Source organism: Pseudomonas sp. A-RE-19 (assembly GCF_019956555.1).
GTDB lineage: Bacteria > Pseudomonadota > Gammaproteobacteria > Pseudomonadales > Pseudomonadaceae > Aquipseudomonas.
Genome location: NZ_JAHBDQ010000071.1, coordinates 57,672 through 170,317, shown reverse-complemented (window position 1 = coordinate 170,317; position 112,646 = coordinate 57,672). Strand labels below are relative to the sequence as shown.

The following is a 112,646-nucleotide window of genomic DNA, read 5'->3' as shown; positions in this document are numbered from 1 at the left end:
CCGAGCAATGGGCTGCGGTGCTTGGTCTGCGCTAAATAAAGCAGAACCGCCCGTCACTCTGGTTTACCTTACCGATCGGTCAGGCTTGACCCTCAGTTGACTGACATCAAGTCGCCCAGGCGCTTGCCTGTCAGACTACGACGCTACAGACGCAGGATGCCGACATGTCGACGCACAGCCGTTCCTCGCTTTTTTTCGTTTTTCTACTGGGGGCTTTGCTACTGGCCGCTGGGGGATTTGGTTACTGGAAGTCGACGCTTAACCGACTGCCTGCAGGATTGTATGTCGGTAATGGCCGGCTTGAAGCCACTGAAGTGCAGATCGCCAGCAAGACACCCGGCCGGCTGGCTGAAGTACTGGTGGACGAAGGCGACAAGGTGACCAAAGGCCAACTGCTGGCCCGCATGGACACCCGCACCCTCGAAGCCCAGCGCCACCAGGCCGAAGCCGAAGTGATACGCGCCCGGGAAAACCTCTCCGCCGCCCAGGCCAATGTGCAACTGCGCCAGAGCGAGCAGTTGCTTGCCCATCAAGAACTCAAACGCTCCCAGGAATTGTTCAAGCGCGGGTTCGCCAGTGGCCAGATCATCGACCAGCAGCAGTCACGCTTCGACACCGGCAACGCAGCCGTTACCGCGGCCCGCGCGCAGGAGTCCGCCGTTGGCGCAGCCATTGGCGCGGCACAGGCACAAGTCGCTCAGTTAACCAGCGAAATTGACGACAGCAGCTTGCGGGCCCCCATCGACGGAGTGATTCAGCTTCGCATGGCCGAACCCGGTGAAGTGCTCGGCGCCGGTGGACGGGTATTGCTGCTGATCGACCCGAACGACCAGTACATGAACCTCTATCTAGCGGCATCCGTGGCCGGACGCCTGGCGGTCGGCGATGACGCGCGGATTTTGCTGGACGCCCTGCCCGGCCAGCCGTTGCCGGCGAAAATCAGTTTCGTGGCGGCCAAATCGCAATTCACGCCCAAAGAAGTCGAAACCCGCGACGAGCGTCAGAAACTGGTGTTTCGGGTCAAGCTACGCCTGACCCAACCCAGCGCCGTGCCCCAGGCCAAACCGGGGATGCCCGGTAATGGCTACGTGCGCACCGCTCCCATTGACTGGCCGGCCAATCTTCAATGACCGGCCTGGCACTGAACGCCACGCGCCTTCAGCACCGTTATGGCCAACAGCAAGCGCTGACCGACATCACGTTCAGCCTGCCCGCCGGTACCCGGTGCGGGTTGATTGGTCCGGATGGCGCCGGTAAATCCAGCCTGCTGGGATTGATCGCCGGCGTGAAGACGTTACAAGACGGCCAACTGGAAGTGCTCGGTGGCTCGATCCAGGACCGGCGCCACCGCAACAGCCTCTACTCGCGAATCGCGTTCATGCCTCAAGGGCTGGGCGGCAACCTGTACCCTGATCTCTCGATCCGCGAAAACATTCACTTCTTCGCCACACTGTTCGGGCTGTCCGGGGCCGAATGCGATCAGCGCATGCATAGCCTGCTGCTGGCCACGGATCTACTGCGCTTTGCCGAGCGCCCCGCCGGCAAGCTATCGGGCGGAATGAAACAGAAGCTCGGCCTCTGTTGTGCGCTGATCCATGAACCGGACCTGTTGATCCTCGATGAACCGACCACTGGCGTCGATCCCTTGTCCCGGCGGCGCTTCTGGGAGTTGATTGATGACGTTCGGCGCCAACGCCCGCAACTGACGCTACTGGTCGCCACCGCGTATATGGAAGAGGCCGAGCAGTTCGAGCACTGCCTGATGCTCGATGGCGGCAAACTGATTGCCGCCGGTTTGAGCCGCGACTTGGGAGCGGTTACCCCCAGCGGCAAGCTCGATGAGGCCTTCACCCATTTTCAGGGCGTCACTGGCCATGACAACCAGCCGCTGGTAATCCCTCCTCGAACCAATGCCACTGCCGACATCGCCATCGAAGCCCATGACCTGACCCTGCGCTTCGGTGATTTCACGGCTGTGGACAAGGTCAGCTTCGCCATCGGTCGCGGCGAGATCTTCGGCTTTCTGGGCTCCAACGGCTGCGGCAAAACCACCACCATGAAAGTGCTCACCGGGCTGATCCCGGCCAGCGAAGGCAGCGCCACGCTGCTGGGCAATCCGGTGAATGCCAAGGATCTGGCCACCCGCAAACGCGTCGGCTTCATGTCCCAGAGCTTCTCGCTGTATGGCGAACTCAGCGTGCGGCAGAACCTGGACTTGCACGCGCGGCTGTTCGATTTGCCCAAGGCCGACAGCGCGCAGCGCATCGACGAGCTGATCCAGCGCTTCAACCTGGGCAGCGTCGCTCATCAATCATCCGGTGCACTGCCGCTTGGCCTGCGCCAACGGTTATCCCTGGCGGTGGCGGTGCTGCATCGCCCGGAAGTGCTGATCCTCGACGAACCGACCTCCGGCGTCGACCCGGCGGCCCGGGACGATTTCTGGCGACTGCTGATCGAACTGTCCCGCGAACAGGGCGTGACGATTTTCCTGTCCACCCATTTCATGAACGAAGCCCAGCGCTGCGACCGCATTTCGCTGATGCACGCCGGCAAGGTACTGGCCTGCGACACCCCGGCAGCCCTGCAACAGCAGTTCAACGGCCAGACACTGGAGGCGGCATTCGTCACCTGCCTGGAACAGGCCCAGGGCCCGATCGCAACGGCGGCGCCGCCAGCGCCCATCGACGCGACAATCGCACCGACCACGCCGATGAAAGATCACGGCTTCAGTTTTGGACGGCTGCGGGCACTGGCGAGTCGCGAAGGCAAGGAGCTGCTGCGCGATAAAGTGCGCATGGCCTTCGCCCTGCTCGGGGCGATGCTCATGATGGTGATCTTCGGCTACGGCATTTCCCTGGATGTGGAGAAACTCGCCTTCGCGGTCTACGACCAGGACCAGACCCCGCAAAGCCGGGCTTATCTGGAGGCCTTCCGCGGCTCCCGCTACTTCGATGAGCAACCCCCCATAAGCGATGCGGCGCAGTTGCATCGACGACTGCAGCGCTCGGAAATCAAACTGGCGCTGGAGATCCCGCCAGGGTTCGGCCGAGACCTGTTCGCCGGTCGCCAACCCGCGGTGGCGGCCTGGCTCGATGGCGGCATGCCGTTTCGCGCCGAAACCAGCCGCAACTATGTGGAAGCGGTGCACCTGGCCAATCTGGAGCAATTGGCCGAGCAGTCCAGCCCAGCGCCAAACCGGCAAGCAGCGGCCGAACTGGAAACCCGCTTCCGCTACAACCAGGACGTCATCAGCGTCAACGCCATCGGTCCCGGGGTGATGGCGCTGATCCTGGCGTTCATCCCGGCCATGCTGACTGCGCTGGGCATCGTGCGGGAGAAAGAACTGGGTTCGATCACCAACTTCTATGCCACACCGCTGACCCGCCTGGAGTTCCTGCTAGGCAAACAAGCGCCGTATCTGGCCGTCAGCCTGATCAACCTCGCCGTCCTGACGGCCATGAACCGCTGGCTGTTCGGCGTGCCCTTCAAGGGCAGCGCACTGACCCTGGCCTTCGGCGGACTGCTCTACGTGTTGGCGACCACCAGCATGGGTCTGTTGATTTCGGCGTTCACCCGAACCCAGATCGCCGCCATCCTCGGCACCATGATCATCACCAGTCTGCCGACCATTCAGTTTTCCGGTTTGATCGTGCCGCGCTCGTCCCTTGATGGCGCGGCCGCCGTCATGGGGATGTTGTTTCCGGCGGGCTACTTCCTCGACATCGCCGTCGGCACCTTTACCAAGGCGCTGGATATCCGGCAGTTGTGGCCGCAATGCCTGGCACTGTTCGGGTTCTTTCTCGGGTTCACCGGGCTTAGCCTGGCCATGCTGAAAAAGCAGGAGGTCTGATGCATAAGCTTGCGCACATCCTGCGTCTTGGCCTCAAGGAACTCACAAGCCTGCGACACGACAGTGTGTTGCTGCTATTCCTGTTCTACGCCTTTACCGTAGCGATCTACATGCCGGCCGCGGGCTCCGTGATCGGCGTGCACAACGCCAGCGTGGCCATGGTCGATGAAGATCACAGCCACCTGTCACGACAATTGGCCCAAGCCCTGCAACCCCCGGAATTCCAGCCGCCGGTGTCGCTGCCCTATGGGCAAATGGACGAAGTGCTGGACAGTGGGCGATACACCTTTGTGATCAATGTTCCGGCCAATTTCCAGGCGGATCTGTTGGCCGGCCGCCAGCCGGCGTTGCAGGTCAACGTCGACGCCACCGCCATGAGCCAGGCGTTCATGGGCGCGGGCTACATCGGACGGATTTTCCAGCGCGAGCTGCTGACTTACAGTGGCCAGGGCGATGCGGCGAATACGACACCCGTGCGGCTGACGACCCGAGCGCTGTTCAATACCAACCTGGAGGGTGGCTGGTTCCTGGCGGTGATTCAGATCGTCAACAACATCACCATCCTCGCCATCATCCTGACTGGCACAGCGCTGCTGCGTGAGCGCGAACACGGCACCCTCGACCATTTGCTGGTGCTGCCGCTGACGGCGCTGGAGATCATGCTGGCGAAAATCTGGAGCAACATGCTGGTGGTGGTGCTGTGCACCTGGATCTCGTTGGAAGTGATTGTCAAAGGCGCCCTCGGCGTGCCGCTGGCCGGCTCCATGACTTTGTTCTTACTGGTGACGGCGGTTTATCTGTTCGCCAGCACAGCGCTGGGGATATTCCTCGCGACCCTCGCCCGCTCGACACCGCAGTTCGGCCTGTTGGCGATTCCGGTGATCATCCCGATGTTGCTGCTCTCTGGCGGCAGTACACCGCTCGACAGCATGCCGCAATGGCTGCAATGGGTGATGCAAGGCTCGCCCTCGACGCACTTCGTCAGCCTCAGCGCCGCGATACTGTTTCGCGATGCTGGCATCCGCGTGGTCTGGCCGGACTTGCTGGCGTTGAGCGCCATTGGCCTGCTGTTTTTTACCATTGCGCTGATGCGGTTTCGCAGGACCCTGACGTCCTGACGGACCGAGTCGCCCCCACAGGGTTCTGCGCGGTTCCTGTGGGAGCGGGTTTGCCCTTAATGCCAGTCAGTTAAGCGAGCAAACCGCTTTTTTGTAGGAGCCAGGCTTGCCGGCGAAGGCGTCCTTAAGTGCGCTTTCGCCGGCAAGCCTGGCTCCTACAGGTCCGATTTATCCTTAACTGCCAGGCATTAAGGGCTTGCCCGCGATGAGGCCCGCCCGGACAGCAAAAAGTCTTACTGAATAATGAGGTTGTTGAACAACAAATCCTCAACCACCGGTTTGCCGGTTTCGTCGTTCATCACTTGCTGGGTCTGTTTCAAGGCTTCCTGACGCAACTTTTCCTTGGCTTCGACGTTGTTCATCGCCTCGGTAGTCTGCTGCGCAAACAGCGCCACCAGCTGATTACGGATCAACGGTTCGTTGGCCTTCACCAGTTTGGTCGCCTCCTCACCGGTCACCCGCAACGCCACATCCGCCTTGTAGACCTTGAGCTTCGGCGTACCGTCCAACCCATAGTTGCCCACGAACGGCGGGCTCAGGGTGATGTAGTTGACCTTGGGGGCTTCACCTTCTTTGGCTTCTTCGGCCATCGCTGCCACAGGCAGAGACAGGGCCAGCAACAACATGATCCACGCTTTCACAATTCGCTCCTTATCCAGTTTGCGGCCAAGCATAACGACCCGCCGCTCAAGCACAAGCTTATGGCTGACTATCAGGGTCGGGCATGCTCGTTGACCCAATGACTCACACACCTACACTTATCGGCCATCACTCCCAAAGGAATAGCCCTGATGAAAGCCGTGCTGTGCAAAGCTTTCGGCCCTGCCGAATCGCTGGTGCTGGAAGACGTCGCCAGTCCTGTTGCGAAGAAGAATGAAATCCTGCTGGACGTGCACGCCGCCGGGGTGAATTTCCCGGACACGCTGATCATCGAGGGCAAGTATCAGTTCAAGCCGCCCTTCCCGTTTTCACCGGGTGGCGAAGCGGCTGGCGTGGTCAGCGCGGTGGGCGAAAAGGTCAACCACCTCAAGGTCGGTGACCGGGTCATGGCCTTGACAGGTTGGGGCAGCTTCGCCGAGCAGGTCGCGGTACCGGGCTACAACGTGCTGCCGATCCCGTCATCGATGGACTTCAACTCCGCCGCCGCATTCAGCATGACCTACGGCACTTCGATGCACGCCCTCAAGCAACGGGGCAACCTGCAACCCGGCGAAACCTTGCTGGTGCTCGGCGCTTCCGGCGGCGTCGGTCTTGCCGCCGTGGAAATCGGCAAAGCCATGGGCGCCCGGGTGATCGCCGCCGCCAGCAGCGCGGAAAAACTCGCGGTGGCCAAGGCCGCCGGCGCCGATGAGTTGATCAACTACAGCGAAAGCAGCCTCAAGGACGAGATCAAACGCCTGACCGACGGCCAGGGCGCCGACGTGATCTACGATCCGGTGGGCGGCGATCTGTTCGACCAGGCCATCCGCGCCATCGCCTGGAACGGCCGGCTTTTGGTGGTCGGTTTCGCCAGCGGACGAATCCCTGAGCTGCCAGTGAACCTGGCACTGCTCAAAGGTGCCGCGGTGGTCGGCGTGTTCTGGGGTTCCTTCGCCCAACGCCAGCCACAGGACAACGCGGCGAACTTCCAGCAGTTGTTTGCCTGGTTTGCCGAGGGCAAGTTGAAGCCGCTGGTGTCTCAGGTGTATCCGCTGAGCAACGCGGCGCAGGCCATCAATGATCTTGGCCAGCGCAAGGCGGTCGGGAAAGTGGTGGTGCAGGTTCGCTGATTGTTTATCTGATCTAACCGGGTCGCCGCCTGGCGACCCGGCTCTGCCATTCCCATACCGCCCTGCATTTACACCTGAGCGACATGTTCATAAAACAACATGCGATCTCCAATATTTCCACTGTTTAGCCAATGCGAACCGGTGCTATTTTCGGTAACGAAACTGTAACATTCGCATCCGCAGTCAAAACAAGAAATCTGGAGCTCTTGAATGTTTGCTTTCTTTCGTCCTGCCGCACATCAGGCTCCATTGCCTGAAGAAAAAATAGACAGCACCTATCGACGCCTTCGCTGGCAGATCTTCGCCGGGATTTTCATTGGGTATGCGGGTTACTACCTGTTGCGCAAGAACTTCACCCTGGCGTTCCCGGATCTGATCGCCCAAGGCTATACAAAAGGTCAACTCGGGGTGGCGATGTCGGCGATTGCGATCGCCTACGGTCTTTCCAAGTTTCTGATGGGGATCGTGTCCGACCGCTCCAACCCTCGTTACTTCCTGCCCTTTGGCCTGGTGGTGTCCGCCGGGGTGATGTTCGTTTTCGGTTTCGCACCGTGGGCGACGTCCAGCGTGACCATGATGTTCATCCTGTTGTTCATCAACGGCTGGGCGCAAGGCATGGGCTGGCCACCGAGCGGGCGCACCATGGTGCACTGGTGGTCGCAGAAAGAACGCGGCGGTGTGGTTTCGGTCTGGAACACCGCACATAACGTCGGCGGCGGCTTGATCGGCCCGTTGGCGATCCTCGGCATGGGCTGGTTCAACGACTGGCACAGCAAGTTCTACGTGCCGGCAGCGGTGGCGTTGCTGGTCGCTGTATTTGCCTTCATTGTCATGCGCGACACCCCGCAATCGACGGGCCTGCCGCCGATCGAGAAGTACAAGAACGATTATCCGGAAGGCTACGACGCCAGCCACGAAGAAGAATTCAGCGCCAAGGACATCTTCGTCAAATACGTGCTGCGCAACAAAATGCTCTGGTTTATCGCCCTGGCCAACGTCTTCGTCTACTTGCTGCGTTACGGCATTCTGGATTGGGCGCCGACCTACCTTAAAGAGGTCAAGCACTTCGACTTCGACAAGACGTCGTGGGCGTATTTCCTGTACGAGTGGGCAGGCATTCCCGGCACGCTGCTGTGCGGCTGGATGTCGGACAAGATCTTCCGTGGCAACCGTGGCCTGACCGGCATGGTGTTCATGGCGCTGGTGACCGTTGCGACGATCGTGTACTGGCTGAATCCACCGGGTAACCCGATGGTCGATATGATCTCGCTGTTCGCAATCGGCTTCCTGATCTATGGCCCGGTGATGCTGGTCGGCCTGCAAGCGCTGGAACTGGTGCCGAAGAAGGCCGCGGGTACGGCTGCAGGCTTTACCGGCCTGTTTGGTTACCTGGGCGGTTCAGTCGCGGCCAGTGCCCTGATGGGCTACACGGTGGATTATTTCGGCTGGAATGGCGGCTTCATCCTGCTGGTCGTCGCCTGCCTGCTGGCGATGGCGTTCCTGGCACCCACCCTGAGCCACAAAAACGTCGCCAGTCAGAGTCGCGAAGCGCTCGCCTGATCGGCCTTTGATTTGCAGCGTTTGAGCCGCGCCTCCAGATTCCGGTCTGGCATGGCGTGGCTACGCAGGGCGCTGGCGGTCTGCTCGACATAATCGCGAGTGGTGCCGTAACGCCCACAAGCGTTTTCGAATACCTGGCTCAGCACATGATCCGGCAAGTTGCCGGCATAGCTGGGCAGGTGCCGCTCCAAAACGAAACCCAACGCCTGAACCTTGCTTCCGTCTTCAAGACGGCAGCTGAGCCAGTGTGGGCGATAAGACGGGAATGGCATTTCGCGTTGCCACAAGGCATAGAGTGAGGCTTCAAGTTGATCTTCAGGCAAGCGATAGGCGAACCCGCTGCAGGAACCGCCGCGATCCAGGCCAAACACCAGACCCGGTACTTCCGGTGTACCGCGATGTTCGTGGGACCACAGGTACAAGCCGCGATGGTAGCCATGCACCCGGCCGCGCACCCGTTCCACCGCCGGGCATTCCGGCCGCCAGATCAGCGAACCATAGGCGAACAGCCAGACCGGGCCACCCTTATGGCGTGCCATGGTGGACTGCATCGAGGTAAGCAATTGTTCGTGCGTAAGTTGCGGCCCCAGATCGAGTCGCGGAGGGTAAGCCAGATTCAAAAAAGCAGATTCAATGGCACTCATGGCGATGGAATTTCGGCCCTGCAATTATTACAAAATATAAGCAACCTTCACGTTATAGAACATATAGCAGTAATACTAAAACGAAAAGTGCTAAGAGACATTTGACCTTGCATAACCCCCTAAAAATTCAAATGCTGAAGCTGGAGGGCTTGGCTATATACCCTAATATCATCTAGGAGAATTCTTAAATACCAGAACGAAATATACATAAGCAATCGGCGCGTCTACGATAAAACCCACTTAGGAGAAACTTCCTACAAACCCTTCGGATTTCCCGCCTGCCCGCTGCAGCTAACGTCGCGTATAACGGCCACCAAAGGCGCAAGCCAAACTGCCTCAAAGGCCTGAACAATGAAAAAACCATGGATTTACGCGCTACTTCTGATGCTCACGGCGCAGCACTCGCTGGCGGAGAATACCTCTGAGAAAGACACCGGCTCCTGGTATTTGCAGACCAGCGTCTATACCAAACACTTCTCCCCCGACTCCGACCACAATAACAATCAGGACCTCATCGGCCTTGAGCGCGAGCAAGCGTCCGGCTGGTTGTTTGGTGGCGCAACTTTTCGCAACTCGTTCAGCCAGCGTTCATATTATGTGTATGCAGGCAAACGCTACGAGAGCGCCGACTATCCCGTGTACATAAAACTCAGTGGTGGTCTGTTGCAAGGTTACAGCGGCAAGTATCAGGACAAGATCCCCCTGAATCACTTCGGGGTCGCGCCGGTGATCATTCCTTCAGTCGGTGCGCACTACGGACCGTTGGCAGCCGAGCTGGCGTTGCTCGGCTTCAATGCCGTCATGGTGACGACCGGGGTGCGCTTCTAGAACGACCTACCTACGATCGCGGGGCGTAAGCAAATACATCCGCGCGCATTTGATGGGCATCCATCCCCGCTTCGACCAACGCATCCAGCGTGCCGTAAACCATGGCCGGAGAGCCGCTGGCATAGACGTGCAAGGCTTTCAGATCAGAAAAATCCTCACACACGGCTTCATGCAGCATCCCGCAGCGCCCTTCCCAGCCACATTGATCGCTGACGACTTTATGCAGGAACAGATTGGGTAATTTCAGCCATTCATCCCAATGTTCGATTTCATAAAAATCTTCGGGACGACGCACGCCCCAATACAGATGCACCGGATGCTTGAAACCCGTGGCCCGGCAATGTTCGATCAGGCTATGGATCTGGCCCATGCCGGTACCGGCAGCAATCAATACCAGTGGACCGTCCGGCAGTTCCGCCAGATGGGTATCGCCGAACGGCATTTCGATCCGAACCATGGCGTTGCGTTGCAGCTGTGCGATCAGGCTCAACGCACTGCTTTCGCGCGCCAGCACATGAATTTCCAGATCACGTCCCGAATGTGGAGCAGAAGCGAGGGAGAAGGCCGACTTCTCGCCATTCTCACGTTCGATCATCAGGTACTGGCCGGCGTGATAACGCGGCGGCTTGCCCGCTGGCGCCCGTAGACGCACGCGCCAGGTATCGCCGCCGACGTCTCTGCACTCAATGACCTGACACGACACGCTGCGCACCGGCAGTTCTCCCAGCGCGAGCACGCCATCCCACAGCACGATGCAGTCTTCCAGCGGCTCTGCAATGCAAGTGTAGAACTCGCCATGGTCACGCACATCGCCGGCCTGTTCGACCCGTCCTTCTACCAGCAACGCGCCGCACACATGGCAATTGCCGTTGCGACAGCTTTGCGGGCATTCATAGCCCAGGCGCCGCGCGCCATCGAGAATCCGCTCGCCGGGCAGAATCTCTAGCACTGCTCCGGAGGGCTGCAAAGTTACACGCATCAATCTATTCCTAACTGATTCCAGATGGCATCGATCCGTTGGGTAACGGCTTCATCCTTGACGATGACCCGGCCCCACTCGCGAGTGGTTTCGCCCGGCCATTTATGCGTGGCATCGAGCCCCATCTTCGAACCCAGGCCGGAGACCGGCGAGGCGAAGTCGAGGTAGTCGATCGGCGTGTTGTCGATCATCACCGTATCGCGCTTGGGGTCCATGCGCGTGGTGATGGCCCAGATCACGTCGTTCCAGTCCCGTGCGTTGATATCGTCGTCGGTGACGATAACGAACTTGGTGTACATGAACTGTCGCAAAAACGACCAGACACCGAGCATGACCCGCTTGGCATGCCCCGGATACGACTTCTTCATGGTCACGATGGCCATGCGGTACGAGCAGCCTTCGGGCGGCAGGTAGAAGTCGGTGATCTCCGGAAACTGCTTTTGCAGGATCGGCACGAACACTTCGTTCAGCGCCACGCCGAGAATCGCCGGCTCATCCGGCGGACGGCCCGTGTAAGTGCTGTGGTAGATCGGTTTGATCCGGTGGGTGATGCGCTCGACGGTGAACACCGGGAAGCTGTCGACTTCGTTGTAATAGCCGGTGTGGTCGCCGTATGGACCTTCATCGGCCATTTCGCCCGGATGGATCACGCCTTCGAGAATGATTTCAGCGGTGGCCGGCACTTGCAGGTCGTTGCCACGGCACTTCACCAGTTCAGTGCGATTGCCGCGTAACAGACCGGCGAACGCGTATTCGGAGAGGCTGTCCGGCACCGGGGTCACGGCGCCCAGAATGGTTGCCGGGTCAGCGCCCAGGGCGACAGAGACCGGGAACGGCTGGCCGGGGTGTTTCTCGCACCACTCACGGTAATCCAGCGCGCCGCCACGGTGGCTCAGCCAGCGCATGATCACCTTGTTGCGGCCGATCACTTGCTGACGGTAGATGCCAAGGTTCTGGCGATCCTTGTTCGGACCTTTGGTGACGGTCAGGCCCCAAGTGATCAGCGGGCCGACGTCGCCCGGCCAGCAGGTCTGCACCGGCAACATCGCCAGATCGACATCGTCGCCTTCGATGACCACTTCCTGACACACCGCGTCCTTGACGACTTTCGGCGCCATGGCAATGATCTTGCGAAAGATCGGCAGCTTGGACCAAGCGTCTTTCAGGCCCTTCGGCGGCTCGGGCTCTTTGAGGAACGCCAGCAACTTGCCGATCTCGCGCAGCTCGCTGACCGACTCGGCGCCCATGCCCATGGCCACCCGCTCGGGGGTGCCGAACAGGTTGCCGAGTACCGGAATGTCATAACCGGTGGGCTTTTCGAACAGCAGCGCCGGGCCTTTGGCTCGCAGCGTGCGATCACAGACTTCGGTCATCTCCAGCACTGGAGAGACGGGGATCTGGATGCGTTTCAACTCTCCGCGCTGCTCAAGCTGCTGCACGAAATCCCGAAGATCCTTGAATTTCATTGATGATGGCACCCCTAAAATAGGCGTACATCCTACCTGCTCTGCCGACCAAACAGCAGCCTGTCAGTGCGCAGCAGCCATCAATTGTGATTTGCACCCAGCAGCACCGGAGCAAACAACGGGCTCAACCGGGCACTGCCTGTGTCCGACAGATGATCCTCGTCCTTGTACTGCGAATGACCATTGATCTCGATACTGCAAATCCGCTCCCCACACATCAACGGCGTAGGGTCGATGACATGTACACCCGGATCGGCGGCACTCATCGAGTCGAACAAGGTACTGACAAAATGCTGGCGGGCCAGGTGCTCTTCGAGCGGTCGGCCCAGCCCCTCGGCCGAACGCCCGATCCGGGCCAGGCTCGTCAGTCGGTCGACGGCGCCCTTGCGCTGCAGCGGCACGTCCTTGAACAACCAGACTTGCGCGCCCGCCTCTCTTAACGCCGCCACCTGCGCCTTGAGCGCCGTGGCCATACGCTCCTCGGCCTGGGCCGTATTGTCATGCTCACTAAGCAGAACCTTTTTATCGCCGTCTTCGCGACCGTAAACGTAAAGACTCCAATTGGATGCCAGCACCACATCCTTGATCTGCAGGCTGCGAACCCGCTCCATCGTCTGTTCGTTGAAATCCTTGCAACGCTGGCGTAAGTCATCGCTCTGAAGCGGCGGACAGGCGCTCATGCTGTAAAGCCACACCGGGCGACTCTCGCGCTTTGCGCCACTTTCGATGGCCGGCAACAGCGCCGCAGCGTGACTGTCGCCCCAGAACACTTGCGTCGCCGGAACCTCTTCGTTACCCCCCACCAGACACGCCTTGTCGAGTTTTTTGTCCGAGGTCACCAACATGCATTTCAACTGCCCGGCCCGCCAATCCCGAGACAGCGCATATTCCAGCGCTTTGCCGGTAAGGCGCTGGGGGAAACCGTCCGCCGATCGCACCATCGAACCGGTAACCGCCAGAGCGGCCATGGTCAGCAAGCCCCCCAACAACACGGGGTTGCGTCCGGCCAGCAGGCGTCTTTCACGGAATGGAAGTTCGACGAAGCGCCAGCTCAACCCTGCAAGGCCCAGCGCCAATAGCATCCAGCCTGCAGCCTCCAAGGGCTGAATGCCGTCGATCGAAATGGCATTGGCGTAGACGTAGACCGGCCAGTGCCACAGATACAAGGAATAGGAGAGAAGGCCGATCCATACCAGCGCCCGAGCACTCAACACCTGACCGACCCATGTAGAACCGTGCCCGCCAGACCAGATCAGCGCGGTTGCACCGAGCACGGGTAGCAAAGCCGCCCAGCCTGGGAACACCGTAGCCTTGTCAAAGGTGAACACCGCGACCAGGACAGCCATCAACCCGGCCACCCCGACAGACTGATAGAGCCAGGGCCGCACGGCTTGTTTTGACGCAGGCAAGACCGCAAGCATGGCACCGCACAACAGCTCCCAGGCACGTGTCGGCAGCGAAAAGAACGCGACGTCGGGCTTGCGCTCGATATAGGCGATATTGAGCCCGAAAGACACCAGCAGCACGGCAAACAGCATCCAGCGCCAATGACGAACATGGCGCATCAACAACACCATCAACAGCGGAAAGAAGATGTAGTACTGCTCTTCAACGGCCAGGGACCAGGTATGAAGCAACGGCTTTAATTCCGACGCGGGCTGGAAATAGCCGTCTTCGCGCATGAACAGGATGTTTGAAATAAACAGCGACTGATAACGAACCGTCCTTCCCAGCTCGGAGAAGTCCTTGGCCGTCAGCAACAACCAGCCCAGGGCCAGCGTCGCCAGCAGCACCACGCTCAAGGCCGGAATGATCCGTCGTGCACGGCGAGCCCAGAAATCGATGAAGCTGAAACGCTGTGCGCCGATCTCACGGAACAGGATGCTGGTAATCAGGAATCCGGAAATGACAAAGAAGACATCAACACCGACAAAGCCACCGCTGAAAGTGCTGAAGCCAAAATGAAATAGCACGACCGGAATAACGGCCAGGGCTCGCAATCCGTCAATGTCACGGCGATTGCCAAATGTGTGCATAACGTCCCTTGTCACTGCAGATACAAAGCCGATTGAAAAAGGGACTCACCGGTAGCGCGACGGCGGAAAGAGGCGATAGATCCGCTATTGGCGGGCGGCGGCACCCATTGAATGGGCGCCAGTTTACAGCACACCAAGTATCAATCCAGATACAAAAAAACCTGCGCAAAAAAAAGAGCGCCCTTTCGGGGCGCCCTTTTTTGAAGCGTTTGTCCCGTCCTGAATGGGTTTAACCTGCTTCAGGACCAGACAGTACTTCGTGTTACTTACGCTTCATCGACAAGAAGAACTCGTCGTTGGTCTTGGTCTGTTTCAGCTTGTCGACCAGGAACTCGATGGCAGAGACTTCGTCCATCGGGTGCAACAGCTTGCGCAGGATCCACATACGCTGCAGTTCGTCGTCGGCTGTCAGCAACTCTTCGCGGCGGGTACCGGAACGGTTGATGTTGATGGCCGGGAACACGCGTTTTTCAGCGATCTTGCGATCCAGAGGCAGTTCCATGTTGCCGGTGCCTTTGAATTCCTCGTAGATCACTTCGTCCATCTTCGAGCCGGTTTCAACCAGCGCGGTGGCGATGATGGTCAGCGAGCCGCCTTCTTCGATGTTCCGTGCAGCGCCGAAGAAACGTTTCGGTTTCTCCAGGGCGTGAGCATCGACACCACCGGTCAGTACCTTGCCGGAGCTCGGGATCACGGTGTTGTAGGCACGCGCCAGACGGGTGATGGAATCGAGCAGGATCACCACGTCCTTCTTGTGCTCGACCAGGCGCTTGGCCTTCTCGATTACCATTTCGGCAACCTGCACGTGGCGGGTTGGCGGCTCGTCGAATGTCGAGGCAACCACTTCGCCACGCACGGTGCGCTGCATCTCGGTCACTTCTTCCGGACGTTCGTCGATCAGCAACACGATCAGATGAACTTCAGGGTTGTTACGTGCGATGTTCGCCGCGATGTTCTGCAGCATGATCGTTTTACCGGCTTTCGGCGGAGCAACGATCAGGCCGCGCTGGCCTTTGCCGATCGGGGCGCACAGGTCGATGACACGACCGGTCAAGTCTTCGGTGGAACCGTTGCCGGCTTCCATCTTCATGCGCACGGTCGGGAACAGCGGGGTCAGGTTCTCGAAGAGAATCTTGTTTTTCGCGTTCTCGGGACGATCGTAGTTGATCGTGTCGACCTTGAGCAGCGCGAAGTACCGCTCGCCTTCCTTTGGAGGGCGGATCTTGCCAACGATGGTGTCACCGGTGCGCAAGTTGAAGCGGCGGATCTGGCTCGGCGAGACGTAGATATCGTCCGGGCCGGCGAGATAGGAAGCGTCAGCGGAGCGCAGGAAGCCGAAGCCGTCCTGGAGAATCTCCAGCACGCCATCACCGGAGATTTCCTCGCCGCTTTTAGCGTGCTTTTTGAGCAGGGAGAAAATCACGTCCTGCTTGCGCGAACGGGCCATATTTTCTATGCCCATCTGTTCGGCCAATTCGAGCAGTTCGGTAATCGGCTTTTGCTTGAGTTCAGTCAGATTCATATAGGAATGACGTAATCATTTATGGAGGGGGGAAATTAAGCTTTTGGCTTAATGAGGCCGCGCCGCAGAGAAGGCGACAGGATCGCGTACTTATTCGAAAAGGAGTGCGTCGGCGACGGCTAGCAGGGGGCAATGGAGAAACCAGTGCGGGGCCGAATGTACCACCTGAGTTTCGGAGCGTCTAGCCCTCAATAACGAAAAGGCCCCGCATAATGCGGGGCCTTTTCATGACGCTTTATAACAACGCTTAGATGTTGGCGTCGAGGAAGGCCGCCAGTTGCGACTTCGACAGCGCGCCGACCTTGGTGGCTTCGACGTTGCCGTTCTTGAACAGCATCAGCGTCGGGATACCACGTACGCCGTGCTTGGCCGGGGTTTCCTGGTTTTCGTCGATGTTCAGCTTGGCAACGGTCAGCTTGCCTTTGTAGGTCTCAGCGATTTCGTCCAGAACAGGAGCGATCATTTTGCATGGGCCGCACCATTCAGCCCAGTAGTCGACCAGTACAGCGCCTTCGGCCTTGAGTACGTCGGCCTCGAAGCTAGCGTCGCTAACGTGTTTGATAAGATCGCTGCTCATGGAAGTCTCCAGGTTGTAAGCAAAAAAACGTGGCCCATCATAGCCGCCCTTCCCGCGTTCAGGAAGGTGCAGATGATTGAGTCTCGCTATGGTGGCCCATGAATTTGGGTATAGCTCAAGTCACGAGGTGGCGGGAGCGACGAACGCAATTCCGGTGCGCAGGGCGGCGTTGCGCACATGCTCCTGCATCGCCTTCTGCGCAGCACCTGAAGCCCGGCGAGCCAACGCGCGGAGGATTTTACGGTGTTCCTGCCAGGTTTCCATGGCGCGTTCGGCCCGGATGAACGGTAGCTTCTGGCTTTCCAGGAAGATGTCGGCACTGGCGCTCAGGATGCTCAGCATCGCCTGATTGCCGCTGGCCAGGAGGATGCGCCGGTGGAACTCGAAGTCCAGTCGCGCCGCCGCATCGAAGTCGGCGGCCCGCAGTTCGTTGCGCATGGCGGCGACATTGTCTTCCAGGGCATCGAGCTCATCGGTGCTCAGGGTCACCGCCGCCAGCCCGGCGGCAAAACCCTCCAACGCATAGCGCAACTGGAAGATGTCCAGCGGCGATGCCTGGGCCGCGAACGGCCAACCCGGTGTCGCATCGCCCCGGGGCAAATCGACCGGCGACTGCACGAACACGCCCTTGCCCGGCTGGATGCTGATCACGCCCAGCGCACTCAGGGACGACAACGCCTCGCGGAGCGACGCCCGACTGACCCCCAATTGCACCGCCAGGTCCCGTTGCGAGGGCAACGCATCCCCCGCCCCGAAGCCTTGCTCGGTGATCAGTTTGCGGATGGCTTGCAGCGCCACTTCGGGCACCGCGCGAGAGATCGAGTTCATGATTGTTTTGGATGAGCCAGGCCAATGAGCGGCTAGTTGTAAAGCTATTCGCGACGTCCGGCAAGTCGTGCCCCATGGGGGTTCGAGTATTTTCACGGGTGCGCCATCAGGGTGCGAAATGCCGCCCAACTGTTCAGACCAGTAAGACCTTACAACACCAGCAAAACCGTGGCCTGCACCCCTCAAACGTCAATCTTGGCATGGCCCGTGCTCTGTCGATCCGCAGAAATCACTTCCCGCCGATCCGGAGATTTGCCATGACCCAGCGTTACAGCGCCCTCCTCGCTGCCCTGTTTGCCAGCCTGATGCTGAGCCAGGCACCCGCCCACGCCGACGGTCTGGAGGATGTGGTCAAACGCGGCACCCTCAAAGTTGCCGTGCCCCAGGACTTCCCGCCATTCGGCTCGGTCGGCCCGGACATGAAACCTCGCGGCCTCGATATCGACACCGCCAAACTGCTGGCCGACCAGCTCAAGGTCAAACTCGAACTGACCCCGGTCAACAGCACCAACCGCATCCCGTTCCTGACCACCGGCAAGGTCGACCTGGTGATTTCCAGCCTCGGCAAGAACCCCGAGCGCGAGAAAGTCATCGACTTTTCCCGTGCCTACGCCCCGTTCTATCTCGCCGTGTTCGGCCCGCCAGACGCCGCCATCAAGGGCCTGGACGATCTCAAGGGCAAAACCATCAGCGTCACCCGGGGCGCCATCGAAGACATCGAACTGACCAAAGTCGCCCCCGAAGGCGCGACGATCAAACGCTTCGAAGACAACAACTCGACCATCGCCGCCTACCTCGCGGGGCAAGTCGACCTGATCGCCAGCGGCAACGTGGTGATGGTGGCGATCAGCGAGAAAAACCCGAAACGCGTGCCAGCCCTGAAAGTGAAGCTCAAGGATTCGCCGGTTTACGTTGGCGTGAACAAGAACGAGCCGGCGCTGCTGAGCAAGGTCAACGACATCCTCACCACGGCCAAGGCTGACGGCGCGCTGGAGAAGAACTCGCAAACCTGGCTGAAAGAGCCGCTGCCGGCCGATCTCTGATCGTTCGCGCGGGAGACGATTTATGGCTTATCAGTTCGATTTCTTGCCGGTGGTGGCAAACACCGACCTGCTGCTGCGCGGCGCGCTGTTCACCCTTGAGTTGACGGCCATTGGCGCGGTGCTCGGGGTCAGTCTGGGTATCGTCGGGGCGCTGGTGCGGGCGTGGAATATCCGCCCGTTCGCCGGCATTTTCGGGGTCTACGTCGAGTTGATCCGCAACACGCCGTTCCTGGTGCAGTTGTTTTTCATCTTCTTCGGCTTGCCGTCGCTGGGCCTGCAGATTTCCGAATGGCAGGCGGCGGTGCTGGCAATGGTGATCAACCTGGGGGCCTATTCGACCGAAATCATCCGCGCCGGCATTCAAGCCATCCCGAGGGGGCAGCTGGAAGCCGCAGCCGCCTTGGCGATGACACGCTTCGAAGCCTTCCGCCACGTGGTTCTTCTGCCGGCGCTGGGCAAGGTCTGGCCGGCCCTGAGCAGCCAGATCATCATCGTCATGCTCGGCTCGGCAGTCTGTTCGCAGATCGCCACCGAAGAGCTGAGCTTCGCCGCCAATTTCATTCAATCGCGCAACTTCCGCGCCTTTGAAACCTATGCCCTGACCACACTGATCTATCTGTGCATGGCGCTGCTGATCCGCCAATTGCTGAACTGGATCGGCCGCCGGTTTATATCAAGAAGCAGCGCAAGGACCAGCCAATGAGCGATTTCACCTTCTGGGACATCCTGCGCAACCTGCTCACGGGCCTGCAATGGACCTTGGCATTGTCGTTGGTGGCGTTTATCGGCGGTGGCGTGATCGGCTTGCTGATCATGGTGATGCGGATCTCAAAAAAATCCCTGCCCAGCAACTTCGCCCGCACCTACATCGAACTGTTCCAGGGCACGCCGTTGTTGATGCAGCTGTTTCTGGTGTTCTTCGGTGTGGCATTAGCCGGTGCAGAGATTTCACCGTGGATGGCCGCGGCGATTGCCTTGACGCTGTTCACCAGTGCTTACCTGGCGGAGATCTGGCGCGGTTGCGTCGACTCGATCCCCAACGGCCAGTGGGAAGCCTCGTCGAGCCTGGCGCTCAACCCGCTGGAGCAACTGCGTTACGTGATCCTGCCGCAAGCATTGCGCATCGCCGTGGCGCCGACCGTGGGCTTTTCGGTGCAAGTGGTCAAAGGCACCGCCGTCACTTCGATCATCGGCTTCACCGAACTGACCAAAACCGGCGGCATGCTCGCCAACGCGACCTTCGAACCCTTCATGGTCTACGGCCTGGTGGCGCTCGGTTACTTCCTGCTCTGCTACCCCTTGTCCCTCAGTGCGCGCTACCTGGAAAGGAGACTACATGCCTCTGCTTAGAATTTCCGCCCTGCATAAATATTACGGCGACCACCATGTGCTCAAAGGCATCGACCTGAGTGTCGACGAAGGCCAGGTGGTGGCGATCATCGGCCGCAGCGGCTCGGGCAAATCCACCTTGCTGCGCACCCTCAATGGCCTGGAATCGATCAACGACGGCGTGATCGAAGTCGACGGCGAATACCTCGACGCCGCCCGCGCCGACCTGCGCAGCCTGCGGCAGAAAGTCGGGATGGTGTTCCAGCAATTCAACCTGTTCCCGCACCTGACCGTGGGCGAGAACGTCATGCTCGCGCCGCAAGTGGTGCAGAAAGTGCCGAAAGCCAAAGCCGCCGAACTGGCGCGGCAGATGCTGGAACGGGTCGGGCTGGGGGAAAAGTTCGATGCTTTCCCGGATCGGCTCTCCGGCGGGCAGCAACAGCGGGTGGCGATCGCCCGGGCGCTGGCGATGTCACCCAAAGTGCTGCTGTGCGACGAAATCACCTCGGCCCTGGACCCGGAACTGGTCAACGAAGTGCTCAGCGTGGTCCGGCAACTGGCCAAGGAAGGCATGACGCTGATCATGGTCACCCATGAAATGCGTTTTGCCCGGGAGGTTGGGGACAAGTTGGTATTCATGCACCATGGCAAGGTGCACGAGGTGGGAGATCCGAAGATTCTGTTTGCCAATCCGCAGACGGCGGAGCTGGCGAATTTCATTGGGACCGTCGAGGCGGCGGGCTGAGGGATACGCAGCGTCTTTGAGACCGTCATCGCGAGCAGGCTCGCTCCCACGTTGGCTCTGTGTCAGCCGCAAGATTGAAGGCAACATGGGATCCTGTGGGAGCGAGCCTGCTCGCGATTGACCGCAAAGCGGTCACCTGCGCGTTGGCGCGAGCGTTTGATCGTGGCACGATGTCGGGGTTATCGACCGAGACCCCTGACCATGCCGCTACCCCAAGCCAAGAATCTGTCCCTGATCGCCGCAATCGACCTGGGCTCCAACAGCTTTCACATGGTCGTGGCCAAGGCCCAAAACGGCGAAATCCGTATTCTCGAGCGTCTCGGGGAGAAGGTTCAGCTGGCCGCCGGCATCGACGAAGAGCGTCAACTCAGCGAAGAATCCATGCAGCGCGGGCTCGATTGCCTGAAGCGTTTCGCCCAACTGATCAGCGGTATGCCGCCCGGCACCGTGCGGATCGTCGGCACCAACGCCCTGCGCGAAGCCCGTAACCGCGGCGAATTCATCCATCGAGCCGAAGAAATCCTCGGTCACCCGATAGAAGTCATCTCCGGCCGTGAAGAAGCGCGTCTGATTTACCTCGGCGTCTCTCACACCCTCGCCGATACGCCGGGCAAGCGCCTGGTGGCCGACATCGGCGGCGGCAGTACCGAATTCATCATCGGCCAGCGCTTCGAGCCGCTGCTGCGCGAAAGCCTGCAAATGGGCTGCGTCAGCTTCACCCAGCGCTATTTCAAGGATGGCAAGATCACCCCGGCCCGCTACGCCCAGGCGTACACCGCGGCGCGGCTGGAGATCATGAGCATCGAACACGCCCTGCACCGCCTGACCTGGGATGAAGCCATCGGCTCCTCGGGCACCATTCGCGCCATTGGCCTGGCGCTGAAGGCCGGCGGGCATGGCACTGGCGAAGTGAACGCCGAAGGCCTGGCCTGGCTCAAGCGCAAGCTGATCAAACTCGGCGATATCGAGAAAATCGACTTCGAAGGCATCAAGCCCGATCGCCGGGCAATCTTCCCCGCCGGTCTGGCGATTCTCGAAGCGATCTTCGATGCCCTCGAACTGCAACGCATGGACCACTGTGAAGGTGCCCTGCGCGAAGGCGTGCTCTATGACCTGCTGGGCCGTCATCATCACGAAGACGTCCGTGAGCGCACACTCAGCTCGCTGATGGAGCGTTACCACGTCGATCAGGAACAAGCCGTACGAGTCGAACGCAAGGCACTGCACGCCTTCGATCAAGTGGCTGAAGACTGGGACCTGAACGATGGCGTCTGGCGCGAATTGCTGGGCTGGGCGGCCAAGGTCCATGAGGTGGGCCTGGACATCGCCCACTATCAGTACCACAAGCACGGTGCCTACCTGATCGAGCACTCGGACCTGGCCGGATTCTCTCGCGAAGACCAGCAAATGCTCGCGCTACTGGTGCGTGGCCACCGACGCAACATTCCCAAGGACAAGTTCGCCGAATTCGGCGACGACGGCATCAAGCTGATTCGCCTGTGCGTGCTACTGCGCTTTGCGATTCTGTTCCATCACATCCGCGGCACCCAGGAAATGCCCCAGGTCGTGCTGCACGCCAACGGCGACAGCCTGGATGTGTTGTTCCCGGAACACTGGCTGGATGACAACCAGCTGACCCAGGCCGACTTCGCCCTGGAAGCGGAGTGGCTGACCCGCGTCAGCTTCGTGCTGAACGTCCGCTAATCAGAAAGCTGCCGACAATCCCGTAGGAGCTGCCGCTGGCTGCGATCTTTTGATCTTGCTTTTCAGAGATCAAGATCAAAAGATCGCAGCCTTCGGCAGCTCCTACACAGAACAGGTTCGGCATAAACGTCCGGTGAAAACAAAAATGGCGATCCGCAGGGATCGCCATTTTTTTACGCTACGCCGAGGTTAACGTACGGCAAGAATCGGACTGCCCAAACGCTCAAGCAACGTTGCCTGGGCACTGCGCGGGTTCTGGTTGCCGGTCGGCGTATTGCGCACGTAGCGACCGTCCGACTGCAGGCTCCAGCTGTGAGTGTTATCGGTGAGATAAAGCTCCAGCTCTTTCTTGACCCGCAAAATCAGCTTCTTGCCTTCGACCGGGAAGCAAGTCTCGACGCGCTTGTCGAGGTTGCGCTCCATCCAGTCGGCGCTGGACAGGAACATCTGCTCTTCGCCGCCGTTGAGGAAGTAGAAGACCCGGGTGTGTTCCAGGAAGCGGCCGATGATCGAGCGCACATGGATGTTGTGCGAGACCCCGGCGATGCCCGGTCGCAGGCAGCACATGCCGCGCACCACCAGATCGATACGCACCCCGGACTGACTGGCCTTGTACAACGCGCGGATGACCTTCGGATCGGTCAGCGAGTTGAACTTGGCGATGATGTGCGCCGGCTTGCCATCGAGGGCGAATTGCGTCTCCCGGGCAATCATGTCGAGCATGCCCTTTTTCAAGGTGAACGGCGCGTGCAGCAGTTTCTTCATGCGCAGGGTTTTACCCATGCCGATCAACTGGCTGAACAGTTTGCCGACGTCTTCGCACAAGGCGTCGTCGGAAGTCAGCAGGCTGTAGTCGGTGTACAGACGGGCGTTGGCCGCGTGATAGTTGCCGGTACCCAAGTGAGCGTAACGGACAATCTCGCCAGCCTCGCGGCGCAGAATCAGCATCATTTTGGCGTGGGTCTTGAAACCGACCACGCCGTAAATCACCACCGCACCGGCCGCTTGCAGACGGCTGGCCAGTTGCAGGTTGGATTCCTCGTCGAACCGCGCGCGCAATTCGATCACCGCCGTCACTTCCTTGCCGTTGCGCGCAGCGTCCACCAGCGCATCGACGATCTCGGAGTTGGCGCCACTGCGATACAACGTCTGACGGACCGCCAACACGTGCGGATCCTTGGCCGCCTGGCGCAGCAAGTCGACCACCGGGGTGAACGACTCGAACGGGTGCAGCAGCAGGATGTCCTGCTTGCTGATCACGCTGAAAATGTTCTCGCTGTTTTGCAGCAGTTTCGGGATCTGCGGGGTGAAAGGGGTGTATTGCAGCTCCGGATGGCTGTCCAGACCGGTGATGCTGAACAGCCGGGTCAGGTTGACCGGGCCGTTGACCTGATACAGCTCGGTCTCGTGCAGGTTGAACTGCTTGAGCAGGTAATCGGACAGGTGTTTCGGGCAGGTGTCGGCCACTTCCAGCCGCACCGCGTCACCGTAGCGACGGGAGAACAACTCGCCGCGCAGGGCGCGCGCCAGGTCTTCCACGTCTTCGGTATCGACCGCGAGGTCGGCGTTTCGGGTCAGGCGGAACTGGTAGCAGCCCTTGACCTTCATGCCCTGGAACAGGTCATCGGCGTGGGCGTGGATCATCGACGACAGGAACACGTAATTGTCGCCCGGGCCACCGACTTCTTCCGGCACCTTGATGATTCGCGGCAACAGACGCGGTGCCGGGATGATCGCCAGACCGGAGTCGCGACCGAAGGCGTCGACGCCTTCGAGCTCGACAATGAAGTTCAGGCTCTTGTTCACCAGCAAGGGGAACGGGTGCGTCGGGTCAAGGCCGATCGGGGTGATGATCGGCGCGATCTCGTCGCGGAAATAACGACGAACCCAGGTCTTGAGCTTGGTGGTCCAGTAGCGGCGGCGGATGAAGCGGACCTGATGTTTTTCCAGTTCCGGCAACAGAATGTCATTGAGGATCGCGTATTGGCGATCGACGTGGCCGTGCACCAACTCGCTGATGCGGGCCAGCGCCTGGTGCGGCTGCAGGCCATCGGCGCCGGCCTGTTCACGGGCGAAGGTGATCTGCTTCTTCAGGCCGGCTACCCGAATCTCGAAGAACTCGTCCAGGTTGCTGGAAAAGATCAGCAGAAACTTCAGCCGCTCCAGCAACGGGTAAGACTCATCCAGCGCCTGTTCCAGCACGCGGATATTGAACTGCAGTTGCGAGAGCTCGCGATGGATGTACAGGCTGCTGTCATCCAGGCCGGGAATGGCAATCGCTGGCGCCGACACGGCGGGCTCGGCTACCACCGCCGCTGGAGCAGGCTCCAGCTCCGGCGGGGTTTCAGCAATTTGCTCCACCACGGGTTGAGCATCTTTTACGGCAACTTCAGTGAGTCCTTCGGTATTCATCGAATGTTCCTGGGAGGGCTATTTTTGCTCTCGTAACAATTGAGCAGCGCGGACGGCAAAGTAAGTCAGGATGCCATCAGCGCCTGCACGTTTAAAAGCGGTCAGGGATTCGAGGATAACCCCTTCGCTCAACCAGCCATTCTGGATCGCTGCCATGTGCATGGCGTATTCGCCACTGACCTGATAGACAAAGGTCGGCACTTTGAATTCTTCCTTGACCCGGTAAAGGATATCCAGATACGGCATGCCTGGCTTGACCATGACCATGTCCGCGCCTTCTGACAAGTCCGCTGCCACTTCGTGCAAGGCTTCATTGCTGTTGGCCGGGTCCATCTGATAGGAAGCCTTGTTGGCCTTGCCCAGGTTCAGCGCCGAGCCCACCGCATCGCGGAACGGGCCGTAATAGGCGCTGGCGTATTTGGCCGAGTAAGCCATGATCCGCACATTGACGTGATCGGCCAGCTCCAGTGCCTCGCGAATGGCCTGAATGCGACCGTCCATCATGTCCGACGGAGCCACCACCTGAGCGCCGGCTTCAGCGTGGGACAAAGCCTGTTTAACCAGTGCGTCGACGGTAATGTCGTTCTGCACATAGCCTTCTTCGTCGAGGATGCCGTCCTGACCGTGGGTGGTGAACGGGTCCAGAGCGACGTCGGTGATCACACCCAACTCCGGGAATCGATCACGCAGAGCCCGGGTAGCGCGCTGAGCGATGCCGTCGGGGTTCCAGGCTTCAGCGGCGTCCAGGGATTTGAGCTCTGGTGGTGTCACCGGGAACAGTGCCAACGCAGGAATCCCCAGCTCGACCCACTTGGCCGCTTCTTCAAGCAACAAATCGATGGTCAGGCGTTCGACACCCGGCATCGAGGCCACCGCTTCGCGACGGTTTTCACCGTCCAGCACGAACACCGGCAGGATCAGGTCGTCAACGGTCAACACGTTTTCACGGACCAGTCGACGCGAGAAATCATCACGACGGTTGCGACGCAGGCGGGTTGCAGGAAACAAACGGTTGGCGGGGGTAAAGCTCACGGCAGACTCCTGAGCCCGCGCTGGCGGGCGAGCGTGACAGTTATAAGCGGCCATTATGACGAACGAATGACAGTTGTGCTTAGCCCTGTGACAGGTAGCCGCATTCCATTGTCCTTGTAGGAAATGTTCACGTCGAGACACATTTGGACACTTTCATGAATGTGCACGAAGCGTTAGGCTGCGCGTTCATTTCGCCAGCACCCAGACAATGCTCCAACAATTTCTTCAGGAATTCGGCTACTTCGCCCTCTTTCTCGGCACGTTCTTCGAAGGCGAAACCATTCTGGTGCTCGCAGGCTTCCTTGCGTTCCGCGGATACATGGACCTCAAAGTGGTAATGCTCGTGGCGTTCCTCGGCAGTTATGCCGGCGATCAGCTGTGGTATTTCCTGGGGCGCAAGCACGGGCGCAAATTGCTGGCGCGCAAGCCGCGCTGGCAACTGATGGGCGATCGGGCGCTGGAACATATTCGCAAACACCCGGACATTTGGGTGCTGAGCTTTCGCTTTGTCTATGGACTGCGCACCGTGATGCCGGTGGCGATCGGTCTGTCGGGCTATCCACCGGGACGTTATTTGCTGCTCAACGGAATTGGCGCAGCCATCTGGGCCGCCGCGCTGGCTTCCGCCGCCTATCACTTCGGCGCGGTGCTCGAAGGCATGCTGGGCAGTGTCAAGAAGTACGAGCTATGGGTGTTGGGCGCCCTGCTGGTACTGGGTTTTTGCCTGTGGCTGCGGCGGCGCTTCAAGAATGCCCGTCTGGCAAAGAAGATCTACGCCGACGAGCAAGCGTTGAAAGCCGAACAGGCCAAGTCCAGCGAACCTACGACACCAATCGAGTGAAGCGGTCTCTACAACAGTAGAGACCGATGCCGCTGAGCAGGCTGTAACTGAGCAGCCCCACCCAGCCCACCGCGCTGCCAGGCCATAGCCCGGCCATCGGCGCCAGCCACACCAGCGGCAGGTTCGACGCCAGCCGCAACAGCTCCAGCTTCAATGCCTGCGGGCGATTCTCCAGGGCCACACCCAACACAAACAGCCCCCATGCCACGGCACCCCAGCCCAACACCAGGGCGGACGTCGGCAGGCTCTGTTCAAGGTTCATCAAGTAACTGCCCAAGGCGATGTAAACGCAGAACTGCAGCGCCACATACCACTGCTGGCGCCCGTCCAACGCCACCTCGAATTTGCGGAACTGGCTCAGGTCCGGCTTGTTCATCGGGTATTTGGCTGCTACGTCCGCCGGCCGCCAACCGGTACGCATGAACCAGATCCGCAGCTTGTCCCACCCGCTTTCGGCGCGCCGGGCGTCATCCCACAGCTGCGCATAGAACTGCGCGTTCGCCCACAACGGATTCCAGCTCGCCAGTGGCGTGGTCACACCGAAAATCACCGGTTCGTTGTCGTCCTCTTCCTGGAACGAGCCGAACAGACGGTCCCAGATAATGAACACCCCGCCGTAGTTGCGATCCATGTAGAGAGCGTTCTGTGCATGGTGAGCCCGATGATTGGACGGCGTGACGAAGAACCATTCGAACCAGCCGAGCTTGGGAATGTGCCGGGTGTGCACCCAGAATTGGTACAGCAGGTTCAGTGCCGCAACGCTGACGAACACCAGCAGCGGCACGCCGAGCACGGCCATGGGCAGGTAGAAAATCCAGCTCAACAGAAACCCGGTACTGGTCTGGCGCAAGGCCGTGGAGAGGTTGTAATCCTCACTCTGGTGATGCACCGAATGGGCGGCCCAGAGGATGTTGCGCTCGTGGCCCAGGCGGTGCAGCCAGTAATAACAGAAGTCGTAGAAGACGAAAGCAAACACCCAGACCCAGACGCTGTCGGCCGACAGCTCGATCACGGCCAGATGCTTCAGGGCGAAGGCATAAGTGACCAGGCCGACGCCTTTGGTCAACAGACCCGTGGTGGTCGACAGCACGCCGGTGCTGAGGCTGTTGATCGCATCTGCCACGCGGTAATTGCTCACCCCGCGCCAACGGTCGGCCAGCAACTCGACCACAATCAGCACAAAGAAAAACGGCACCGCATACAGAATGAAGTTCATGACGCGACCTGATCAGAATCGTTCAGCAGAGATTAGGTGTAGCCGCGAATTAACCCTATGGCAACGAGTGACAAATTAGTGGACATTTAACGCCATGAATCTGGAGAAAAGCCCATGAGCAAAAAAATTGCAGTGATCCTTTCCGGCTGTGGCGTGTACGACGGCGCCGAGATCCACGAAAGTGTCATCACCCTGCTGCGGCTGGACCAGCGCGGTGCCCAGGTGCAGTGTTTCGCACCTGATATCGCGCAATTGCATGTGATCAACCACCTCACCGGCCAGGAAATGCCCGAGTCGCGCAATGTACTGGTGGAATCGGCGCGCATCGCCCGGGGCAACGTCAAGGATATCCGTGAAGCCAGCGTCGAAGACTTCGATGCGCTGATTGTTCCTGGCGGATTCGGATCAGCCAAGAACCTGTCCAACTTTGCCGTCGAAGGCGCCGGTTGCAGCATTCAACCTGACGTCCTGGCATTGACCGAAGCGTTCGCCGAGGCCGGTAAACCGGTGGGGCTGATCTGCATCTCGCCGGCCCTGGCGGCAAAAATCTACGGCCCGGGCGTGACCTGCACCATTGGCAACGATGCCGATACTGCCGCCGCAATGAACAAGATGGGCGCCACCCATGCCGAGTGCGCGGTGACGGACATCATCGAAGACAAGGCGCGCAAGCTGGTGAGCACTCCAGCGTACATGCTGGCGCAATCGATCAGCGAGGCCGCTTCCGGCATCAACAAACTGGTCGACCGCGTACTGGAACTGACCCACGAAAACGACGAGTAACACTGTTCAATGTGGGAGCGGGCTTGCTCGCGAAGACTGACTGACATTCAACATTGATGGTGGCTGACACACCGCTTTCGCGAGCAAGCCCGCTCCCACAGGATTCAATTCATGGCTTAGGCTTTGCGCGACAATCGCGTGAGTATCCGGTCCAGCGCATTGGCGAACGCCTGCTTCTCGCGCTCGCCAAACGGTGCCGGCCCGCCGCTCATCTGGCCCTGTTCACGCAGATCGGTGAACAGGTTACGCACCGCCAGCCGATCACCCATGTTCTGCGCGTCGAACTCCTTGCCGCGCGGGTCCAGCGCCGCAACGCCTTTCTTCACCAGCCGATCCGCCAGCGGCACATCGCTGCAAATCACCAGCTCACCCGGCACCGCGTGCTCCACCAGGTAATCATCGGCGGCATCCGGGCCGCTGGGCACCACGATCAGCTTCACCAGGGCAAGGCCCGGTTTGATCTGCGGCTGACCGGCCACCAGTACCACTTCGAACTGGCGCTTGAGGGCGAATTTCACCACCAGATCCTTGGCTGCCCGAGGGCAGGCGTCGGCATCGATCCACACGCGCATTGTGTTTTCCTCTTCCAAAAAAATCGCGAGCAGGCCCGCTCCCACAGGTTATACGCAATCCTGTGGGAGCGAGCCTGCTCGCGATTGTGAGCGCAGCGAATGCTTTTAAGAAACCGGCAACCGCCGCTTCTCGGCCATCCGGCTACGGCTGTACAGCACGATGATCGCAATGATCGCCACGGCCTGCGCACTCAGCGAATAGGCATCCGCGTGGATCCCCAGCCAGTCGAAGTCAAAGAACGGCACCGGCCGCGTGCCGAACACCCCGGCTTCCTGCAACGCCTTCACGCCATGGCCGGCAAACACCACCGACAACGCGCAGAGCAAACCGGCATTGATGCCGAAGAACAACGCCAAGGGCAGTTTCGCCGAGCCGCGCAAAATGACCCAGGCCAGACCGATCAGCAGTACCAGCGCCGTCGCGCCGCCCGCCAGCACGGCGTTATGCCCTGCTGGCCCGGCCTGCAACCACAACGTTTCGTAGAACAGGATCACTTCGAACAGTTCGCGATAAACCGAGAAGAACGCCAGGATCGCAAACCCGAAACGCCCTCCGCCGCTGACCAGGCTGCTCTTGATGTAATCCTGCCAGGCCGCCGCGTGGCGCCGGTCGTGCATCCACACGCCGAGCCAGAGCACCATGACACTGGCAAACAAAGCGGTCGCACCTTCCAGCAATTCTCGCTGGGCACCGCTGACGTCGATCACATACGCCGCCAACGCCCAGGTCGCCAGCCCGGCCAGCAGCGCCAGGCCCCAGCCGGTGTTCACACTGCGCACCGCCGATTGCTGGCCGGTATTGCGCAGGAACGCGAGGATCGCTGCGAGCACCAGAATCGCTTCCAGACCTTCTCGCAACAGAATCAACAAACCGGAAATGTAGCTCAGCGACCAGCTCAAGCCATCGCTGCCGAGCAGGCCGGCAGATTCTTTCAACTTGGCTTTGGCCGCCTCCAGACGTTGCTCGGCCTGGGCCACCGGCAAGCCGTCCTGCAACGACTGACGGTAAGCCATCAGGGACTTCTCAGTGTCTTTGCGCACGTTGGCGTTGACGTTGTCCAGCGAGCTTTCGACCAGTTCGAAGCCTTCCAGGTACGCCGCCACCGACAGGTCGTAGGCTTGGTCATGATCGCCGGCGCGGTAGGCGGCGATGCTCTTGTCCAACGTGGCCGCCGTGTATTCCAGCAATTGCCCCGGGCCGCGCTTGACCTGCGGCGGTTGTGCCCGTTGCGCGCGGAAGGTCGCGGCCGCTTGCGCACCTTCGGCGGCCTGCACTTCGGCGGGTGTCCGACGCGCCAGGTCGGCGATGTTGTAGGTTTTCTCGGATTTTGCCGCCGCCGGATCGGCGCTGAAGCTGGCGATGTAGGTCGCCAGGTCCCAACGCTGACGGTCATCCAGCTGATCGGCGAAAGCCGGCATGTCGGTGCCTTCGACGCCCATGCCCAGCGTGTTGTAGATCGCGTAGAGGCTCAGACGGTCCAGTCGCGCGGCATCGCGCAGATTGGTCGGCGGTGGCGTCATGCCGACGCCCGCCGGGCCATCACCGGCGCCCGCATCGCCATGGCACACCGAGCATTGCTGAGCATATAGCGGCGCACCGCGGGTCGGGTCCGGGGTAATGATCGGGGCTTGACTGACCTCATACGCCACCGCCAGTTTTGCGCCCAGTTGCCGGGCCTGACGGCCCACATCCGCGCCGTCCTTGCGAGCGGCGATTGCAACACGAAGGCTGCTGATGCCCTGCTCCAGCTCTGCGCGCTCGGGTTTGGCCGGCAAATCGGCGATCAAGCCTTGCAGCACCTTCAGAAATTCCTGCTGTTCGCGGTATTCAGACTCATCAATGACGTTGCCCGCCTCGACCGTCGCCGGGTAATCGGCGCCGATGTAATCGAGCAAATGCAGGGCCTTGGACGCACCTTCCGTGGTTTCGGCCAACGCATTGAAACTGCAAAACGCGATCACCGGCAGCACGAGCCACGCCAGAAAACGAGAGGAGGCAATCATGAATAAATCTCAAATGGAAATACGAAGTAACACATTGTTCACTCTCAATGAGTTTCACTCAAGCTTTGTTGGTAATTCCCGTGCAACGGCATGTACAGTTGGCGGCAAATTGCCACCTCCCGCGGTTTAATTCAGGGAAGAATCATCGTCCATGCGTTCACCTCTTTTCGTTCTGATGTTAAGCCTCGCCCTGCAACTGACCGGGTGCGCCGCCTACCGCAACTACGACCTGGAACTGGAACAAACCACCGACCAGCTGAAAGCGGGCAATCCGCAGGGCGCTCTCCAACTGCTGGAACTGCACAATCCGTCAGAAGAACGGGACTTGCTCTACTACTTTGAAAAAGGTGCAGTGCTGAGTGCCAGTGGGGCGCTGCCGCAAAGCCAGGTTGCCTGGCGTAGCGCGGAGCAAATGGTGATCCAGCGCCAGGACACCGTCGAGTCTGTCAGCACACAGCTCTTGTCCGCGATGGGCGATCACTGGGGCAGCATCATCAACGACAAACTGCGTCGCTACGATGGCTACGACTACGAAAAAGTCATGCTGACCACGCAAATGGCTCTGAACCAGTTGGCCGTGAATGACTTCGACGGTGCCCGCGCCGACATCAAGAAAACCCACGAACGTGAAACACTGATCGCCCGTCAACGGGAAAAGGAATACGAGCGACTCGAAGAAGAAGCCAAGGCCCAGGGTGTTCGCGTGCACTACAAGGATCTTCAAGGCTACCCCGTGATGACCCTCGATGCGCCCGCTGTGATTGCGCTGAAAAACGGCTATCAGAGTGCATTCAGTCACTACCTGGCCGGGTTCACCTATGAAGCGCTGGGTGAGCGTGATCTCGCCGCCCCGGGTTATCGCCAGGCCATCGAGTTGCGTCCCGACCTGCCCTTCTTCGAACAGGCATTGCGCGAACTCGACCAACCCGCAATCAAGGCAAATGAAAGTGATGTGCTGATTGTCGTGCAAAGCGGCCTGGCGCCGGCGCGCAGCTCGGTTCGTGTCCCCTATCCGGTGCGCCTGGAAGACAACCAGGTGATCGTCGCCAACGTATCGTTTCCAGTGATGGTTCCCGACACGTCAACCCCGGCGTTCACGCAGATGACGATCGATGGCCGCAAACAGCAACTGATCCTTGTTAACAGCATCACCGACATGTCTTTGCGAACGTTGCGCGACGACATGCCTGGCATCATTCAGCGCACCGCCTATCGCGCCTTCCTGGCCGCTTCTGTTCAGGCTACAGACAACCGACGCGACCCGAGCAAAGCCTCTTACGTGACACAGCACGATGGCTTCGAGCATGCGGACACCCGAACCTGGCGCACCTTGCCCAACATCACTCTGATGACGCGTCTGCGCCTGAAAAAAGGCGAGCACCTGATCAGCCTGCCCAACGCACCGGGTGCCGCGCCCCTGAAAGTCCGCATCGATCAGAACCATCAGGTGATAGGCCTGAGAGCGCTAGGCAACCGGACTTACAGCAACGGAGTGGCTTTCGAACCTGCTTCTGCACCTGAAAGCAATGTGGTATCCGGCCTGAAATAAGTAATGGCACATTATGAAAATGTGTAATTAAAAAGCCATTACATAGCCAGCATCCCTGTTTATAATGCCGCGCCGCCGTTATAGCTATGCGGCATTTAAGCTCCTCTTTTTATGAGGAATTGGCATGAGGCCAACAGCCCTGCCGATGGGTCCCAACAGCCCGACCCGCACGCGGCTGCTTTTATTCAGGGAAGACGTACCCCCTATGGCATTCCGTGCCCCCACCTTGATCGCGCTCAGCGCTGTCACGTTGCTTTCCGGCTGCTCGGCCTTTCGTAACTACGATTCGGAACTTGCACAAACCAACCAGCAACTGGCTTCCGGCAACGTCGACGCCGCTTTGACCCTGCTGGAAAAGAACAACACCGGCAAAGACAAAGACCTTCTCTACTACTTCGAGAAAGGTGAACTGCTGCGCGCCAAGGGCGACTTGTCCGGCAGCCAGAACGCCTGGACCAGCGCCGATCAGGTGGTGGGCAAGTGGGAAGACGCGGTCAAGCTCGACACTGACAAATACCTGGCTCAGTTCGGCAGCTTTCTGGTCAACGACAAGGTTCGTCGCTACGAAGGCTACGACTACGAAAAAGTCATGCTTACCACGCAGATGGCCCTCAACCTGCTGGCGGTGAATGACTTCGACGGCGCGCGCACCGCGATCAAGAAAACTCACGAGCGTGAAGCGGTGATCGCCGATCTGCGTGACAAGGAATACCTCAAGAGCGAAGAGCAAGCCGAGAAAGAAGGCGTTAAAACCCAGTACAAGGATCTTCAGGGTTATCCGGTGGCCAGCCTCGACGCGCCGGAAGTGGTCAGCCTGAAAAACAGCTACCAGAGTGCGTTCAGCCATTACCTGGCCGGTTTCGTCTATGAAGCCCTGGGTGAGAAAGATCTGGCGGCGCCGGGTTATCGCAAGGCCGCCGAGCTGCGTCCGAACACGCCGCTGCTGGAACAGGCGCTGGTGAATCTCGACAAACCCGCCAAGGACGAGGACAGCGACATTCTGATTGTCGTGCAAAGCGGTCTGGCGCCATCCCGCGACTCGATTCGCGTTCCGCTGCCGTTGCCGATCAGCAACAACATCGTGATCACGCCGTTGTCGTTCCCGATCATCAAGCCGGATACCTCCACCGCGACCTTCGCCCAGATCGGCGTGGATGGTCAGCAGCTGAACCTGACTCAGCTCAACAGCACCACCGCCATGTCCCGTCGCGCGCTGCGTGACGACATGCCGGGCATCATCCTGCGCACCACCGTGCGGGCGATCACCCGTGGCGTGGCACAGAAGAAGATCAACGAAACCAATCCGCTGGCGGGGCTTGCAGTCGGTATCTCTTCAGCCGTGCTCGAAGGTGCCGATACCCGTACATGGCGCACGCTGCCGGACAACACCCAAGTGGTGCGTCTGCGGCTGAAAAAAGGCGAGCACCGCGTCACGCTGCCGAGCGTCGTGGGTGGCTCGGTGGTCAAGGTCACTGTCGATCAGCGCTATCAGGTCATCACCCTGCGCGCCGTGGGCAATCAAGTGTTCGCCAGCGGCGTGGCTGCGCATGTGATCCCGAGTGTCAATCCGACCGCCGTGGCCAGCCTCAAACAACCTTAAGAACGGAGTCTTTGCATGCGCTTCAAACTCATCGCTGTCGTCGCCCTGGCCTTGCTGGCCGGCTGCGCCACCCCGCCACCACCAGAGCCGGGCAGCGCTGCCAGCAAGGTCGTGGCCATGGGCAAGCTGAAGAACATTGTGGTCGGCGCCATGCGCGTGGCCCGGGAAAACGGCTTCATGACGGTCAATGTGCAGCTGAGCAACACCAGCTACAACAACAAGACCTTCTACTACCGTTTCGCCTGGCTCGGCCCTGAAGGCTTCCCGGTTGCCGAAGAAGAAACCTGGAAAAGCCAGATGATGTACGGCGAGCAGACCAGTTTCATTCAGGCCATTGCGCCAACCGCCAAAGCCGTCGATTTCCGTCTCGAAATCAAAACGCCTTAAGCCCGACACCCTATTCGTTCAGTTCTAGAGAGCATTCCCATGTTTGCACGCTTTTCGTTCATCGCCGTCATCGCCCTCCTGGCCAGTGGTTGCGCCAACACTTCGCCGACGCTTGGCAGCAAAAACATCAGCTACGGCGACACCAAAGCCGTGGAAACCGTGACCAATGAGTTCGGTTCCACCGACCTGCAGATGATCGCCGAGTCCATGACCCGCTCCCTGGCCCAGTCCGGCATCCTGCAAGGCCGTCCGGTGGTTCAGGTCTACGACGTGAAGAACAAGACCAGCGAATACATCGACACCCGCGAAATCACCACCAGCATCAAGACCCAGCTGATGAAGACCGGCGTCGCCCGTTTCGCCAGCGACAACACCGCAATGCAGAGCCAGGTCGATCAGCTCAAGCTGCAAAACCAGAGCGGCCTGTACAAGAAAAGCACCGTGGCCAAGACAGGCAACATGATTGCCGCCCAGTACCGTCTTGAAGGCTCGATCAGCTCGATCGTCAAGCGCAGCAGCGATTACAAGGACGTCTTCTACAAATTCAGCCTGCAGTTGATCGACGTTGAAAGCGGTCTGGCCGAATGGATGGACGAAAAAGAGATCCGCAAAACCACGGAGCGTTAATCGATGCGCACATGGATTGGCATGATGGCCCTGGCTTGCGCGTTCAGCGTGCAAGCGGCCCCGAAAGTCGCGGTGACGGATCTGGCGTACCAGGAGCGCGTGGAGCAGTACATCCACATCGTTTCGGCACAGAGCAACCACAACCAGAGTTACTACGGTGCCAGTGGCTCTTCGAGTTACAACGAGATCGAAGCGACCAGCAGCTACATCGAACAAGGCGAGCTGCGTAAATTCACCGGCGACATCAAGGGCGAGATCCTGCGCACCGGCATGTTCCAGCTGGTGCAGGGCACGCCTTATACGGCATCGTCCAAAGGTGATGTGTATGACGTGATCAAACGCATCAAGGCCGGCAGCTTCAAGGGCGCCGACTACGTGCTGTTCGGCACCGTGTCAGACATCGACTTCACCCGCGACATGAACGAGCTGGCCAACACCGACAGCTATTCGGCGGTGCTGGGGTTGACGCTGGTGGCGGACTTCAGCCTGATCAACACCAAGACCTTTGAGATCACCTCGGCCTTCACGGCGATGGGCGAAGGTCAGGACACCAAACTGGTGAATGGCCGGGACATCCGGGTTTCGCTGAATCGCCCACGGGTGGTGCGCGATGTGTCCAAGGCGTTGGGTGAAGACGTGGCCACGCAACTGAGCCAACAGCTCGGTGGCAGCGGTTACGAGCAGCCGGGCCAAGCGCCGCAGCGCAATAACCTGCCACGGGATACGGCGCCGGTGATTCTGCACTGATATTTCAGCAGGTACCTGTGGCCAGGGGACGTGTTGTGGCGAGGGAGTTTGCTCCCTCGCCACAACAGCTCGCTCGCCACAGATGAAAAAGGCGACCTCAATGGGTCGCCTTTTTTGTGCCTGACGGTTTTACATTGCCGCTTTGCGCAGGGTCGCCATGAACGCCGCCGCGCCGATGAACAGCCCGGCAAAGGTGCGGTTCATGCGTTTCTGCTGCTTGGGCGTGCGCAGCAATCGCAGGACCTTGGCCGCCAGCCCGGTGTAGCCGGCCATGACGATCAGGTCGACACAGATCATGGTCACGCCGAGGATCAGGTACTGGGCCACCAGTGGCGCGTGGGGGTCGATGAATTGCGGCAGTACCGCGAGCATGAATACCAAGGCCTTGGGGTTGCTGACGTTCACCAGAAAACCGCGGAACATCAGTGCCATCGGCTTGCCGATCTGCCGAATGGCCCCGTCGTCGTTCATCTCGTTAGGCAGCGCGCGCCATTGCTTGACCGCGAGGTAGACCAGATACGCCACGCCAAACCATTTGATCGCATAGAAGGCGGAGGCAGAGGCCGTGAGGATCGCACCGACACCGGCGGCGACAATCGCAATCTGCAACGCCAGGCCCAGTTGCAGGCCCAGGGCGTTCCAGTAACCGCGCCAGAAACCGTAGCGCAAACCGCTGGACATCGACGCAATGGCGCCGGCACCAGGGGAAAGACTGATCACCCAGCAGGCGGCAAAAAAAGCCATCCATGTTTGAAGCACCATCGCACACCTCGACTCAGACTCCTGACAGACGTCTAAGCTAATGCGCCTTTGGGCCGATGACTACCGATTTTTTGTAGGACGGGGGTTGCTGCCGACCAGCGTTCAGGGCGGCAGGGCCCTATCGCGAGCAGGCTCGCTCCCACAGTGGTGCTCGGTTGATCACAGAACACAGGTTCGCTGAGGATCAAATAATGTGAGAGCGAGCCTGCTCGCGATAGCGGTGTATCAGGCTACAGCCAGCCTATTTCTCGAACCCGTTCGAAGGGAATACATCCGTGCCGCGCCAGCGTCGAACCGAGCGCTGGAAGAACAGGCTATTGGGCACTTGCACCATGGCGCTGCCGGTACCGAGTTCTTCGGCTTCGATCAGCGTGGTGTAGAGCAGATTGATCGCCACTACCCGGCCTTTGACGCCAGGCTTGTCGGTGGTGTCCACCAATTCGACCACATCGCCGATACGGAATGGGCCGACGGTAAAAATCAGAATCGCGCAAAGCAGGTTGGACAGCACGCTCCACATGGCGAAAAACGCCACCGCGGCCACGGCGACAAAACCGGACAATGCGGTCCAGAGCACCGTGGCCGACACGCCAAGACGTTCCAGCACGAAGATCAGCGCGCTGCCCATGATCAGCCAGCGCAAACCGCCGCGCAGCGGCATCAAGAACTGCGGCGGAAACGGGTAGCGCTCGCCCAGTCGAGTCAGGCATTTAGCAACGACGCGCTGGGCGACATAACCGGCCAACAAGATCAGCAGGATTTGCACGACCAGCCAGAGCGGCTCGACCCACATCGCTGGCAACGGCAGCTTGAAGGCATCCATCAGGACAGCGCCTCCAGCTCCGCCTGCATGCTTTCGAGCAGTTCCAGCGCTTCCATCCACGCCTCTTCCAGCTCGGCTTCACGCACCTTCAGCTTGGCCTGTTCGGCCAGCAGATCACGCAAGTCGTTCTTGCGCATCGGCTCGTAAATGTCGCTGTCGCCGAGGCTGGCATCGATCTTCGCCAGTTTCTCGTGCAGCTTGCCCAGCTCGGCTTCGAGCTTGTCGGCCTCGCGCTTGTGCGGTGCCAGTTGCTGACGCAACGCGGCAGCGGCCTGGCGCTGGGCTTTCTTGTCGGTCTTGTCCGGGTTTACCGGCGTGTTGTTGACCGGCGCGTTGCGCTGACGGTACTCCACCAGCCAACGGGTGTAGTCTTCCAGGTCGCCGTCGAACTCCTCGACCTTGCCGTCTGCCACCAGATAGAAGTTGTCAGTGGTGCTTTTGAGCAAATGACGATCGTGGGAGACCACCAGTACCGCGCCACTGAATTCTTGCAAGGCCATGGTCAGCGCCAGGCGCATTTCCAGGTCCAGGTGGTTGGTCGGTTCATCGAGCAGCAACAGGTTCGGTCGGCCCCAGGCGATCAGTGCCAAGGCCAGTCGCGCTTTTTCGCCACCGGAAAAATTCAGCACCGGTTCATCGATGCGCGCACCGCGGAAGTCGAAACCACCGAGGAAGTCGCGCAAGGTCTGCTCACGCTCGGTCGGCGCCAGGCGCTGCAAGTGCAGCAACGGGCTGGCCTTGGAATCAAGGGAGTCCAGTTGATGCTGAGCGAAGTAGCCGACCACGGTGTTCTCGCCCCGGGTCAGCCGGCCAGCCAACGGCTCGAGTTCACCGGAGAGGTTTTTGATCAGGGTCGATTTACCGGCACCGTTGGGGCCGAGCAAGCCGATCCGCGCGCCGGGAGTCAGTTGCAGCTTGACCTTCTCCAGCACGGTTTTGTCGCCGTAACCCAGACGAGCATCCGACAGGTCGATCAGCGGACTGGAAATTTTCGTCGACTCGCGGAAGACGAAGTCGAACGGCGAATCGACGTGGGCGGCGGACAGCTCTTCCATCCGCTCCAGCGCCTTGATCCGGCTCTGGGCCTGACGGGCCTTGGTGGCCTGGGCCTTGAAGCGGGCGATGTAGCTTTCCATGTGCGCACGTTGCGCCTGCTGCTTCTCGTAGGCCTGCTGTTGCTGGGCCAGACGTTCGGCACGGGCGCGCTCGAAAGCGCTATAGCCACCGCGATACAGGGTGATCTTGCGCTGATCGACGTGGGCTACGTGATCGACCACGGCATCGAGGAAATCCCGGTCGTGGGAAATCAGCATCAAGGTGCCGGGGTAGCTTTTAAGCCACTCTTCGAGCCAGATGATGGCATCGAGGTCCAAGTGGTTGGTCGGTTCGTCGAGCAGCAACAGGTCTGAAGGGCACATCAAGGCCTGCGCCAGGTTCAGACGCATCCTCCAGCCACCGGAGAAATCTCCTACCTGTCGATCCATCTGATCGTTGGTGAACCCAAGGCCTGCCAGCAACTTGCGCGCCCGGGCGTCGGCGGTGTAGCCATCGGCGCTGTCGAGTTCCGAGTGCAGGCGGGCCTGAGCGGCACCGTCATGGGCCGCTTCGGCCGCCGCCAGGTCGCGTTGCACCTGGCGCAGGCGCAGGTCACCATCGAGCACGTAGTCGACCGCGATGCGATCGAGGGTGTCGATCTCTTGGCGCATGTGGGCGATGCGCCAGTCGGCCGGCAAGAAGCAATCACCCGAGTCCGGGTGCAGGTCACCCAGGAGCAAGGCGAACAGGCTCGATTTGCCGGCGCCGTTGGCACCGATGAGGCCGGCTTTGTGGCCGGCGTGCAGGGTCAGCTCGGCGTCTTCTAGCAGACGTTGCGGGCCACGCTGTAAAGTCAGGTTCTGAAGTCGAATCATAATGGCGGCGGAGTCTACCAGCTTCGCTCGCAACTGGCGCGAGTAGCACTATGTCCTCTGACCTGTGGAGCTTTTCCCTCGGCACTTACGCCCGGCCCGGCGTTGAAGACGCCTGCCTGCAATTGCAGTCGGCGGGGGTGAACGTGTGCCTGCTGCTCTGTGGGCTGTGGCTGGGACAGCGGAGAGTCGCCTGCAACGAACAACGGTTGCAGCAGCTTCGCAATGTGGCCGAGCCTTGGGACGCGGATGTCGTGCGACCGCTACGGGCGTTGCGCACGCAATGGAAAGCCGTCGCAGCTGAAGACGCCGAACTGAATACGTTGCGCGAGCAAGTCAAAACACTGGAACTGCAAGCCGAGCGACAGCTGTTGTTGCGGCTGGAACGCTTGGCGCAGGGTTGGCCGCAGGAGGAGACGAACGACCTCTCGACCTGGCTGGAAGGTGTGGCGGCAGGCACCGCCAACCTGGACCGCGACGCGCTGCATCAGCTGCGCGTCGCGGTAACCGGCACTTAGGAAGCGCTGGTTGGGGTAGTGCTGGTGCTCGACGATACGGCTGGTGTTGGCGCAGACGTGGTGGTCGAGGTGGTTGCTGCAGGCGCGGGCGAAGCCGAAGAGGCCGGGGCCGGAGTTGCTGGCTTGATCGCTGGCGCAGCAGCCGGTTTGGCAGAGGCGACTGGCTTTTTCACGGCCGGTTTTGCTGCTGGCTTGGCGGCTGGTTTTGCAGCCGGTTTTGCGGCGGCTGGTTTGGCGGCAGTGGCTGGCTTGGCAGCGGCAGCAGGTTTCGCAGCAGCAGTTTTGGCAGCCGGCTTGGCGGCGGGTTTGGCCGCAGCTTTTACCGCGGGTTTCGCAGCAGGCTTGGCTGCGGCGGCTTTAGCCGCGACCGGTTTGGCGGCTGGCTTGGCAGCAGGTTTAGCCGCAGCTTTTACAGCGGGTTTCGCAGCTGGTTTTGCAGCAGGCTTGGCCGCGGCAGTTTTTGCCACGGCGGGTTTGGCAGCCGTGGCTCTTGCAGCCGGTTTAGCGGCAGCTGTTTTGGCAGCAGCTGGCTTGGCGGCTGGCTTGGCAGCCGTCGTTTTAGCCGCTGGTTTCGCAGCGCTGGCAGCGACTGGTTTTTTCGCCGCCGGTTTTGCGGCGGGTTTGGCTGCGGCTTTCGCCGGAGCTTTGGCAGCCGGCTTGGCCGGTGCTTTTGCAGCAGCCGGTTTGGCAGCGGCTTTCTTCGCAGGTGCCGCAGCAGGCTTGGCCGAACGCAGGGACAACGCCTTGCCGACAGCCTCTTGGACACGACCGACACCCTGGGCCAGTTTCAGGCTTTCTTGAGCGTCGCGTTTGAGTTGCAGGATGTAGCTGCGCGTTTCGGACTGGCGATCCTTGAGGGCGTCGAGCAGGTCCTCAAGTTCTTTCACCGCCTCTTTGGCCTTGGCTTGTGCCTTGGCTTTGCCGGCCGCCGCAGCGTCCTGCAATTTGGTCCGGGATTTGTGCAGTTTTTCCTGCGCTTTTCCGCGCTGCTTCTCCAGTTTGGCGAGCAGTTTTTCAGCATCAGCCAAGGCTTGGGAACAAGCGTTTTCCAGATGCTCGAGCAGGCTGCCCGAAAGTTGTTGGAGTAAGTGCAACGGAGTATTTACAGGCTTCTTGGTGGCCGACATGGTTTACCTCCTGGCTGGCGTGACTGCGGCTCATACTAGACCTCTGCTGCTACCGCCGCTAGGGCATGTTGACAGTATCGAAAGCGCTCCGTTGCACTGAAGTAAAAATGTTCTGCGCTCGCGCAAAAACCAGTTCACCTTTGAACGCATTCACACTGGCATAATCCTGCGCATCTCAGGTCGGAGAGTGCCCATGTCGCGCTACCTTTTTTTATCGCTGTGTGTGTTTTTTTCCGTGGCCCAGGCCACCGAAAAAACCACCACGAATGACGCTCACGATCTCGCCTACAGCTTGGGGGCAAGTCTTGGCGAACGCTTGCGCCAGGAGGTTCCAGACCTGCAACTTCAGGCACTGCTCGAGGGTTTGCAGCAAGCCTATCAAGGCAAGCCATTGGCACTGAAAGACGAGCAGATCGAACGGATTCTGGCCGAGCATGAAGCCTTGATAGCCGAGCAACCCGCCGTCGCGCAAAGCGAAGTCGCCCTCGAAAAAGAGCAGCGTTTTCTCACCGAGGAAAAAGCCAGGCCGGGGGTTCGTGAACTGGCGGATGGCGTTTTGCTGACGGAGCTGGCTCCGGGCTCCGGCGCCAAGGCCGGCCCGAACGGCAAGGTGCAGGTGCTGTATATCGGTCGCTTGCCTGACGGCACAGTGTTCGATCAGAACAACCAGCCGCAGTGGTTCAGTCTTGATAGCGTCATCACAGGCTGGCGCAGCGCGCTGCAAAACATGCCGGTCGGCGCGAAATGGCGCCTGGTGATTCCATCGGCCCAAGCCTATGGCGCCGACGGTGCCGGCGACTTGATCGCGCCGTTCACACCGCTGGTGTTCGAAATCGAATTACGCGGTGCCACTGGCTGAAAGCCGGAAACGAAAAACGGCGCGCATTGCGCACCGTTTCTGGTTTGTTGCCGGAAGGGTTCAGGCCTGAACCGAATCCTCTTCCTTGTGAGCGGTGTGCAGCACTTCGATCAGGCAATCTTCCAGTTCGAAGCGTTCGTGCAACAAGCCACCCAGCTCCTTGAATTTCTCCGCAACGCACTTGCCGGCATCACACAGATCATTGAACGCCAGCAGCTTCTCGGTGATGACGTCGATGCGCGGGTAAATCGTCTCGGCCAACTCCAGACCGCGCGTATCACCGAACGCCTTGGCTTCGCCGGTCAGCTGTTCGTAAATTTCGAAATGCCCGGCAGATACGTAATCGACCAGCACTCCGCAGAATTCCTGCAGCGGTTTTCGGTTCTCGCCCAGAGCCTCGGGCTTGGCGCCGAGAGCGTCATAGGCCCGAACCAGTTCGTGACGCTCCTGCAACCAGCGATCGATCAGCAGATGCACTCCACCCCAGCGTTCCTGAGCATTCTGACAACTTTCGAGCATGGTGATTCTCTCTTCCCTTGTGGGTCATGCTGCCCTACACCTGTCGCACACTTGAAGATCAAGAATCGGCCAGGCAGAGCGTCATTCGAGCAACATAAATCCAATGACACGTGCGGGCCAGATTATGCCCGCGCGACAATGGCTTCAAGGTACGCAGGAGATAAAGTTCATACAAGTGTTTAATCGCCTGCCAGCACCCGGTGCGACGACTCGCCGCTGAGCGGTCGCTGACACGCGATCCAGACAAGGCGCAGCAACCGATACCCGCCCAGGATCATCATCGCAACGAAGAACAGCAGGCTCCACTCCGGGATGCTCAGGTCGAACAGCGTCCAGGACATTTCGGCGCAGTCGGCGGTGCCTTCGAACATTCGTTGCAAGGCATACAACCAGGGCGTGCCGGCGACCAGATCGACCAGATCGGGCGAGCACGCCGACAGTTGATGTATCGGATCGCTCTGCAACACAACCTGTCGCCACGCTGTAACGGTACCCGCCAGACTGCAGAGCAGACCCAGCAGCCAATACAGGAATGTTCCGAAGCGACCAGGACCGTGCACCGAACCCGCCAGGCAGACACCCGTGAGCAGCGCCAGGCAAACCCGCTGCAACAGGCACAACCCGCAAGGCTTGAGGCCGACCGCATATTCCAGGTAATAGGAAACGCCCAAGGCCAGGGCACCTGCAATGAAAACCATGAAAAACAAGGAGCGTGAGCAGGCCAAAGACATGGCTTTTCCGTAACAGTAGAGACAGGCGGTTACGGTAGAGGAAAGCGCTGCAGCCTTTCAAGGCAGGCCAGCACGGACACTTCACCAGAAGTGTAGGGAATTCCCGACAGAAGCATGGGGATAAGATGTAGTCCGCTGTAGGACGTTGCCGCCGAAGAACTACAAAGCTAAAACAATGGCCAATTTGGAGCGACTGGATCGTTTCCTGCGAACGACTCCCGCCCCTGTAGCCGCTGGCGCAGCCTGCGTTCGGCTGCGCCAGCGGCCACAGGGCCGGTTCAGGAATCAAGCGTGAGCCGACACCGGTAGCGGTGCAGCCAACAAGCGCTCGTCCAGCAGACCCAAGCCCTCCTGGAACAGCTGATTACTGCGTTCGGTGTCACCCAGTTGCGCCAGCAACCGCGCCAGTTCGGCGCAGGCCTCAGGATTGCGCTGCACGCGCAAGCTGTTCTCCAGATAATCCCGGGCCTTGCCCCATAGGCTGCTTTGCAGACACAGGCGGCCCAACGTCAGCAACAGGCTCGAATCGGCCGGATGATCCTTGAGCCAACCCTCGGCGGTGTGCAGTTGCCTGGCCGGATCGCTGCCGCGAACCAGACCGTACAGGCGTGCCAGATGACTGTCGTATTGGCGCTTGAGAGCCGCACGCAGAACCTCTTCGGCCTCGACCTGCGCGCCCAGTTGCCGCAATTGCTCGGCATAGGCCAGCACCAATTGCGGTTCCTGGCGCTGAGCGGCGGTGAGCTGCTGCCAGGCACGATTGAGCGATTGCAAGCCGACCGTTCCGTCCTCTTCCTTGTGCGCCGCCAGCGAAAGATTCTCACCCCAGGCCCGACGTTCCAGTTCAGTCAGCTCGGCCGGTGGCAACACCTTGTCCTTGCGTAACTCCGGCAACAAGCGAATCACTGCCGACCAGTCGCCCCGCTGCTGATGCAAGCGCTGCAACTGACGCAGGGTCTGGACGTTATGAGGATGACGCTCATGCATGGCTTGCAGGGTCACCAGCGCGCCTTCAGTGTCACCGCGATCGGTCTGCAATTGAGCATGACTCAAGGCAATCGCCAGCTCAGCCCGGGGCTGTCGCTCGAGGGCGCGTTCCAGCAGGTTGTCGCTTTCCTCGTAGTGACCTTGTTCGTTCGCGGCGCGGGCGGCACCGAGGTAATAGAGCAACGGCTGACGTTCGGCTTCCGCCGCACGATGCAGATGACGCTGCGCACTGGCCCAACGGCCCTCGGCCAAATCCAGCTGACCGTGCTCTATCGCCACTTGCACCCGCCGACTGCGATTGCGCCGCGACCATGGGTTGACCACTCCACCGGAAGTCGTCAGCAGTTCGATCAATGCCTTGATGCCCCAGAACACCAGCCACAGCACGGCCACCAGGGCCAGGGTTGCCCACAGGCTCGATTCGTAACGGAAGGTCTTGTAGGCGATCAGCACGTAGCCCGAGTGCTCTGCAATCGCCAGGCCCAGCGCGGCGGCGGCAGCGATGACCACGAACACGATCACATAGAGGCGCTTCATGGCGTGGCCTCCAGCGCGGTGTTCGCGGCAGGTTTGGCCAGCGGTTTCACTGAGTCTTCGGCGTTGACGTTGCGTCGCTCAAGGTAAGCCTGAACCGCGCTCAAGGTGCCCGTCAGATCTGGCGTGACCACCGTGACCGGCTGCTTGCTCAACTCGCCCACCTGCTCCAGCATGATTTTGCTCTGAGGGTTGTCGGGGTTGAAGTTGCCCTTGAGCACGTCCCGCGCCTCGGTCAGCGCCTGGGTGTAAACCGCGGCCTGGCCATTGAGCGCAGCCCATTGCGCCTGCTCCAGCGCCAAGCTCAGGGCCAGACGCACCTGACTCAAGCTTTGCCCGGCCAGCAGCGGACGGACATTCTTGTCGGCGTTGAAGTCGATGCGGATATAACGCGAGATCTGATCCCACCATTGCGCCCAGCGACTGGCGCCGTCGCCATCGGCCGTCAGGCCCAGCAGGGATTCGCCACGGTCCTTGTACTCGGGCGCCAGCTCGGTGAGGTTGATCACCTGATCGCGCAAGGCACCCAGACGCAGGAACAACCCGGTGCGATCCGGCTGTTCGGTACTGCGCAGGGCCACCAGGGTTTTGGCCACTTGCTCGCGAGCGGCAAAAGCCCCCGGGTCGTTCTGTTCACGGAGAATTTCATCGGCGCCCTGCACCAGGGCCTGAGCGCTGCTGATGTCCTGCAATGCCGACAGGCGCAGACTGGCCAGGCGCAGCAAATGTTCGGCTTCAGCCAGACGCCAGTCCTTGCGGCTGGCACCGAGGACGGTTTCCAGACGTTGATTCAAGCGTTGCTGATCGCCTTGAAGCTGAGTGACCAAACGACTGCGCGCGTCGAGTTCCTCGGCGGCGGGCATTTGCTCGAGGCGAGCCGTCAGGCGTTGCTCATTGAGTTTCAGGCTCTGCGCCTGATCGTTCAACGCCTGGACCTGGCTCAACTGCTGTTGGGTATTGGCTTGCAGGTGACGCACCTGCCAGACTCCCCAACCGCCCACGGCAACACCGGCCGCGCCCAACAGCAGCGCGATGATTGCCAGCCCATTGCCTCGGCGCTGCACAGCAGCAGGTGGTGGTGTTTCAACCGGTGCATCGAGCACTGGCTGGACGTCATCTTTAGGCAAGGCTGTTTCGCTCACGTATCCATCCTTTGCATTAGAGAACGGGCTCGGGATGCTCCCGTAACGCCGTCAGCAAAGCCGCAGCACTGGCGCCACGACAATCCACAACTGTTTGGGCCCCGGCGGCACGTGCCATCTCGGCGACCCTGGGGCTTGGAACAAACAATGGCAACCGCGCAAGCGCAGGCCAGGTATCGCCCGCCAATTGGCGCAGGTGCTCAAAACCCTGCCCACTGCTGACCACCAGCCCGTTCAAGCGTTCCGCTTCGATCCGGTCAGGCAGTGTCGCTGGCGGGTACTGCGGCAAACCGCGGCGGTACAACTCCAGATACTCGACACTAGCACCAAGCTCGCACAAACGCTCAGCCAGCAGCTCGCGCCCACCCTCCCCGCGCATGATCAGCACCCGCGCATCGGGGCGGACGATAGCCTCGCGCAACTGTGGAAGTTCAAGCAAGGCTTCGCTGTCATCGCCGTCGACCGGGAAGCTCACATCCAGCCCGTTATCCTCGAGGATCTGGGCCGTCGCCGCGCCCACGCTGAACCACTTCACAACCGGTGGTTGCAGCCCGTGCCGGTTGAGCAGATCGACAGCGATTCTGGCGGCCGGCTTGCTGACCACGATCACCGCGCAATAGTGATTCAGATTCTGAATCACTTCGCGCATTTTGGCAGAGGCCGGAATCGGCTCGATGTCCAAAAGCGGCAGGCTGCTACTGAAAACCCCCGCTTCGGCCAGCACACCGGCAAGCGCCGCCGACTCATCCGCAGGGCGTGTCAGCAACAGGCGCCAGCCAGTCACTCGTGACCTGCCTCGCCATAGACTGCTTTCAGAATGTCGGCGGCGCCCTGGCTCAGCAAGTCTTCAGCCACTTGCACACCCAAAGCCTCGGCATCAACCCGTGGCGCACGGGCTTCGGCGCTGAGCAGCAGACCGCCGCTCGGATCGCCGACCAAACCACGCAACCAGATCTGCTCGCCTTCAAGCACGGCGTAGCAGGCGATCGGCACCTGGCAGCCGCCATTCAAATGTTTGTTGAGAGCACGTTCGGCGGTAACGCGGACGGCCGTGTCCGGGTGATGCAGCGGCGCCAGCAGCGCATGAATGTCAGTGTCGGCGCTACGGCATTCGATACCGACCGCGCCCTGGCCACCGGCCGGCAGGCTGTCTTCGACATTGATGGCCGAGGTGATGCGGTCTTCGAAGCCCAGGCGAATCAAGCCCGCGGCGGCGAGGATGATGGCGTCGTATTCGCCGGCATCGAGCTTGGCCAGGCGGGTGTTGACATTGCCGCGCAGGAAGCGGATTTCCAGGTCCGGGCGACGGGTCAGCAGCTGAGCCTGACGGCGCAGGCTGGACGTCCCGACGATGCTGCCTTTTGGCAACTCATCCAGGCTGGTATAGGTGTTGGAAACGAAGGCGTCGCGCGGGTCTTCACGCTCGCAGATGCAGAACAGGCCCAGGCCTTCGGGGAAGTCCATCGGCACGTCCTTCATGGAATGCACGGCGATGTCGGCTTCGTTCTCCAGCAGCGCGGTTTCCAGCTCTTTGACGAACAGGCCTTTGCCGCCGATTTTCGACAGGGGCGAATCAAGCAGCTTGTCGCCACGACTGACCATGGGCACCAGCGTCACGAGCAGGCCTGGATGGGCCTGTTCCAGACGAGCCTTGACGTATTCGGCCTGCCACAGGGCGAGAGCACTTTTGCGGGTGGCGATGCGGATTTCGCGAGAGGACATGGATCAATCCGTACTGAATAGATACGGCGGATAATAACATCTCAGCCAAATCCGCTTTGACTTGTATCAGAAACAGCACAGCCTCCCTGGCCCTTAATGTCCGGTAATAGGCTAGAAACCCACCCTGCGCGGCGGATTAAAGCTGTTGCATCATTTTTCGCACGCCGGCCACATGCCGCCGGCTGACGATCAGGGCGTCGCCGTTCAGGCCTTTGAGGAACAGCTGGAAATGTCCCAGAGGCGTGCGTTGCAGTCGCTCGATGCGTTCGCGGGCAACCAGTGCGTTGCGGTGGATCCGCACGAAACGGTCGCCGAATTCGTCTTCGAGGGCTTTCAGCGGTTCGTCGAGCAGCACTTCGCCGCCTTCATGGCGCAAAGTCACGTATTTATGGTCGGCAATGAAGTACACCACTTGACCCAACGGGATCAGTTCGATGCCTTTTCGGGTGCGGGCGCTGATGTGGCTGCGCGGACCGCTACCGGTTTCGGCCGCCGGGCGAGTCAAGGCCGCGAGCTGGACGCGATTGGGTCGCTCGGCTTTCTTTAATGCTTCGTGTAACTGTTCTGTGCGCACTGGCTTCACCAGATAGCCCACGGCGCTGGCCTGCAGGGCTTCCACGGCAAATTCATCGGGTCCGGTGCAAAACACTACGGCGGGCGGGGTTTCGCGTTCGCACAACCGTGCAGCCACTTGCAGGCCATCGAGGCCCGGCATGCGAATATCGAGCAACACGATATCCGGCTTGTGGCTGTCGATCAGTGCCAACGCCTCTTCGCCGTTCGTGGCGCTGGGCTCCAGGACATTGTATCCCTCGATCTCGCCGACCAGCCGGGTCAGGCGCTCGCGGGCCAAGGGTTCGTCATCAACGATCAGGACATTCATATTGCGCTGGATTCCTGCGTGAGTCTCGCACAAGGATAGCGTAGACAGGTGAAGTGACGTCCGTCACCGCGATCCACGCTAAGACTAGCGCGAGGGCCAAAAAGTGCCGCGAGACCGGCGGCTAAATTTTTATCTGCCGGGTGACTGACGGCCCAGGCCCGCGTTGGCGAGGCATCGCCGTCGTGTTTGCCGATACACAATATGAACACCCCTCTTCTCTCTATAGTCAGCTGCAGCATCGAGAAGTGCGCTGATCCTCTGTCCAACTGTAGACGGTTGCCGGGACGATATTGCTCAATTGATAAATATCGTTGCGCAATTTCCGTATGGCTTGCCTGGAGTATGGGTCGCCCGATGAGAAAAAAACGTGTCGACCAGTGCCAGCCGCAGGATTGGCAACCCTGTTATTATCCGCGACAGCGTTCCACACCATCTTTCCTCAAGCCGATACGAGCGAATTCATGAGCACTGACAAGACCAATCAGTCCTGGGGCGGCCGCTTCAGTGAACCCGTCGACGCCTTCGTCGCCCGCTTCACCGCCTCCGTCACCTTCGACCAGCGCCTGTATCGCCACGACATCATGGGCTCGATCGCCCACGCCACCATGTTGGCCAAGGTCGGCGTGCTGACCGATGCCGAGCGCGACAGCATCATCGATGGCCTGAAGACCATCCAGGGTGAAATCGAGGCCGGTCAGTTCGACTGGCGCATCGACCTCGAAGACGTGCACATGAACATCGAGGCGCGTCTGACCGACCGCATCGGCGTGACCGGTAAAAAGCTGCACACCGGTCGCAGTCGTAACGACCAGGTCGCCACCGACATCCGCCTGTGGCTGCGTGACGAGATCGACCTGATCCTCAGCGAAATCACCCGCCTGCAACAAGGCTTGCTGGAGCAGGCCGAGCGCGAAGCCGGCAGCATCATGCCGGGCTTCACGCACCTGCAAACCGCGCAGCCGGTGACCTTTGGGCACCACATGCTGGCCTGGTTCGAAATGCTCAGCCGCGACTATGAGCGCCTGGTGGACTGCCGCAAGCGCACCAACCGCATGCCACTGGGTAGCGCGGCACTGGCCGGCACCACTTACCCGATCGACCGTGAATACACCGCTCAACTGCTGGGCTTCGACGCCGTCGGCGGTAACTCGCTGGACAACGTGTCCGATCGCGACTTCGCCATCGAGTTCTGCTCGGCCGCCAGCATCGCGATGATGCACTTGTCACGGTTCTCCGAAGAGCTGGTGCTGTGGACCAGCGCGCAGTTCCAGTTCATCGATCTGCCGGACCGTTTCTGCACCGGCAGCTCGATCATGCCGCAAAAGAAAAACCCGGATGTGCCGGAGCTGGTTCGCGGCAAGACTGGCCGGGTATTCGGCGCGCTGATGGGCCTGCTGACCCTGATGAAAGGCCAGCCATTGGCCTACAACAAGGACAACCAGGAAGACAAGGAACCGCTGTTCGACGCCGCCGACACCCTGCGCGATTCGCTGCGGGCCTTTGCCGATATGATCCCGGCGATCAAGCCCAAGCACGCCATGATGCGCGAAGCGGCCCTGCGCGGTTTCTCCACCGCCACCGACCTGGCTGACTATCTGGTGCGCCGTGGCCTGCCGTTCCGTGATTGCCACGAGATCGTTGGCCACGCCGTGAAGTATGGCGTGGAAAGCGGCAAGGACCTGGCGGAAATGAGCCTGGAAGAACTGCGCAAGTTCAGCGATCAGATCGAGCAGGATGTGTTTGCCGTGCTGACCCTGGAAGGCTCGGTGAATGCCCGCGACCATATCGGCGGGACTGCGCCGGCGCAGGTCAAGAAGGCTGTGGTTCGCGGTCAGGCACTGCTCGCCAGCCGTTAAGAGCTTCGCGGGCAAGCCTCGCTCCTACATTCGACCGAGTGTCCTTGTAGGAGCGAGGCTTGCCCGCGAAGGCATTCTCAAGATCGTTACACGTCTACTTTTTGGACGCGATCATTTCCAGAAACGCTGGCATCGCCGCGTCCTTGTCCTTTGCGATCCTCTGCACATGCGGGTTCTGTCCCAGACGCTCCAGCAGCGCCCTGGCCGCCGGCATCTCAGCCAACAGATCGATATCGAACAGCTTCTGCGCCACGGCACAGGCCATCGGCACGCTGTACAGGAAATACAAATCCGCAATGCTGAGACTGTTGCCCGCTACGTAAGGGGCGAACTTGCCATGCCTGCCCAGCGAGGCGAACCCCAGCAGCAGCTCGGCCTTGGTCTTGTCCTTGATCGCCTCCGGCACAGACATACCGAAAAACGCTTCGGGGTAGCAGGCGCGCGCCGGCAGTTCGATGTACAACTCGATTTCCTTGGCCAAAGCCAGCGCCTGCGCTCGCTCGAAGGGCTCGCTGGACAGCAGCGGCGTACCTTTCTGGCTCTGTTCGAGGTACTCGAGAATCACGCTGGTTTCATTGATGAACCCTTGTTCGACGCCCAGCACCGGCACCTTCCCGCGCGGGCTGATGGCTAATGCCTCGGGACTCGGCCCTGGGTGAAACAGTACTTCTTCAAACGGCAGTCCCTTCTCCAGCAACGCCAGCTTGACCATGTTGTAGTAGTTGCTGACGCAAAATCCATAAAGCTTGAGCATTACATAGCCTCCAGGCCGTGCAGGGGGTTGGCAGCGCCAGTTATAGAACGCCCCGGCACTTCTTGCCAGCAGCATCACAGCGCTGAATGCAGGTAAACTGGCCGCCTTTCCTTGAGGAGCCTGCCATGAGCGAGCCTAACGACATCGACAACGACGAAGAAGAGTTCACCGAAACGACGCTGATCGAAGCGATCGAGAACCAGATCGAAAGCGATAACCCGCCAGCGGCCAAGGCAACGTTTAACAAGCTGACCCTGGTGGGTTACGAGCGTGAAGAAATCCTCAATCTCATGGCACATGTGCTGGCTTACGAGATCGATGCCATGCTCGATGAAGACCGCGCATTCAACACCGAATGGTACGAAGCTGCGCTGCGTGCGTTGCCGGAGCTGCCGCCAGAAAAGCAATAACCCCAGTTTCCTGTAGGAGCGGGGCTTGCCCGCGAAGAACGATGATGCGGTTTTTCAGGAAGACCGCGGTGAGGCCTTCGCGGGCAAGCCTCGCTCCTACAGAGACCGCCGCACCACCCACCGGGGAATGTTCGCCGAGGCGAAAAAACCCTGTTGCCAGCACTGGACATGCTGCGCGAGTGAGATCACCTTAGGGGCGCTGTCGTCCAATTCCTAGAAAGTCTGGAGTCCTTATGTCGCTTACCCCTGAGTTGGTTGCCGAACTGGAAGTCCTCGCCCTCTTCAACCTGGACAGCTCCCAGGAAGGCCTGAAAATTCATCAGACCGCTGCCCCGAAACACATTGCCGCCGCTAAACGCCTGTTCGAAAAAGAACTGATCGACCAGCCCGATGGTGGTTATCTGACCAGCCTGGGTCGTGACGCCGCGCAAAATGTACAAACCGTTCTGACGATTCTGAGCGTCCAGGAAACAGCCTGAGCATCACCGCATCGCCCACGGAAACCTCTGTCACGGGATTTCCGCGGGCACACTCGATGACCCGCCCTGTTACCTGCCGTCGCCCAACGATAGAAACCTGACGCCAGAAATACAAAATCAGCTTAAAAGTCCCGGGGCCGAGGCGCTAAACTGCCCCTCATCCCGAGCCCTCCACGTCCGAGCCCCGTGAGCCGGATTGAGCTGACATGACCCGCACCCATGAAATCCGCCCCGATCTGGACGAGGGAATCGACCGTAAGGTTCTCAGCCAGCTGCGCGCCCGTTTTCTGAAGCTCAACGAGGGCCGCATGGCGCGCGCCATGGAAGGGTTGTCGACCCGTCAGCAAACGGTTCTGACCCTGCTGCCGCTGTTTTTCCACGTCAATCATCCGCTGTTGCCAGGTTACGTTTCGGGCGGCACTCCGGCCGGGTTGTCGAATTACGAACCTGACGCCAACACCCTCGCCGAAGCCCAGCGCCTGACCCGCTCGTTTTCCTACAAGCCGCGCCACGGCAGCAACCCGCCGCGACCGATTCACGGCCTGTTCCTGATGGGCAGCCTCGGCACCCTGGCCCAAGCCGACCAGAGCGATATGGACGTATGGGTCTGTCACGCGCCGGACTTGAGCGAAAGCGAGCTCACTGAGCTGCGCAAGAAATGCCAGTTGCTTGAGATATGGGCCGCCAGCCAGGGCGCCGAGGCGCATTTCTTCCTGATAGACCCCGCACGTTTCGTACTCGGCGAACGCGATACTCAACTGAGTTCGGAAGATTGCGGCACCACCCAGCACTACCTGCTGCTGGACGAGTTCTACCGCACCGCGATCTGGCTGGCCGGTCGTACACCCATCTGGTGGCTGGTGCCGGTTTACGAAGAGGCAGCGTATGACCGCTACACCCACACGCTGCTATCCAAGCGTTTTATCCGTGCCGACGAGACCCTGGACCTGGGGCATCTGTCGTATATCCCGCCCGGGGAATTCATCGGCGCCGGGCTCTGGCAATTGTTCAAGGGCATCGAGTCACCCTACAAATCGGTGCTCAAGCTGCTGCTGACGGAGGTCTACGCCAGCGAACACCCCAAGGTCCAGTGCCTGAGCCTGCGTTTCAAGCAGGCGGTGTTTGCCAATCGCCTGGACCTCGACGAACTGGATCCATACGTCGTGGTTTACCGACGCATCGAGGAATACCTCACGGCCCGGGGCGAACCGGAACGCCTGGAGCTGGTACGCCGCGCGCTGTACCTGAAGGTCAACCGCAAACTCACCGGCAACAGCGGTCGCACCCAGAACTGGCAGCGCTCGTTACTCGAACGCCTGGCCCACGAATGGCATTGGGATCAGCGTCAGCTCGCATTGCTCGACAGCCGCAGCCAATGGAAAGTCCGCCAGGTCAGCGCCGAACGCCGGGCCCTGGTCGGCGAGCTGAATTACAGCTACCGCTTCCTGACGCAGTTTGCCCGCAACGAAAAGACCGTCAGCCTGATCAACAAACGCGACCTCAATGTACTGGGCCGGCGGTTGTACGCGGCTTTCGAGCGCAAGGCCGACAAGGTCGAATTCATCAACCCCGGCATCGCCCCCGATCTGGCCGAAGACACCCTGACACTGGTGCAGGCCCCAAACAAGAAAGAACCGGGGCAAACCCAGTGGGGTTTGTACAACGGCAGCCTGGCCGCCCACGAGTGGGAGCATTTCGCGCCCATCAAGCGCAGCCGTCAGTTACTGGAGCTGCTCACCTGGTGCCACCGCAATGGCGTGATCGACAGCAGCACCCGCCTGGCCCTGCACCCCGGCACCAGCGACTTGAGCGAGTTCGAACTGTTCAACTTGCTCGGTAGCCTGCAACAAAGCATCGCCCTGCCCCTGACTACTGTCGCCGAAGAGCCTTTGCTGCGCGCCAGTGTGCCGAGCGAAATACTGATTCTGGTAAACGTCGGCGTCGACCCGCTCAAGCACCATCGCGACCTGAACATCCTGATGACCACCGAGCGCACCGATTCCCTGAGCTATGCCGGCGTGCGGGAAAACCTGGTACTGACCCTGGATCAGGTCACGCTCAACAGCTGGAACGAGGTGCTGGTCAGCCGCTTTGACGGCCCACACGCCCTGCTGGACTGCCTGCGCGATTACCTCAACAACCTGCCGGACGGGCCACAACAGCCCAAGCTGCGGGTACGTTGCTTCTGCCACAATCGCGCGCAATTCATTGCGCGGCGGGTCGAAGAAATCCTCGACACTGCCCAGAGTCTGCTGCTGAGCAAGCTCAATCATCGTTACCTGATTCAGGTCCAGCAGCATTACCACGTGCTGGAGCTGGTGCCCGGCCAGGTCAGTCACGCTGCCTTCGCCACGCTGCCGGCGCTGTTCGATTACCTTGGCGAAGAACTGGTGAGCTACAGCCCGTTACATCTGGACCCGATGGCACTGGAAGACCACGATCTGGCGCTGATCCTGCCCATGGGGCAACCCGACTGCGTTCAAGTGTTCTACCGGATCCACGAACACCTGGCCGATGTGTATGTACTGGATGAATTCAATGCCCTGTGGCAGCAGCGCTTGCCCTATCACGACGAACAAAGCCTGCTGGTGCCACTGCAACGTTTCCTGCAATCGATCCAGTACCGACGCGATGCCTTGCTACCGATGGACACCGCCCAGCCACTGAGTCTGGACACGTTGTATTACCAGTTATTGCCTTCAGGTCCCGCACGGGCCCGTCGGGTCGAAGCCCGGCCAGCGCCGCAAACCCCGGTCAATAAACCGTTCTACGACGTACAGGCCATCGTCGGCAAAGCCGCACCCGGGCAGGTGCAGGTCACGTTGTATTGCAATCAGCGGGAATTTTCAGAACTGGAACATGGCGATCAGCTGTTCAGCGTGGTCGCCCGGGAAATCGTCGAGCAGCGCCGCGAGACCGAACGCTATCGCTGCTACATCACCGACCTGGACCTGTCGGGCCTGCTCGGTGATGGTCAGAGCTCAAGCAATTTGTATCTGCGCTACAAGGCCGACCTGGAGCGCGCATTGAACGAGGCACTCGAGCAGGTCTGAGGGACTTTATTCCGGGAAGTCGCCGCCATGGGCTGGCTGTGATTCGACTTCCAGCAGGGTCAGTTTGAGGGTTTTGCCACCCGGTGCCGGCCAGTCGATGTGCTGACCGACTTTCAGGCCCAGCAAAGCACTGCCCACTGGCGCCAGAATGGATATTTTGCCTTCGTCGGCGTTGGCATCCTTCGGGTAAACCAAAGTCAGGTGATAGTCCTTGCCACTGATTTCTTCACGGCAATGCACACGGGAATTCATGGTCACGACATCGGCAGGCACTTCATCGTGACCGACTAGAGTATCGGCGCGATCCAGTTCGGTTTGCAGCGCGATAACGCCCGGCAGCGAGTCATCCAGGCTGTCGATCAGGCGTTCCAGACGTTGCACGTCCAGACGGGTAAGGGTGATGGAAGGTGCGGTCATGATCAGGGCAGACTCCTTTCTTCTGCACGAAAAAAGCAAAACCCCGCCAGAAAAAGGCGGGGTTTTCACGAGCCTCGATGGGTTGAGGCGTCTCTGGACACTATCACAGCTCAATAAATATACAAGTCAGGGGCGGCGGACGGTTTTCCGCCCCTGTAGGAGCTGCCGCAGGCTGCGATCTTTTGATCTTCCGTCGGCGCGACTTATAAAGATCAAAAGATCGCAGCCTGCGGCAGCTCCTACAGGGGTCGGGTTAGCCTCTATTCTTTCGATCGAGGGCCGATGCGCAAATCACTCGCCGCCGCTCATCATCCGCCGAGCGCCATTCGCGAATATCTTCCACATGGCGGAAGCACCCCAGACAGACCTTCTGCTCATCCAGCCGACACACGCCGCTGCACGGCGAAGGCACCGCCGGGCTGACATTGCTGTAGAGCGGTTTGGGCGGACGAACGGGCGCAGGCTGGGTCACGAGCTCACAGGCCTTCGAAGTCGAGTTCGACGTCGGCTTGCTGCTTGACGATGCGCTCGAGCATCTCGCCGAGTTGCTCGTCGCTCTTGTCACACATCCAGCGCTTGCTCTCTTCGTCATAGTCGAAGTGGAAACCGCCGGACACCGCCGCCAGCCACAACTGACGCAGCGGTTCCTGACGACTGAAGATCAACTGGCTGCCGCTTTCGAACTTGACGGTGAGCACACCGGCCGAACTCTCCAGATCGATATCCAGGCCACTCTCGTCAAAAATATCCTCCAGCGCCTGCTGGGTGGCATCGACCAGGTCGTGAAAACGGGCTTCAGTCAAACTCATTGCGGGAACCTCAAAAAGTGTCTACTCACGCTCAAGCGCCGCAAGATACGGGCGAGCCCCGGTGATTGCAAAGGATAACGACCCATGGCGATCACGAAACCTGTGGGAGCGAGCCTGCTCGCGAAGAGGCCATCATATTCAACATCAATGTTGACTGACACTACGCCTTCGCGAGCAGGCTCGCTCCCACAGGGATTGCGTTTGGCTGACCGACATCGTGCCAAGCCCCGCCGGACGGGAGCCGCGTCGCATAGGCAAGCTGCCGGGTGGCCGGTATACTCCGGCGCAATTAACGCATTTTCAAGGATTTCGCCATGAAGCGCCTGATCTCTTCCCTTGCTGCGCTCGTCGCGGTTGCCTGCCTCGTGTCGGCCTGTGGTCAAAAAGGCCCGCTGTACCTGCCCGATGAAAATCAGGATCCTGCAGAGCAAGCCAAATCGTCGCAGCAGACTCCGTCGAAAGCTCACAAGCACGACGTCTACTAAGGGAACGCTATGGACGCTTTTAACTACCGTGACGGTGAGCTGTTCGCGGAAGGTGTTGCCTTGTCCGCCATCGCCGAACGCTTTGGAACACCGACTTACGTCTACTCCCGTGCCCACATCGAAGCTCAGTACCTGGCTTACGCCGATGCGCTGGCCGGCATGCCACACCTGGTCTGCTTTGCGGTCAAGGCCAACTCCAACCTGGGTGTACTGAATGTCCTGGCGCGTATTGGCGCCGGTTTCGACATCGTCTCCCGTGGCGAGCTGGAACGTGTACTGGCCGCCGGTGGCAGCGCCGACAAGATCGTGTTCTCCGGTGTCGGCAAGACCCGTGACGACATGCGTCGCGCCCTGGAAGTCGGTGTGCACTGCTTCAACGTCGAGTCCACCGATGAGCTTGAACGCCTGCAAGTGGTGGCCGCCGAGCTGGGTGTTCGTGCACCGATCTCGTTGCGCGTGAACCCGGACGTCGATGCCGGCACTCACCCGTACATCTCCACCGGTCTTAAAGAGAACAAGTTCGGCATCGCCATCGCCGACGCCGAAGACGTGTACATTCGCGCCGCGCAATTGCCAAACCTGGAAGTGGTCGGCGTCGATTGCCATATCGGTTCGCAACTGACCACCCTGCCACCATTCATCGATGCCCTCGACCGCCTGCTGGGCCTGGTCGACCGCCTCGGCGATTGCGGCATCTACCTGCGCCACATTGATCTCGGTGGTGGTTTGGGCGTGCGTTATCGCGATGAAGAGCCGCCCTTGGCTGCCGACTACGTCAAAGCCGTGCGCGAGCGTCTCGACGGTCGTGACCTGGCGCTGGTGTTCGAGCCGGGCCGCTTCATCGTCGCCAACGCCGGCGTGCTGCTGACCCAGGTCGAGTACCTCAAGCACACCGAACACAAAGACTTCGCCATCGTCGACGCGGCCATGAACGACCTGATCCGTCCGGCGCTGTATCAAGCCTGGATGGACGTCACCGCCGTGCGCCCACGCAACAGCGCCGCTCGTGCCTACGACATCGTCGGCCCGATCTGCGAAACCGGCGACTTCCTGGCCAAGGATCGTCAACTGGCCCTGGAAGAAGGCGATCTGCTGGCCGTGCATTCGGCCGGTGCTTATGGGTTTGTCATGAGTTCCAACTACAACACCCGTGGCCGTGCCGCTGAAGTGTTGGTGGACGGTGATCAGGCATTTGAAGTGCGTCGCCGTGAGACGGTAGCGGAGTTGTTTGCTGGCGAAAGCCTGCTGCCGGAGTAAAACCATGCTGCTGCGTTTTACCAAGATGCACGGCCTGGGCAACGACTTCATGGTCCTCGACCTGGTCAGCCAGCACGCGCACATCCTGCCCAAGCACGCCAAGCAATGGGGCGATCGGCACACCGGCATCGGGTTCGACCAGTTGCTGATCGTCGAAGCCCCCAGCAACCCCGACGTGGATTTCCGCTATCGGATCTTCAATGCCGACGGCTCCGAAGTGGAACAGTGCGGCAACGGTGCGCGCTGCTTCGCTCGCTTCGTGCTCGACAAGCGCCTGACCGCCAAGCGGCTGATTCGCGTCGAGACCAAAAGCGGCATTATCGAACTGGATATCCGCAGCGACGGTCAGATCAGTGTCAACATGGGCGCTCCGCGCCTGGTGCCGGCCGAGATTCCGTTCGAAGCCCCGAGCCAGGCCCTGAGTTATCAGGTCGACGTCGACGGTACGCCGGTCGAACTGGCCGCGGTGTCCATGGGCAACCCCCATGCCGTGCTGCGGGTCAGCGATATCAACAACGCACCGGTGCATGAACTGGGGCCGAAAATCGAACATCACCCGCGCTTTCCGGCGCGGGTCAATGTCGGTTTTCTCCAGGTCATCGACCGGAGCCGCGCGCAGTTGCGCGTCTGGGAACGCGGGGCCGGGGAAACCCAGGCATGCGGAACCGGCGCCTGTGCTGCCGCAGTGGCCGCGATCAGCCAGGGGTGGATGGATTCGCCGCTATTGATCGACCTGCCCGGCGGGCGTCTGTCCATCGAATGGGCAGGCCCTGGCCAACCGGTCATGATGACCGGCCCGGCAGTACGCGTATACGAAGGACAAGTGCGTCTTTGAGTGAGCGAAATCCATGACCGACAAGCCCCAGGTTCCCGCCCTGCAGCCCGACGAATCCCCTTCCGAAAGCCTTGAGGCGGCGGCGATTGCCGCGTACCTGGAGGCTCATCCGGATTTCTTCATCGAGCACGAAGAACTGCTGCCGGCCATGCGTATTCCGCACCGGCGCGGCGACACCATCTCGCTGGTCGAGCGCCAGATGACCATCCTGCGCGATCGCAACATCGAGCTGCGCCACCGCCTCTCGCACTTGATGGACGTGGCCCGCGACAACGACCGACTCTTCGACAAGACCCGCCGCCTGATTCTCGCGCTGATGGACGCCACCAGCCTGGAAGACGTGGTGATCAGCGTCGAAGACAGCCTGCGCCAGGACTTCCAGGTGCCCTTCGTCAGCCTGATCCTGCTGGGCGACAACCCGATGCCGGTGGGTCGCTGGGTGACGCATGCCGACGCGCAAACCGCCATCGGCGGCTTGCTTTCGGAAGACAAAAGCGTCAGCGGCAGCCTGCGAGAGCATGAACTGGACTTCCTGTTCGGTGAAGAACAGCGCAAGCAGATCGGCTCCACCGCCGTCGTCGCCATCAGTCACCAGGGCATCCACGGCGTTCTGGCCATCGCCAGCCGCGATCCGCAGCACTACAAGAGCTCGGTGGGCACGCTGTTCCTGAGTTACATCGCCGAAGTCATGGGCCGCGTGCTGCCACGGGTCAACACCTCCCTGCGCTCGGTACGCTGACCATGGAACGGCAACTGGACGCTTACTGCGAACACCTGCGCAGTGAGCGGCAGGTGTCGCCGCACACGCTGTACGCCTACCGCCACGACCTCGACAAAGTGCTGGGCTGGTGCGTCAAACAGAACATCGGCAGTTGGGCCGCGCTGGACATCCAGCGTCTGCGCAGCCTGATCGCTCGCCTGCATGCTCAAGGCCAATCGTCCCGCAGTCTGGCGCGGCTGCTCTCGGCGGTGCGCGGGCTCTATCACTACCTGAACCGCGAAGGTCTGTGCGACCACGACCCGGCCAATGGCCTGGCACCACCCAAGGGTGAACGCCGCCTGCCAAAAACCCTCGACACCGACCGCGCGCTGCAACTGCTTGACGGTGCGGTGGAGGATGATTTCCTGGCGCGTCGGGATCAGGCGATTCTGGAATTGTTCTACTCCTCGGGTTTACGCCTTTCGGAGCTGACCGGGCTCAATCTTGATCAGTTGGATCTGGCCGACGGCATGGTCCAGGTACTCGGCAAGGGCAGCAAGACCCGACTGCTGCCGGTGGGCAAAAAGGCCCGCGAAGCGCTGGAGCAATGGCTGCCGCTGCGAGCCATGACCAACCCGGCGGACGACGCGGTGTTTGTCAGCCAGCAAGGCCGGCGCCTCGGCCCTCGGGCGATTCAGATGCGGGTCAAAGCCGCCGGCGAGCGTGAACTCGGGCAGAACCTGCACCCGCACATGTTGCGACACTCCTTCGCCAGCCATTTGCTGGAGTCTTCGCAGGACCTGCGCGCGGTGCAGGAGCTGCTCGGCCACTCGGACATCAAGACCACCCAGATCTATACCCACCTGGACTTCCAGCACCTGGCGACGGTCTACGACAGCGCCCATCCACGGGCCAAACGCATTAAAGGCGATGATTCATGACCATCCAATTGATCACCTTCGACCTCGACGACACCCTGTGGGACACCGCACCGGTGATCGCCAGCGCCGAAGTCGTATTGCGTGAATGGCTGACCGAGCATGCACCGAACCTGGGCGCGGTGCCGGTGGAGCATCTGTGGTCGATTCGCGAGCGGGTACTGAGCAGTGAGCCGGGCCTCAAGCACCGCATCAGCGCCCTGCGTCGGCGGGTGCTGTTCCATGCGCTGGAAGAGGCCGGTTACGGACATGCCGAGGCAGCCGAGCTGGCCGATCAGAGCTTTGAAGTGTTTCTGCATGCACGGCATCAGCTGGACATCTTCCCTGAGGTGCAACCGACCCTGGAAATTCTGGCCAATCACTATGCGCTTGGCGTGGTGACCAACGGCAATGCCGATGTGCGTCGATTGGGGCTGGCGGATTACTTCAAGTTTGCCCTGTGCGCCGAAGACATCGGCATCGGCAAGCCGGATGCGCGACTGTTTCATGAGGCGTTGCAACGGGGTGGTGCGACGGCCGAAACCGCGGTGCATATCGGCGATCATCCCGGCGATGACATTGCCGGCGCCCAGCAGGCGGGGTTGCGGGCAATCTGGTTTAACCCGGCGGGCAAAGCGTGGGAAGCCGAGAAGGCGCCAGATGCCGAGATTCGTAGCCTGAACGAATTGCCAGGGTTGTTGGCGCGCTGGAACACCCAACACTGACCTCTGAGTACACACATACCCCAGTGGGAGCGAGCCTGCTCGCGATAGCGGCGTATCAGCCAACATCAATATTGAATGTGACGGCTTCATCGCGAGCAGGCTCGCTCCCACATTGGATCGCGCCAAACCCAAGACTTTTGTTCCGCCCATGAAAAAGCCCGCAGCGACGGCGGGCTTTTTCAGCAAGCAAGAAGCAGGCGCTTAGATAGGCCGGCTGCCGTACTTGTTATCAGGCTTCTTGGGAGGATCGGCGACCACATTGGCCTCCACTTCCTGCACCTTGCCGCCCCGTGCCAGAAACTCTTCCATGGCCTTGGCCAGGGCGTCGCGTTCCTTGTTCTTGGCTTCGACACTCGGCAGCTCATCGACCGATACCGCAGCCTTGGCCTTGCCTTTGGCCGTCGGAACGGGCACATCACCGCCATCGTCTTCAGCGACGTCTTCTGCCGCTGCTTCAAGGCCTTCTTCGGTTTCGTCGTCGTCGCCTACTTCGAGGTCGTCGTTTTCCAGATCATCGTCGCTCATGTTCTACCTCATGACTTGCGAAAAGCAGATTAGTTATAGCCCAGCTTTGCCATCTGTCGAAGGCTGCCGGAAAAAAATCAACCACCGCTGGTGACCAGCGGTTTATGCCTCTTCACCGTGCACGGTGGCGAGGACTTTGCGGGCACCGCCGTGATCACGGTGCTCGCCCAGATAAACACCTTGCCAGGTCCCCAACGCCAGTCGGCCTGCCGAGATCGGCAAACTGAGCTGACAGCCAAGCACGCTGGCCTTGAAGTGCGCCGGGAGGTCGTCCAGGCCTTCGTCGTTATGCTCATAGCCGTCCGTTCCTTGTGGGATCAGACGATTGAAAAATCGTTCGAAGTCGCGACGTACCGCCGGATCGGCGTTCTCGTTGATGGTCAACGACGCCGAGGTATGCTGCAGCCACAAATGCAACAGACCGACCCGACATGCCTTGAGTTCAGGCAAACCGGCGAGCAACTCGTCCGTTACCAGATGAAAGCCCCGGGGCCTCGCCCGCAGGGTAATCAGAGTCTGTTGCCACATACAGTTCTCCGCACGTTCGGGGCGCATTCTAGCGCGCTCTGGGAAAAAACAAAGGCCCTAATATTCCTTCAATCGTGTAAGTCATTGGCCGTAGAAAAACGCCCGTCGTAAACGCGACTGAGGGTGTATGAAAAAACCTTTCAGCCGCTCCTCCACTGACAAATTCCAGACAAAAAAATGCCCGGCAAGCCGGGCAATTTTTTTATGCGCTTGCTTACAAGTTGTAGCCGCGTTCGTTGTGGAGCGCCAGATCGATGCCGACCGCCTCTTCTTCATCCGTGACACGCAGACCCATGACAGCGTCCAGGATCTTGAGAATGATGAAGGTGGCGATCGCGGTGTAGATCACCGTGAAGCCCACGCCTTTGCACTGAATCCAGACTTGAGCAGCGATGTCGGTAACGGTGCCGAAACCACCCAGGGACGGTGCCGCGAACACACCGGTCAGGATCGCGCCGAGGATACCGCCGATACCGTGCACGCCGAAGGCGTCCAGGGAGTCGTCATAACCGAGTTTGCGTTTCAGGGTGGTGGCGCAGAAGAAGCACACCACGCCAGCCGCCAGGCCGATGATCAGCGAACCCATCGGGCCCACGGTACCCGCCGCCGGAGTAATGGCGACCAGACCGGCAACCACACCCGAAGCGATACCCAGTGCACTTGGCTTGCCGTGGGTGATCCACTCGGCGAACATCCAGCCCAGTGCAGCGGCGGCGGTCGCGATCTGGGTCACCAGCATCGCCATACCGGCAGTGCCGTTGGCAGCGGCGGCGGAACCGGCGTTGAAGCCGAACCAGCCGACCCACAACATGGCTGCGCCCATCAGGGTGTAACCGAGGTTGTGCGGAGCCATCGGGGTGGTCGGGAAACCTTTACGCTTGCCCAACACCAGGCAGGCAATCAGGCCAGCCACACCGGCGTTGATGTGAACCACGGTGCCGCCCGCGAAGTCGAGCACGCCCCAGTCGCCCAACAGCGAACCCGGACCGCTCCAGACCATGTGCGCGATCGGCGCGTAAACCAGCGTGAACCAGACGCCCATAAACACCAGCATCGCGGAGAACTTCATCCGTTCTGCAAACGCACCGACGATCAGCGCCGGGGTGATGATGGCAAAGGTCATCTGATAGGTGACAAACACTGCCTCAGGGAACAGCGCCGCCGGGCCAGTAATGCTGGCAGGCGTGATGCCCGCGAGGAAGGCCTTGGCAAAGCTGCCGACAAAGGAGTTGAGGTTGACGACGTTGGCTTCCATCCCCGTGGTATCGAACGCCATGCTGTAGCCATAAATGAACCACAGGATGGTGACCAGACCGGTAATGGCGAAGCACTGCATCATCACGGAAAGAATATTTTTGGACCGAACCATGCCGCCGTAGAACAGCGCGAGGCCGGGAATGGTCATGAACAGCACAAGGGCTGTCGAGGTCATCATCCAGGCGGTATCGCCGGAATTGAGGACTGGAGGCGCCACCGGATCTGCCGCCATGGCCAGGCCGGGCATTACGAGGGACAACAGGGCTCCTAGCCCTGCGAATTTACGCAGAGTCATATTGTTTTCTCCTGGGGCGTTGGGTTTGTGGCGGCTTAGATTGCGTCGGTATCGGTTTCGCCGGTACGGATGCGAATCGCCTGTTCCAGATTGACCACGAAGATCTTGCCGTCACCGATCTTGCCGGTGTTGGCGGCCTTGGTTATCGCCTCGATAACCCGGTCCAGATCCTTGTCGTCAATGGCGACATCGATCTTCACCTTGGGCAGAAAATCGACCACGTACTCCGCGCCGCGATACAGCTCGGTGTGACCCTTCTGCCGACCGAAGCCTTTGACCTCAGTAACGGTAATGCCCTGCACGCCGATCTCGGACAGCGACTCGCGCACGTCGTCCAGTTTGAACGGCTTGATGATGGCAGTGACTAGCTTCATGAAAACTCTCTCCCGAATTGGTGGACTTGCCCCAGGAAAACAAACCCGACTCAAGTCTAAGCGCAGTGCCTGGCTTTGTAACGCATCGTCGGCCTTACCTGCCCGTCCGACGCCAGCGAACCACTCCGCGCGGAACTTCCCCCGTTCCGCTTGGCGCACTGCATTCGTCACAGCGACTGCATCAGTGCATGGGTCACCAGCGACTAAGCAGAAAGCTTGCCATCTATCCAAAACCCATTGATTTCAAGTGCTTGGCCGCTGCCGCAGACCCTTTCGCTCAATTGACGCAACAGTTACGCACAACAACAGTGCGCAGCCGTCCACTCACATGCGCGAAAAGCGTGCATCGCAGTCGCCGAGATTGACTATAGACACTGCGTGATACACTGCCCGCCATTGTTGACAGGACATTTCCCATGCTCGCGCCCAAAGACTTCCTCGACGCCCTGAGCGGCACCGCCTCCCGCCTCTTCAGCGGTGATACTCCACTGCCAAAAAGCGAAATCGAAAGCCAGTTCAAGGCTTTGTTGCAGAGCGGCTTCAGCAAGCTGGACCTGGTGAGCCGGGAAGAGTTTGATAGCCAGATGGTCGTACTGGCACGAACCCGGGCACGGTTGGAGAGCCTTGAGGCGAAAGTGGCGGAGCTGGAAGCGAAGCTCAATCCACCGACCGAGTAACTCCACCAATCCCTTTGACAATGGGGTCCATGTGGGAGCGAGCCTGCTCGCGATAGAGTCACCACGGTGCTCCAGCAGCCCCTCGCTGGAACGCCCACCCCTGTAGGAGCTGCCGAAGGCTGCGATCTTTTGATCTTAAGCCCTGCAAACATCCCGGCAACGTCCTACAAAGATCACCACCGCCGTCTGATTGCGTCGTAAGGCCTCCAGTTTCTATGCTCATCCTCAGCTGAATGTTCAGCACCGGGTTTGGCGACCTGGAAAACCACAACGCATCGCGACCGCATTCGACCGAGAAATTTGCTCTCATCTCGAATTATGGCGGCTATGCGTGGGAGACCTTCGGGTCTGCCGGTTTGGTGCGTTACCGGTTCGCCAACCCCCGCATGGCTGCCACCCTTTTCGTTTGGCGACGATCAGAGGCAGTTTTCTTCATCGCACCTTGAGAACTGCACCATGAACGAAAACTATCTAATCCCTCACGTCTTCACCCGCCACAAACTCCACCTCCACGCCCTTCTCATAGAAAACCAACCCTGGTTCAGCGCCCGTGACCTCGGCCGCCTCCTGCGCCTTTACCTCGACGAACGAGCCGTCCGAAAACTCGATCCAGACCAACGCCAAACCGCCCAAGTGCTCATCCATGGCAGCATCGCAAACACCCTGCTAATCAGCGAATCCGGCGTCTACGCATTGCTGGTCTACCACTACTGCCCCGAATACCGAGGCCTGCGCGAATGGCTGACCCACGACGTGGTGCCAGCGCTCAGAGACGCCCAGCAACCCACCTCAACAGAGCGCCCGATTCTGAGCCTGCTGAATTGGCCGAAAATGTCATTGAGCTTGCTGCACTGGAATAACCAGCCGTGGATTCGGCTGCAGGATGTGCCACATATGCTGCCGGATCGAGAACAGCCACCGCATTCGGTCAATACGCCGTGGTGGAAACGTGCGTCGCGAATACTCCAGGCATTCTGAACTCCAAAAAAACCCCACGTTCATAGCGTGGGGCTCGTTCAGGAGCAGAGGATCAAGCACAGTGCGGAAGACGCTCGACCTGATCCCTGATCGCCCAACATCGCTTTTTTAAAGTGGCGGCAACATATGGCAAAGAACTTGAACCTGATGGCTTGCTTGCAGGTGCACGAGTCTGACCAGGCTCCCCGAAGAAACCGCCCGAGTGGCGGTTTTTTTGTGCCTCGCGATTGGCCTGCTTCGTACTTGCAACATCCAGTGAAAGTTTGTCGCCTCAACCGCCCTACCAGAACTTCCTCCGCCAACTACCCTTCAAAAAACCGCAGGAAGCGGTGCTCTTCAGCTCAAGGAACGACCATGTCCCTCTCCATCGTCCATAGCCGCGCCCAGGTCGGCGTAGAAGCACCCGCCGTCACCGTAGAAGTGCATCTGGCCAACGGTTTGCCGTCGCTGACGATGGTCGGCTTGCCCGAAGCCGCCGTGAAGGAAAGCAAAGACCGCGTGCGCAGCGCGATCATCAATTCAGGTCTGCAATTTCCAGCGCGGCGTATCACGTTGAATCTCGCCCCGGCCGATCTGCCAAAGGACGGCGGGCGATTCGATCTGGCGATTGCCTTGGGAATTCTCTCAGCCAGTGTGCAAGTGCCGACGTTGACGCTGGATGACGTGGAGTGCCTGGGAGAGTTGGCATTGTCGGGCGCGGTGCGGGCGGTTCGGGGTGTGTTGCCGGCGGCGCTGGCGGCGCGCAAGGCCGGGCGCACGCTGGTGGTGCCGCGGGCGAATGCCGAGGAGGCCTGCCTGGCTTCAGGGTTGAAAGTGATTGCGGTGGATCATTTGCTGGAGGCGGTCGCGCATTTCAATGGCCACACGCCCATCGAGCCCTACGCTTCCAATGGCTTGCTCTACGCCAGCAAGCCCTATCCAGATTTGAACGAAGTGCAGGGGCAACTCGCAGCCAAACGCGCGTTGTTGATTGCAGCGGCGGGAGCTCATAACTTGCTGTTCAGCGGACCGCCGGGGACGGGGAAAACGTTGTTGGCGAGTCGTCTGCCCGGCTTGTTACCGCCATTGGCCGAGAGCGAAGCGCTGGAAGTCGCGGCGATCCAATCCGTCGCCAGTTGTGTGCCGCTGAGTCATTGGCCACAGCGTCCCTTTCGACAGCCACACCACTCCGCTTCAGGCCCGGCACTGGTGGGCGGTGGCTCGAAACCACAACCGGGCGAAATCACCCTCGCCCACCATGGCGTGTTGTTCCTCGATGAGCTCCCGGAATTCGATCGCAAGGTGTTGGAGGTGTTAAGGGAACCGCTGGAATCCGGCCACATCGTGATATCCCGCGCCAAGGATCGAGTGAGGTTTCCGGCCCGCTTTCAATTAGTGGCCGCAATGAACCCGTGCCCCTGTGGATATCTTGGCGAGCCCAGTGGTAAATGCAGTTGTACACCGGACATGGTTCAGCGCTATCGCAACAAACTGTCGGGGCCGCTGCTGGACCGCATCGATCTGCACCTGACGGTTGCTCGCGAAGCCACGGCGCTGAATCCTGCGTCGAAACCCGGCGACGACACTGCCACCGCCGCCGAGTTGGTTGCCGATGCACGAGAACGGCAGCAAAAGCGCCAAGGCTGTGCCAATGCATTCCTCGATTTGCCGGGCCTGCGCAGACACTGCACGTTATCCACAGCTGACGAAACCTGGCTGGAAACAGCGTGTGAACGGCTGACCCTGTCCCTTCGAGCAGCCCATCGACTGCTCAAAGTAGCGCGCACTCTGGCGGACCTTGAGCAAGTCGATGAGATCAGACGCGAGCACTTGGCCGAAGCGCTGCAATATCGGCCGACAACGCTCTAGGCGGCATCACCCCTTGGTAAGGTCAACCAACGGCGTCTGCCGCACTTCAGTCTCCCGACCACCCTGAATCTCGCTCACCCGCTTCAACGCCTTATCCACAGCCGCCTTATCCGCCAACAAGCTGTAGCTGATGCGGAACTGCTTCTGTTCCTTCGGCCCAATTGTCGGCACCAGGTTCAGTGGCCGTTGATACCGGCGGTTGTAGGAAAAACTCGTGCCCGGCTCCAGCCCCGTGACATAGCCCTGCCCCTGGGTATCGGTGTTTTTCCACAGGGAGAACACGGGCAGTGTTTGCGTGTTGAAGCCGACCGAGACGCCCAGGATTCCGGCCTTGTTATGCAGCACAGTCAACGTATCGCCCTTTGCATCGGCATACGGCACCACGTTGTAAACCGTTTCGTCGTAGTCCTTGGTCGGTGCGCGGTAGGTTTGCCAGTCCGGCAGATCGCCTTTGGCCTTGTCGTTGAACGGTGAGACCTGTTTCACCGGCGCGGCGAAGCGGGCGCCCTGCTCCAGGAATGGGGTGCTGAAGTTGCTGTGATACAGCGCCTGGTATTCCTTCGGATAGTCACCGTTGTTGGTCAGGGTGTCGTTGAGGGCGAACGCTACGCTGCCAGGTTCAGTGACCAGTTCGGTTGCGACGGAGAAGTCGACCTTCTTGAACGCCTGCTCTTTCAGCTCGCCACGCAGGCTGATGGCGTACGGCGGTTTTTCATCGATGTGCAGGGTGACTTTGTTCGCTGGGATGTTGGCGGCGCGACCGTGCAGGGTCAGCAGTTCGCCGTTGTCCATACCGGGGTGGCCGACCCATTCGTAGCCGCAACGGGTGACCAGTTCATTGAAACCTTCCAGCCAGCCCAGGCCACCACGGCCGTTGAGTTCGATGAAGGAAGGATTGACCACTTCCTTGACCGGCGAATCCCAGCCCATGCGCACATTGCCTACAGACGCCTGCAGGACGTTCATGCCGCGAGTGGGCACCACCGAGAGTTTCATTGTGCCGTTATCGATGTCGACGATGCTGACACCCTCCTGCCGCCCGCCGTGCAAGGTGCGCAGGGTCACACTGAAGGGTTTGCCGGTTTTTACCCCGAGTTGCTGGCTGGTGATCTGCCAGTTCTGGGCGGCTTTGTCGGTGTCGAGCAGGACGTAATCCCAGGCCATGGCGTGGGAGGCAGCGGACAGTGCGCTGAGGGTAACGAAGAGTTTGAGCGGGGTCATGGCAGCAGCCTTTCTTGGAGTTGTGCCAATTTTATAGACTTGAAGAAACGTTTCAGCAAGCATAAAAATCGAGACATCGGTGGCAAATGCCAAGAAAGACAACCAGCGAGGAATTGATCCGCAGATTTTGGACAAGTCGGGAATTGAGACGATGCCATCGCGAGCAGGCTCGCTCCCACATTAGATCGAAGGTGAACGCGGAATGTGTGAACACCCGGGATCAACTGTGGGAGCGAGCCTGCTCGCGATGGCGATTTCGGCAGTGACTCAGCGAAACCGGTCAACCTCATGCCGCAAGTCCGCCGCGAGCTTCTCCAGCTCTTTGGCAGTCACCGCCAGGTTCGACACCACTTCGCGCTGTTCACTGTTCGCCAAGGCAATACTTTGCAGATTACTGCTGAGCAAGGTCGCGGTGCTGCTTTGCTCTTGGGTCGCGGTGGTGATGGCGGCGAATTGCTGACCGGCCGAGCGGCTTTGCTCATCGATCCGCGCCAGCGCCGAGGCGACGTTGGCGTTGCGCGACAGGCCTTCCTGCATCAGCACATTGCCTTGCTCCATGGTGCTGATGGCGTTACCGGTTTCCTGCTGGATGCTTTGAATCATCCCGGAAATTTCATCAGTGGCCTGACGGGTGCGTGACGCCAGGTTGCGCACCTCATCGGCCACCACCGCGAACCCACGCCCCTGCTCACCGGCGCGGGCGGCTTCGATGGCGGCGTTGAGCGCCAGCAGATTGGTTTGCTCGGCGATCGAGGTAATCACCCCGACGATGCCGCCGATTTCCTGAGAACGCTGACCCAAGGTGTTGATTACCGTCGCGGTGCTGTTCAGCGCGCCGGCGATTTGTTGCAGAGACGAGGACGCTTCGTCCATCGACGTACGACCGATCTGGGTTTGCTGTGCGTTTTCCTGCGCCAGACGCTGAGTGCTGCCCATGTTGTCGGCGATGTTCAGCGAGGTGGCGCTGAATTCTTCCACGGCACCGGCCATGCTGGTGATTTCACCGGACTGCTGCTCCATCCCTTCATAGGCGCCACCCGACAGACCAGACAAGGCCTGGGCGCGGCTGTTGACCTCTTGCGAGGCCCTGCGAATGTGCTCGACCATGGTCGACAGGGCCTGGCTCATCTGGTTGAAGGCCCGGGCAAGTTGGCCGATTTCGTCGTTGCTCGACACGTTCAGGCGAACACTCAAATCACCGGCGCCCAATGCTTCGGCCTGACGCACCAGATCGCCCAGCGGCGCCAGTTTGCTGCGCAGCAGCCAGACCGCCGAACCGACAGCCAGCAACATCGCCAGCAGACTGCCGATCGCCAATTGAATGCCGACGCTCCAGGTCACGGCGCGGATTTCGGTTTTCGGCATGCTCGCCACCACCGACCACGGCCCACCTTCGAACGGCACGGCAATGCTGTAGAAGTCTTGCGATTTATCGCTCCAGAAATCGCCCTTGCCCGGCGTCCTGGCCAGACCGACGATGCTCGGGACCGCCTGATCCAGCGCTTGTACACCGGCAATCGGCACCAGCCATTTGTTCTGCTCATCCAACAGTGCCAGGGAGCCGGTCTGGCCGATGCGGAAGCGTTTGAGGTTGTCGAACTGGGCGTTCTGCGCGTCGGTGTAATCGAATCCTACGAACAGCACGGCAATCACCTTACCGCCGCTGTCGCGTACGGGGGTGTACTGAGTCATGTAGGAACGCTCGAAGAGCAAGGCGCGACCGACGTAACTCTGCCCCGCCATCAACCGCGCATAGGCCGGGTGAGCGTGGTCCAGCAGCGTGCCGATGGCCCGGGTGCCGTCCTGTTTACTCAGGGACGTACTGACCCGAATGAAATCTTCGCCACTACGTACAAACAGCGTCGCGACGCCGGCCGTCATCTGCTTGAACTCGTCCACTTCCTTGAAGTTGTTGTTCAGCACTTCGCCGCCCAGATGCAGGCCCGGGGTCTGCACGCCCGCCACGGCCACTGGTTCATCCGGGTGCACGCTCAAACCGGCGCTGAAGCGCTTCTCGAACAGACCACTGAGGCGCTGGGTACTTTCACGCAACGTGCCGTGAAAAGTGCTCAGCTGATCGGCCAGCAACCGGGCCTCGCTGGCCAGGTGCTCTTCGCGGGTGGCGAGGTTGGCCGCGTCCAGCGAACGCAGGGCAAACACGGTACTGCCGCTGATGACAATCGCCAGTATCACGGCAAGCGCAAGACCCAGTTGTGAGGCAATCCGAGCACGAGGTTGAGACATGACCGCTCCTGACCCAGTGGCCGGATCATTCTGATCACATCGCACACTCGGCAAAATTTCTGATTGTGGGAAAAACATGGGACCTGCACGAAGGTGCCATCAGCAGATTTTCGGCGGCAAAGCTGAATACTTGAGTAATTGACCGGGATATGGCTCAGAGCCACCATTGCGGTGACTCCATCGATTCAGCCCAGGCGTTCGACATCCGGTAATTCCATGGCCCGGACTTCGCCTTGCAGGAAATCGCTGAGGCGGCGCAAACGCTCACCGCCGGGGCGGGTTTTCGGCCAGACCAGGTAATAATTCTCACCACTGGCGACAGCCGTCGGCCACGGCAAACTCAGACGTCCCTGTGCGACATCCTCCGCCACCATCAGCAAGTCGCCCATGGACACACCGTAACCTCGGGCAGCGGCGATCATGCCCAGCTCCAGCGTGTCGAACACCTGCCCGCCCTTGAGGGAGACTTGATCGGTCAGGCCCATGCGCTCCAGCCAGTTGCGCCAGTCACGGCGGTCCGGCGTCGGGTGCAGCAGCTCGGTACTGGCCAGGCGCGCAACGTCCCACGGTTGATCCTTCAGAAGATTCGGTGCCCCCACCGGAATCAGCTCTTCGGAGAACAGGAAAGTCGCTTCCCAGTCCGGTGGAAAATTCCCGTTGCTGAGAATGACGGCGCAGTCGAAGGGTTCGTGGTTGAAATCCACCGAATCGATGTCCATCCAGGCGCTGGTCAATTGCACCTCGTTCCCCGGTTGCAGGTGCCGAAAACGGCTAAGCCGCGCCAACAGCCAGCGCATGGTCAGGGTCGACGGGGCTTTCATGCGCAGGATGTCGTCCTCGGCGCGCAAGGTATTGCAGGCTCTTTCAAGGGCGGTGAAGCCTTCGCGAATGCCGGGCAGGATCAGCCGCGCCGATTCGGTCAATTGCAGATTCCGCCCGCTGCGGTGAAACAGCCGACAGGCGAAATGCTCTTCGAGCGTACGAATATGCCGACTCACCGCGCTTTGCGTGATCGACAGTTCTTCGGCGGCACGGGTAAACGAGCTATGCCGCGCCGCCGCTTCGAATGCTCGAAGGGCATACAAGGGAGGGAGACGACGAGACATCAGGAAAGCTCCTATAGCGCGATGGCATCAACTTATCAGAAACTCCAAAGCATGAGTTTTAATCATGCCACCCATCCTTTTTATCCCTTTGTGGAAACCCCGCAGAGCGCCGAGAATCGGCGTTTCCTGTTCTCTCTGACAATCGAGCGTGATGACCATGCAGCATCCAGCGCGTATTGAACTCCGGGCCATCCTGCGGCTGGCGGGGCCGTTGATTGCCTCGCAGTTGGCGCACATGTTGATGGTCCTCACCGACACGTTGATGATGGCGCGCCTGAGCCCCGAAGCGCTGGCCGGCGGCGGCCTGGGTGCGGCGACGTATTCGTTCGTGTCGATTTTCTGCATCGGCGTGATCGCGGCGGTCGGCACCCTGGTGGCCATCCGTCAGGGCGCGGGCGACATCATTGGCGCGGCACGGCTGACTCAAGCCGGGCTGTGGCTCGCCTGGTTGATGGCACTGGTGGCCGGTTTGCTGTTGTGGAACCTCAAACCCGTGTTGCTGCTGTTCGGCCAGACCGAAACCAACGTCCAGGCGGCCGGCCAGTTTCTGCTGATCCTGCCATTTGCCCTGCCCGGCTATCTGAGCTTCATGGCGCTACGCGGCTTCACCAGTGCCATCGGCCGGGCGACGCCGGTGATGGTCATCAGCCTTGGCGGCACCGTGGCCAACTTCCTGCTCAACTATGCGTTGATCACCGGCCTGTTCGGCCTGCCGAAAATGGGTCTGGTGGGCATCGGCCTGGTCACCGCGATCGTTGCCAACCTCATGGCGCTGGCGCTCGCGCTGCACATTCGTCGGCATCCGGCTTACGACGCGTATCCATTGCGCCAGGGCCTGTTGCGGCCCAACCGTCAGTACCTGAAGGAGTTGTGGCGCCTGGGCCTGCCGATTGGCGGCACCTATGCGGTGGAAGTCGGCCTGTTTGCCTTCGCCGCGCTGTGCATGGGCACCATGGGCAGTACGCAATTGGCGGCACACCAGATCGCCCTGCAAATCGTCTCGGTGGCGTTCATGGTTCCGGCGGGGCTTTCCTACGCGATCACCATGCGCATCGGTCAGCATTACGGTGCCGGGCAATTGCTGGACGCGCGGCTGGCCGGACGGGTCGGGATCGCCTTCGGTGCGGCGGCCATGCTCGGCTTCGCGATGGTCTTCTGGCTGCTGCCGCATCAGTTGATCGGTTTGTTCCTGGACCACAACGACCCGGCGTTCCGCGAAGTCATCAACCTGGCCGTGAGCCTGCTGGCGGTGGCGGCGTGGTTCGAGCTGTTCGATGGCACGCAAACCATTGCCATGGGCTGCATCCGCGGGCTCAAGGATGCCAAGACCACCTTCCTGGTGGGTTTGGGTTGCTACTGGCTGATCGGCGCACCGGCCGCCTGGTGGATGGCCTTCCATATGAACGTGGGGCCGACGGGGGTCTGGTGGGGATTGGCATTGGGGCTGGCGTGTGCGGCGGTGAGCCTGACGCTGGCGTTTGAGTGGAAGATGAAGCGGATGATTCGACTAGAGCCTTCAGCGCAAGGCAGCTTTCAGGTGATTCAGCCGGATTAATATCAAAAGATCGCAGCCTTCGGCAGCTCCTACAGGATCGCGCACGACCGCGCTTTTGTAGGAGCTGCCGAAGGCTGCGATCTTTTAAATGGCTTCAACCACAGCCATCTGACTGGAACCAAAGGTCAAATACTCAACCAACTCCGCCAACGGCAACGGCTTGCTGATCAGATACCCCTGCACCTGATCGCAACCAAACCCGCGCAACAAATCCAGCTGTGCCTGCGTTTCCACGCCTTCGGCGACCACTTCGAGTTTGAGGTTGTGCGCCAGGTTGATCATGGCGTGCACCAGCTTGCGATTCTCTTCCCGTTCTTCCATGCCGCCGACAAAGCTCTTGTCGACCTTCAGCAAGGCAATCGGCAGGCTGTTGAGGTGCACGAACGAAGAGAACCCGGTGCCGAAATCATCCAGCGAGAAGCGCACGCCGAGGCGCCCGAGGGCGTCCATGGTTTGCTTGACCAGATCGCTGCGACGCATCACCGCGGTTTCGGTCAGTTCGAATTCCAGCCATTGCGCCTCGACACCGCGCTCGGCAATCAGCCGGCTCAGGGTCGACAGTAATTGGCTGTCCTGAAACTGCCGGAATGACAGGTTGATCGCCATGTGCAGCGCCGGCAGACCTCGTTCGCGCAACGCCTGCATGTCCCGCAAGGCCCGGGAAATCACCCAGTAACCCAGCGGCACGATCAAGCCGCTTTGCTCGGCCAGCGGCACGAATTCGCTGGGGGGCAACAAGCCGCGTTCGCCATGACGCCAGCGCACCAAGGCTTCGAGGCCGACGATCTGGCCGTCCTCAAGGTTCAGCCGTGGCTGGTAATGCAGCTCCAGCTCATCGCGACGCAAGGCCCGGCGCAGCTCGCTTTCGAGGTCGGCGATGCTGCGGGCATTGCGATTGATCCGTTCGTTGAAGATGTGAAAGGTGCAGCCCTGAGTGCTCTTGGCCTGCTGCATGGCGATGTGCGCGTGCCACATCAACGGGTCGGCGCCGGCCTGCGCTCGTGCGTGGGCGATGCCGAGGCTGGAACCGATCAACAGGCTTTCGCCGTCGACCCAATAGGGTTCGGACAGGGCTTCGGTAATGCGTTCAGCCATCCACTCGGCGCGCTGAGGGGCGCGGCGGGTGTCGATCAGCAGGGCGAATTCATCGCTGCCCAGCCGCGCCAGTTGATCGCCGGCCTCCAGCTGGCTTTTCAGCCGCGAGACCACCTGCAGAATCAACCGGTCACCAGCCTGATGGCCGAGGGCGTCATTGGCGTGTCGGAAGTTGTCGAGGTCGAGGTGACCGAGGGCCAGGCCGCGGCCTTCGTTTTCGGCCAGGCGCGCCGCCAACAAGGTCTGGAAGCCCTGGCGGTTGGCAATACCGGTCAACGGGTCCTGCTCGGCCAGGCGCTGCAAGGTGTTTTCCAGCACGCCGCGCTCACGCACGTGGCGCAGGCAGCGGCGCAACATGCCGGGATCCAGCAGATCGCGTACCAGCCAGTCGCTCACACCATCGGGTGGCGCCAGCGGTTCGTTCTCGAGCAGCAACACCGTCGGCAGGCTGCAACGGCCCGGCATTGGCTGAAGGGCCGGGATCGTCAACAACACCGCACTGCGGTTGTCATCGAACAGACTGCTGACCGACTCCCAGCTCGGCGCGCTGATCAGCACAGCCGTGCTCCCCATCGGAGCCAGACACTCGCGCAACAACGCCGCCCACACTGGCTCTTCGGCCAGTAGCAGCAAACGCAAGGGTTCGACAGGCGTAGACAAGCTAGCTCCCTAGACTCTGCAATGATGTAGGCGGCGGGCATTATGCCGCGCAGATAACCAATGACCAAATGACACCGGTTATCAAACACGGCTTTTGTATCTTGAATACGAACGTTAGACGCAAATTCACCACACATCCTGCGTGAAAGTATCAAAACCGGCAAATAGAGATAGCGTGTTACGTCACAAGTCGGAGAGAGCAGCACAATTCGCTGAGCCTGTTAAAATGCCGGCCCATTTCGCTAACGACTCCCTGATTTCGTATGTCCCGACTCAATCCCCGGCAGCAAGAAGCCGTGAGCTACGTCGGCGGCCCTCTTTTGGTGCTCGCCGGCGCAGGCTCCGGCAAGACCAGCGTGATCACCCGCAAAATTGCGCACCTGATCCAGAGCTGCGGCATCCGCGCCCAGTACATCGTCGCCATGACCTTTACCAACAAGGCCGCGCGGGAGATGAAAGAACGGGTCGGCACCCTGCTCAAGGGCGGTGAAGGTCGCGGCCTGACGGTTTGCACCTTCCACAACCTGGGCCTGAACATCATCCGCAAGGAACACGTGCGGCTGGGCTACAAACCGGGCTTCTCGATCTTCGACGAGACCGACGTCAAAGCCCTGATGACCGACATCATGCAGAAGGAATACTCGGGCGACGACGGCGTCGACGAGATCAAGAACATGATCGGCTCGTGGAAAAATGACCTGATCCTGCCGCCCGAAGCCCTGGAAAACGCCCGCAATCCCAAGGAGCAGACCGCCGCCATCGTCTACACCCACTACCAGCGCACGCTCAAGGCGTTCAACGCGGTGGACTTCGACGACCTGATCCTGCTGCCGGTAAAACTGTTCCAGGAACACGACGACATCCTGGAAAAATGGCAGAACAAGGTCCGCTACTTGCTGGTGGACGAATACCAGGACACCAACGCCAGCCAGTATTTGCTGGTGAAACTGCTGATCGGCAAACGCAACCAGTTCACCGTGGTGGGCGACGATGACCAATCGATCTACGCCTGGCGTGGCGCCCGTCCGGAAAACCTGATGCTGCTCAAGGACGATTACCCGTCCCTGAAAGTGGTGATGCTCGAGCAAAACTACCGCTCCACCAGCCGCATCCTGCGCTGCGCCAACGTGCTGATTTCCAACAACCCGCACGAATTCGAAAAGCAGCTGTGGAGCGAAATGGGTCACGGCGACGAAATCCGCGTGATCCGTTGCCGCAACGAAGACGCCGAAGCCGAGCGCGTGGCGGTGGAAATTCTCAGCCTGCACTTGCGCACCGACCGCCCCTACAGCGATTTCGCGATCCTCTATCGCGGCAACTACCAGGCCAAGCTCATCGAGCTGAAGCTGCAGCATCATCAGGTTCCGTATCGTCTGTCCGGCGGCAACAGCTTTTTCGGACGTCAGGAAGTGAAAGACCTGATGGCCTACTTCCGCCTGATCGTGAACCCGGACGACGACAACGCCTTCCTGCGGGTGATCAACGTCCCACGCAGGGAGATCGGTTCGACCACGCTGGAGAAGCTGGGCAACTACGCCACCGAGCGAAAAATCTCGATGTACGCCGCCACCGACGAAATCGGCCTGGGCGAGCATCTGGACACGCGCTTCACCGATCGCCTGTCGCGCTTCAAGCGTTTCATGGACAAGGTCCGCGAGCAGTGCGCCGGCGAAGACCCGATCTCGGCCTTGCGTAGCATGGTCATGGACATCGACTACGAGAACTGGCTGCGCACTAACAGCTCCAGCGACAAGGCCGCCGATTACCGCATGGGTAACGTCTGGTTCCTGATCGAAGCGCTGAAGAACACGCTGGAGAAAGACGAAGAAGGCGAGATGACCGTCGAAGACGCCATCGGCAAACTCGTGCTGCGCGACATGCTGGAGCGTCAGCAGGAAGAGGAAGACGGCGCCGAAGGCGTGCAGATGATGACCTTGCACGCCTCCAAGGGTCTGGAATTTCCCTACGTGTTCATCATGGGCATGGAGGAGGAAATCCTCCCGCACCGCTCCAGCATCGAAGCCGACACCATCGAAGAGGAGCGTCGCCTGGCCTACGTCGGGATTACCCGGGCGCGTCAGACTTTAGCCTTCACCTTCGCCGCCAAGCGCAAGCAATATGGTGAGATCATCGACTGCGCGCCCAGCCGTTTCCTCGATGAACTGCCGCCGGACGATCTGGCCTGGGAAGGCAATGACGACACCCCGACCGAAGTCAAAGCCGTTCGCGGCAACTCCGCATTGGCGGATATACGCGCGATGTTAAAGCGCTAGAATTGCCTATTTTTTAACCGGCTGCTTTTTCAACCGAAAGTATTCACGAGCTTAGGCGCACATAGCGCCAGTAGAGGAAAGCTTCATGGAAGCACTGCACAAGAAAATTCGCGAAGAAGGCATCGTGCTTTCCGACCAGGTTCTGAAAGTCGACGCCTTTCTGAACCACCAGATCGACCCGGCCCTGATGAAGCTGATCGGCGACGAATTCGCCACGCTGTTCAAGGATTCAGGCATCACCAAGATTGTCACGATCGAAGCCTCGGGCATTGCCCCGGCGATCATGACCGGCCTGAACCTCGGCGTGCCGGTGATTTTCGCCCGCAAGCATCAGTCTTTGACCCTGACTGAAAACCTGCTGTCGGCGACCGTGTACTCGTTCACCAAGCAAACCGAAAGCACCGTGGCGATCTCCCCGCGTCACCTGACCAGCAGCGACCGCGTACTGATCATCGACGACTTTTTGGCCAACGGTAAGGCGTCGCAAGCGCTGATTTCGATCATCAAACAGGCCGGCGCGACCGTTGCAGGTTTGGGCATCGTGATCGAGAAGTCGTTTCAGGGTGGCCGTGCGGAACTGGATGCCCAGGGTTATCGCGTGGAATCGTTGGCTCGCGTTCAGTCGCTGGCTGGCGGTGTCGTGACCTTTATCGACTAAAGCTACACCGCACATTCCCTGTGGGAGCGAGCCTGCTCGCGATGAGGCCATAACATTCAACTTCATTGTTGGCTGTTACACCGCCATCGCGAGCAGGCTCGCTCCCACAGTTGATTTCGGTTGGCTGTTACCGCGCGGTGGCCTTCAGGCCAGTGAGCAGTAGCCGCTGAAACAAGTCCTCTTTCAATCCTTCGGGGTGGGTCAGCTGCATCCGCTCCAGGTGCATGGGAAATTCCGAAGGCTCTGGTGCATCCAGCGCAGCCTTGCCCAGCTCCAGAATCTCCGTGAGCTTGAACTTGCTCTTCAGCCAGTTCAGCGCCCGCAATAAGTCCCGCTCCTCAGCGGTGAAATCGCAGCCCAGTGGATACTCCGGAAACAAATTCGAATGCCGTGCCTGGATGGCCCGCAAACGCTGTGGGCTGTTGTCGGCGAAACGCGGATCGAGGCGAAAATGCTTCGGCAATTTGCCAACGCTCTGCGCCTGCTCGATCAGCCCCGGCTGGAAACGTGAGTCGCTGATATTGAGCAATGCCTCGATCACTGCCGCGTCGGTCTTGCCCCGCAAATCGGCGATGCCGTACTCGGTGACAACGATGTCTCGCAGGTGCCGCGGGATCGTGCAGTGGCCGTATTCCCAGACGATATTCGAACTGACCTCACCGCCCGACTCGCGCCAACTGCGTAGCAGCAGGATCGAACGCGCACCCTCCAGAGCATGCCCCTGGGCCACGAAGTTGTACTGCCCGCCGACACCGCTGAGCACCCGTCCATCCTCTAACTGATCGGCCACCCCGGCGCCCATCAAGGTCATGGTGAAGACGGTATTGATGAAGCGTGCATCGAGGCGCTGCAAGCGTTTGAGTTCTTCCTGACCGTAGAGCTCGTTGATGTAGCTGATGCGGGTCATGTTGAATTCAAGCAGCTTGTTGTGCGGTAGCTCGCGCAGGCGCTGGTAAAAACTGCGCGGCCCGAGAAAAAAACCGCCATGCACCGAGATGCCGTCAGTCTGTGCGGCCTCGTCCAGTGTCCCGTCATTCGCCTGCTGCTGGGTCGGCGCGTCCGGGTAAACCTTGCGCCGCACGATCCCGGCATCCGCCAACACCAGCAAACCGTTGACGAACATTTCGCTGCAACCGTAAAGGCCCTTGGCGAACGGTTCGATGCCGCCTTCGCGCTCAATCAGTTGCGCCCACTGGCTGAGATTCAGATCCGCCAGCACGGCCTTGTAACCGTCACTGTCAGCTTGCCGCGCCAGCAACGCCGCCGTCAGGGCATCGCCCATGGCGCCGATGCCGATCTGCAAGGTGCCGCCATCGCGCACCAGCGTGCTGGCGTGCAGCCCGATGAAATGATCCTGGAAACCCACCGGCATGTTCGGCGTGGAGAACAGCGTGGTGCTGTCCTTCTCGTCGATCAGCAGGTCGAAGCTGTCGATGCCGATTTCCGCATCGCCGGGCATGTACGGCAAATCGTTGTGCACCTGCCCCACCAGCAGGATCGTTTCCCCCGCCGCCCGGCGTTTGGCGATCATCGGAAACAGGTCGAGGGTGATGTCCGGGTTGCAGCTCAGACTCAGGCGATCAGGGTGCTCGGCATGGCTGGCCACCAGTTGCGCCACCAGGTTCAGGCCGGCGGCATTGATGTCGCGCGCGGCGTGGCTGTAATTGCTGCTGATGTAATCCTGCTGGGCCGGTGCGCTGTTAAGCAGGCTGCCTGGCTGCATGAAAAATTGATGAATGTGGATGTTGCCCGGCAGGCTGTCGCGATGCAGGTCGGCGAGGAAATCCAGCTCCGGATAATCGCCGAACACCCGCTCGATGAAGGGTTCGAGGAAGCGTTTTTGCAAACCATCGCCCAATGGCGGGCGGCCGAGGCACAGGGCGGTATAGACCGTCAGTTGCCGCTCGGGGAGTTGCGCGACGCGTCGATACAGCGCGTTGACGAAATGGTTGGGTTTGCCCAGCCCCAGCGGCAGGCCCATGTGGATATGCGCCGGCAATCGTGCCAATACGTCATCGACCGCCTGCTCGATAGAACACAACTGCACCATCTGCTCCTCCCGCCCATTCCATGAATTGGGGTTGGATCGAGCTTGCCGGGGATTTGCGGCAATGAACAGTGTCGCAGAGCAAATCGCGGGTACAAAAAAGCCGCTCGAAAGCGGCTTTTCGTTGAAGGCATGCTTATTTCAGGCCAGACATCTTCTGGATGGCGCCTTCAAGGTCTTTCAGTTCGCAGTCACTGCAGGTGCCTTTTGGCGGCATCGCATTGAGCCCGCTCAATGCTACCTTCGCCAAGCCAGCAGCGGTGCCGCCTTCTTTATCGGCGCGTTTTTTCCAGTCTGCGGCATCACCGATTTTGGGTGCGCCCAACAGGCCGGTGCCATGACAAGCATTGCAGTGTTTGGCAATGATTTCGTCGGGAGTTTTTGCTGCACCGCCACCAACCGAAGCAGCGACTTCCATCCCCTTGCACTCTTTACCCTGCACACAAACCTGGCCGACGGGTTCAAGACGTTTAGCAATATCGTCGTTGGTCGCTGCTTGTGCGCTGACTGCCCAAAGGGCCAATACGGTTGCTGGTGCGGCCAGCATTTTCATAATTAGGTTCACGCGTACACCCTCAATGGTGGCTAGTCACGCCCACGGCCACGGTTCGCAGGCGGGCGCAAGTATAGCGGTAAGCCCGCCACACTGAAACAACCCCAAAGTCGAAGGGGTCTTATCGTGGGACGGAAATACAGCATGGGCGTCTCCGCAATCCGGGCAGGACGCCTCTTCTCTTAGAAATTCGCTGGAGTGGCTGCGCTGATTAGTCGCGCCGGAGCATCGAACGGATTACGGAAACGGTGCGGCTTGGTACTTTCAAAGTAGTAGCTGTCGCCGGCTTCGAGCACAAATGTTTCGAGACCGACCACCAGTTCCAGCCGACCTTCCACCAGAATCCCGGTTTCTTCGCCCTCATGGGTGAGCATCTCCTCACCGGTGTCGGCGCCTGGCGGGTAGATTTCGTTGAGGAACGCAATAGCCCGGCTCGGGTGAGCCCGGCCGACGAGTTTCATGGTCACTGCACCATCGGAAATATCGATCAGTTCGTTGGCTTTGTAGACGATCTGAGTCGGTTTTTCCTCCAGGATTTCTTCGGAAAAAAACTCGACCATGGACATGGGAATCCCGCCCAGTACCTTCCTCAGCGAACTGATCGAGGGGCTGACGCTGTTCTTCTCGATCATCGAAATGGTGCTGTTGGTGACGCCCGCACGTTTGGCGAGTTCACGCTGGGAAAGACCTTTGAGCTTACGGATCGATTGCAGTCGTTCACCGACGTCCAATGCTGGAGCCTCCAGGGATTCAGGTTGCAGGAATAATGAGCGTTATCATGGCGACAGCGTTCAGTATTTACAACACTTGGGCCGGAATCCTGTTTGGCGAAACGACTTTCGGTCGGGAACGCTATTGTTCAGCCCCCGGAATAGAGCAGCGGCACCCGACGCAGGTTGCAGAAGATCTGGTAAGGAATCGTGTCTGCGGCCGTCGCGACGTCACTGGCGAGGATATTTTTGCCCCACAACTCGACGGGCGAACCGAGCCCGGCTTGCGGCACGTCGGTCAGGTCGACACAGAGCATGTCCATCGATACCCGGCCCAGTAACTGACTACGCTGCCCGGCCACCAGCACCGGCGTGCCGGTCGGTGCCTGACGTGGATAGCCGTCGGCATAACCCATCGCCACCACGCCCACGCGCATCGGTTTGGGGGTGACGAATTTCGCGCCGTAACCAATCGGCTCGCCGGCCGGCAGTTCACGCACGCAAATCACTTTCGATTCCAGGGTCATCACCGGTTGCAGGCGGGACGCCACGGCATTGGCCTCTTCGAAAGGCGTCGCACCGTAGAGCATGATGCCCGGGCGCACCCAATCACTTGGAATCTGTGGCCAACCGAGCACCGCCGGCGAGTTACGCAGACTGATTTCGGCCGACAAACCCTGACGCGCCGCCTCGAACACCGCGACCTGCTCGGCGCTGGTCTGGCAGTGCAGTTCATCGGCGCGAGCGAAGTGGCTCATCAGCACGATCTTCGCCACTTTGCCGCTGGCCAGCAGCCGTTGATAGGCCGCCTGGTAATCCGCCGGGTGCAGGCCAACCCGATGCATGCCCGAGTCGAGCTTGAGCCAGACCGTGATCGGTTTGCTCAGCGCGGCTTTTTCGATGGCTTCGAGCTGCCACAGCGAATGCACCACGCACCAGAAGTCATGTTCAACGATCAGCGACAGTTCTTCGGCTTCAAAAAAACCTTCCAGCAACAACACCGGCGCTCGAATGCCGGCGGCGCGCAGCTCCAACGCTTCTTCGATGCACGCCACGGCAAACCCGTCCGCCTCGGCTTCCAGCGCCTGGGCGCAGCGTACCGCGCCATGGCCATAGGCATCGGCCTTGATCACCGCGAGGGCACGGGCACCCGTGACTTCACGGGCAATCCGGTAGTTGTGACGCAGGGCTTGAAGGTCGATCAGGGCACGGGCTGGACGCATGGCGGCAGACTTCTAGTCGGTCATTGGAATAAAAAACCGGCGCTGGCTGACAGCGTGAACCGCCAACAGCGCCGGGAGAGGGATCTTTCTGGCTTGGCTTTACGGCAGCGCGGCGACAACCGACAGCTCGACCAGGATTTGCGGTTCGCACAGCTTCGATTCGACCGTCGCGCGGGCCGGTGCAACGCCTTTTGGCAGCCACTGGTCCCACACCGAATTCATGCCTTCAAAGTGTGCGTCGATGTCTTTCAGGTAAATCGTCACCGACAGCAGACGGCTCTTGTCGGTCCCGGCCAGATCCAGCAAACGCTCGATATTGGCGAGGGTTTCACGGGTCTGCTGTTCAATCCCGGCACTCATGTCATCGCCGACCTGCCCTGCCAGATACACCGTACTGTTGTGGACAACGATCTGGCTCATGCGCTCATTGGTGAGCTGGCGCTGGATTGACATGTTTTGCGGACTCCTGAAGTTTGTTGCCATAACGGGAAATATCGAGGCCTTCGGCACTGATCTGCGGTGTTTTCTTCGCCATCAGGTCGGCCAGCAAACGACCGGAACCACAAGCCATGGTCCAGCCGAGCGTGCCATGGCCGGTGTTCAAGAACAGGTTTTTGAACGGCGTGGCACCGACAATCGGCGTACCGTCCGGGGTAGTCGGACGCAGGCCGGTCCAGAAACTCGCCTGGGCCAGATCGCCGCCCTGAGGATAAAGGTCGTTGACGATCATCTCCAGGGTTTCGCGTCGACGCGGGTTCAACGACAGGTCAAAACCGGCGATTTCCGCCATGCCACCGACGCGGATGCGGTTGTCGAAACGGGTGATCGCGACCTTGTAGGTCTCGTCGAGAATGGTCGACGTCGGAGCCATCGCCGGGTTGATGATCGGCACGGTCAGCGAGTAACCCTTGAGCGGATACACCGGAGCCCTGATGCCCAGCGGCTTGAGCAGTTGCGGTGAGTAGCTGCCCAGCGCCAGCACGTAACGGTCGGCGGTTTCCAGCTTGCCGTCGATCCATACGCCGTTGATGCGATCACCGGCGAAGTCGAGGCGCTGAATGTCCTGGCCGAAACGGAATTCCACACCCAGTTTCGTGGCCATCTCGGCCAGGCGGGTGGTGAAGATCTGGCAGTCGCCGGTCTGGTCGTTCGGCAGGCGCAAGGCACCGGCGAGGATGTCGGTGACACTGGCCAGGGCCGGTTCGACCCGGGCAATGCCCGCGCGGTCGAGCAGTTCGAACGGCACACCGGACTCTTTCAGCACGGCGATGTCTTTGGCGGCGCCATCGAGCTGCGCCTGGGTGCGGAACAGCTGGGTAGTCCCCAGGCTGCGGCCTTCGTAGGCAATACCCGTTTCCGCACGCAATTCGTCGAGGCAGTCGCGGCTGTACTCGGACAGACGCACCATGCGCTCCTTGTTCACCGCGTAACGGCTGGCGGTGCAGTTGCGCAGCATTTGCGCCATCCACAGGTATTGGTCGATGTTGGCGGTGGCCTTGATCGCCAGCGGCGCGTGACGCTGCAACAGCCACTTGATGGCTTTGAGCGGCACGCCCGGCGCGGCCCACGGCGAGGCATAACCCGGCGAAACCTGCCCGGCGTTGGCGAAACTGGTTTCCATGGCCGGTGCTGGCTGACGATCGACGACCGTCACTTCAAAGCCGGCCCGTGCCAGATAATAGGCACTGGCGGTACCGATGACGCCGCTACCCAAGACCAGAACGCGCATTTTCATTTCCCTCATCGCGGCTTACCGCTGACGTTTATTGTGCAGACCGAAGATGTGGGCAGTTTAAAAAAGATTAGCCAGTGTTTTTCACTATATAAGTGCTTATATTTGGCGACAATTCTCGGCAAAAACCCTTTTCACGGAGGCGCATCCCCTATGCGAACCAACACTCAGACCAAACGTGAGCTGGACAAGATCGACCGCAACATTTTGCGGATCCTGCAAGCGGACGGGCGCATCTCTTTCACCGAGCTGGGGGAAAAGGTCGGCCTCTCCACCACGCCCTGCACTGAACGGGTACGGCGACTGGAGCGCGAAGGGATCATCATGAGCTACAACGCTCGCCTGAATCCGCAGCACCTGAAGGGTAGCCTGCTGGTGTTCGTCGAGATCAGTCTCGACTATAAATCCGGCGATACTTTCGAAGAGTTCCGACGCGCGGTGCTGAAACTGCCCCACGTTTTGGAATGCCATTTGGTGTCAGGGGATTTCGATTACCTGGTGAAAGCACGGATTTCCGAGATGGCCTCGTACCGCAAGCTGCTGGGCGACATCCTGCTCAAGCTGCCGCATGTGCGCGAATCCAAGAGTTACATCGTGATGGAAGAAGTGAAAGAGAGCTTGAGTCTGCCGATTCCGGATTGAAGGTTCAGCCACAAGGGAAGGGTTGTCTGAGCGACCGCTATCGCGAGCAGGCTCGCTCCCACAGGTACAGCGGTGTCCTTGTGGGAGCGAGCCTGCTCGCGATTGAAGCAACTCGGTCCCCGCTGAAGTAACGCTGTTTTTAAACCAACACCTGCCGGGTGCTGGCCATGTACTCATGAATCTGCTTCTCGACCCGAGGATGAATCAGCTCCACCGGCCGCCGCCCGTTGGGGCACGGCAGGGTCTTGGTGGTACCGAACAGTCGACAGATCAGGGGGCGCTCGTCATACACGGTGCAGCCGTTGGGGCCTAGATGGACGCAATTGAGTTCATCCATCGCCGCGTCCTGCTCGGCCCGGCTCTTGCGAGGCAGACGGGACATTTCTTCGGGCGAGGTGGTCACCGGCCCACAACAGTCATGGCAGCCGGGTACGCACTCGAAGGTGGGAATCTGCTGACGCAAAGTGCGAATTTTCTGACTGTTGCAGCTCATCGAAGCGGTGACCGAATGCGGAATAGACCGGGATTCTGACGCAAAACCCCCGATCCAGACAGCGCCAACCGACCGGTGTTGCTCACGTCCGAAGCGGCAGCTTATGCTCCGTCAACTTTTTCAAACACAAGCCTCCTGGATGACGCACATGAACGCCCCCATTCAGCAACGTGCCCCGAGCCACTCGCACGCGGCCTCTTATTACGCCGCCAGCAGCCTGCCGCAACCCGATCTTGCGGTGCTCACGGGTGAGCTGATCGCGGATGTGTGCGTGGTGGGCGGCGGGTTTTCGGGGCTGAACACCGCGCTCGAACTGGCCGAACGTGGCTTCAACGTGGTGCTGCTGGAAGCGCACAAAATCGGTTGGGGCGCCAGCGGACGCAATGGCGGGCAATTGATTCGCGGCGTCGGCCATGGCCTCGATCAGTTCGCCAACGTGATTGGCGTCGAGGGTGTGCGCCAGATGAAATTGATGGGGCTGGAGGCGGTGGAAATCGTCCGACGGCGGATTGAGCGTTTTCAGATCCCTTGCGACCTGACCTGGGGCTACTGCGACCTCGCCAACAAGGCTCACGATCTGGAAGGCTTCGCCGAAGACGCCATCGAGCTGCGCAGCCTCGGTTACCGTTACGAAACCCGTCTGCTGCAAGCCAATGAAATGCACAGCGTGGTGGGCTCCGATCGCTATGTCGGCGGCTTGATCGACATGGGCTCCGGGCATCTGCATCCATTGAACCTGGCACTGGGCGAAGCGGCCGCCGCCCGGCAATTGGGCGCGAAGCTGTTCGAACAATCGGCCGTGACCCGCATCGATTACGGCCCCGAGGTCAAGGTCCACACCGCCCAGGGTTCGGTTCGCGCCAAGACGCTGGTACTGGGCTGCAACGCCTACCTCAACGATCTCAACCCGCTGCTCAGCGGCAAAGTGCTGCCCGCCGGCAGTTACATCATCGCCACCGAACCCTTGAGCGAGGAACAGGCTCATGCCTTGCTGCCGCAAAACATGGCGGTCTGCGATCAACGGGTGGCGCTGGATTATTACCGACTCTCGGCGGACCGACGCTTGCTGTTCGGCGGCGCCTGTCATTATTCGGGACGCGACCCGAAAGACATCGCCGCGTACATGCGACCGAAGATGCTGGCGGTGTTCCCGCAACTGGCCGGGGTGAAAATCGACTATCAATGGGGTGGGATGATCGGCATCGGCGCCAATCGCCTGCCGCAGATCGGTCGGCTCAAGGACCAGTCAAATGTGTATTACGCCCAGGCCTATTCCGGCCATGGCGTGAATGCCACGCACCTGGCGGGCAAGTTGTTGGCTGAGGCTATCAGTGGTCAGCAGAGCAGAGGGTTCGATCTGTTTGCCAAGGTGCCGCATATCACCTTCCCGGGTGGCAAGCATTTGCGTTCGCCATTGTTGGCGTTGGGGATGTTGTGGCATCGGATGAAGGAGTTGGTCTGAAAGATTTTCGGCGTCTGTGTCGACGTTTTCGCGGGCAAGCCTCGCTCCTACAGGGTCAAGCGTAGCCCCTGTAGGAGCGAGGCTTGCCCGCGAATGGATCTATAGACCGTCGCAATAATTCAGATCCGCCAAAAAGGCTTAAGCCCCTCGTCCCGTGCCTGCTCCCGACTCAACCCGATATCCTTGAGTTGCTCCGGCGTCAGCTCCAGCAACGCCTCGCGTGTGTGCAGACGATGCCAGAACAGCCCCCAACGACCCAGGCAGGACGGTGCGTTGCGCATGACTGCCTCGCGCGCGCCGTTCTTTTGCCCTGCCGCCAGTTCCTGACTGTGTAACGTCAGCCGCACATCGCTCAAGCCGTTCATTTTTGTCGCTCCTGTTTACTTGGGTAGCCAGAGCTTTCATGATGCGCGGACGGCGAAATGCATTACAGATTCAACGATGCCGTATTAAATCCATACAGATTTTCCGTTTCAGCCTCTGAATTACATATTTTTGCCCCATCTGTACTGGTTAACCGAATCACCCACACCGAGACTGCGCCATGACCCTCTACGTCAACCTCGCCGAATTGCTCGGCACGCGTATCGAACAGGGCTTCTATCGTCCCGGCGACCGGTTGCCCTCGGTGCGAGCGCTGAGTGTCGAACACGGGGTCAGCCTGAGCACGGTGCAACAGGCCTATCGAGTGCTCGAAGACGTGGGTCTGGCGATGCCCAAACCCAAGTCCGGCTACTTCGTGCCAGTGAGTCGCGAACTGCCGGAGCTGCCCGTGGTTGGCCGGCCAGCCCAACGACCGGTGGATATTTCGCAGTGGGATCAAGTGCTGGAACTGATTCGCGCCGTGCCGCGCAAGGATGTCGTGCAACTGGGTCGCGGCATGCCGGACATCACCACGCCGACCATGAAACCGCTGCTGCGCAACCTGGCGCGAATCAGCCGGCGGCAGGACATGCCCGGTCTGTATTACGACAACATCTACGGCACCCTCGAATTGCGCGAGCAGATCGCTCGCCTGTTGCTCGATTCCGGGTGCCAGTTGAGCGCCAACGATCTGGTGATCACTACCGGTTGCCACGAAGCGCTGTCCACCAGCATCCGGGCCATTTGCGAGCCCGGCGACATCGTGGCGGTAGATTCGCCGAGCTTTCACGGTGCCATGCAGACGCTCAAGGGCTTGGGCATGAAAGCCCTGGAAATCCCCACCGACCCGATCACCGGCATCAGCCTCGAGGCTTTGGAACTGGCGTTGGAGCAATGGCCGATCAAAGCCATACAGTTGACCCCCAACTGCAACAACCCGCTGGGCTACATCATGCCGGAGTCGCGCAAACGTGCGTTGTTGACGCTCGCACAGCGCTTCGACGTGGCGATCATCGAGGACGATGTGTATGGCGAACTGGCCTACACCTACCCGCGTCCGCGCACGATCAAGTCCTTCGATGAAGACGGTCGCGTCCTGCTTTGCAGCTCATTTTCCAAAACCCTGGCACCGGGCCTGCGCATTGGCTGGGTCGCGCCGGGTCGTTATCTGGAACGGGTGCTGCACATGAAGTACATCAGCACGGGCTCCACCGCGCCGCAACCGCAGATTGCGATTGCCGAATTTCTCAAGGCTGGGCATTTCGAACCGCATTTGCGGCGGATGCGTACGCAATACCAGCGCAATCGCGACGCGATGATCGATTGGGTCAGCCGCTATTTCCCCGCCGGCACCCGAGCCAGCCGCCCGCAAGGCAGCTTCATGCTGTGGGTCGAACTGCCAGAGGGCTTCGACACCCTGAAACTCAATCGCGCGCTGCATGACCAAGGCGTACAGATTGCCGTCGGCAGTATCTTTTCCGCCTCGGGCAAATACCGCAATTGCCTGCGGATGAACTACGCAGCCAAAATCACCCCGCAGATCGAAGAAGCGGTGCGCAAGGTCGGTGCGGCAGCGATCAGATTGCTGGCTGAAGGCTGAACGATCAGTCCAGCTGAAATCGCCCCAACGCCTGGAACGGCGTTATGTCACGAACGCGTGTCGCTTGTGGGGACAGGAGGGTTTCGATGTCCAGCTCCAGGCGCCAATGCTGGCCAGCCAGAGGCTGACCGTCGAGCCTGGGTCGGATGCGATCACCCGGCCTCAGCAGCGCTACGTTTTGCGCGCCATCGGATTCTCTAAGCCAGTTGACTGCCTGGCCATCGAGTCGTGCAGCAACCAGACGCATCTGCAGAATGCCCGGCCCGAACCGATAGTGCTGCGCGTCGACCGCCGGCGCCTCGAACCGCAGCCCCATCGGTTGCGGCTCACTGCATTGCACGTTCAAGTGCATCCGCCGACTGCCGAAGCTCAGCGCCGTGCCCCCATTCGACGCCTGCAAGCCATCACGGGTCTGCGAACCGAAATCCAGCACCATGGGATTGAGCTGCATCGTGCAATCCGCCTGCGCATGACTCGGTAGCGCAACCGGCCACAATGCCAGCAGCAGTAACCTGACAACATCTTTCATGAACATCCTCTGGATCAACTATCACCCGCCCGACAGGTCACTTCGGCGGCCTGATAAGGCGCGGTGGTTTCGGGGAGCTGGCGGGTGTCGAACTCAAGCAGGCAGCGACGATCGTCGGGCAACGTCAATTGCAGCCCAAGCCACTCGGGGGCATCGTCGAGGTACACCAGACCGGCCTCGACCACACTGGTCAGGTATACGCCATCGCTGTCGTACACCGAGCCCCCCTTGGGCACCCACTGCCCGGCCTCGGTGCGCACATGCAACATCAGCCGGCGGGCGCTGCTCAGTTTGAAGTCGAGTCGAGGCACCGCACCGCGCCCGGCTTCGATTTCCTGAAAACCATTGAGCACCTCGACATTGCGCGGCAGGCTGACGGTGTCCACTTCCAGACGGCTGCTCTGGTATGCCGGCAGGCTGGCCGCTACCGCCCTCCCGGCGCCATCGGTCCAGACCGGCCCCTGAGGCGTGCTGACTTTTACCCCGGCATCGGAGCCGACCTTCAGCAGGCCGAAGGTATCGCGCAGCGCATAGGGTGATGGTGTGAGTCCATTTTCATGAACGGCCACACCGCCGCGCAGCGCGAGGTCATAGCTGCGGGTGCCAACACTGTTGCGCGAGTAGCCGAGGTCGACACTGGTGTAACGAGGCAACAGGCTGATTCGCCCGTCGAGATTTGTCTGGCCGGTATCGGCACGTTCGGCATTGATGCTGTAGCTCGAGGTCTCGCTGACTTGTTCGTTGTAACGTGCGCCGGTGCGCATCCCCTGCTGGCCATCCTGTCGACCGTAGACCCTCAGGCTACGGTTTCGCCCGAGGGGAAAGCCAAGGGTGGCGTAAACGCCCGTACCGCGATCATCGTCACCCCGTTCGCGCTGCACATTCAGCGACAGATTGACGCCACCGAATTCCCGAGACCATGACGCACTGATCCGTGACCGATCCTGGCTACCGGCCATGGCATAGCGGGTCATCGAACCGTTGAACGCGCCCCAACGCCGATCTGAATAATTGAAAGAAGTCCCCCAATGGCGTTCTGCCCGGCCATAAGGGTCATCGCTCGGAGGTTCCGGCCCCGTGTCCGCCAAGGTCCGAAAGCCGTTATTGCGCTGAGCGGCGGTCAGGCTGGCGGACACACCGGAGCCCAACGAAGTACTGAACGTCGCCTGCAGGCTTTGGCCCTGCCCCGCTGACGCTGTACGCGAACTCAACTGCTGAATGCTCACCACCGAGTCGCGCGTCAATGCTTGTTGCAGCCCCAAGCCCAATGACTGGTAGGCGCTGCTCCCCATCCAACCGGCGGTCAATAACGAATCGGAGCCCCACTGCCAATCCTTGCTGGCGGCAAAAAACGAGGGTGTCTCGCGTTCGTCATGGGTGAACCGCCGTACCTGGCCCGCAGCGATGGCGAAGCCCGGTGGGGTCCTCCCACTCGGCGGACGCACATGGGCTGCCGGCACCCGGAAATGGCGCTGTTCGCCGCTGTCTTCGATGACCGTGACCTCAAGGTCCAGTTGAAGGCTGAGTAGAGGAAGATCACGCAAGGTGAATGGCCCTGCGGGAACCAGTGTGGTGTAAATCACGACACCACTTTGGCGCACTTCTATCCGCGACGGTGAGTAAGCCATCCCTTCGACTGCCGTTCCGACACCGAGGCCCTCCTGACTGCGCAAGGCGAACGCTGTTTCCGGCAGGACCTGAATGCCGGTAAAGGGCTCACCGGCAAACAGCGACGAATGCATATTGAGCTGGCCAAGTTGTACGTTGGCCTGATAACGCTCCCAGGTTCGCGATGCCTGGGTGTACAACGTCTCGAACCGCGTCACCCCGTCAAACGCGGTGTAATTCTGGCGACTGCGCACCACCCAGTCTCCGGCATTGAATCCCAGTTCCGTTCCCAGGTTGCGATACTGCCTGGAGGCGTCCGCGCCTGAGCTGGAAACCATCAGCGCGTCATAGTTCAAGACGCCAGCCACGCCACCTGATGCCCAGTTTCGCTGCTGCCGGGGCTGCGTGAGCAACTGATCAGTAGGGACCAAAAGCGTCACTTGCTGTTGGCCTGGAGCGAGTCGCACTTGCCCTGCGGCCAACCCTTCGGATGCTCGTAAACACGCCTTGTCGTCAGCACTGTCGGGTAACCCTGGCGGCGCAGCGATACCGGCATGATCGAGCAGGTTCGCATCAAGGCATAACTGGCCTTCACCATCGAAGGTGGCCAGCACCTGCCCCACAGACGAACCGTTGACCTGCAAGAGGACTCGCGTACGGCCGGCCTGAAAACGCGGCGAATCGCGAAAATGCTCGGCGACTTGCGGGTCGATACCCCGGGCCTCAAGCACCGAGCGATCGAATTCGATCGGCGTTTCGCCCCAGGTTTTTCCTGTCGCATCAATCACCAGAACCAGACTACCGAGCCAGCAACGTGAGTCGCCATACCAAGTCTTGCGGCGACTCATTACCGACGACTCAACGGCGCATCATGGCTGTCGACCGCGAACCCATAAGTCGTCGCGGGAAAAATCCGCACATGAGTGCCCAACGTCGACGCGGCGGCGAGTGTCAGCACTTCGCCAGGCAAGATGTAGGTGCGTCCGAGATCCAGCATCGCGCCGCCGGGGATCACACTCACCGATCTGGCGAGCCGCACCACATACGGACCGGGATTGCTCACCTGCACCTGTTCGCCAACAACACTCCAGAGCAAATGTTTCCAGGGCATGCGCTCCACCGCCAGGTTGGCCGGACGCAGGATCACCGGAATGTTCTGCCGCACGCCCAGGCTGAGCCGCGCACCGTCGGTGCCTTGGCGGGGCTTGATCCCCTCGAACACCACCCGCTTGAGGCGTTCGGTTTCCAAGGGTTTGGCGCTGCGCAAGATGAACCTGACCTGTTGGCTCTGCCCAGGCTCAACCCGCGCCACGGGCGGAGTCAGCAGCAACAGCGGCTCGTCATCCTCGGCAATGTGTTCGATCGTGCTGTAGAGCAATGCCGGTTGTTCGTCGGAGTTTTTGACATTGAGGGTCGCTTCGCCCAATGCCTCATCGACTATCACGACAGGGGTTTGCGGCACCATGCCAGCCGCCATCACAAGCGCACTGAAAAATGACAGGCACAGCGCCGCAACGGCGCCGAGCGCCTGCGAAGGTTTAGGGGGACACATGAAATTCTCCAGAAGGCATCGACCCGCACGGCGAACGCCATGCCTGTCGATGCCCGATGACGCGATAGGAAACGGCCGATAGCGATCTGCCCGTCAATCCATCAACAGCACTTTATGCCGCGTCGGCTCAGAGGTAGAACACGTCGAACGTCACCGAACCGTCGAGCGGGAAGTCGTCGGTGGTGGCGGGCAGTTCGGAGGTCGGACGAATAGCCACAGCCACTTTCATCGGAAAGACATGCAGACGTGCGGCGGCAGGGCCGGCTGCTGCGCCAGGCCCCCAGGAATAGGAAACCGGGGCGTTGGACATCAGACCGCTGACCGGAACTCGCCATACCGGATTGGCCGGAGAGCGCACCAGAAAAGTCTGTGGGGTGCCATCGGTCAGGGGCTGGCCGGTCAGCAGGCCGAAGCCGCCAATGCCGACGCCGTTCGTGCTACCGAGGCCATAGTAAAGGTGATCACCGGAGCGGTTATTGAACGTGAGGCCCGGCACCTTGGTACCACCACGATTATCCGTGACCGCAATCTCCACCGCTGCCGGTGCATCGCATGCGATTTTCAAAGTGATGTCTCGCGGCGGCAGATCGTTTTGGGTTGTCGCGCTCAACGTCGAGGAATAGATCCGCCCCAGATCGATGTTGCTGCCACCTGCGAAAGCAGGAATGCAGGACGTCGGAATGACCGTACCGCTGACGCTCAGGTCGACACTTGCCGCTTGAGCGGCGAATGGAGCGATGGTTGCCGCTAAGGCGCCCATCAAAAAAAGCTTCTTCATAAACACTTACCTGTGAATGGTTGAGAACACCAACACGTCGGATGCAGCGGAAAATTACGGCCGTCTTCCGACACGTCGAATACCCGGAGATCATTCCGCTTTCTGTAGGTCTTTTATGTAGGAGAAGTCGCTATATCAATTGGGCGTCCGCGACAGCATCTGTAGTTCTTTCGGTTCCTTCGGCGAGGGAGCCGATCAACCGGCGTCAGGTCACCACATGTGAGGTCCCAATGCCGTGCCATACTTCGGTCGACTCCGACGCGAGAAATCCTGCCTTGATACTCATCCCGGTCCGGCCCTTCGCTTTGTTGCTCGCCTTGCTGCTCGGCAGTTGCACCAGCCTTGATACCGTTCGCGAGTCGAGTCAGGCCCTGCCAGCGACGGATTCGGCATTCGGCCGTTCGATCCAGGCCCAGGCTGCCCCCCATGAGGGTCAATCGGGCTTTCGCTTGCTCTCCGATAGCGCCGAGGCCTTCACCGCGCGGGCCGAGCTGATTCGCAACGCCCAAAGCAGCCTTGATTTGCAGTACTACATCGTCCACGACGGCATCAGCACGCGGATATTGGTGAACGAACTGCTCAAGGCCGCCGACCGTGGAGTGCGGGTGCGGATTCTGCTCGACGACACCACCAGCGATGGTCTGGACCGGATCATCGCGACCCTCGCCGCACATCCGAAGATTCAGATCCGTGTGTTCAATCCGCTGCACCTGGGCCGCAGCACCGTCGTTACCCGAACGATGGGCCGGCTGTTCAACCTGTCGCAGCAACATCGCCGCATGCACAACAAACTGTGGGTGGCGGACAACAGCGCGGCGATCGTTGGCGGGCGCAACCTGGGGGACGAGTATTTCGATGCCGAGCCCAAAATGAATTTCACCGATATCGATATGCTCAGTGTCGGCCCGGTTGCGGAGCAGTTGGGGCATAGCTTCGATCAGTACTGGAACAGCGCTCTGAGCAAGCCGATCGAGCAGTTTCTCTCGAGCAAGCCGACAGCCAGGGATCTGAAAAACACCCGGACTCGCCTGGACGAATCCCTGGAGGAAACGCGCAAACAGAATCACGCGCTCTATCAGCAGTTGATGACCTACACCACTCACCCGCGCCTGGACATCTGGCGCCGGGAGTTGATCTGGGCCTGGAACCAGGCGCTGTGGGACGCACCGAGCAAGGTGCTGGCCGACGGCGAACCGGACCCGCACTTGCTGCTGACCACCCAGTTGGCGCCCGAACTCAATGGGGTCAGCAAGGAGCTGATCATGGTCTCGGCCTACATGGTGCCCGGCCAACCGGGGCTGGTGTACCTGACCGGTCGCGCCGATGCCGGCGTGTCGGTCCGCTTGCTGACCAATTCACTGGAAGCCACCGATGTACCGGCCACGCACGGGGGTTACGCGCCTTATCGAAAAGCCTTGCTGGATCATGGTGTGCAGCTGTTCGAATTACGCCGTCAGCCCGGCGACAACGGTGACGGCGGCAGCGGACCGCGCCTGTTTCACAGCGGGGCCTACCGTAGTTCCGATTCCAGCCTGCACAGCAAGGCGATGATTTTCGACCAACAGAAAGCCTTCATCGGCTCGTTCAATTTCGACCCGCGCTCGGTACTGTGGAACACCGAAGTCGGGGTGCTGGTGGACAACCCGCAGCTCGCCGGACGGGTGCGCGAACTGGCACTGGAGGGTATGGCACCGCCCCTCAGCTATCAGGCCCGGCTGGAAAAGGGTCAGATCGTCTGGGTCACCGAAGATGACGGCAAGCCGCACACATTGACCAAAGAACCGGGAAGTTGGTGGCAGCATTTCAATTCATGGCTCAGCAGCATGGTCGGCCTGGAGCGGATGTTGTAGCTTGAATGGCCAGGATTGCAGCCTTCGGCAGCTCCTACAGGGGATTGCATTTCAACTGTAGGAGCTGCCGAAGGCTGCGATCTTTTGATCTATGCCGGCTGCACCACACCAAACGCCCCTTGCCGCGACACCAGAATCACCAACCCCAACGCGCCCGCCGCCATCAGCAACGGCAAGGCATGCCCGCTGATCCACTGGCTGCCGGCACCGGCTGCCAAGGGCCCGATCAGACAACCAATGCCCCACAGCTGCGCGATATGGGCATTGGCTCGCACCAGCGCATCATCGCGATAACGCTCGCCGATCAAGATCAGCGACAAGGTGAACAAGCCACCGGCACTGGCGCCAAACAACACCCACAGCGGCCAGATCAACAGCGTATCGATCAGCAACGGAATCGCCAGGCTCGACAGCAGCAAGAGCATCGCGCAACCGGTAAACAACGTACGCCGCGACAAGCGATCGGCCAGCGCGCCAATCGGCAATTGCAGCAAGGCATCACCCACTACCACAGTACTCACCATCGCCAAGGCGATTTCCGTGGTGAAGCCCTGACGCAGGCAGTAGACCGGCAACAAGGTCAGGATCATCGCTTCAAATGCCGCGAACAGCGATACCGCCCAGGCAATCGCCGGCAAGCCGCGGCAGAAGGTCAATAAGTCACCGAGGGTTACGCTGCAGGCTTCACTGGTCGGTGCGCCGCTGCGGCCCAGCAGCAGGAAGGGTGAGGTCATCAGTAAACCGACGCCGACCCAGAAACCATAATCGTGCTCGGTGCCCAACGCACCCAACAGCAATGGCCCGGCCAACTGACTCAGCGCATAGCTACTGCCATACAACGCCACCAGTCGACCGCGCCATTGCTCGACCACCAGTTGGTTGATCCAGCTTTCGCCGAGGATGAAGACGAGGGTCAGGATCACCCCGATCATCAACCGCAACACCAGCCAGACTGGATAACTCGGCCACACTGCCAGCAAGCCGATGGTCACCGCTCCGGCCCACAGACAAAGGCGCATCAGATTGGCCGTGCCGAGACGCGCCGCGAGGTGGCTGGAAATTTTTGCCCCCAGCAGTACGCCAATGGCCGGCATCGCCGCCATCACGCCGATCGCGAACGAGCCATAACCCCAGCCTTCCAGACGCAGCGACACCAACGGCATGCTGACCCCCAGGGCCAGGCCGACACTCAAGACAGACGCCAAAACGGCGAAATAAGTCGCCCAACGCATGTTCCACACTCCTGTGGATATTTTATGTGCAGCGCAAAACACTGTGGGAGCGAGCCTGCTCGCGATGACGGAGCAACATTCAACATTGACGTCGACTGTCATACCGCTATCGCGAGCAGGCTCGCTCCCACAAGGGATCTATGTTGCAGCGGGCCCCGATATGAACCGGGGCCCGCTACACATTACAACTTGATCCAGGTCGCCTTCAGCTCGGTGTACTTGTCGAAAGCGTGCAGCGACTTGTCGCGACCGTTGCCGGACTGTTTGAAGCCACCGAACGGCGCGGTCATGTCGCCACCGTCGTACTGGTTGACCCACACGCTACCGGCGCGCAAAGCCTTGGCGGTGAGATGAGCCTTGGAGATGTCGGCGGTCCAGACTGCAGCGGCCAGGCCGTAAGGCGTGTCGTTGGCGATCTGGATGGCTTCTTCAGCGCTGTCGAAGGTGATGACCGACAACACCGGGCCGAAGATTTCTTCCTGAGCAATTTTCATCGCGTTGCTCACGCCATCGAAAATCGTCGGTTCAACGTAAGTGCCACCGGTCTCCTGAAGAATGCGCTTGCCGCCGACCACCAGTTTGGCGCCATCGGTGTGACCGGATTCGATGTAGGACAGCACGGTGTTCATCTGCTGGGTATCCACCAGCGCACCGACGTTGGTCGCAGGGTCCAGCGGATTGCCAGGCTTCCAGGCCTTGAGGGCTTCGATCACCAGCGGCAGGAATTTGTCTTTGATCGAACGCTCGACCAGCAGGCGCGAACCGGCGGTGCAGACTTCGCCCTGGTTGAAGGCGATGGCACCAGCGGCGGCTTCGGCGGCGGCTTGCAGGTCCGGCGCATCGGCGAACACGATGTTCGGGCTCTTGCCGCCGGCTTCCAGCCAGACGCGCTTCATGTTCGATTCGCCGGAGTAGATCAGCAGTTGCTTGGCGATCCTGGTCGAACCGGTGAACACCAACGTATCGACGTCGTTGTGCAAGGCCAGGGCTTTGCCGACGGTGTGACCGTAACCCGGCAACACGTTCAGCACACCTTTCGGAATACCGGCTTCAACCGCCAGCGCCGCAATGCGGATCGCGGTCAGCGGCGACTTTTCAGACGGTTTAAGGATCACCGAGTTACCGGTGGACAGCGCCGGCCCGAGCTTCCAGCAGGCCATCATCAACGGGAAGTTCCACGGCACGATCGCGCCGACCACGCCGACCGGCTCGCGAGTCACCAGGCCCAACTGATCGTGCGGCGTGGCGGCGACTTCGTCGTAGATCTTGTCGATGGCTTCACCGCTCCAGCTCAGGGCTTGCGCCGCGCCGGGAACGTCGATGTACAGGGAATCGCTGATTGGCTTGCCCATGTCCAGGGTTTCGAGCAGGGCCAGTTCTTCGGCGTGCTGTTTCAGCAGGCCGGCAAAACGGATCATGGTGGCTTTGCGTTTGGTTGGCGCCAGACGCGACCAGGCACCGGAATTGAAAGTGGCGCGGGCGTTGTCCACGGCACGCTGGGCATCGGCGGCATCACAGCTGGAAATCTTGCCCAGCAGACGGCCATCGACCGGGCTGATGCACTCGAAGGTCTCACCGGAGACTGCATCGGTGTATTCGCCATTGATGTAGGCGCGGCCTTCGATCTTCAGATCGCGAGCCCGTTGTTCCCAGTCGGCACGAGTCAGGGTGGTCATTCGAGTGTCCTCCTCTTATTGAATACGAGTGCCCCGCGTTCTATGCGGGTGCGGTCAGGAATTCTGCCCGGCCAGCCTGCTTTTTCGGCCCAAGGCAACCACCACCCTAAACCAGTGGCCGGGGTTGTTTCAATATATTTGACATAAGGCCGGCAAACGACCTTGCGGTGTTCATTTTAATAAACATAAACTTTCAATTTTCCAGCGCAAACACGGGGGAATACCAGCATGAGCATTCAGGATATCGTCGATTTCAGCCAGGCCAACACCCAGCCCGATCGCTATCGACCAGACCCGGCAAAAGTCCTCAAGGGCGACCCCGAGCAAGCGGTGTACAACCACTACAACAGCCCATGCGGCCAGATGAGTGCAGGTGTCTGGGAAGGCGAAGTCGGCCAGTGGCTAGTGAACTACACCGAGCACGAATACTGCGAAATCGTTCAGGGGGTTTCAGTGCTTCGCGACACCGATGGCAACGCCAGGACCCTGCGCGTGGGCGATCGCTTCGTGATCCCGGCCGGTTTCAAAGGCACCTGGGAAGTGCTGGAGCCGTGCCGCAAGATCTATGTGGTGTTTGAACAGAAGGCTTGAGGATTTGTGCTAGCTGGACTGGCCTCTTCGCGGGCAAGCCTCGCTCCTACAGAACGGACGCGACTCACCGTAGGAGCGTGGCTTGCCCGCGAAGGCGCACTAGTAGGCACCGCATAACCCGCAGCCAACAAAAAAGGCCCGTATCTCGCGATACGGGCCTTTTTCGTAAGAGAGAAAAATCAATTACTTGATTTTGCCTTCTTTGTAGATCACGTGCTTGCGAACAACCGGATCAAATTTCTTGATCTCGATTTTGTCCGGAGTAGTGCGCTTGTTCTTGTCGGTAGTGTAGAAGTGACCAGTACCGGCGCTCGAAATCAAACGAATCAATTCACGCATGATTAGCTCCCTTAGATCTTGCCAGCTTTGCGGATTTCGGCCAGCACGACAGTGATGCCACGCTTGTCGATGATACGCATGCCTTTGGCAGATACGCGCAGACGCACGAAACGTTTCTCTTCTTCAACCCAGAAGCGGTGATGCTGCAGGTTCGGCAGGAAACGACGACGGGTTTTGTTGTTTGCGTGGGAAATGTTATTCCCAGTCACCGGACCCTTACCGGTAACTTGACAGACTCTCGACATGCCTCAGCCCTCTAAAACCACATGCCCAACCCGGCATGGGTTGGCCGCTTAATCTCTCAGTCATTTGGCGCCAGGCGCCGCGTTTCTTTAAGGGTCTTACCGGCTACACCTACAAACGAAGGAACCGGGCCCCTAGAAAAGAGCGCTGCTTTATACCAGAAAGACTAGAGAGCAACAACAACCGGTGTGCATTGAGTTGATAAAAACCCTGTTTTTCGGGCGCGGAGTGCCTTGGACAAAGGCTGTGCCCGAGAACGACCGCTCGTCGCAGAGAATCGGCCAACGAGCCAATTCAGGTTTTTCTCAACCGTCACTCACCGAAAACAATCGCCCATATTCCCCCCAAAATGAAAAAGGGGATAGTCATTTGCAAAAGAGCCCACTAGGGTAAGCCTTTTCCAGACTGCACTTGCAGATGGGCCTTCGATCTGTAAAGGAAACCGACCATGCGCCTCGCTGCCCTACCGCTGCTGCTCGCCCCGCTTTTACTGAGCCCTCTGGCCCATGCTGCCGCCCTGAGCGTGTGCACCGAGGCCAGCCCGGAAGGGTTCGATGTGGTGCAATACAACTCGCTGACCACCACCAACGCCTCGGCCGATGTGCTGATGAATCGCCTGGTGGACTTCGACACGGCCAGCGGCAAAGTGGTCGCCAGCCTCGCGGACAGCTGGGAAGTCACACCCGACGGCCTGACTTACGTCTTCAAACTGCACCCGCAGGTGAAATTTCATCGCACCGACTACTTCAGCCCGACGCGCGACCTGACCGCCGAAGACGTGAAGTTCAGCTTCGACCGCATGCTCGATCCGGCGAACCCGTGGCACAAAGTCGCCCAGAGCGGCTTCCCGCACGCCCAATCGATGCAGTTACCCGCGCTGATCAAGAAGATCGACGCACTGGACCCGCTCACCATCCGCTTCACCCTCGATCACGCGGACTCAACGTTCCTGCCAACCCTGAGCATGGGTTTCGCCTCGATCTATTCGGCCGAATACGCCGACCAACTGATGAAGGCCGGCACGCCGGAAAAGCTCAACAGCCAGCCGATCGGCAGCGGACCGTTCATTTTCACGCGCTTCCAGAAAGACGCCTCGATTCGCTACAAGGCCAACCGCGACTACTTCCAAGGCAAGCCATCGGTTGACCCGCTGATCTTCGCCATCACCCCGGACGCCAACGTGCGCTTGCAGAAATTGCGCCGCAACGAGTGCCAGATCGCCCTGTCGCCGAAGCCTCTGGACGTACAAGCCGCATTGAAAGAGCCGGCCCTGAAAGTGGAAAAGACCGACGCGTTCATGACCGCATTCGTCGGCATCAACAGCCAACATCCGCCGCTGGATAAACCTGAAGTACGCCAGGCGATCAATCTCGCGTTCGACAAGGCCAACTACGTCAAAGCCGTGTTCGAAGACACCGCCGAACCCGCCAACGGTCCGTATCCGCCCAACACCTGGAGCTACGCCAAAAGCTTGCCGGGCTACCCGCATGACGTCGAAAAGGCCCGCGCATTGATGGCCAAGGCCGGGCTCAAGAATGGTTTCCAAACCACCATCTGGACCCGCCCTTCCGGCAGCCTGCTGAACCCCAATCCGAGCCTCGGTGCACAATTGCTGCAGTCTGACCTGGCGGAAATCGGCATCCAGGCCGAGATCCGCGTGATCGAATGGGGCGAACTGATTCGCCGCGCCAAGGCCGGTGAGCACGACCTGTTGTTCATGGGCTGGTCCGGCGACAACGGTGACCCGGACAACTTCCTCACGCCGCAGTTTTCTTGCGCGGGGGTCAAATCCGGCACCAACTTCGCCCGCTACTGCAACCAGGACCTGGACAAGCTGATCAGCGCCGGCAAAACCACTGACGAGCAAGGTGTGCGCACCAAGCTCTACGAACAGGCTCAGGCACAGATCCAGCAGCAGGCGTTGTGGTTGCCGCTGGCTCACCCGACCGTTTTCGCGTTGACGCGTAAGGATGTGCAGGGCTATCAGGTCAGTCCGTTTGGTCGTCAGGATTACTCGAAGGTCAACCTCAAGTAATCCGCCCCGACGCATTACCTGTGGGAGCGAGCCTGCTCGCGAAAGCGTCCATCCAGTCACTGAATAGGTTGACTGACACTACGCCTTCGCGAGCAGGCTCACTCCCACATGGACTCACTTGCCTCCCGCTCCTCTCACATCCACCCATACTCAGCCATCGACAGCGGATCGCCGTCGCCGATGATGAAATGGTCGAGCACCCGCACATCAATCAGGTCCAGCGCCTCTTGCAGGCGCTTGGTCAGCGTGCGGTCGGCCTGACTGGGGTTGGTGTTACCCGACGGATGGTTGTGGCAGAGGATCAACGCTGCGGCGTTGTGGGCCAAGGCGCGCTTAACCACTTGCCTCGGATAAACACTGGTGCTGTCGATGGAGCCGCGAAACAGCACTTCAAAGGTCAGTACTTGATGCCTGGAATCCAGAAACAGACAGCCGAACACCTCGTGGGGCTCGTGACGCAGCATCGATTTCAGGTAATCACGAACCGCCTGCGGATTTTCCAGCGCCGATTTTTGGCGTGCACGTTCGGCCAAATGCCGACGGCCCATTTCCTGGGCCGCTTGCAACTGAGCGAATTTTGCCGGCCCGAGACCCAACTGCCTGCTGAACGCCGCCTGATCGGCCTCAAGTAGTGCGCGCAAACTGCCAAACTGACTCAACAGGTGTCGCGCCAGATCTACCGCGCTTTTACCCGACACGCCGGTTCGTAAAAAAATCGCCAGCAGTTCGGCGTCCGAAAGACTCCCCGAGCCCAACTCGAGCAACCTTTCTCGCGGCCGCTCGGCCGCCGGCCAATCACGAATACTCATAGCACCTCCCTGGAATATGGGCGCCGCTGTTCCGTAGCGGTCGCTGTGATATCGTAGCCCATCTTTTTTGCGGGCGATTTCACTCCTGGGGAGGGGGTTTCGCCACGTATGTCACCAACGAAATGAAAGGCAGACCTATGCAGCGGCTGTATCGGAAACGCATCGTTCTGGGCGTCGGCGGCGGTATTGCTGCCTACAAGAGCGCCGAGCTGGTTCGCCGCCTGATCGACCAGGGCGCCGAAGTGCGCGTGGTCATGACCCGTGGCGGCAGCGAATTCATTACCCCGCTGACCATGCAGGCGTTGTCCGGGCATCCGGTCCACCTGGACCTGCTGGACCCGGCGGCCGAAGCCGCCATGGGCCACATCGAGCTGGCAAAATGGGCCGACCTGGTGCTGATCGCTCCCGCCACCGCGGACCTGATCGCCCGCCTGGCCCAAGGCATTGCCGACGACCTGCTGACCACGCTGGTGCTGGCCACTGACGCGGTGGTCGCGGTGGCGCCGGCGATGAATCAGGCCATGTGGCGCGACCCGGCGACCCAGGCGAACCTGCAAACCCTCGAAAGCCGCGACCTTAAAGTCTTCGGCCCGGCCTCCGGGAGCCAGGCCTGCGGCGACGTCGGCATGGGCCGAATGCTCGAAGCGACCGACCTCGCCCAATGCGCGGCAGACTGCTTCCAGCGCCAGGCGCTGACCGGCAAACACGTGCTGATCACCGCCGGCCCGACCCAGGAGAACATCGACCCGGTGCGCTACATCACCAACCACAGCTCCGGGAAAATGGGCTTTGCCCTGGCCGAAGCCGCGGTAGAAGCCGGCGCCCGTGTCACCCTGATCACAGGCCCCGTGCACCTGCCAACCCCGGATCGCGTCACCCGTATCGATGTGGTCAGTGCCCGCGACATGCTCGCCGCCTGCGAAGCCGCGATCCCTTGCGACCTGTTCATCGCCTCCGCTGCGGTCGCGGACTACCGCCCGGAAGTCGTCGCCCCACAGAAACTCAAGAAAGACCCTACGAACGGCGACGGCTTGTTGCTACAGATGGTGCGCAACCCGGACATCCTGGCCACCATCGCCACGCGCCCCGACCGCCCGTTCAGTGTCGGTTTCGCCGCCGAAACCGAACACCTGCTCGATTACGCTGCCCGCAAGTTGAAAGACAAAAACCTCGATCTGATCGTCGCCAACGACGTCGCCAACCCGAGCATTGGCTTCAACAGCGAAGAAAACGCCTGCAGTGTGATCGACCGCCAGTTGCACGCCACGCTTTTCGCCCAGACCAGCAAGGGCAAGATTGCCCGCCAGCTGATCACTTTTATCGCCGAACGTCTGAACCAGGTTTAATTTACATGCACGCTTTGCAAGCCAAGATCCTCGACCCCCGCATCGGTACCGAATTCCCGCTGCCGCAATACGCCACGCCAGGCTCCGCCGGCCTCGACCTGCGCGCCATGCTGGAAAAAGACACCGTCATCAAGCCGGGCGAAACCCTGTTGATCCCTACCGGCCTGTCGGTGTACATCGGCGATCCGGGCCTGGCGGCCTTGATTCTGCCGCGCTCGGGCTTGGGCCATAAGCACGGCATCGTGCTGGGCAACCTGGTCGGCTTGATCGACTCCGATTACCAGGGCCCGCTGATGGTGTCGTGCTGGAACCGTGGCCAGACCGATTTCAACATGGTGGTAGGCGAACGCCTGGCCCAATTGGTGCTGGTACCGGTGGTTCAAGCGCATTTTGAAATGGTCGAAGAATTCGTCGAAACCCAGCGCGGCACCGGCGGTTTCGGGCATTCGGGTAGCCACTGATCATCGGCATTCAGGCTCGGGGCTCTACCCGGCCTGACCTGTCCTCTGCATTTTAAGGATGAAAATTGCAAAGACGTCATCTGGAAGGTTTACCACTGAAAATCAAGGCATTGACCGGTCATTTGCTCGCCGATGCTGATGGCATGGCCTTTACACACCACGAACTCTCTGCCGAAAACGCCGTCATACCCTTCAGTTTGAGCCCGCCGACGAGTTTTTCGCCGGCAGGTCCAGCCACTTTCAAGATGGAGCATTCCTACAGATGAGCACCCCAGCCCAAGTCGCACCCAAGTTTCCCGACAGCATCTTCCGCGCCTACGACATTCGCGGCACCGTTCCGGAATTCTTGAACGCTGAAACCGCTTATTGGCTCGGTCGCGCCATCGGCTCCCAGAGCCTGGCCCAGGACGAACCCAACGTATCCGTCGGCCGCGACGGTCGCCTGTCCGGCCCGGAACTGGTGAAACAACTGATTCAGGGCCTGGCCGACAGCGGTTGCCACGTCAGCGACGTCGGCCTGGTGCCAACCCCGGCGCTGTACTACGCCGCCAACGTACTGGCCGGCAAATCCGGCGTGATGCTCACCGGTAGCCACAACCCGTCGAATTACAACGGCTTCAAGATCGTCATTGCTGGCGATACCCTGGCCAACGAACAGATCCAGGCCCTGCACGAACGCCTCAAGACCAACAACCTGAGCAGCGGCAAGGGCAGCATCACCCAGGTCGAGATCCTCGATCGCTACAACACTGAAATCGTCCAGGACATCAAACTGGCTCGTCGCCTGAAAGTCGTGGTCGACTGCGGCAACGGCGCGGCCGGCGTGATCGCCCCGCAATTGATCGAAGCGCTGAACTGCGAAGTCATCCCGCTGTTCTGCGACGTCGACGGCAACTTCCCGAACCACCACCCGGACCCGGGCAAGCCTGAAAACCTCGTGGACCTGATCGCCAAGGTCAAGGAAACCAACGCCGACCTGGGCCTGGCCTTCGACGGCGACGGCGACCGCGTCGGCGTAGTGACCAACACCGGCAGCATCGTCTACCCGGACCGCCTGCTGATGCTGTTCGCCCGCGACGTCGTAGCGCGCAACCCGAACGCGGAAATCATCTTCGACGTCAAATGCACCCGCCGCCTGGTCCCGCTGATCAAGGAATACGGCGGTCGTCCGCTGATGTGGAAGACCGGTCATTCGTTGATCAAAAAGAAAATGAAACAATCCGGCGCGCTGTTGGCCGGTGAAATGAGCGGGCACATCTTCTTCAAGGAACGCTGGTTCGGTTTCGACGACGGTATCTACAGCGCCGCGCGGCTGCTGGAGATCCTCAGCAAGGAAAAATCCACCGCGGAAGAGCTGTTCGCGACCTTCCCGAACGATATTTCTACGCCAGAGATCAATATCCATGTGACCGAAGAGAGCAAATTCAGCATCATTGATGCACTGCACGACGCGCAATGGGGCGAAGGCGCCGACCTGACCACCATTGACGGCGTGCGAGTCGACTATGCCAAAGGCTGGGGCCTGGTTCGCGCCTCCAACACCACACCGGTGCTGGTGCTGCGCTTCGAGGCCGATGACGAGGCTGAATTGCAGCGCATCAAGGATGTGTTCCACGCCCAACTGAAACGCGTTGCACCTGATCTCCAATTACCGTTTTGATCTTCTGAAGCACCCGGAGCCCTGAATGACCCTCGAACGCGAAGCCGCCGCCAACACCGCCAAGGTCCTGTCCGAAGCGCTGCCTTACATTCGCCGCTATGTCGGCAAGACGCTGGTGATCAAATACGGCGGCAACGCGATGGAAAGCGAGGAGCTGAAAACCGGCTTCGCCCGCGACATCGTGCTGATGAAAGCCGTCGGCATCAATCCGGTGGTGGTTCACGGTGGCGGCCCGCAAATCGGCGACCTGCTCAAGCGTCTGTCGATCGAGAGCCACTTCATCGATGGCATGCGCGTCACTGACGCGCAGACCATGGACGTGGTGGAAATGGTCCTCGGCGGCCAGGTGAACAAGGACATCGTCAACCTGATCAACCGTCATGGCGGCAGCGCCATCGGCCTGACCGGTAAAGACGCCGAGCTGATTCGTGCGAAAAAGCTCACCGTCACCCGCCAGACGCCGGAAATGACCCAGCCGGAAATCATCGACATCGGCCAGGTGGGTGAAGTAGTCGGCATCAACACCGACCTGCTGAACCTGCTGGTCAAAGGCGACTTCATCCCGGTGATCGCGCCAATCGGTGTCGGCGCCAACGGCGAGTCGTACAACATCAACGCCGACCTGGTGGCCGGTAAAGTGGCCGAAGCGCTGAAGGCTGAAAAGCTGATGCTGCTGACCAACATCGCCGGCCTGATGGACAAGACCGGCAAGGTTCTGACCGGCCTGAGCACCCAGCAAGTCGACGAGCTGATCGCCGACGGCACCATCTACGGTGGCATGCTGCCGAAGATTCGTTGCGCGCTGGAAGCGGTACAAGGCGGCGTGGGCAGCTCGCTGATCATCGATGGTCGGGTGCCGAATGCGATTCTGCTGGAAATCTTCACCGACACCGGTGTGGGTACCTTGATCAGCAACCGCAAGCGTCACTAAGCAACACAAACAAAAAGACCCCGCTCAGCTTGGCTGAGCGGGGTCTTTTTTTGCCTGCGCACTCCCTTGTAGGAGCGAGGCTTGCCCGCGAAAGCGATCTGACAGTCCCATCATTGCTGAATGTGACGACGCCTTCGCGGGCAAGCCTCGCTCCTACAGGTCAGCGTTAGACGCCGTACTGGGCGCGGTACGCTTCTACGGCTGGCAAATGCTGCTTGAGCTGCGGATCATCCGCCAGGAACTCGAGCACCTGGTTCAGCGAAACAATGCTGATCACCGGAATCCCGAAATCGCGCTCCACTTCCTGGATGGCCGACAATTCGCCGTTGCCGCGCTCCTGACGATTCAGGGCGATCAACACGCCCTTGGCCTTGGCGCCGTCCTGGGAAGCGATGATCTGCATCACTTCACGGATGGCGGTGCCTGCGGTGATCACGTCGTCGATGATCAGCACGTCGCCGGTCAATGGCGCGCCGACCAGGCTGCCGCCTTCGCCGTGGGCCTTGGCTTCCTTGCGGTTGAAGCACCATGGCAGATCACGGCCATGATGTTCGGCCAGCGCCACCGCAGTGGTCGCTGCCAGCGGGATACCTTTGTAGGCCGGGCCGAACAGCACGTCGAACGAAATACCGCTCTCGACGATGGCTGCCGCGTAGAAACGCCCCAGCTGCGCCAGGGCGGAACCCGAGTTGAACAGGCCGGCATTGAAGAAGTAAGGACTGGTGCGTCCGGACTTCAGGGTGAACTCACCGAAGCGCAAAACGCCACGATCAATGGCAAAACGAATGAAGTCGCGCTGATACGCTTGCATGAAAAAAACCCCAAATACCACGGATTTAGCTAATTAGGTAGACGCCGTGTATCATACCCGCACGCGATTTTTGGGGCCACTTATGCGGATCATCAGTGTGAACGTCAATGGTATTCAGGCTGCAGTCGAGCGTGGTTTGCTCAGTTGGCTGCAAGCACAGAATGCCGACGTCATCTGCCTGCAGGACACCCGCGCCTCCGCCTTTGAACTGGACGATCCAGCCTTCCAACTGGATGGCTACTTCCTTTATGCCTGCGAAGCCGAAGTTCCCGCCCAAGGTGGCGTGGCTTTGTACTCGCGGTTGCAACCGAAGGCAGTCATCAGCGGTCTCGGCTTCGAGACGGCCGACCGCTACGGGCGTTACCTGCAAGCCGATTTCGACAAGGTCAGCATCGCGACCTTACTGCTCCCTTCGGGGCAGAACGGCGATGAAGATTTGAACCAGAAGTTCAAGCTAATGGACGACTTCGCCCGTTATCTGGATAAACAGCGACGCAAACGTCGCGAGTACATTTATTGTGGCTCGCTGTACGTGGCGCAACAGAAGCTGGATATCAAGAACTGGCGCGACAGCCAGCAATCCCCGGGCTTCCTGGCGCCTGAGCGTGCCTGGATGGACGAGATTGTCGGCAACATGGGTTATGTCGATGCCCTGCGTGAAGTCAGCCGTGAAGGCGACCAGTACAGCTGGTGGCCGGACAACGAACAGGCCGAGATGCTCAATCTGGGCTGGCGTTTCGACTACCAGTTGCTGACCCCTGGCCTGCGCCGCTTCGTACGCAGCGCACGCCTGCCGCGTCAGCCACGGTTCTCGCAGCACGCACCGCTGATCGTGGACTACGACTGGACGCTGACGATCTAAGCGTGTTTTCGCAGACGCAAAAAAGCCGACATCGCTGTCGGCTTTTTTGTGGGCAATGATTTGCTTTCCGTGGGAGCGGGCTTGCCCGCGATGAGGCCGTCACAGTCAACAAATGTGTTGCCTGCCAGATCGCTATCGCGGGCAAGCCCGCTCCCACAGGAAACCTTTGCCGACTATTATTTGATCAACCGCCAGGTGAACGGGTAACGGTAAGGGAACCCTTCGTTAGCCTTCACGCCGGCAATGATCGTCAGCACCAACGCGCCAATCGCCACCAGACCGAACATAAAGAACCCGATAATCACCACCATCAGCAAGAAGCAGATAGCGGAGGCAATGGCGACGGTGATCTGAAAATTCAGCGCTTCCTTGCCCTGCGCATCAATGAAAGGGTCCATCTCGCGCTTCATCTGCCAGAGAATCAGCGGCCCGATCAGCGTACCGAACGGAATCCAGATCCCCAGCAAGGCGGACAGGTGACAAAACATCGCCCACTGACGAACCTCGTGGCTCGGTGTGGGTAGCGGCAGTTGCTCGTCACTCATGGCGTCCTCCTTGCGTGGAGCGGGTCCGATCAGTCGGCCAGTGCAGCCTTCTGCAGTTCGAAAATCTCGATCATGCCTTTCTTCGCCAGTTCCAGCATCGCATTCAGCTCTTCCGGCTGGAACGGCGCGCCTTCGGCAGTGCCCTGAACTTCGATGAAGCCGCCGGTGCTGGTCATCACCACGTTGAGGTCAGTCTCGGCAGCCGAGTCTTCCAGGTAGTCGAGGTCGAGCACAGGCTCGCCCTGGTACATGCCCACCGAAACGGCAGCGATCATCTGCTTGAGCGGGTCGCCACCTTTGAGGCCGCCGCGCTTCTTGATCACTTTCAAGGCATCGACCAGTGCAACCATGGCGCCAGTGATGGACGCGGTGCGGGTGCCGCCGTCAGCCTGGATCACGTCGCAGTCGACGTACAGGGTGACATCACCCAGCTTGGACATGTCCAGCGCAGCGCGCAGGGAACGGCCGATCAAACGCTGGATTTCCAGAGTGCGGCCGCCTTGCTTGCCGCGGCTCGCTTCACGCTGGTTACGCTCGCCGGTGGCGCGCGGCAGCATGCCGTATTCGGCGGTCAACCAGCCCTGGCCCTGACCCTTGAGGAAACGCGGCACGCCGTTTTCGACGCTGACGGTGCAGATGACTTTGGTATCACCGAACTCGACCAGTACAGAACCCTCGGCGTGTTTGGTGTAGTTGCGGGTAATGCGGATCGAGCGGAGCTGATCGGCAGCGCGACCACTTGGACGTTTCATAGGGATTACCTGTACTGGGGACGGAAAACTGCCGAGCATTATAGAGCCGTGGGCCGCGAGTGGGCACTTCTAAAAAATCGCCCGACGATCGAAGCCCCTGAATAGAGCTTAGCCGACGGCCTGCAGCTCTTTGTCACAGCGTGTGTTTGGGCGCATCCGCCCCACTGCGCTACAATCCTGCGCCTTTGCTGCCTGTCGGCTTTAATTCACAGATAGCGGGTCCGCCAAACCATGGGTTACGCGCCGACCTGCATTGCGAGGTACCTCCATGGTGCACAGCATGACCGCCTTCGCCCGCGTCGAAAAAGCCGGCGTCCAGGGCACCCTGAGCTGGGAACTGCGCTCGGTCAACAGCCGCTACCTGGAACCCCACCTGCGTCTGCCGGAATCTTTCCGCGACCTCGAAGGCGCCGTCCGCGAAGCCCTGCGCCAGGGTCTGTCCCGGGGCAAGCTCGAATGCACCCTGCGCTTTACCGAAGAAAGCACCGGCAAACCGCTGCAAGTGGACCGCGAGCGCGCCGCGCAACTGGTCGCTGCCGCCGAGACGGTCGCCGGCCTGATCAAGAACCCGGCCGCACTGAACCCGCTGGAAGTCCTGGCCTGGCCCGGCGTGCTGGTGGCCGATGCCGCCGACCCGCAAGCGCTGAACGCCGAAGCCCTGGCGCTGTTCAATCAGGGCCTGAAGGAACTCAAGGCCGGACGCGAGCGCGAAGGTGCAGAGCTGGCGCGGTTGATCAACGAACGCCTGACCTCCATTGAAGACGATGTGGTGATCCTGCGTGAGCTGGTCCCGCAGATGCTCGCCACTCAGCGCCAGAAAGTCCTCGACCGCTTCACCGACATGAAGGCCGACCTCGACCCGCAGCGACTGGAGCAGGAAATGGTCATGCTCGCGCAAAAGAGCGACGTCGCCGAAGAACTGGATCGCCTGAGCACTCACATCATCGAAGTTCGCCGGGTGCTCAAATCCGGCGGCGCCGCCGGTCGGCGCCTGGACTTCCTGATGCAGGAGCTCAACCGCGAAGCCAACACACTGGGCTCCAAAGCCTTCGACCCGCGCAGCACACAGGCGGCGGTCAACCTCAAAGTGTTGATCGAGCAGATGCGCGAACAAGTGCAGAATATTGAGTAAGGCAAACCCGACATGACCCACAGCACCGGCACCCTATACATCATTTCCGCGCCTTCGGGCGCGGGCAAGAGCAGCCTGGTCAAAGCCCTGACCGACACTGATCCGGCGATCCGCGTCTCGGTCTCCCACACCACCCGTGCCATGCGCCCCGGTGAAGTGAACGGCGTGAACTATCACTTCGTCTCGCGTGAAGCGTTCGTGAAGATGGGCGAGCATGGTGACTTCCTCGAGCGCGCCGAAGTGTTCGGCAATCTCTACGGCACGTCCCAAAGCCACCTGCAGCAGACGCTGGACGCGGGCCATGACCTGATTCTGGAAATCGACTGGCAGGGTGCAGAGCAAGTACGCAAGTTGATGCCGCAAGCCCGCTCGATCTTCATTCTGCCGCCGTCCCTGGAGGCCTTGCACCAGCGCCTGACCAATCGCGGCCAGGACAGCGACGAGATCATTGACGGCCGGATGCGCGAAGCCGTCAGCGAGATGAGCCACTACGTCGACTATGACTACCTGATCATCAACGACGATTTTTCCCACGCACTGGACGATCTGAAGGCGATTTTCCGCGCCAACCAGCTGCATCAGAAGCGTCAGCAGCAGCGTCATGGCAAATTATTGGCTGAATTGCTCGGCTAAACAGCGCTTCCCAAAACCGCTGCAAGGGCTTTACATTGGCACTTATAGCGCGTCGAAGAGCCTGGTCAAAAAATCAGCGCTTCCCTAATCGCTGGTGATTTTTTAAACTGTTGAGTCCGCTCGCCCAACCGGGCAGCGCGCATATTGCATTCGCTCCGAGGAATACCATGGCCCGCGTAACCGTTGAAGATTGCCTAAACCACGTGGAAAACCGCTTTGAGCTGGTCATGCTGTCTACCAAGCGTGCCCGTCAACTGGCCACCGGCGGCAAAGAGCCCCTGGTTCAGTGGGAAAACGACAAGCCTACTGTTGTAGCGCTGCGTGAAATCGCTGAAGGCCTGATGAGCTACGAGTTCATCGCCAACGCTGAGATCGTCGAAGACGAACCGCTGTTCGCAGCGTTCGAGGACGAGTCCAACGAGGCAGTATAAGTCCATGCCTGGTCGACGTAGCACGGCGCGGGGTCACAACGAACGGCAGGAATTATCATGCCGAGCATAGACGCCCTCGCCGATCGCTTATCGACCTACCTCGGCAAGGACCAGGTCAATCTGGTCCGCCGAGCGTACTTCTACGCCGAACAAGCCCACGATGGCCAACGCCGTCGCAGCGGTGAGGCGTACGTCACGCACCCACTCGCGGTTGCGAATATTCTTGCCGACATGCATATGGACCATCAGAGCCTGATGGCGGCCATGCTGCATGACGTGATCGAAGACACCGGTATTGCCAAGGAAGCGCTGCAAGCGCAGTTCGGCGAAACCGTGGCCGAACTGGTCGACGGGGTCAGCAAACTGACCCAGATGAACTTCGAAACCAAAGCCGAAGCCCAAGCCGAAAACTTCCAGAAAATGGCCATGGCCATGGCGCGCGACATTCGCGTGATCCTGGTCAAGCTGGCCGACCGCCTGCACAACATGCGCACCCTGGAAGTGCTGTCCGGCGAAAAACGCCGGCGGATTGCCAAGGAAACCCTGGAAATCTATGCGCCCATCGCCAACCGGCTGGGCATGCACGCCATCCGCATAGAGTTCGAAGACCTCGGCTTCAAGGCCATGCACCCGATGCGTTCCGCGCGAATCAACCAGGCGGTCAAACGCGCCCGGGGCAACCGCAAGGAAATCGTCAACAAGATCGAAGAGTCCCTCAGCCACTGCCTGGCCATCGACGGCA

The 112,646-nt window shown here is 60.2% G+C and carries 107 protein-coding genes and 2 pseudogenes (2 of these 109 cut by a window edge); 52 read left to right on the top strand and 57 right to left on the bottom strand.

Features of this window, described 5'->3' with window-relative positions; translation table 11 throughout:
• From KGB14_RS27290 to KGB14_RS27275, 4 genes are all read left to right on the top strand, one after another.
• Positions 1 to 35: the final stretch of an EVE domain-containing protein gene (locus KGB14_RS27290; protein ID WP_223490550.1), read on the top strand. It extends 415 nt beyond the left edge of the window; only the last 35 of its 450 coding nucleotides appear in the window; the start codon falls outside the window, past its left edge; it ends in the stop codon at positions 33 to 35.
• 129 nt (positions 36 to 164) lie between these two features.
• The gene (locus tag KGB14_RS27285) at positions 165 to 1,130 is read left to right on the top strand and encodes an HlyD family secretion protein (protein WP_223490548.1); all 966 of its coding nucleotides are present in this window, start codon (positions 165 to 167) and stop codon (positions 1,128 to 1,130) included.
• Positions 1,127 to 3,850 (top strand): ribosome-associated ATPase/putative transporter RbbA, encoded by a 2,724-nt coding sequence (gene rbbA / locus KGB14_RS27280; protein ID WP_223490546.1) that lies wholly within the window; start codon positions 1,127 to 1,129, stop codon positions 3,848 to 3,850. The genes KGB14_RS27285 and rbbA overlap by 4 nt, the downstream gene beginning before the upstream one ends.
• Positions 3,850 to 4,968, top strand: a complete 1,119-nt coding sequence (locus tag KGB14_RS27275; protein ID WP_223490544.1) for an ABC transporter permease — start codon at positions 3,850 to 3,852, stop codon at positions 4,966 to 4,968. The genes rbbA and KGB14_RS27275 overlap by 1 nt, the downstream gene beginning before the upstream one ends.
• 233 nt (positions 4,969 to 5,201) lie before the next feature.
• Here KGB14_RS27275 and KGB14_RS27270 read toward each other — a convergent pair whose 3' ends face one another.
• Positions 5,202 to 5,609: a flagellar basal body-associated protein FliL gene (locus KGB14_RS27270; RefSeq protein ID WP_223490542.1), complete on the bottom strand. Its 408-nt coding sequence runs from the start codon at positions 5,607 to 5,609 to the stop codon at positions 5,202 to 5,204.
• A gap of 150 nt (positions 5,610 to 5,759) precedes the next feature.
• Between KGB14_RS27270 and KGB14_RS27265 the strand changes: the two genes are divergently transcribed.
• A complete protein-coding gene (locus tag KGB14_RS27265; protein ID WP_223490540.1) occupies positions 5,760 to 6,737 on the top strand; it encodes an NADPH:quinone oxidoreductase family protein in 978 nt (325 codons plus the stop codon).
• 210 nt (positions 6,738 to 6,947) lie between these two features.
• On the top strand, positions 6,948 to 8,297 hold the full coding sequence (glpT, locus tag KGB14_RS27260) for a glycerol-3-phosphate transporter (protein WP_223490538.1): 1,350 nt from the start codon (positions 6,948 to 6,950) through the stop codon (positions 8,295 to 8,297).
• On the opposite strand, the gene KGB14_RS27255 is transcribed toward glpT, so the two are convergent.
• Positions 8,273 to 8,941 (bottom strand): gamma-glutamylcyclotransferase, encoded by a 669-nt coding sequence (locus KGB14_RS27255; RefSeq protein WP_223490536.1) that lies wholly within the window; start codon positions 8,939 to 8,941, stop codon positions 8,273 to 8,275. The two genes, glpT and KGB14_RS27255, sit on opposite strands and share 25 nt — an antisense overlap.
• Before the next feature lie 351 nt (positions 8,942 to 9,292).
• Between KGB14_RS27255 and KGB14_RS27250 the strand changes: the two genes are divergently transcribed.
• Positions 9,293 to 9,769, top strand: coding sequence for a sn-glycerol-3-phosphate transporter (locus tag KGB14_RS27250; protein ID WP_317851055.1), 477 nt, complete (start codon positions 9,293 to 9,295; stop codon positions 9,767 to 9,769).
• 10 nt (positions 9,770 to 9,779) lie between these two features.
• Here the strand turns inward: KGB14_RS27250 and KGB14_RS27245 are convergent, their stop codons facing one another.
• From KGB14_RS27245 to KGB14_RS27220, 6 genes are all read right to left on the bottom strand, one after another.
• Positions 9,780 to 10,748 (bottom strand): CDP-6-deoxy-delta-3,4-glucoseen reductase, encoded by a 969-nt coding sequence (locus tag KGB14_RS27245; protein ID WP_223490534.1) that lies wholly within the window; start codon positions 10,746 to 10,748, stop codon positions 9,780 to 9,782.
• Positions 10,748 to 12,214: a 4-hydroxy-3-polyprenylbenzoate decarboxylase gene (gene ubiD / locus KGB14_RS27240; protein WP_105340703.1), complete on the bottom strand. Its 1,467-nt coding sequence runs from the start codon at positions 12,212 to 12,214 to the stop codon at positions 10,748 to 10,750. The genes KGB14_RS27245 and ubiD overlap by 1 nt, the downstream gene beginning before the upstream one ends.
• A gap of 80 nt (positions 12,215 to 12,294) precedes the next feature.
• Positions 12,295 to 14,250: an acyltransferase family protein gene (locus KGB14_RS27235; protein ID WP_223490532.1), complete on the bottom strand. Its 1,956-nt coding sequence runs from the start codon at positions 14,248 to 14,250 to the stop codon at positions 12,295 to 12,297.
• Positions 14,251 to 14,512: 262 nt separating this feature from the next.
• Positions 14,513 to 15,772 (bottom strand): transcription termination factor Rho, encoded by a 1,260-nt coding sequence (gene rho / locus KGB14_RS27230; RefSeq protein ID WP_007899384.1) that lies wholly within the window; start codon positions 15,770 to 15,772, stop codon positions 14,513 to 14,515.
• 247 nt (positions 15,773 to 16,019) lie between these two features.
• Complete coding sequence (gene trxA, locus KGB14_RS27225) at positions 16,020 to 16,349, bottom strand: thioredoxin TrxA (RefSeq protein WP_003206727.1); 330 nt, start codon at positions 16,347 to 16,349, stop codon at positions 16,020 to 16,022.
• Between the two features lie 120 nt (positions 16,350 to 16,469).
• Complete coding sequence (locus tag KGB14_RS27220) at positions 16,470 to 17,177, bottom strand: FadR/GntR family transcriptional regulator (protein ID WP_223490530.1); 708 nt, start codon at positions 17,175 to 17,177, stop codon at positions 16,470 to 16,472.
• A gap of 257 nt (positions 17,178 to 17,434) precedes the next feature.
• On the opposite strand from KGB14_RS27220, the gene KGB14_RS27215 reads away from it, so the two are divergent.
• The 5 genes from KGB14_RS27215 to ppx all read left to right on the top strand — a co-directional run bounded on the left by KGB14_RS27215 (position 17,435) and on the right by ppx (position 21,998).
• Positions 17,435 to 18,220 carry a transporter substrate-binding domain-containing protein gene (locus KGB14_RS27215; protein WP_223490527.1) on the top strand — a complete coding sequence of 262 codons (786 nt, stop codon included), beginning with the start codon at positions 17,435 to 17,437 and terminating at the stop codon, positions 18,218 to 18,220.
• 22 nt (positions 18,221 to 18,242) lie between these two features.
• A complete protein-coding gene (locus KGB14_RS27210; RefSeq protein ID WP_223490525.1) occupies positions 18,243 to 18,923 on the top strand; it encodes an amino acid ABC transporter permease in 681 nt (226 codons plus the stop codon).
• Positions 18,920 to 19,570: an amino acid ABC transporter permease gene (locus KGB14_RS27205; protein ID WP_223490522.1), complete on the top strand. Its 651-nt coding sequence runs from the start codon at positions 18,920 to 18,922 to the stop codon at positions 19,568 to 19,570. Before KGB14_RS27210 ends, KGB14_RS27205 begins: the two co-directional genes overlap by 4 nt.
• Positions 19,557 to 20,294: an amino acid ABC transporter ATP-binding protein gene (locus KGB14_RS27200; protein WP_223490520.1), complete on the top strand. Its 738-nt coding sequence runs from the start codon at positions 19,557 to 19,559 to the stop codon at positions 20,292 to 20,294. Before KGB14_RS27205 ends, KGB14_RS27200 begins: the two co-directional genes overlap by 14 nt.
• A gap of 201 nt (positions 20,295 to 20,495) precedes the next feature.
• On the top strand, positions 20,496 to 21,998 hold the full coding sequence (gene ppx, locus KGB14_RS27195; protein ID WP_223490518.1) for an exopolyphosphatase: 1,503 nt from the start codon (positions 20,496 to 20,498) through the stop codon (positions 21,996 to 21,998).
• Positions 21,999 to 22,187: 189 nt separating this feature from the next.
• Here the strand turns inward: ppx and ppk1 are convergent, their stop codons facing one another.
• Positions 22,188 to 24,410: a polyphosphate kinase 1 gene (ppk1, locus tag KGB14_RS27190; protein WP_223490516.1), complete on the bottom strand. Its 2,223-nt coding sequence runs from the start codon at positions 24,408 to 24,410 to the stop codon at positions 22,188 to 22,190.
• An 18-nt stretch (positions 24,411 to 24,428) separates the two neighbouring features.
• The gene (gene hemB / locus KGB14_RS27185) at positions 24,429 to 25,442 is read right to left on the bottom strand and encodes a porphobilinogen synthase (protein WP_008076082.1); all 1,014 of its coding nucleotides are present in this window, start codon (positions 25,440 to 25,442) and stop codon (positions 24,429 to 24,431) included.
• A gap of 208 nt (positions 25,443 to 25,650) precedes the next feature.
• Between hemB and KGB14_RS27180 the strand changes: the two genes are divergently transcribed.
• Positions 25,651 to 26,283, top strand: a complete 633-nt coding sequence (locus KGB14_RS27180) for a DedA family protein (protein ID WP_223490514.1) — start codon at positions 25,651 to 25,653, stop codon at positions 26,281 to 26,283.
• On the opposite strand, the gene KGB14_RS27175 is transcribed toward KGB14_RS27180, so the two are convergent.
• Positions 26,264 to 27,499, bottom strand: coding sequence for a sterol desaturase family protein (locus KGB14_RS27175; protein WP_223490512.1), 1,236 nt, complete (start codon positions 27,497 to 27,499; stop codon positions 26,264 to 26,266). The two genes, KGB14_RS27180 and KGB14_RS27175, sit on opposite strands and share 20 nt — an antisense overlap.
• 114 nt (positions 27,500 to 27,613) lie before the next feature.
• On the opposite strand from KGB14_RS27175, the gene elbB reads away from it, so the two are divergent.
• Positions 27,614 to 28,282 carry an isoprenoid biosynthesis glyoxalase ElbB gene (gene elbB, locus KGB14_RS27170; RefSeq protein ID WP_223490510.1) on the top strand — a complete coding sequence of 223 codons (669 nt, stop codon included), beginning with the start codon at positions 27,614 to 27,616 and terminating at the stop codon, positions 28,280 to 28,282.
• Positions 28,283 to 28,398: 116 nt separating this feature from the next.
• On the opposite strand, the gene KGB14_RS27165 is transcribed toward elbB, so the two are convergent.
• Both KGB14_RS27165 and KGB14_RS27160 read right to left on the bottom strand, forming a co-directional pair.
• Positions 28,399 to 28,854 (bottom strand): YaiI/YqxD family protein, encoded by a 456-nt coding sequence (locus KGB14_RS27165; protein ID WP_150632076.1) that lies wholly within the window; start codon positions 28,852 to 28,854, stop codon positions 28,399 to 28,401.
• Positions 28,855 to 28,959: 105 nt separating this feature from the next.
• Positions 28,960 to 30,858, bottom strand: a complete 1,899-nt coding sequence (locus KGB14_RS27160) for an FTR1 family protein (protein ID WP_223490508.1) — start codon at positions 30,856 to 30,858, stop codon at positions 28,960 to 28,962.
• A 151-nt stretch (positions 30,859 to 31,009) separates the two neighbouring features.
• On the opposite strand from KGB14_RS27160, the gene KGB14_RS27155 reads away from it, so the two are divergent.
• The 5 genes from KGB14_RS27155 to KGB14_RS27135 all read left to right on the top strand — a co-directional run bounded on the left by KGB14_RS27155 (position 31,010) and on the right by KGB14_RS27135 (position 35,768).
• On the top strand, positions 31,010 to 32,407 hold the full coding sequence (locus tag KGB14_RS27155) for a COG3014 family protein (protein WP_223490506.1): 1,398 nt from the start codon (positions 31,010 to 31,012) through the stop codon (positions 32,405 to 32,407).
• Positions 32,408 to 32,612: 205 nt separating this feature from the next.
• Positions 32,613 to 34,007 (top strand): COG3014 family protein, encoded by a 1,395-nt coding sequence (locus tag KGB14_RS27150; RefSeq protein WP_223490504.1) that lies wholly within the window; start codon positions 32,613 to 32,615, stop codon positions 34,005 to 34,007.
• 15 nt (positions 34,008 to 34,022) lie between these two features.
• Complete coding sequence (locus tag KGB14_RS27145; RefSeq protein ID WP_223490503.1) at positions 34,023 to 34,394, top strand: YcfL family protein; 372 nt, start codon at positions 34,023 to 34,025, stop codon at positions 34,392 to 34,394.
• A 39-nt stretch (positions 34,395 to 34,433) separates the two neighbouring features.
• Positions 34,434 to 35,021, top strand: coding sequence for a penicillin-binding protein activator LpoB (gene lpoB / locus KGB14_RS27140; RefSeq protein ID WP_105340689.1), 588 nt, complete (start codon positions 34,434 to 34,436; stop codon positions 35,019 to 35,021).
• A 3-nt stretch (positions 35,022 to 35,024) separates the two neighbouring features.
• The gene (locus KGB14_RS27135) at positions 35,025 to 35,768 is read left to right on the top strand and encodes a penicillin-binding protein activator LpoB (RefSeq protein ID WP_223490501.1); all 744 of its coding nucleotides are present in this window, start codon (positions 35,025 to 35,027) and stop codon (positions 35,766 to 35,768) included.
• Between the two features lie 129 nt (positions 35,769 to 35,897).
• On the opposite strand, the gene KGB14_RS27130 is transcribed toward KGB14_RS27135, so the two are convergent.
• The 3 genes from KGB14_RS27130 to KGB14_RS27120 all read right to left on the bottom strand — a co-directional run bounded on the left by KGB14_RS27130 (position 35,898) and on the right by KGB14_RS27120 (position 39,263).
• Positions 35,898 to 36,530: a LysE family transporter gene (locus KGB14_RS27130; protein ID WP_223490500.1), complete on the bottom strand. Its 633-nt coding sequence runs from the start codon at positions 36,528 to 36,530 to the stop codon at positions 35,898 to 35,900.
• Positions 36,531 to 36,771: 241 nt separating this feature from the next.
• Positions 36,772 to 37,353: a mechanosensitive ion channel family protein gene (locus tag KGB14_RS27125; RefSeq protein WP_223490498.1), complete on the bottom strand. Its 582-nt coding sequence runs from the start codon at positions 37,351 to 37,353 to the stop codon at positions 36,772 to 36,774.
• Positions 37,353 to 39,263, bottom strand: a complete 1,911-nt coding sequence (locus KGB14_RS27120; RefSeq protein WP_223490496.1) for an ATP-binding cassette domain-containing protein — start codon at positions 39,261 to 39,263, stop codon at positions 37,353 to 37,355. Before KGB14_RS27120 ends, KGB14_RS27125 begins: the two co-directional genes overlap by 1 nt.
• Before the next feature lie 50 nt (positions 39,264 to 39,313).
• Here KGB14_RS27120 and KGB14_RS27115 point away from each other — a divergent pair, with 50 nt between their 5' ends.
• Entirely contained in the window at positions 39,314 to 39,778 is a 465-nt protein-coding gene (locus KGB14_RS27115) for a TIGR02444 family protein (protein WP_223490494.1), read from the top strand.
• Here the strand turns inward: KGB14_RS27115 and KGB14_RS27110 are convergent.
• A complete protein-coding gene (locus tag KGB14_RS27110; protein ID WP_223490491.1) occupies positions 39,775 to 40,905 on the bottom strand; it encodes an AlgP family protein in 1,131 nt (376 codons plus the stop codon). The two genes, KGB14_RS27115 and KGB14_RS27110, sit on opposite strands and share 4 nt — an antisense overlap.
• Before the next feature lie 193 nt (positions 40,906 to 41,098).
• Between KGB14_RS27110 and KGB14_RS27105 the strand changes: the two genes are divergently transcribed.
• The gene (locus KGB14_RS27105; RefSeq protein WP_223490489.1) at positions 41,099 to 41,764 is read left to right on the top strand and encodes an FKBP-type peptidyl-prolyl cis-trans isomerase; all 666 of its coding nucleotides are present in this window, start codon (positions 41,099 to 41,101) and stop codon (positions 41,762 to 41,764) included.
• Between the two features lie 60 nt (positions 41,765 to 41,824).
• Here the strand turns inward: KGB14_RS27105 and KGB14_RS27100 are convergent, their stop codons facing one another.
• The 8 genes and pseudogenes from KGB14_RS27100 to KGB14_RS28805 all read right to left on the bottom strand — a co-directional run.
• Complete coding sequence (locus KGB14_RS27100) at positions 41,825 to 42,283, bottom strand: Rsd/AlgQ family anti-sigma factor (protein WP_007899333.1); 459 nt, start codon at positions 42,281 to 42,283, stop codon at positions 41,825 to 41,827.
• A 179-nt stretch (positions 42,284 to 42,462) separates the two neighbouring features.
• Positions 42,463 to 43,014 (bottom strand): disulfide bond formation protein B, encoded by a 552-nt coding sequence (locus KGB14_RS27095; RefSeq protein WP_223490487.1) that lies wholly within the window; start codon positions 43,012 to 43,014, stop codon positions 42,463 to 42,465.
• A gap of 285 nt (positions 43,015 to 43,299) precedes the next feature.
• Positions 43,300 to 44,538 carry a heme biosynthesis protein HemY gene (locus tag KGB14_RS27090; protein WP_223490486.1) on the bottom strand — a complete coding sequence of 413 codons (1,239 nt, stop codon included), beginning with the start codon at positions 44,536 to 44,538 and terminating at the stop codon, positions 43,300 to 43,302.
• Positions 44,535 to 45,677: a uroporphyrinogen-III C-methyltransferase gene (locus tag KGB14_RS27085; protein ID WP_223490484.1), complete on the bottom strand. Its 1,143-nt coding sequence runs from the start codon at positions 45,675 to 45,677 to the stop codon at positions 44,535 to 44,537. Before KGB14_RS27085 ends, KGB14_RS27090 begins: the two co-directional genes overlap by 4 nt.
• 16 nt (positions 45,678 to 45,693) lie before the next feature.
• Positions 45,694 to 46,461, bottom strand: a complete 768-nt coding sequence (locus KGB14_RS27080; protein WP_223490482.1) for a uroporphyrinogen-III synthase — start codon at positions 46,459 to 46,461, stop codon at positions 45,694 to 45,696.
• A complete protein-coding gene (gene hemC, locus KGB14_RS27075; RefSeq protein WP_223490480.1) occupies positions 46,458 to 47,399 on the bottom strand; it encodes a hydroxymethylbilane synthase in 942 nt (313 codons plus the stop codon). The genes KGB14_RS27080 and hemC overlap by 4 nt, the downstream gene beginning before the upstream one ends.
• A gap of 136 nt (positions 47,400 to 47,535) precedes the next feature.
• Positions 47,536 to 48,282 (bottom strand): LytR/AlgR family response regulator transcription factor, encoded by a 747-nt coding sequence (locus KGB14_RS27070; protein WP_223490471.1) that lies wholly within the window; start codon positions 48,280 to 48,282, stop codon positions 47,536 to 47,538.
• Positions 48,279 to 48,404, bottom strand: a pseudogene (locus KGB14_RS28805) (sensor histidine kinase); the annotation flags it as partial. The gene KGB14_RS27070 and the pseudogene KGB14_RS28805, both read right to left, overlap by 4 nt.
• A 339-nt stretch (positions 48,405 to 48,743) precedes the next feature.
• Between KGB14_RS28805 and argH the strand changes: the two are divergent.
• On the top strand, positions 48,744 to 50,138 hold the full coding sequence (gene argH, locus KGB14_RS27060; protein ID WP_223490469.1) for an argininosuccinate lyase: 1,395 nt from the start codon (positions 48,744 to 48,746) through the stop codon (positions 50,136 to 50,138).
• Positions 50,139 to 50,232: 94 nt separating this feature from the next.
• Here the strand turns inward: argH and KGB14_RS27055 are convergent, their stop codons facing one another.
• Positions 50,233 to 50,892, bottom strand: a complete 660-nt coding sequence (locus KGB14_RS27055) for a glutathione S-transferase (RefSeq protein WP_223490467.1) — start codon at positions 50,890 to 50,892, stop codon at positions 50,233 to 50,235.
• A 125-nt stretch (positions 50,893 to 51,017) separates the two neighbouring features.
• On the opposite strand from KGB14_RS27055, the gene KGB14_RS27050 reads away from it, so the two are divergent.
• From KGB14_RS27050 to KGB14_RS27040, 3 genes are all read left to right on the top strand, one after another.
• Positions 51,018 to 51,302, top strand: coding sequence for a hypothetical protein (locus KGB14_RS27050; protein ID WP_223490465.1), 285 nt, complete (start codon positions 51,018 to 51,020; stop codon positions 51,300 to 51,302).
• A gap of 233 nt (positions 51,303 to 51,535) precedes the next feature.
• Positions 51,536 to 51,781: a TIGR02647 family protein gene (locus tag KGB14_RS27045; RefSeq protein WP_046818484.1), complete on the top strand. Its 246-nt coding sequence runs from the start codon at positions 51,536 to 51,538 to the stop codon at positions 51,779 to 51,781.
• A 206-nt stretch (positions 51,782 to 51,987) separates the two neighbouring features.
• Entirely contained in the window at positions 51,988 to 54,834 is a 2,847-nt protein-coding gene (locus tag KGB14_RS27040; RefSeq protein ID WP_223490463.1) for a class I adenylate cyclase, read from the top strand.
• 6 nt (positions 54,835 to 54,840) lie between these two features.
• On the opposite strand, the gene rnk is transcribed toward KGB14_RS27040, so the two are convergent.
• From rnk to cyaY, 3 genes are all read right to left on the bottom strand, one after another.
• Positions 54,841 to 55,251, bottom strand: coding sequence for a nucleoside diphosphate kinase regulator (gene rnk / locus KGB14_RS27035; protein WP_223490461.1), 411 nt, complete (start codon positions 55,249 to 55,251; stop codon positions 54,841 to 54,843).
• Between the two features lie 253 nt (positions 55,252 to 55,504).
• Positions 55,505 to 55,723 carry a DUF1289 domain-containing protein gene (locus KGB14_RS27030; protein ID WP_223490459.1) on the bottom strand — a complete coding sequence of 73 codons (219 nt, stop codon included), beginning with the start codon at positions 55,721 to 55,723 and terminating at the stop codon, positions 55,505 to 55,507.
• 4 nt (positions 55,724 to 55,727) lie between these two features.
• Entirely contained in the window at positions 55,728 to 56,060 is a 333-nt protein-coding gene (gene cyaY, locus KGB14_RS27025) for an iron donor protein CyaY (RefSeq protein ID WP_223490457.1), read from the bottom strand.
• A 314-nt stretch (positions 56,061 to 56,374) separates the two neighbouring features.
• Between cyaY and lptM the strand changes: the two genes are divergently transcribed.
• Genes lptM through KGB14_RS26995 form a run of 6 tightly spaced genes read left to right on the top strand, consistent with a single transcriptional unit; the run spans position 56,375 to position 60,979 of the window.
• The gene (gene lptM, locus KGB14_RS27020) at positions 56,375 to 56,545 is read left to right on the top strand and encodes an LPS translocon maturation chaperone LptM (RefSeq protein WP_074871901.1); all 171 of its coding nucleotides are present in this window, start codon (positions 56,375 to 56,377) and stop codon (positions 56,543 to 56,545) included.
• Positions 56,546 to 56,554: 9 nt separating this feature from the next.
• On the top strand, positions 56,555 to 57,802 hold the full coding sequence (gene lysA / locus KGB14_RS27015) for a diaminopimelate decarboxylase (protein ID WP_223490454.1): 1,248 nt from the start codon (positions 56,555 to 56,557) through the stop codon (positions 57,800 to 57,802).
• 4 nt (positions 57,803 to 57,806) lie between these two features.
• Positions 57,807 to 58,637, top strand: a complete 831-nt coding sequence (gene dapF, locus KGB14_RS27010) for a diaminopimelate epimerase (RefSeq protein ID WP_223490452.1) — start codon at positions 57,807 to 57,809, stop codon at positions 58,635 to 58,637.
• 13 nt (positions 58,638 to 58,650) lie between these two features.
• Positions 58,651 to 59,376, top strand: a complete 726-nt coding sequence (locus KGB14_RS27005) for a DUF484 family protein (protein WP_223490449.1) — start codon at positions 58,651 to 58,653, stop codon at positions 59,374 to 59,376.
• A gap of 2 nt (positions 59,377 to 59,378) precedes the next feature.
• Positions 59,379 to 60,278, top strand: a complete 900-nt coding sequence (xerC, locus tag KGB14_RS27000; RefSeq protein WP_223490447.1) for a tyrosine recombinase XerC — start codon at positions 59,379 to 59,381, stop codon at positions 60,276 to 60,278.
• Positions 60,275 to 60,979, top strand: coding sequence for an HAD family hydrolase (locus KGB14_RS26995; RefSeq protein WP_223490445.1), 705 nt, complete (start codon positions 60,275 to 60,277; stop codon positions 60,977 to 60,979). The genes xerC and KGB14_RS26995 overlap by 4 nt, the downstream gene beginning before the upstream one ends.
• A 201-nt stretch (positions 60,980 to 61,180) precedes the next feature.
• On the opposite strand, the gene sutA is transcribed toward KGB14_RS26995, so the two are convergent.
• From sutA to glnK, 4 genes are all read right to left on the bottom strand, one after another.
• Positions 61,181 to 61,504: a transcriptional regulator SutA gene (sutA, locus tag KGB14_RS26990; RefSeq protein WP_018927530.1), complete on the bottom strand. Its 324-nt coding sequence runs from the start codon at positions 61,502 to 61,504 to the stop codon at positions 61,181 to 61,183.
• A gap of 102 nt (positions 61,505 to 61,606) precedes the next feature.
• Complete coding sequence (locus KGB14_RS26985; RefSeq protein WP_008015517.1) at positions 61,607 to 62,032, bottom strand: secondary thiamine-phosphate synthase enzyme YjbQ; 426 nt, start codon at positions 62,030 to 62,032, stop codon at positions 61,607 to 61,609.
• A 214-nt stretch (positions 62,033 to 62,246) separates the two neighbouring features.
• Positions 62,247 to 63,584: an ammonium transporter gene (locus tag KGB14_RS26980; RefSeq protein ID WP_223490442.1), complete on the bottom strand. Its 1,338-nt coding sequence runs from the start codon at positions 63,582 to 63,584 to the stop codon at positions 62,247 to 62,249.
• 35 nt (positions 63,585 to 63,619) lie between these two features.
• Positions 63,620 to 63,958 carry a P-II family nitrogen regulator gene (glnK, locus tag KGB14_RS26975; RefSeq protein ID WP_002555808.1) on the bottom strand — a complete coding sequence of 113 codons (339 nt, stop codon included), beginning with the start codon at positions 63,956 to 63,958 and terminating at the stop codon, positions 63,620 to 63,622.
• Between the two features lie 416 nt (positions 63,959 to 64,374).
• Between glnK and KGB14_RS26970 the strand changes: the two genes are divergently transcribed.
• From KGB14_RS26970 to KGB14_RS26960, 3 genes are all read left to right on the top strand, one after another.
• A complete protein-coding gene (locus tag KGB14_RS26970; protein ID WP_008007559.1) occupies positions 64,375 to 64,635 on the top strand; it encodes an accessory factor UbiK family protein in 261 nt (86 codons plus the stop codon).
• Positions 64,636 to 65,091: 456 nt separating this feature from the next.
• On the top strand, positions 65,092 to 65,613 hold the full coding sequence (locus tag KGB14_RS26965) for a Bro-N domain-containing protein (RefSeq protein ID WP_223490440.1): 522 nt from the start codon (positions 65,092 to 65,094) through the stop codon (positions 65,611 to 65,613).
• A gap of 354 nt (positions 65,614 to 65,967) precedes the next feature.
• On the top strand, positions 65,968 to 67,461 hold the full coding sequence (locus KGB14_RS26960; RefSeq protein WP_223490438.1) for a YifB family Mg chelatase-like AAA ATPase: 1,494 nt from the start codon (positions 65,968 to 65,970) through the stop codon (positions 67,459 to 67,461).
• A gap of 6 nt (positions 67,462 to 67,467) precedes the next feature.
• Here the strand turns inward: KGB14_RS26960 and KGB14_RS26955 are convergent, their stop codons facing one another.
• The 3 genes from KGB14_RS26955 to KGB14_RS26945 form a co-directional block, all read right to left on the bottom strand.
• Positions 67,468 to 68,682: an aldose 1-epimerase family protein gene (locus KGB14_RS26955; RefSeq protein ID WP_223490436.1), complete on the bottom strand. Its 1,215-nt coding sequence runs from the start codon at positions 68,680 to 68,682 to the stop codon at positions 67,468 to 67,470.
• A gap of 267 nt (positions 68,683 to 68,949) precedes the next feature.
• Positions 68,950 to 70,926, bottom strand: coding sequence for a methyl-accepting chemotaxis protein (locus KGB14_RS26950; RefSeq protein WP_223490435.1), 1,977 nt, complete (start codon positions 70,924 to 70,926; stop codon positions 68,950 to 68,952).
• Positions 70,927 to 71,111: 185 nt separating this feature from the next.
• The gene (locus tag KGB14_RS26945; RefSeq protein WP_223490433.1) at positions 71,112 to 72,032 is read right to left on the bottom strand and encodes a LysR substrate-binding domain-containing protein; all 921 of its coding nucleotides are present in this window, start codon (positions 72,030 to 72,032) and stop codon (positions 71,112 to 71,114) included.
• A gap of 157 nt (positions 72,033 to 72,189) precedes the next feature.
• On the opposite strand from KGB14_RS26945, the gene KGB14_RS26940 reads away from it, so the two are divergent.
• A complete protein-coding gene (locus KGB14_RS26940; RefSeq protein ID WP_223490431.1) occupies positions 72,190 to 73,587 on the top strand; it encodes a NorM family multidrug efflux MATE transporter in 1,398 nt (465 codons plus the stop codon).
• Between the two features lie 84 nt (positions 73,588 to 73,671).
• On the opposite strand, the gene KGB14_RS26935 is transcribed toward KGB14_RS26940, so the two are convergent.
• Positions 73,672 to 75,342: a putative bifunctional diguanylate cyclase/phosphodiesterase gene (locus KGB14_RS26935; protein WP_223490429.1), complete on the bottom strand. Its 1,671-nt coding sequence runs from the start codon at positions 75,340 to 75,342 to the stop codon at positions 73,672 to 73,674.
• 263 nt (positions 75,343 to 75,605) lie between these two features.
• Here KGB14_RS26935 and rep point away from each other — a divergent pair, with 263 nt between their 5' ends.
• Together rep and KGB14_RS26925 are read left to right on the top strand one after the other, a co-directional pair.
• Positions 75,606 to 77,615: a DNA helicase Rep gene (gene rep / locus KGB14_RS26930; protein ID WP_030132421.1), complete on the top strand. Its 2,010-nt coding sequence runs from the start codon at positions 75,606 to 75,608 to the stop codon at positions 77,613 to 77,615.
• Between the two features lie 85 nt (positions 77,616 to 77,700).
• Positions 77,701 to 78,273, top strand: a complete 573-nt coding sequence (locus tag KGB14_RS26925; RefSeq protein ID WP_223490427.1) for a xanthine phosphoribosyltransferase — start codon at positions 77,701 to 77,703, stop codon at positions 78,271 to 78,273.
• Between the two features lie 127 nt (positions 78,274 to 78,400).
• Here the strand turns inward: KGB14_RS26925 and KGB14_RS26920 are convergent, their stop codons facing one another.
• The 6 genes from KGB14_RS26920 to dadA all read right to left on the bottom strand — a co-directional run bounded on the left by KGB14_RS26920 (position 78,401) and on the right by dadA (position 84,535).
• Entirely contained in the window at positions 78,401 to 80,323 is a 1,923-nt protein-coding gene (locus KGB14_RS26920) for an acetyl-CoA hydrolase/transferase C-terminal domain-containing protein (RefSeq protein WP_223490425.1), read from the bottom strand.
• Positions 80,324 to 80,456: 133 nt separating this feature from the next.
• Positions 80,457 to 80,885 carry a c-type cytochrome gene (locus KGB14_RS26915; RefSeq protein WP_007934643.1) on the bottom strand — a complete coding sequence of 143 codons (429 nt, stop codon included), beginning with the start codon at positions 80,883 to 80,885 and terminating at the stop codon, positions 80,457 to 80,459.
• A gap of 170 nt (positions 80,886 to 81,055) precedes the next feature.
• A complete protein-coding gene (locus KGB14_RS26910; protein ID WP_223490423.1) occupies positions 81,056 to 81,604 on the bottom strand; it encodes a cupin domain-containing protein in 549 nt (182 codons plus the stop codon).
• Between the two features lie 128 nt (positions 81,605 to 81,732).
• Positions 81,733 to 82,806, bottom strand: a complete 1,074-nt coding sequence (alr, locus tag KGB14_RS26905; protein ID WP_223490421.1) for an alanine racemase — start codon at positions 82,804 to 82,806, stop codon at positions 81,733 to 81,735.
• Positions 82,807 to 82,905: 99 nt separating this feature from the next.
• Positions 82,906 to 83,259, bottom strand: a complete 354-nt coding sequence (locus KGB14_RS26900; RefSeq protein ID WP_030132425.1) for a RidA family protein — start codon at positions 83,257 to 83,259, stop codon at positions 82,906 to 82,908.
• Complete coding sequence (dadA, locus tag KGB14_RS26895) at positions 83,231 to 84,535, bottom strand: D-amino acid dehydrogenase (protein ID WP_223490419.1); 1,305 nt, start codon at positions 84,533 to 84,535, stop codon at positions 83,231 to 83,233. Before dadA ends, KGB14_RS26900 begins: the two co-directional genes overlap by 29 nt.
• A gap of 156 nt (positions 84,536 to 84,691) precedes the next feature.
• Here dadA and KGB14_RS26890 point away from each other — a divergent pair, with 156 nt between their 5' ends.
• A complete protein-coding gene (locus KGB14_RS26890; protein ID WP_123403812.1) occupies positions 84,692 to 85,180 on the top strand; it encodes an Lrp/AsnC ligand binding domain-containing protein in 489 nt (162 codons plus the stop codon).
• 139 nt (positions 85,181 to 85,319) lie between these two features.
• On the opposite strand, the gene KGB14_RS26885 is transcribed toward KGB14_RS26890, so the two are convergent.
• Positions 85,320 to 85,673, bottom strand: a complete 354-nt coding sequence (locus KGB14_RS26885; protein ID WP_223490417.1) for a YkgJ family cysteine cluster protein — start codon at positions 85,671 to 85,673, stop codon at positions 85,320 to 85,322.
• A 148-nt stretch (positions 85,674 to 85,821) separates the two neighbouring features.
• Between KGB14_RS26885 and KGB14_RS26880 the strand changes: the two genes are divergently transcribed.
• Entirely contained in the window at positions 85,822 to 87,135 is a 1,314-nt protein-coding gene (locus KGB14_RS26880) for an NAD(P)/FAD-dependent oxidoreductase (RefSeq protein WP_223490415.1), read from the top strand.
• A 119-nt stretch (positions 87,136 to 87,254) separates the two neighbouring features.
• On the opposite strand, the gene KGB14_RS26875 is transcribed toward KGB14_RS26880, so the two are convergent.
• Positions 87,255 to 87,500, bottom strand: a complete 246-nt coding sequence (locus tag KGB14_RS26875; RefSeq protein WP_223490413.1) for a DUF1127 domain-containing protein — start codon at positions 87,498 to 87,500, stop codon at positions 87,255 to 87,257.
• Between the two features lie 179 nt (positions 87,501 to 87,679).
• Between KGB14_RS26875 and KGB14_RS26870 the strand changes: the two genes are divergently transcribed.
• Positions 87,680 to 89,098 carry a PLP-dependent aminotransferase family protein gene (locus KGB14_RS26870; RefSeq protein WP_223490411.1) on the top strand — a complete coding sequence of 473 codons (1,419 nt, stop codon included), beginning with the start codon at positions 87,680 to 87,682 and terminating at the stop codon, positions 89,096 to 89,098.
• 4 nt (positions 89,099 to 89,102) lie between these two features.
• Here the strand turns inward: KGB14_RS26870 and KGB14_RS26865 are convergent, their stop codons facing one another.
• From KGB14_RS26865 to KGB14_RS26850, 4 genes are all read right to left on the bottom strand, one after another.
• On the bottom strand, positions 89,103 to 89,627 hold the full coding sequence (locus tag KGB14_RS26865) for a hypothetical protein (protein ID WP_223490409.1): 525 nt from the start codon (positions 89,625 to 89,627) through the stop codon (positions 89,103 to 89,105).
• A gap of 14 nt (positions 89,628 to 89,641) precedes the next feature.
• Positions 89,642 to 92,083 (bottom strand): fimbria/pilus outer membrane usher protein, encoded by a 2,442-nt coding sequence (locus KGB14_RS26860; protein WP_223490407.1) that lies wholly within the window; start codon positions 92,081 to 92,083, stop codon positions 89,642 to 89,644.
• Positions 92,083 to 92,787, bottom strand: a complete 705-nt coding sequence (locus KGB14_RS26855) for a fimbria/pilus chaperone family protein (protein WP_223490398.1) — start codon at positions 92,785 to 92,787, stop codon at positions 92,083 to 92,085. The genes KGB14_RS26860 and KGB14_RS26855 overlap by 1 nt, the downstream gene beginning before the upstream one ends.
• 127 nt (positions 92,788 to 92,914) lie before the next feature.
• Complete coding sequence (locus KGB14_RS26850) at positions 92,915 to 93,565, bottom strand: DUF1120 domain-containing protein (RefSeq protein WP_223490396.1); 651 nt, start codon at positions 93,563 to 93,565, stop codon at positions 92,915 to 92,917.
• A 230-nt stretch (positions 93,566 to 93,795) separates the two neighbouring features.
• Here KGB14_RS26850 and KGB14_RS26845 point away from each other — a divergent pair, with 230 nt between their 5' ends.
• Positions 93,796 to 95,415, top strand: a complete 1,620-nt coding sequence (locus KGB14_RS26845; protein WP_223490394.1) for a phospholipase D family protein — start codon at positions 93,796 to 93,798, stop codon at positions 95,413 to 95,415.
• A gap of 89 nt (positions 95,416 to 95,504) precedes the next feature.
• Here the strand turns inward: KGB14_RS26845 and KGB14_RS26840 are convergent, their stop codons facing one another.
• Positions 95,505 to 96,647: an MFS transporter gene (locus KGB14_RS26840; protein WP_223490392.1), complete on the bottom strand. Its 1,143-nt coding sequence runs from the start codon at positions 96,645 to 96,647 to the stop codon at positions 95,505 to 95,507.
• Positions 96,648 to 96,829: 182 nt separating this feature from the next.
• Positions 96,830 to 98,323, bottom strand: a complete 1,494-nt coding sequence (locus tag KGB14_RS26835) for an aldehyde dehydrogenase (protein WP_223490390.1) — start codon at positions 98,321 to 98,323, stop codon at positions 96,830 to 96,832.
• Positions 98,324 to 98,551: 228 nt separating this feature from the next.
• On the opposite strand from KGB14_RS26835, the gene KGB14_RS26830 reads away from it, so the two are divergent.
• Positions 98,552 to 98,914 carry a cupin domain-containing protein gene (locus KGB14_RS26830; RefSeq protein ID WP_223490388.1) on the top strand — a complete coding sequence of 121 codons (363 nt, stop codon included), beginning with the start codon at positions 98,552 to 98,554 and terminating at the stop codon, positions 98,912 to 98,914.
• A gap of 183 nt (positions 98,915 to 99,097) precedes the next feature.
• Here KGB14_RS26830 and rpmG read toward each other — a convergent pair whose 3' ends face one another.
• The gene (rpmG, locus tag KGB14_RS26825) at positions 99,098 to 99,253 is read right to left on the bottom strand and encodes a 50S ribosomal protein L33 (protein WP_007894709.1); all 156 of its coding nucleotides are present in this window, start codon (positions 99,251 to 99,253) and stop codon (positions 99,098 to 99,100) included.
• An 11-nt stretch (positions 99,254 to 99,264) separates the two neighbouring features.
• Complete coding sequence (gene rpmB / locus KGB14_RS26820; protein ID WP_007894701.1) at positions 99,265 to 99,498, bottom strand: 50S ribosomal protein L28; 234 nt, start codon at positions 99,496 to 99,498, stop codon at positions 99,265 to 99,267.
• Positions 99,499 to 99,944: 446 nt separating this feature from the next.
• Between rpmB and KGB14_RS26815 the strand changes: the two genes are divergently transcribed.
• Entirely contained in the window at positions 99,945 to 101,531 is a 1,587-nt protein-coding gene (locus KGB14_RS26815; protein ID WP_223490386.1) for an ABC transporter substrate-binding protein, read from the top strand.
• Between the two features lie 134 nt (positions 101,532 to 101,665).
• Here KGB14_RS26815 and radC read toward each other — a convergent pair whose 3' ends face one another.
• Complete coding sequence (gene radC / locus KGB14_RS26810) at positions 101,666 to 102,340, bottom strand: RadC family protein (protein ID WP_223490384.1); 675 nt, start codon at positions 102,338 to 102,340, stop codon at positions 101,666 to 101,668.
• A gap of 137 nt (positions 102,341 to 102,477) precedes the next feature.
• On the opposite strand from radC, the gene coaBC reads away from it, so the two are divergent.
• The 4 genes and pseudogenes from coaBC (at position 102,478) to argB (ending at position 106,738) form a co-directional block, all read left to right on the top strand.
• Positions 102,478 to 103,686: a bifunctional phosphopantothenoylcysteine decarboxylase/phosphopantothenate--cysteine ligase CoaBC gene (coaBC, locus tag KGB14_RS26805; protein WP_223490381.1), complete on the top strand. Its 1,209-nt coding sequence runs from the start codon at positions 102,478 to 102,480 to the stop codon at positions 103,684 to 103,686.
• A 5-nt stretch (positions 103,687 to 103,691) separates the two neighbouring features.
• Positions 103,692 to 104,147: a dUTP diphosphatase gene (dut, locus tag KGB14_RS26800; RefSeq protein WP_007894692.1), complete on the top strand. Its 456-nt coding sequence runs from the start codon at positions 103,692 to 103,694 to the stop codon at positions 104,145 to 104,147.
• A gap of 283 nt (positions 104,148 to 104,430) precedes the next feature.
• A pseudogene (locus KGB14_RS26795) lies at positions 104,431 to 105,807 on the top strand (phosphomannomutase/phosphoglucomutase); the annotation flags it as partial.
• Positions 105,808 to 105,832: 25 nt separating this feature from the next.
• On the top strand, positions 105,833 to 106,738 hold the full coding sequence (gene argB, locus KGB14_RS26790) for an acetylglutamate kinase (protein WP_071552791.1): 906 nt from the start codon (positions 105,833 to 105,835) through the stop codon (positions 106,736 to 106,738).
• Positions 106,739 to 106,904: 166 nt separating this feature from the next.
• On the opposite strand, the gene pyrE is transcribed toward argB, so the two are convergent.
• A complete protein-coding gene (pyrE, locus tag KGB14_RS26785; RefSeq protein WP_223490379.1) occupies positions 106,905 to 107,549 on the bottom strand; it encodes an orotate phosphoribosyltransferase in 645 nt (214 codons plus the stop codon).
• Between the two features lie 82 nt (positions 107,550 to 107,631).
• On the opposite strand from pyrE, the gene KGB14_RS26780 reads away from it, so the two are divergent.
• Positions 107,632 to 108,411: an exodeoxyribonuclease III gene (locus tag KGB14_RS26780; protein WP_007934608.1), complete on the top strand. Its 780-nt coding sequence runs from the start codon at positions 107,632 to 107,634 to the stop codon at positions 108,409 to 108,411.
• Positions 108,412 to 108,587: 176 nt separating this feature from the next.
• On the opposite strand, the gene KGB14_RS26775 is transcribed toward KGB14_RS26780, so the two are convergent.
• Together KGB14_RS26775 and rph are read right to left on the bottom strand one after the other, a co-directional pair.
• A complete protein-coding gene (locus KGB14_RS26775; protein WP_223490376.1) occupies positions 108,588 to 108,956 on the bottom strand; it encodes a DUF4870 domain-containing protein in 369 nt (122 codons plus the stop codon).
• Positions 108,957 to 108,985: 29 nt separating this feature from the next.
• On the bottom strand, positions 108,986 to 109,708 hold the full coding sequence (rph, locus tag KGB14_RS26770) for a ribonuclease PH (protein WP_223490374.1): 723 nt from the start codon (positions 109,706 to 109,708) through the stop codon (positions 108,986 to 108,988).
• A gap of 268 nt (positions 109,709 to 109,976) precedes the next feature.
• Here rph and KGB14_RS26765 point away from each other — a divergent pair, with 268 nt between their 5' ends.
• The 4 genes from KGB14_RS26765 to spoT all read left to right on the top strand — a co-directional run.
• Positions 109,977 to 110,840 carry a YicC/YloC family endoribonuclease gene (locus KGB14_RS26765; protein ID WP_223490372.1) on the top strand — a complete coding sequence of 288 codons (864 nt, stop codon included), beginning with the start codon at positions 109,977 to 109,979 and terminating at the stop codon, positions 110,838 to 110,840.
• Positions 110,841 to 110,852: 12 nt separating this feature from the next.
• Positions 110,853 to 111,473, top strand: a complete 621-nt coding sequence (gmk, locus tag KGB14_RS26760; protein WP_223490371.1) for a guanylate kinase — start codon at positions 110,853 to 110,855, stop codon at positions 111,471 to 111,473.
• 167 nt (positions 111,474 to 111,640) lie between these two features.
• Complete coding sequence (gene rpoZ, locus KGB14_RS26755; protein WP_007894670.1) at positions 111,641 to 111,904, top strand: DNA-directed RNA polymerase subunit omega; 264 nt, start codon at positions 111,641 to 111,643, stop codon at positions 111,902 to 111,904.
• A gap of 57 nt (positions 111,905 to 111,961) precedes the next feature.
• Positions 111,962 to 112,646: the beginning of a bifunctional GTP diphosphokinase/guanosine-3',5'-bis pyrophosphate 3'-pyrophosphohydrolase gene (spoT, locus tag KGB14_RS26750; protein ID WP_007934594.1), read on the top strand. It continues 1,421 nt past the right edge of the window; only the first 685 of its 2,106 coding nucleotides appear in the window; it begins with the start codon at positions 111,962 to 111,964; its stop codon lies beyond the right edge, outside the window.

Excerpts from the sequence above, each read along its gene's own strand:
- KGB14_RS27285 (WP_223490548.1), top strand. The coding sequence starts at position 165 with ATGTCGACGCACAGCCGTTCCTCGCTTTTTTTCGTTTTTCTACTGGGG.
- rbbA (WP_223490546.1), top strand. The coding sequence starts at position 1,127 with ATGACCGGCCTGGCACTGAACGCCACGCGCCTTCAGCACCGTTATGGC.
- KGB14_RS27275 (WP_223490544.1), top strand. The coding sequence starts at position 3,850 with ATGCATAAGCTTGCGCACATCCTGCGTCTTGGCCTCAAGGAACTCACA.
- KGB14_RS27265 (WP_223490540.1), top strand. The coding sequence starts at position 5,760 with ATGAAAGCCGTGCTGTGCAAAGCTTTCGGCCCTGCCGAATCGCTGGTG.
- glpT (WP_223490538.1), top strand. The coding sequence starts at position 6,948 with ATGTTTGCTTTCTTTCGTCCTGCCGCACATCAGGCTCCATTGCCTGAA.
- KGB14_RS27255 (WP_223490536.1), bottom strand. The coding sequence starts at position 8,941 with ATGAGTGCCATTGAATCTGCTTTTTTGAATCTGGCTTACCCTCCGCGA.
- KGB14_RS27250 (WP_317851055.1), top strand. The coding sequence starts at position 9,293 with ATGAAAAAACCATGGATTTACGCGCTACTTCTGATGCTCACGGCGCAG.
- KGB14_RS27245 (WP_223490534.1), bottom strand. The coding sequence starts at position 10,748 with ATGCGTGTAACTTTGCAGCCCTCCGGAGCAGTGCTAGAGATTCTGCCC.
- ubiD (WP_105340703.1), bottom strand. The coding sequence starts at position 12,214 with ATGAAATTCAAGGATCTTCGGGATTTCGTGCAGCAGCTTGAGCAGCGC.
- KGB14_RS27235 (WP_223490532.1), bottom strand. The coding sequence starts at position 14,250 with ATGCACACATTTGGCAATCGCCGTGACATTGACGGATTGCGAGCCCTG.
- rho (WP_007899384.1), bottom strand. The coding sequence starts at position 15,772 with ATGAATCTGACTGAACTCAAGCAAAAGCCGATTACCGAACTGCTCGAA.
- trxA (WP_003206727.1), bottom strand. The coding sequence starts at position 16,349 with ATGAGCAGCGATCTTATCAAACACGTTAGCGACGCTAGCTTCGAGGCC.
- KGB14_RS27220 (WP_223490530.1), bottom strand. The coding sequence starts at position 17,177 with ATGAACTCGATCTCTCGCGCGGTGCCCGAAGTGGCGCTGCAAGCCATC.
- KGB14_RS27215 (WP_223490527.1), top strand. The coding sequence starts at position 17,435 with ATGACCCAGCGTTACAGCGCCCTCCTCGCTGCCCTGTTTGCCAGCCTG.
- KGB14_RS27210 (WP_223490525.1), top strand. The coding sequence starts at position 18,243 with ATGGCTTATCAGTTCGATTTCTTGCCGGTGGTGGCAAACACCGACCTG.
- KGB14_RS27205 (WP_223490522.1), top strand. The coding sequence starts at position 18,920 with ATGAGCGATTTCACCTTCTGGGACATCCTGCGCAACCTGCTCACGGGC.
- KGB14_RS27200 (WP_223490520.1), top strand. The coding sequence starts at position 19,557 with ATGCCTCTGCTTAGAATTTCCGCCCTGCATAAATATTACGGCGACCAC.
- ppx (WP_223490518.1), top strand. The coding sequence starts at position 20,496 with ATGCCGCTACCCCAAGCCAAGAATCTGTCCCTGATCGCCGCAATCGAC.
- ppk1 (WP_223490516.1), bottom strand. The coding sequence starts at position 24,410 with ATGAATACCGAAGGACTCACTGAAGTTGCCGTAAAAGATGCTCAACCC.
- KGB14_RS27180 (WP_223490514.1), top strand. The coding sequence starts at position 25,651 with ATGCTCCAACAATTTCTTCAGGAATTCGGCTACTTCGCCCTCTTTCTC.
- KGB14_RS27175 (WP_223490512.1), bottom strand. The coding sequence starts at position 27,499 with ATGAACTTCATTCTGTATGCGGTGCCGTTTTTCTTTGTGCTGATTGTG.
- elbB (WP_223490510.1), top strand. The coding sequence starts at position 27,614 with ATGAGCAAAAAAATTGCAGTGATCCTTTCCGGCTGTGGCGTGTACGAC.
- KGB14_RS27165 (WP_150632076.1), bottom strand. The coding sequence starts at position 28,854 with ATGCGCGTGTGGATCGATGCCGACGCCTGCCCTCGGGCAGCCAAGGAT.
- KGB14_RS27160 (WP_223490508.1), bottom strand. The coding sequence starts at position 30,858 with ATGATTGCCTCCTCTCGTTTTCTGGCGTGGCTCGTGCTGCCGGTGATC.
- KGB14_RS27155 (WP_223490506.1), top strand. The coding sequence starts at position 31,010 with ATGCGTTCACCTCTTTTCGTTCTGATGTTAAGCCTCGCCCTGCAACTG.
- KGB14_RS27150 (WP_223490504.1), top strand. The coding sequence starts at position 32,613 with ATGGCATTCCGTGCCCCCACCTTGATCGCGCTCAGCGCTGTCACGTTG.
- KGB14_RS27145 (WP_223490503.1), top strand. The coding sequence starts at position 34,023 with ATGCGCTTCAAACTCATCGCTGTCGTCGCCCTGGCCTTGCTGGCCGGC.
- lpoB (WP_105340689.1), top strand. The coding sequence starts at position 34,434 with ATGTTTGCACGCTTTTCGTTCATCGCCGTCATCGCCCTCCTGGCCAGT.
- KGB14_RS27135 (WP_223490501.1), top strand. The coding sequence starts at position 35,025 with ATGCGCACATGGATTGGCATGATGGCCCTGGCTTGCGCGTTCAGCGTG.
- KGB14_RS27130 (WP_223490500.1), bottom strand. The coding sequence starts at position 36,530 with ATGGTGCTTCAAACATGGATGGCTTTTTTTGCCGCCTGCTGGGTGATC.
- KGB14_RS27125 (WP_223490498.1), bottom strand. The coding sequence starts at position 37,353 with ATGGATGCCTTCAAGCTGCCGTTGCCAGCGATGTGGGTCGAGCCGCTC.
- KGB14_RS27120 (WP_223490496.1), bottom strand. The coding sequence starts at position 39,263 with ATGATTCGACTTCAGAACCTGACTTTACAGCGTGGCCCGCAACGTCTG.
- KGB14_RS27115 (WP_223490494.1), top strand. The coding sequence starts at position 39,314 with ATGTCCTCTGACCTGTGGAGCTTTTCCCTCGGCACTTACGCCCGGCCC.
- KGB14_RS27110 (WP_223490491.1), bottom strand. The coding sequence starts at position 40,905 with ATGTCGGCCACCAAGAAGCCTGTAAATACTCCGTTGCACTTACTCCAA.
- KGB14_RS27105 (WP_223490489.1), top strand. The coding sequence starts at position 41,099 with ATGTCGCGCTACCTTTTTTTATCGCTGTGTGTGTTTTTTTCCGTGGCC.
- KGB14_RS27100 (WP_007899333.1), bottom strand. The coding sequence starts at position 42,283 with ATGCTCGAAAGTTGTCAGAATGCTCAGGAACGCTGGGGTGGAGTGCAT.
- KGB14_RS27095 (WP_223490487.1), bottom strand. The coding sequence starts at position 43,014 with ATGTCTTTGGCCTGCTCACGCTCCTTGTTTTTCATGGTTTTCATTGCA.
- KGB14_RS27090 (WP_223490486.1), bottom strand. The coding sequence starts at position 44,538 with ATGAAGCGCCTCTATGTGATCGTGTTCGTGGTCATCGCTGCCGCCGCC.
- hemC (WP_223490480.1), bottom strand. The coding sequence starts at position 47,399 with ATGTCCTCTCGCGAAATCCGCATCGCCACCCGCAAAAGTGCTCTCGCC.
- KGB14_RS27070 (WP_223490471.1), bottom strand. The coding sequence starts at position 48,282 with ATGAATGTCCTGATCGTTGATGACGAACCCTTGGCCCGCGAGCGCCTG.
- argH (WP_223490469.1), top strand. The coding sequence starts at position 48,744 with ATGAGCACTGACAAGACCAATCAGTCCTGGGGCGGCCGCTTCAGTGAA.
- KGB14_RS27055 (WP_223490467.1), bottom strand. The coding sequence starts at position 50,892 with ATGCTCAAGCTTTATGGATTTTGCGTCAGCAACTACTACAACATGGTC.
- KGB14_RS27050 (WP_223490465.1), top strand. The coding sequence starts at position 51,018 with ATGAGCGAGCCTAACGACATCGACAACGACGAAGAAGAGTTCACCGAA.
- KGB14_RS27045 (WP_046818484.1), top strand. The coding sequence starts at position 51,536 with ATGTCGCTTACCCCTGAGTTGGTTGCCGAACTGGAAGTCCTCGCCCTC.
- KGB14_RS27040 (WP_223490463.1), top strand. The coding sequence starts at position 51,988 with ATGACCCGCACCCATGAAATCCGCCCCGATCTGGACGAGGGAATCGAC.
- rnk (WP_223490461.1), bottom strand. The coding sequence starts at position 55,251 with ATGACCGCACCTTCCATCACCCTTACCCGTCTGGACGTGCAACGTCTG.
- cyaY (WP_223490457.1), bottom strand. The coding sequence starts at position 56,060 with ATGAGTTTGACTGAAGCCCGTTTTCACGACCTGGTCGATGCCACCCAG.
- lptM (WP_074871901.1), top strand. The coding sequence starts at position 56,375 with ATGAAGCGCCTGATCTCTTCCCTTGCTGCGCTCGTCGCGGTTGCCTGC.
- lysA (WP_223490454.1), top strand. The coding sequence starts at position 56,555 with ATGGACGCTTTTAACTACCGTGACGGTGAGCTGTTCGCGGAAGGTGTT.
- dapF (WP_223490452.1), top strand. The coding sequence starts at position 57,807 with ATGCTGCTGCGTTTTACCAAGATGCACGGCCTGGGCAACGACTTCATG.
- KGB14_RS27005 (WP_223490449.1), top strand. The coding sequence starts at position 58,651 with ATGACCGACAAGCCCCAGGTTCCCGCCCTGCAGCCCGACGAATCCCCT.
- xerC (WP_223490447.1), top strand. The coding sequence starts at position 59,379 with ATGGAACGGCAACTGGACGCTTACTGCGAACACCTGCGCAGTGAGCGG.
- KGB14_RS26995 (WP_223490445.1), top strand. The coding sequence starts at position 60,275 with ATGACCATCCAATTGATCACCTTCGACCTCGACGACACCCTGTGGGAC.
- sutA (WP_018927530.1), bottom strand. The coding sequence starts at position 61,504 with ATGAGCGACGATGATCTGGAAAACGACGACCTCGAAGTAGGCGACGAC.
- KGB14_RS26985 (WP_008015517.1), bottom strand. The coding sequence starts at position 62,032 with ATGTGGCAACAGACTCTGATTACCCTGCGGGCGAGGCCCCGGGGCTTT.
- KGB14_RS26980 (WP_223490442.1), bottom strand. The coding sequence starts at position 63,584 with ATGACTCTGCGTAAATTCGCAGGGCTAGGAGCCCTGTTGTCCCTCGTA.
- glnK (WP_002555808.1), bottom strand. The coding sequence starts at position 63,958 with ATGAAGCTAGTCACTGCCATCATCAAGCCGTTCAAACTGGACGACGTG.
- KGB14_RS26970 (WP_008007559.1), top strand. The coding sequence starts at position 64,375 with ATGCTCGCGCCCAAAGACTTCCTCGACGCCCTGAGCGGCACCGCCTCC.
- KGB14_RS26965 (WP_223490440.1), top strand. The coding sequence starts at position 65,092 with ATGAACGAAAACTATCTAATCCCTCACGTCTTCACCCGCCACAAACTC.
- KGB14_RS26960 (WP_223490438.1), top strand. The coding sequence starts at position 65,968 with ATGTCCCTCTCCATCGTCCATAGCCGCGCCCAGGTCGGCGTAGAAGCA.
- KGB14_RS26955 (WP_223490436.1), bottom strand. The coding sequence starts at position 68,682 with ATGACCCCGCTCAAACTCTTCGTTACCCTCAGCGCACTGTCCGCTGCC.
- KGB14_RS26950 (WP_223490435.1), bottom strand. The coding sequence starts at position 70,926 with ATGTCTCAACCTCGTGCTCGGATTGCCTCACAACTGGGTCTTGCGCTT.
- KGB14_RS26945 (WP_223490433.1), bottom strand. The coding sequence starts at position 72,032 with ATGTCTCGTCGTCTCCCTCCCTTGTATGCCCTTCGAGCATTCGAAGCG.
- KGB14_RS26940 (WP_223490431.1), top strand. The coding sequence starts at position 72,190 with ATGCAGCATCCAGCGCGTATTGAACTCCGGGCCATCCTGCGGCTGGCG.
- rep (WP_030132421.1), top strand. The coding sequence starts at position 75,606 with ATGTCCCGACTCAATCCCCGGCAGCAAGAAGCCGTGAGCTACGTCGGC.
- KGB14_RS26925 (WP_223490427.1), top strand. The coding sequence starts at position 77,701 with ATGGAAGCACTGCACAAGAAAATTCGCGAAGAAGGCATCGTGCTTTCC.
- KGB14_RS26920 (WP_223490425.1), bottom strand. The coding sequence starts at position 80,323 with ATGGTGCAGTTGTGTTCTATCGAGCAGGCGGTCGATGACGTATTGGCA.
- alr (WP_223490421.1), bottom strand. The coding sequence starts at position 82,806 with ATGCGTCCAGCCCGTGCCCTGATCGACCTTCAAGCCCTGCGTCACAAC.
- KGB14_RS26900 (WP_030132425.1), bottom strand. The coding sequence starts at position 83,259 with ATGTCAATCCAGCGCCAGCTCACCAATGAGCGCATGAGCCAGATCGTT.
- dadA (WP_223490419.1), bottom strand. The coding sequence starts at position 84,535 with ATGCGCGTTCTGGTCTTGGGTAGCGGCGTCATCGGTACCGCCAGTGCC.
- KGB14_RS26890 (WP_123403812.1), top strand. The coding sequence starts at position 84,692 with ATGCGAACCAACACTCAGACCAAACGTGAGCTGGACAAGATCGACCGC.
- KGB14_RS26885 (WP_223490417.1), bottom strand. The coding sequence starts at position 85,673 with ATGAGCTGCAACAGTCAGAAAATTCGCACTTTGCGTCAGCAGATTCCC.
- KGB14_RS26880 (WP_223490415.1), top strand. The coding sequence starts at position 85,822 with ATGAACGCCCCCATTCAGCAACGTGCCCCGAGCCACTCGCACGCGGCC.
- KGB14_RS26875 (WP_223490413.1), bottom strand. The coding sequence starts at position 87,500 with ATGAACGGCTTGAGCGATGTGCGGCTGACGTTACACAGTCAGGAACTG.
- KGB14_RS26870 (WP_223490411.1), top strand. The coding sequence starts at position 87,680 with ATGACCCTCTACGTCAACCTCGCCGAATTGCTCGGCACGCGTATCGAA.
- KGB14_RS26865 (WP_223490409.1), bottom strand. The coding sequence starts at position 89,627 with ATGAAAGATGTTGTCAGGTTACTGCTGCTGGCATTGTGGCCGGTTGCG.
- KGB14_RS26860 (WP_223490407.1), bottom strand. The coding sequence starts at position 92,083 with ATGAGTCGCCGCAAGACTTGGTATGGCGACTCACGTTGCTGGCTCGGT.
- KGB14_RS26855 (WP_223490398.1), bottom strand. The coding sequence starts at position 92,787 with ATGTGTCCCCCTAAACCTTCGCAGGCGCTCGGCGCCGTTGCGGCGCTG.
- KGB14_RS26850 (WP_223490396.1), bottom strand. The coding sequence starts at position 93,565 with ATGAAGAAGCTTTTTTTGATGGGCGCCTTAGCGGCAACCATCGCTCCA.
- KGB14_RS26845 (WP_223490394.1), top strand. The coding sequence starts at position 93,796 with ATGCCGTGCCATACTTCGGTCGACTCCGACGCGAGAAATCCTGCCTTG.
- KGB14_RS26840 (WP_223490392.1), bottom strand. The coding sequence starts at position 96,647 with ATGCGTTGGGCGACTTATTTCGCCGTTTTGGCGTCTGTCTTGAGTGTC.
- KGB14_RS26835 (WP_223490390.1), bottom strand. The coding sequence starts at position 98,323 with ATGACCACCCTGACTCGTGCCGACTGGGAACAACGGGCTCGCGATCTG.
- KGB14_RS26830 (WP_223490388.1), top strand. The coding sequence starts at position 98,552 with ATGAGCATTCAGGATATCGTCGATTTCAGCCAGGCCAACACCCAGCCC.
- rpmG (WP_007894709.1), bottom strand. The coding sequence starts at position 99,253 with ATGCGTGAATTGATTCGTTTGATTTCGAGCGCCGGTACTGGTCACTTC.
- rpmB (WP_007894701.1), bottom strand. The coding sequence starts at position 99,498 with ATGTCGAGAGTCTGTCAAGTTACCGGTAAGGGTCCGGTGACTGGGAAT.
- KGB14_RS26815 (WP_223490386.1), top strand. The coding sequence starts at position 99,945 with ATGCGCCTCGCTGCCCTACCGCTGCTGCTCGCCCCGCTTTTACTGAGC.
- radC (WP_223490384.1), bottom strand. The coding sequence starts at position 102,340 with ATGAGTATTCGTGATTGGCCGGCGGCCGAGCGGCCGCGAGAAAGGTTG.
- coaBC (WP_223490381.1), top strand. The coding sequence starts at position 102,478 with ATGCAGCGGCTGTATCGGAAACGCATCGTTCTGGGCGTCGGCGGCGGT.
- dut (WP_007894692.1), top strand. The coding sequence starts at position 103,692 with ATGCACGCTTTGCAAGCCAAGATCCTCGACCCCCGCATCGGTACCGAA.
- argB (WP_071552791.1), top strand. The coding sequence starts at position 105,833 with ATGACCCTCGAACGCGAAGCCGCCGCCAACACCGCCAAGGTCCTGTCC.
- pyrE (WP_223490379.1), bottom strand. The coding sequence starts at position 107,549 with ATGCAAGCGTATCAGCGCGACTTCATTCGTTTTGCCATTGATCGTGGC.
- KGB14_RS26780 (WP_007934608.1), top strand. The coding sequence starts at position 107,632 with ATGCGGATCATCAGTGTGAACGTCAATGGTATTCAGGCTGCAGTCGAG.
- KGB14_RS26775 (WP_223490376.1), bottom strand. The coding sequence starts at position 108,956 with ATGAGTGACGAGCAACTGCCGCTACCCACACCGAGCCACGAGGTTCGT.
- rph (WP_223490374.1), bottom strand. The coding sequence starts at position 109,708 with ATGAAACGTCCAAGTGGTCGCGCTGCCGATCAGCTCCGCTCGATCCGC.
- KGB14_RS26765 (WP_223490372.1), top strand. The coding sequence starts at position 109,977 with ATGGTGCACAGCATGACCGCCTTCGCCCGCGTCGAAAAAGCCGGCGTC.
- gmk (WP_223490371.1), top strand. The coding sequence starts at position 110,853 with ATGACCCACAGCACCGGCACCCTATACATCATTTCCGCGCCTTCGGGC.
- rpoZ (WP_007894670.1), top strand. The coding sequence starts at position 111,641 with ATGGCCCGCGTAACCGTTGAAGATTGCCTAAACCACGTGGAAAACCGC.